The 115,343-nt window shown below is 34.6% G+C and carries 121 protein-coding genes and 1 pseudogene (1 of these 122 cut by a window edge); 88 read left to right on the top strand and 34 right to left on the bottom strand.

Features of this window, described 5'->3' with window-relative positions; all coding sequences use genetic code 11:
• A protein-coding gene (locus PYW37_RS11670) for a GNAT family N-acetyltransferase (protein WP_012898594.1) crosses the window boundary here: on the bottom strand, positions 1-474 show its 5' portion. Its footprint begins 21 nt before the window's first position; the window shows 474 of its 495 coding nt (coding positions 1-474); the start codon lies at positions 472-474; its stop codon lies off the left edge, out of view.
• 228 nt (positions 475-702) lie between these two features.
• On the opposite strand from PYW37_RS11670, the gene PYW37_RS11665 reads away from it, so the two are divergent.
• From PYW37_RS11665 to PYW37_RS11650, 4 genes are all read left to right on the top strand, one after another.
• Positions 703-1,626, top strand: a complete 924-nt coding sequence (locus PYW37_RS11665) for a phosphatase PAP2 family protein (RefSeq protein ID WP_023188605.1) — start codon at positions 703-705, stop codon at positions 1,624-1,626.
• A 98-nt stretch (positions 1,627-1,724) separates the two neighbouring features.
• Positions 1,725-2,255, top strand: coding sequence for a cysteine hydrolase family protein (locus PYW37_RS11660; protein ID WP_074453830.1), 531 nt, complete (start codon positions 1,725-1,727; stop codon positions 2,253-2,255).
• Between the two features lie 163 nt (positions 2,256-2,418).
• Positions 2,419-3,870 carry a glutamate--tRNA ligase gene (gene gltX / locus PYW37_RS11655; protein ID WP_010906290.1) on the top strand — a complete coding sequence of 484 codons (1,452 nt, stop codon included), beginning with the start codon at positions 2,419-2,421 and terminating at the stop codon, positions 3,868-3,870.
• Between the two features lie 106 nt (positions 3,871-3,976).
• Positions 3,977-5,299, top strand: coding sequence for an FAD-dependent oxidoreductase (locus PYW37_RS11650; RefSeq protein WP_023188607.1), 1,323 nt, complete (start codon positions 3,977-3,979; stop codon positions 5,297-5,299).
• Between the two features lie 87 nt (positions 5,300-5,386).
• Here the strand turns inward: PYW37_RS11650 and PYW37_RS11645 are convergent, their stop codons facing one another.
• The 3 genes from PYW37_RS11645 to PYW37_RS11635 all read right to left on the bottom strand — a co-directional run bounded on the left by PYW37_RS11645 (position 5,387) and on the right by PYW37_RS11635 (position 9,364).
• Positions 5,387-6,229, bottom strand: coding sequence for an amino acid ABC transporter substrate-binding protein (locus PYW37_RS11645; protein WP_017865139.1), 843 nt, complete (start codon positions 6,227-6,229; stop codon positions 5,387-5,389).
• 149 nt (positions 6,230-6,378) lie between these two features.
• Entirely contained in the window at positions 6,379-7,071 is a 693-nt protein-coding gene (locus PYW37_RS11640) for a gamma-glutamyl-gamma-aminobutyrate hydrolase family protein (RefSeq protein ID WP_025016842.1), read from the bottom strand.
• A gap of 1 nt (position 7,072) precedes the next feature.
• On the bottom strand, positions 7,073-9,364 hold the full coding sequence (locus PYW37_RS11635) for a Xaa-Pro dipeptidyl-peptidase (protein ID WP_025016841.1): 2,292 nt from the start codon (positions 9,362-9,364) through the stop codon (positions 7,073-7,075).
• A 171-nt stretch (positions 9,365-9,535) separates the two neighbouring features.
• Here PYW37_RS11635 and gla point away from each other — a divergent pair, with 171 nt between their 5' ends.
• Entirely contained in the window at positions 9,536-10,405 is an 870-nt protein-coding gene (gene gla, locus PYW37_RS11630; RefSeq protein WP_012898588.1) for an aquaglyceroporin Gla, read from the top strand.
• A gap of 42 nt (positions 10,406-10,447) precedes the next feature.
• Here gla and PYW37_RS11625 read toward each other — a convergent pair whose 3' ends face one another.
• A complete protein-coding gene (locus tag PYW37_RS11625; protein ID WP_004254455.1) occupies positions 10,448-11,233 on the bottom strand; it encodes a CPBP family intramembrane glutamic endopeptidase in 786 nt (261 codons plus the stop codon).
• Between the two features lie 353 nt (positions 11,234-11,586).
• On the opposite strand from PYW37_RS11625, the gene PYW37_RS11620 reads away from it, so the two are divergent.
• From PYW37_RS11620 to murC, 8 genes and pseudogenes are all read left to right on the top strand, one after another.
• Positions 11,587-12,366, top strand: coding sequence for a CppA family protein (locus tag PYW37_RS11620; protein WP_023188612.1), 780 nt, complete (start codon positions 11,587-11,589; stop codon positions 12,364-12,366).
• A gap of 72 nt (positions 12,367-12,438) precedes the next feature.
• The gene (locus tag PYW37_RS11615) at positions 12,439-13,425 is read left to right on the top strand and encodes a serine hydrolase domain-containing protein (protein ID WP_012898586.1); all 987 of its coding nucleotides are present in this window, start codon (positions 12,439-12,441) and stop codon (positions 13,423-13,425) included.
• A gap of 196 nt (positions 13,426-13,621) precedes the next feature.
• Positions 13,622-15,327 (top strand): annotated as a pseudogene (gene spxB / locus PYW37_RS11610) (pyruvate oxidase).
• 415 nt (positions 15,328-15,742) lie between these two features.
• Positions 15,743-16,024, top strand: a complete 282-nt coding sequence (locus tag PYW37_RS11605) for a hypothetical protein (protein ID WP_023188615.1) — start codon at positions 15,743-15,745, stop codon at positions 16,022-16,024.
• A 13-nt stretch (positions 16,025-16,037) separates the two neighbouring features.
• Positions 16,038-17,048: a hypothetical protein gene (locus PYW37_RS11600; protein WP_023188616.1), complete on the top strand. Its 1,011-nt coding sequence runs from the start codon at positions 16,038-16,040 to the stop codon at positions 17,046-17,048.
• Between the two features lie 253 nt (positions 17,049-17,301).
• Positions 17,302-20,406 (top strand): DEAD/DEAH box helicase, encoded by a 3,105-nt coding sequence (locus PYW37_RS11595; protein WP_025016839.1) that lies wholly within the window; start codon positions 17,302-17,304, stop codon positions 20,404-20,406.
• Between the two features lie 215 nt (positions 20,407-20,621).
• On the top strand, positions 20,622-21,215 hold the full coding sequence (locus tag PYW37_RS11590) for a hypothetical protein (RefSeq protein ID WP_023188618.1): 594 nt from the start codon (positions 20,622-20,624) through the stop codon (positions 21,213-21,215).
• A gap of 203 nt (positions 21,216-21,418) precedes the next feature.
• Complete coding sequence (gene murC / locus PYW37_RS11585; RefSeq protein ID WP_025016838.1) at positions 21,419-22,750, top strand: UDP-N-acetylmuramate--L-alanine ligase; 1,332 nt, start codon at positions 21,419-21,421, stop codon at positions 22,748-22,750.
• A gap of 180 nt (positions 22,751-22,930) precedes the next feature.
• On the opposite strand, the gene argR is transcribed toward murC, so the two are convergent.
• A complete protein-coding gene (argR, locus tag PYW37_RS11580) occupies positions 22,931-23,389 on the bottom strand; it encodes an arginine repressor (RefSeq protein ID WP_004254487.1) in 459 nt (152 codons plus the stop codon).
• 67 nt (positions 23,390-23,456) lie between these two features.
• Between argR and argS the strand changes: the two genes are divergently transcribed.
• The 10 genes from argS to dinB all read left to right on the top strand — a co-directional run bounded on the left by argS (position 23,457) and on the right by dinB (position 36,409).
• Positions 23,457-25,151 (top strand): arginine--tRNA ligase, encoded by a 1,695-nt coding sequence (gene argS, locus PYW37_RS11575; RefSeq protein ID WP_025016837.1) that lies wholly within the window; start codon positions 23,457-23,459, stop codon positions 25,149-25,151.
• A 302-nt stretch (positions 25,152-25,453) separates the two neighbouring features.
• Complete coding sequence (gene arcA / locus PYW37_RS11570) at positions 25,454-26,686, top strand: arginine deiminase (protein WP_004254504.1); 1,233 nt, start codon at positions 25,454-25,456, stop codon at positions 26,684-26,686.
• Between the two features lie 188 nt (positions 26,687-26,874).
• A complete protein-coding gene (gene argF / locus PYW37_RS11565; RefSeq protein WP_004254507.1) occupies positions 26,875-27,939 on the top strand; it encodes an ornithine carbamoyltransferase in 1,065 nt (354 codons plus the stop codon).
• Positions 27,940-28,069: 130 nt separating this feature from the next.
• The gene (locus PYW37_RS11560; protein WP_032943411.1) at positions 28,070-29,638 is read left to right on the top strand and encodes a basic amino acid/polyamine antiporter; all 1,569 of its coding nucleotides are present in this window, start codon (positions 28,070-28,072) and stop codon (positions 29,636-29,638) included.
• Positions 29,639-29,666: 28 nt separating this feature from the next.
• Positions 29,667-30,611 carry a carbamate kinase gene (gene arcC, locus PYW37_RS11555; protein WP_023188622.1) on the top strand — a complete coding sequence of 315 codons (945 nt, stop codon included), beginning with the start codon at positions 29,667-29,669 and terminating at the stop codon, positions 30,609-30,611.
• Positions 30,612-30,642: 31 nt separating this feature from the next.
• Complete coding sequence (gene arcC / locus PYW37_RS11550) at positions 30,643-31,587, top strand: carbamate kinase (protein WP_012898533.1); 945 nt, start codon at positions 30,643-30,645, stop codon at positions 31,585-31,587.
• A gap of 263 nt (positions 31,588-31,850) precedes the next feature.
• The gene (locus PYW37_RS11545; protein ID WP_014570781.1) at positions 31,851-32,981 is read left to right on the top strand and encodes an aminotransferase; all 1,131 of its coding nucleotides are present in this window, start codon (positions 31,851-31,853) and stop codon (positions 32,979-32,981) included.
• A gap of 191 nt (positions 32,982-33,172) precedes the next feature.
• Entirely contained in the window at positions 33,173-34,666 is a 1,494-nt protein-coding gene (locus PYW37_RS11540; RefSeq protein ID WP_015427125.1) for a basic amino acid/polyamine antiporter, read from the top strand.
• A gap of 78 nt (positions 34,667-34,744) precedes the next feature.
• Entirely contained in the window at positions 34,745-35,236 is a 492-nt protein-coding gene (locus tag PYW37_RS11535) for a prolyl-tRNA synthetase associated domain-containing protein (RefSeq protein WP_023188625.1), read from the top strand.
• 78 nt (positions 35,237-35,314) lie between these two features.
• Positions 35,315-36,409: a DNA polymerase IV gene (dinB, locus tag PYW37_RS11530; protein ID WP_023188626.1), complete on the top strand. Its 1,095-nt coding sequence runs from the start codon at positions 35,315-35,317 to the stop codon at positions 36,407-36,409.
• On the opposite strand, the gene PYW37_RS11525 is transcribed toward dinB, so the two are convergent.
• Positions 36,360-37,025 (bottom strand): prepilin peptidase, encoded by a 666-nt coding sequence (locus PYW37_RS11525; protein WP_025016836.1) that lies wholly within the window; start codon positions 37,023-37,025, stop codon positions 36,360-36,362. The genes dinB and PYW37_RS11525 overlap by 50 nt on opposite strands.
• A gap of 166 nt (positions 37,026-37,191) precedes the next feature.
• Here PYW37_RS11525 and PYW37_RS11520 point away from each other — a divergent pair, with 166 nt between their 5' ends.
• Positions 37,192-37,638 (top strand): Dps family protein, encoded by a 447-nt coding sequence (locus PYW37_RS11520; protein WP_004254538.1) that lies wholly within the window; start codon positions 37,192-37,194, stop codon positions 37,636-37,638.
• Between the two features lie 82 nt (positions 37,639-37,720).
• On the opposite strand, the gene PYW37_RS11515 is transcribed toward PYW37_RS11520, so the two are convergent.
• From PYW37_RS11515 to PYW37_RS11505, 3 genes are read right to left on the bottom strand one after another with little or no spacing between them, the layout of a single operon-like run.
• Positions 37,721-38,107, bottom strand: a complete 387-nt coding sequence (locus PYW37_RS11515; RefSeq protein ID WP_004254540.1) for a rhodanese-like domain-containing protein — start codon at positions 38,105-38,107, stop codon at positions 37,721-37,723.
• A gap of 2 nt (positions 38,108-38,109) precedes the next feature.
• A complete protein-coding gene (locus PYW37_RS11510) occupies positions 38,110-39,081 on the bottom strand; it encodes an ROK family glucokinase (protein WP_017865099.1) in 972 nt (323 codons plus the stop codon).
• 32 nt (positions 39,082-39,113) lie between these two features.
• The gene (locus PYW37_RS11505) at positions 39,114-39,335 is read right to left on the bottom strand and encodes a YqgQ family protein (RefSeq protein WP_010906270.1); all 222 of its coding nucleotides are present in this window, start codon (positions 39,333-39,335) and stop codon (positions 39,114-39,116) included.
• Between the two features lie 191 nt (positions 39,336-39,526).
• Here PYW37_RS11505 and PYW37_RS11500 point away from each other — a divergent pair, with 191 nt between their 5' ends.
• From PYW37_RS11500 to PYW37_RS11420, 17 genes are all read left to right on the top strand, one after another.
• On the top strand, positions 39,527-40,255 hold the full coding sequence (locus tag PYW37_RS11500) for a LytTR family transcriptional regulator DNA-binding domain-containing protein (RefSeq protein ID WP_023188628.1): 729 nt from the start codon (positions 39,527-39,529) through the stop codon (positions 40,253-40,255).
• Between the two features lie 299 nt (positions 40,256-40,554).
• Complete coding sequence (locus PYW37_RS11495; RefSeq protein WP_025016835.1) at positions 40,555-40,881, top strand: lactococcin 972 family bacteriocin; 327 nt, start codon at positions 40,555-40,557, stop codon at positions 40,879-40,881.
• A 136-nt stretch (positions 40,882-41,017) separates the two neighbouring features.
• Complete coding sequence (locus tag PYW37_RS11490; RefSeq protein ID WP_025016834.1) at positions 41,018-42,868, top strand: bacteriocin-associated integral membrane family protein; 1,851 nt, start codon at positions 41,018-41,020, stop codon at positions 42,866-42,868.
• Entirely contained in the window at positions 42,869-43,495 is a 627-nt protein-coding gene (locus PYW37_RS11485; protein ID WP_023188632.1) for an ABC transporter ATP-binding protein, read from the top strand.
• 156 nt (positions 43,496-43,651) lie between these two features.
• A complete protein-coding gene (locus PYW37_RS11480) occupies positions 43,652-44,110 on the top strand; it encodes a hypothetical protein (protein WP_025016833.1) in 459 nt (152 codons plus the stop codon).
• Positions 44,111-44,297: 187 nt separating this feature from the next.
• Positions 44,298-46,130 carry a translational GTPase TypA gene (gene typA / locus PYW37_RS11475; RefSeq protein WP_025016832.1) on the top strand — a complete coding sequence of 611 codons (1,833 nt, stop codon included), beginning with the start codon at positions 44,298-44,300 and terminating at the stop codon, positions 46,128-46,130.
• A gap of 100 nt (positions 46,131-46,230) precedes the next feature.
• Entirely contained in the window at positions 46,231-46,482 is a 252-nt protein-coding gene (locus PYW37_RS11470) for a DUF3165 family protein (RefSeq protein ID WP_004254583.1), read from the top strand.
• Positions 46,483-46,569: 87 nt separating this feature from the next.
• Positions 46,570-47,508, top strand: a complete 939-nt coding sequence (locus PYW37_RS11465; RefSeq protein ID WP_023188634.1) for a class I SAM-dependent methyltransferase — start codon at positions 46,570-46,572, stop codon at positions 47,506-47,508.
• Between the two features lie 194 nt (positions 47,509-47,702).
• Complete coding sequence (locus PYW37_RS11460; protein WP_025016831.1) at positions 47,703-48,890, top strand: acetate kinase; 1,188 nt, start codon at positions 47,703-47,705, stop codon at positions 48,888-48,890.
• Positions 48,891-49,046: 156 nt separating this feature from the next.
• Positions 49,047-50,234, top strand: a complete 1,188-nt coding sequence (locus PYW37_RS11455) for an acetate kinase (RefSeq protein WP_023188636.1) — start codon at positions 49,047-49,049, stop codon at positions 50,232-50,234.
• Positions 50,235-50,367: 133 nt separating this feature from the next.
• A complete protein-coding gene (locus tag PYW37_RS11450; RefSeq protein WP_023188637.1) occupies positions 50,368-50,820 on the top strand; it encodes a hypothetical protein in 453 nt (150 codons plus the stop codon).
• An 84-nt stretch (positions 50,821-50,904) separates the two neighbouring features.
• Positions 50,905-51,621 carry a UMP kinase gene (gene pyrH, locus PYW37_RS11445; protein WP_004254608.1) on the top strand — a complete coding sequence of 239 codons (717 nt, stop codon included), beginning with the start codon at positions 50,905-50,907 and terminating at the stop codon, positions 51,619-51,621.
• Between the two features lie 212 nt (positions 51,622-51,833).
• The gene (frr, locus tag PYW37_RS11440; protein ID WP_004254618.1) at positions 51,834-52,391 is read left to right on the top strand and encodes a ribosome recycling factor; all 558 of its coding nucleotides are present in this window, start codon (positions 51,834-51,836) and stop codon (positions 52,389-52,391) included.
• Between the two features lie 92 nt (positions 52,392-52,483).
• A complete protein-coding gene (locus tag PYW37_RS11435) occupies positions 52,484-52,942 on the top strand; it encodes a GNAT family N-acetyltransferase (RefSeq protein WP_025016830.1) in 459 nt (152 codons plus the stop codon).
• Positions 52,943-52,987: 45 nt separating this feature from the next.
• Positions 52,988-53,845: a CvfB family protein gene (locus PYW37_RS11430; RefSeq protein ID WP_012898515.1), complete on the top strand. Its 858-nt coding sequence runs from the start codon at positions 52,988-52,990 to the stop codon at positions 53,843-53,845.
• A gap of 174 nt (positions 53,846-54,019) precedes the next feature.
• Positions 54,020-54,538 carry a peptide-methionine (S)-S-oxide reductase MsrA gene (gene msrA, locus PYW37_RS11425; RefSeq protein ID WP_010906260.1) on the top strand — a complete coding sequence of 173 codons (519 nt, stop codon included), beginning with the start codon at positions 54,020-54,022 and terminating at the stop codon, positions 54,536-54,538.
• 35 nt (positions 54,539-54,573) lie between these two features.
• On the top strand, positions 54,574-54,783 hold the full coding sequence (locus PYW37_RS11420) for a YozE family protein (protein WP_010906259.1): 210 nt from the start codon (positions 54,574-54,576) through the stop codon (positions 54,781-54,783).
• Between the two features lie 69 nt (positions 54,784-54,852).
• Here PYW37_RS11420 and PYW37_RS11415 read toward each other — a convergent pair whose 3' ends face one another.
• Positions 54,853-55,521 carry a Crp/Fnr family transcriptional regulator gene (locus tag PYW37_RS11415; protein ID WP_004254634.1) on the bottom strand — a complete coding sequence of 223 codons (669 nt, stop codon included), beginning with the start codon at positions 55,519-55,521 and terminating at the stop codon, positions 54,853-54,855.
• Between the two features lie 63 nt (positions 55,522-55,584).
• On the bottom strand, positions 55,585-57,462 hold the full coding sequence (locus PYW37_RS11410) for a heavy metal translocating P-type ATPase (protein ID WP_023188640.1): 1,878 nt from the start codon (positions 57,460-57,462) through the stop codon (positions 55,585-55,587).
• A 224-nt stretch (positions 57,463-57,686) separates the two neighbouring features.
• Between PYW37_RS11410 and rplK the strand changes: the two genes are divergently transcribed.
• From rplK to PYW37_RS11395, 3 genes are all read left to right on the top strand, one after another.
• The gene (gene rplK, locus PYW37_RS11405; RefSeq protein WP_004254643.1) at positions 57,687-58,112 is read left to right on the top strand and encodes a 50S ribosomal protein L11; all 426 of its coding nucleotides are present in this window, start codon (positions 57,687-57,689) and stop codon (positions 58,110-58,112) included.
• Positions 58,113-58,449: 337 nt separating this feature from the next.
• Complete coding sequence (gene rplA, locus PYW37_RS11400; RefSeq protein ID WP_004254644.1) at positions 58,450-59,139, top strand: 50S ribosomal protein L1; 690 nt, start codon at positions 58,450-58,452, stop codon at positions 59,137-59,139.
• Between the two features lie 78 nt (positions 59,140-59,217).
• On the top strand, positions 59,218-59,562 hold the full coding sequence (locus PYW37_RS11395) for a hypothetical protein (RefSeq protein WP_004254648.1): 345 nt from the start codon (positions 59,218-59,220) through the stop codon (positions 59,560-59,562).
• Between the two features lie 11 nt (positions 59,563-59,573).
• On the opposite strand, the gene PYW37_RS11390 is transcribed toward PYW37_RS11395, so the two are convergent.
• On the bottom strand, positions 59,574-59,795 hold the full coding sequence (locus PYW37_RS11390) for a hypothetical protein (protein WP_010906257.1): 222 nt from the start codon (positions 59,793-59,795) through the stop codon (positions 59,574-59,576).
• A gap of 12 nt (positions 59,796-59,807) precedes the next feature.
• The gene (locus PYW37_RS11385; protein WP_004254651.1) at positions 59,808-60,209 is read right to left on the bottom strand and encodes an HIT family protein; all 402 of its coding nucleotides are present in this window, start codon (positions 60,207-60,209) and stop codon (positions 59,808-59,810) included.
• 278 nt (positions 60,210-60,487) lie between these two features.
• Between PYW37_RS11385 and PYW37_RS11380 the strand changes: the two genes are divergently transcribed.
• From PYW37_RS11380 to PYW37_RS11370, 3 genes are read left to right on the top strand one after another with little or no spacing between them, the layout of a single operon-like run.
• Positions 60,488-62,293 carry a glycerophosphoryl diester phosphodiesterase membrane domain-containing protein gene (locus PYW37_RS11380; protein ID WP_025016829.1) on the top strand — a complete coding sequence of 602 codons (1,806 nt, stop codon included), beginning with the start codon at positions 60,488-60,490 and terminating at the stop codon, positions 62,291-62,293.
• 18 nt (positions 62,294-62,311) lie between these two features.
• On the top strand, positions 62,312-63,082 hold the full coding sequence (locus PYW37_RS11375; RefSeq protein WP_004254655.1) for an ABC transporter ATP-binding protein: 771 nt from the start codon (positions 62,312-62,314) through the stop codon (positions 63,080-63,082).
• Positions 63,075-64,094 (top strand): ABC transporter permease, encoded by a 1,020-nt coding sequence (locus PYW37_RS11370; protein ID WP_004254656.1) that lies wholly within the window; start codon positions 63,075-63,077, stop codon positions 64,092-64,094. The genes PYW37_RS11375 and PYW37_RS11370 overlap by 8 nt, the downstream gene beginning before the upstream one ends.
• Positions 64,095-64,133: 39 nt before the next feature.
• Here PYW37_RS11370 and PYW37_RS11365 read toward each other — a convergent pair whose 3' ends face one another.
• The 6 genes from PYW37_RS11365 to PYW37_RS11340 all read right to left on the bottom strand — a co-directional run bounded on the left by PYW37_RS11365 (position 64,134) and on the right by PYW37_RS11340 (position 70,200).
• Positions 64,134-64,760 carry a copper homeostasis protein CutC gene (locus tag PYW37_RS11365; protein WP_017865091.1) on the bottom strand — a complete coding sequence of 209 codons (627 nt, stop codon included), beginning with the start codon at positions 64,758-64,760 and terminating at the stop codon, positions 64,134-64,136.
• Between the two features lie 211 nt (positions 64,761-64,971).
• Positions 64,972-66,153, bottom strand: a complete 1,182-nt coding sequence (locus PYW37_RS11360) for a tyrosine-type recombinase/integrase (RefSeq protein WP_025016828.1) — start codon at positions 66,151-66,153, stop codon at positions 64,972-64,974.
• A gap of 446 nt (positions 66,154-66,599) precedes the next feature.
• The gene (locus tag PYW37_RS11355; RefSeq protein ID WP_025016827.1) at positions 66,600-66,764 is read right to left on the bottom strand and encodes a hypothetical protein; all 165 of its coding nucleotides are present in this window, start codon (positions 66,762-66,764) and stop codon (positions 66,600-66,602) included.
• Positions 66,765-68,325: 1,561 nt separating this feature from the next.
• Positions 68,326-68,520, bottom strand: a complete 195-nt coding sequence (locus PYW37_RS11350; protein WP_025016825.1) for a hypothetical protein — start codon at positions 68,518-68,520, stop codon at positions 68,326-68,328.
• A gap of 160 nt (positions 68,521-68,680) precedes the next feature.
• Complete coding sequence (locus PYW37_RS11345; RefSeq protein WP_025016824.1) at positions 68,681-69,547, bottom strand: DUF3800 domain-containing protein; 867 nt, start codon at positions 69,545-69,547, stop codon at positions 68,681-68,683.
• Positions 69,548-69,711: 164 nt separating this feature from the next.
• The gene (locus PYW37_RS11340; RefSeq protein WP_025016823.1) at positions 69,712-70,200 is read right to left on the bottom strand and encodes a helix-turn-helix domain-containing protein; all 489 of its coding nucleotides are present in this window, start codon (positions 70,198-70,200) and stop codon (positions 69,712-69,714) included.
• Positions 70,201-70,368: 168 nt separating this feature from the next.
• Here PYW37_RS11340 and PYW37_RS11335 point away from each other — a divergent pair, with 168 nt between their 5' ends.
• The 21 genes from PYW37_RS11335 to PYW37_RS11240 all read left to right on the top strand — a co-directional run bounded on the left by PYW37_RS11335 (position 70,369) and on the right by PYW37_RS11240 (position 81,385).
• Positions 70,369-70,563 carry a hypothetical protein gene (locus PYW37_RS11335; RefSeq protein WP_044009604.1) on the top strand — a complete coding sequence of 65 codons (195 nt, stop codon included), beginning with the start codon at positions 70,369-70,371 and terminating at the stop codon, positions 70,561-70,563.
• 164 nt (positions 70,564-70,727) lie between these two features.
• A complete protein-coding gene (locus tag PYW37_RS11330; protein ID WP_232238873.1) occupies positions 70,728-71,066 on the top strand; it encodes a Rha family transcriptional regulator in 339 nt (112 codons plus the stop codon).
• Positions 71,067-71,192: 126 nt separating this feature from the next.
• Entirely contained in the window at positions 71,193-71,423 is a 231-nt protein-coding gene (locus PYW37_RS11325) for a hypothetical protein (protein WP_236699340.1), read from the top strand.
• A gap of 261 nt (positions 71,424-71,684) precedes the next feature.
• Positions 71,685-71,858 (top strand): ribbon-helix-helix domain-containing protein, encoded by a 174-nt coding sequence (locus PYW37_RS11320; protein WP_021165047.1) that lies wholly within the window; start codon positions 71,685-71,687, stop codon positions 71,856-71,858.
• A gap of 215 nt (positions 71,859-72,073) precedes the next feature.
• Entirely contained in the window at positions 72,074-72,196 is a 123-nt protein-coding gene (locus PYW37_RS11315; protein ID WP_255209171.1) for a hypothetical protein, read from the top strand.
• Positions 72,197-72,230: 34 nt separating this feature from the next.
• The gene (locus PYW37_RS11310) at positions 72,231-72,404 is read left to right on the top strand and encodes a putative transcriptional regulator (protein WP_044009605.1); all 174 of its coding nucleotides are present in this window, start codon (positions 72,231-72,233) and stop codon (positions 72,402-72,404) included.
• A gap of 189 nt (positions 72,405-72,593) precedes the next feature.
• The gene (locus PYW37_RS11305) at positions 72,594-72,758 is read left to right on the top strand and encodes a hypothetical protein (RefSeq protein ID WP_155384497.1); all 165 of its coding nucleotides are present in this window, start codon (positions 72,594-72,596) and stop codon (positions 72,756-72,758) included.
• A 10-nt stretch (positions 72,759-72,768) separates the two neighbouring features.
• Positions 72,769-73,296: a hypothetical protein gene (locus PYW37_RS11300; RefSeq protein ID WP_025017245.1), complete on the top strand. Its 528-nt coding sequence runs from the start codon at positions 72,769-72,771 to the stop codon at positions 73,294-73,296.
• Positions 73,293-73,574 (top strand): hypothetical protein, encoded by a 282-nt coding sequence (locus tag PYW37_RS11295; RefSeq protein ID WP_023164724.1) that lies wholly within the window; start codon positions 73,293-73,295, stop codon positions 73,572-73,574. Before PYW37_RS11300 ends, PYW37_RS11295 begins: the two co-directional genes overlap by 4 nt.
• A gap of 42 nt (positions 73,575-73,616) precedes the next feature.
• The gene (locus tag PYW37_RS11290; protein WP_025017246.1) at positions 73,617-73,856 is read left to right on the top strand and encodes a hypothetical protein; all 240 of its coding nucleotides are present in this window, start codon (positions 73,617-73,619) and stop codon (positions 73,854-73,856) included.
• Positions 73,853-74,107 carry a hypothetical protein gene (locus tag PYW37_RS13280; protein WP_025017247.1) on the top strand — a complete coding sequence of 85 codons (255 nt, stop codon included), beginning with the start codon at positions 73,853-73,855 and terminating at the stop codon, positions 74,105-74,107. The genes PYW37_RS11290 and PYW37_RS13280 overlap by 4 nt, the downstream gene beginning before the upstream one ends.
• On the top strand, positions 74,104-74,415 hold the full coding sequence (locus tag PYW37_RS11285; RefSeq protein WP_014570844.1) for a hypothetical protein: 312 nt from the start codon (positions 74,104-74,106) through the stop codon (positions 74,413-74,415). The genes PYW37_RS13280 and PYW37_RS11285 overlap by 4 nt, the downstream gene beginning before the upstream one ends.
• Positions 74,412-74,741 (top strand): hypothetical protein, encoded by a 330-nt coding sequence (locus PYW37_RS11280; RefSeq protein ID WP_025017248.1) that lies wholly within the window; start codon positions 74,412-74,414, stop codon positions 74,739-74,741. Before PYW37_RS11285 ends, PYW37_RS11280 begins: the two co-directional genes overlap by 4 nt.
• A gap of 108 nt (positions 74,742-74,849) precedes the next feature.
• On the top strand, positions 74,850-75,644 hold the full coding sequence (locus PYW37_RS11275; protein ID WP_025017249.1) for a bifunctional DNA primase/polymerase: 795 nt from the start codon (positions 74,850-74,852) through the stop codon (positions 75,642-75,644).
• A 10-nt stretch (positions 75,645-75,654) separates the two neighbouring features.
• Entirely contained in the window at positions 75,655-77,289 is a 1,635-nt protein-coding gene (locus PYW37_RS11270) for a DNA primase family protein (RefSeq protein WP_044009606.1), read from the top strand.
• 210 nt (positions 77,290-77,499) lie between these two features.
• The gene (locus PYW37_RS11265; protein WP_025016912.1) at positions 77,500-77,682 is read left to right on the top strand and encodes a hypothetical protein; all 183 of its coding nucleotides are present in this window, start codon (positions 77,500-77,502) and stop codon (positions 77,680-77,682) included.
• 26 nt (positions 77,683-77,708) lie between these two features.
• Positions 77,709-78,317, top strand: coding sequence for a V-type ATP synthase subunit I domain-containing protein (locus PYW37_RS11260; RefSeq protein WP_025016913.1), 609 nt, complete (start codon positions 77,709-77,711; stop codon positions 78,315-78,317).
• An 8-nt stretch (positions 78,318-78,325) separates the two neighbouring features.
• Complete coding sequence (locus PYW37_RS11255; RefSeq protein WP_044009607.1) at positions 78,326-78,916, top strand: HK97 family phage prohead protease; 591 nt, start codon at positions 78,326-78,328, stop codon at positions 78,914-78,916.
• Between the two features lie 213 nt (positions 78,917-79,129).
• Positions 79,130-79,459 (top strand): hypothetical protein, encoded by a 330-nt coding sequence (locus PYW37_RS11250; RefSeq protein ID WP_025016914.1) that lies wholly within the window; start codon positions 79,130-79,132, stop codon positions 79,457-79,459.
• 103 nt (positions 79,460-79,562) lie between these two features.
• Positions 79,563-79,883, top strand: coding sequence for a sigma factor-like helix-turn-helix DNA-binding protein (locus PYW37_RS11245; RefSeq protein ID WP_025016915.1), 321 nt, complete (start codon positions 79,563-79,565; stop codon positions 79,881-79,883).
• A 680-nt stretch (positions 79,884-80,563) separates the two neighbouring features.
• On the top strand, positions 80,564-81,385 hold the full coding sequence (locus tag PYW37_RS11240; RefSeq protein ID WP_023188642.1) for a putative RNA methyltransferase: 822 nt from the start codon (positions 80,564-80,566) through the stop codon (positions 81,383-81,385).
• A gap of 22 nt (positions 81,386-81,407) precedes the next feature.
• Here PYW37_RS11240 and PYW37_RS11235 read toward each other — a convergent pair whose 3' ends face one another.
• Positions 81,408-81,689, bottom strand: a complete 282-nt coding sequence (locus tag PYW37_RS11235) for a DUF3270 domain-containing protein (protein WP_004254660.1) — start codon at positions 81,687-81,689, stop codon at positions 81,408-81,410.
• A 220-nt stretch (positions 81,690-81,909) separates the two neighbouring features.
• Between PYW37_RS11235 and PYW37_RS11230 the strand changes: the two genes are divergently transcribed.
• The 5 genes from PYW37_RS11230 (at position 81,910) to PYW37_RS11210 (ending at position 86,986) form a co-directional block, all read left to right on the top strand.
• Complete coding sequence (locus PYW37_RS11230) at positions 81,910-82,833, top strand: peptidase U32 family protein (RefSeq protein WP_025016916.1); 924 nt, start codon at positions 81,910-81,912, stop codon at positions 82,831-82,833.
• 135 nt (positions 82,834-82,968) lie between these two features.
• Complete coding sequence (locus PYW37_RS11225) at positions 82,969-83,136, top strand: hypothetical protein (protein ID WP_004254670.1); 168 nt, start codon at positions 82,969-82,971, stop codon at positions 83,134-83,136.
• Positions 83,137-83,392: 256 nt separating this feature from the next.
• On the top strand, positions 83,393-84,685 hold the full coding sequence (locus PYW37_RS11220) for a peptidase U32 family protein (RefSeq protein ID WP_023188646.1): 1,293 nt from the start codon (positions 83,393-83,395) through the stop codon (positions 84,683-84,685).
• Positions 84,686-84,882: 197 nt separating this feature from the next.
• On the top strand, positions 84,883-85,860 hold the full coding sequence (locus PYW37_RS11215; RefSeq protein ID WP_025016917.1) for a D-2-hydroxyacid dehydrogenase: 978 nt from the start codon (positions 84,883-84,885) through the stop codon (positions 85,858-85,860).
• Positions 85,847-86,986 (top strand): nicotinamide-nucleotide adenylyltransferase, encoded by a 1,140-nt coding sequence (locus tag PYW37_RS11210; RefSeq protein WP_010906251.1) that lies wholly within the window; start codon positions 85,847-85,849, stop codon positions 86,984-86,986. Before PYW37_RS11215 ends, PYW37_RS11210 begins: the two co-directional genes overlap by 14 nt.
• Positions 86,987-87,053: 67 nt before the next feature.
• Here the strand turns inward: PYW37_RS11210 and mgrA are convergent, their stop codons facing one another.
• Positions 87,054-88,058 (bottom strand): L-glyceraldehyde 3-phosphate reductase, encoded by a 1,005-nt coding sequence (mgrA, locus tag PYW37_RS11205; protein WP_023188647.1) that lies wholly within the window; start codon positions 88,056-88,058, stop codon positions 87,054-87,056.
• Between the two features lie 128 nt (positions 88,059-88,186).
• Here mgrA and PYW37_RS11200 point away from each other — a divergent pair, with 128 nt between their 5' ends.
• The 9 genes from PYW37_RS11200 (at position 88,187) to PYW37_RS11160 (ending at position 99,927) form a co-directional block, all read left to right on the top strand.
• Complete coding sequence (locus PYW37_RS11200) at positions 88,187-88,921, top strand: MurR/RpiR family transcriptional regulator (RefSeq protein WP_025016918.1); 735 nt, start codon at positions 88,187-88,189, stop codon at positions 88,919-88,921.
• Between the two features lie 278 nt (positions 88,922-89,199).
• A complete protein-coding gene (locus PYW37_RS11195; protein ID WP_004254704.1) occupies positions 89,200-90,588 on the top strand; it encodes a glycoside-pentoside-hexuronide (GPH):cation symporter in 1,389 nt (462 codons plus the stop codon).
• A gap of 129 nt (positions 90,589-90,717) precedes the next feature.
• Positions 90,718-91,737, top strand: coding sequence for a galactose-1-epimerase (gene galM, locus PYW37_RS11190; protein ID WP_023188648.1), 1,020 nt, complete (start codon positions 90,718-90,720; stop codon positions 91,735-91,737).
• Between the two features lie 26 nt (positions 91,738-91,763).
• Entirely contained in the window at positions 91,764-92,963 is a 1,200-nt protein-coding gene (locus PYW37_RS11185; RefSeq protein WP_010906249.1) for a galactokinase, read from the top strand.
• A gap of 173 nt (positions 92,964-93,136) precedes the next feature.
• A complete protein-coding gene (locus PYW37_RS11180) occupies positions 93,137-94,618 on the top strand; it encodes a UDP-glucose--hexose-1-phosphate uridylyltransferase (RefSeq protein WP_023188649.1) in 1,482 nt (493 codons plus the stop codon).
• A gap of 40 nt (positions 94,619-94,658) precedes the next feature.
• Positions 94,659-95,282 carry a sugar O-acetyltransferase gene (locus PYW37_RS11175; RefSeq protein WP_023188650.1) on the top strand — a complete coding sequence of 208 codons (624 nt, stop codon included), beginning with the start codon at positions 94,659-94,661 and terminating at the stop codon, positions 95,280-95,282.
• A 5-nt stretch (positions 95,283-95,287) separates the two neighbouring features.
• Entirely contained in the window at positions 95,288-98,284 is a 2,997-nt protein-coding gene (locus tag PYW37_RS11170; RefSeq protein WP_074453845.1) for a beta-galactosidase, read from the top strand.
• A 51-nt stretch (positions 98,285-98,335) separates the two neighbouring features.
• Positions 98,336-99,316 (top strand): UDP-glucose 4-epimerase GalE, encoded by a 981-nt coding sequence (galE, locus tag PYW37_RS11165; protein WP_025016920.1) that lies wholly within the window; start codon positions 98,336-98,338, stop codon positions 99,314-99,316.
• A gap of 137 nt (positions 99,317-99,453) precedes the next feature.
• Complete coding sequence (locus PYW37_RS11160) at positions 99,454-99,927, top strand: hypothetical protein (protein WP_025016921.1); 474 nt, start codon at positions 99,454-99,456, stop codon at positions 99,925-99,927.
• A 48-nt stretch (positions 99,928-99,975) separates the two neighbouring features.
• Here PYW37_RS11160 and PYW37_RS11155 read toward each other — a convergent pair whose 3' ends face one another.
• From PYW37_RS11155 to PYW37_RS11115, 9 genes are all read right to left on the bottom strand, one after another.
• A complete protein-coding gene (locus tag PYW37_RS11155) occupies positions 99,976-101,118 on the bottom strand; it encodes a tyrosine-type recombinase/integrase (RefSeq protein ID WP_044009610.1) in 1,143 nt (380 codons plus the stop codon).
• 10 nt (positions 101,119-101,128) lie between these two features.
• Complete coding sequence (locus tag PYW37_RS11150; protein WP_025016922.1) at positions 101,129-101,323, bottom strand: DUF3173 family protein; 195 nt, start codon at positions 101,321-101,323, stop codon at positions 101,129-101,131.
• A gap of 21 nt (positions 101,324-101,344) precedes the next feature.
• Positions 101,345-102,637, bottom strand: coding sequence for a Rep family protein (locus PYW37_RS11145; RefSeq protein ID WP_025016923.1), 1,293 nt, complete (start codon positions 102,635-102,637; stop codon positions 101,345-101,347).
• Between the two features lie 486 nt (positions 102,638-103,123).
• Positions 103,124-103,480, bottom strand: a complete 357-nt coding sequence (locus PYW37_RS11140) for a hypothetical protein (protein WP_025016924.1) — start codon at positions 103,478-103,480, stop codon at positions 103,124-103,126.
• Positions 103,481-103,595: 115 nt separating this feature from the next.
• A complete protein-coding gene (locus PYW37_RS11135) occupies positions 103,596-103,916 on the bottom strand; it encodes a hypothetical protein (protein WP_025016925.1) in 321 nt (106 codons plus the stop codon).
• 12 nt (positions 103,917-103,928) lie between these two features.
• Positions 103,929-105,332, bottom strand: coding sequence for an FtsK/SpoIIIE domain-containing protein (locus tag PYW37_RS11130; RefSeq protein WP_080692361.1), 1,404 nt, complete (start codon positions 105,330-105,332; stop codon positions 103,929-103,931).
• Positions 105,333-105,538: 206 nt separating this feature from the next.
• Complete coding sequence (locus tag PYW37_RS11125) at positions 105,539-105,754, bottom strand: hypothetical protein (RefSeq protein WP_025016927.1); 216 nt, start codon at positions 105,752-105,754, stop codon at positions 105,539-105,541.
• A 245-nt stretch (positions 105,755-105,999) separates the two neighbouring features.
• Positions 106,000-106,302 carry a hypothetical protein gene (locus PYW37_RS11120; RefSeq protein WP_232238875.1) on the bottom strand — a complete coding sequence of 101 codons (303 nt, stop codon included), beginning with the start codon at positions 106,300-106,302 and terminating at the stop codon, positions 106,000-106,002.
• Between the two features lie 150 nt (positions 106,303-106,452).
• Positions 106,453-106,950 (bottom strand): hypothetical protein, encoded by a 498-nt coding sequence (locus PYW37_RS11115; protein WP_025016930.1) that lies wholly within the window; start codon positions 106,948-106,950, stop codon positions 106,453-106,455.
• A 408-nt stretch (positions 106,951-107,358) separates the two neighbouring features.
• Between PYW37_RS11115 and PYW37_RS11110 the strand changes: the two genes are divergently transcribed.
• Positions 107,359-108,282, top strand: a complete 924-nt coding sequence (locus PYW37_RS11110) for an alpha/beta hydrolase (protein ID WP_023188653.1) — start codon at positions 107,359-107,361, stop codon at positions 108,280-108,282.
• 11 nt (positions 108,283-108,293) lie between these two features.
• Here PYW37_RS11110 and PYW37_RS11105 read toward each other — a convergent pair whose 3' ends face one another.
• Positions 108,294-108,671 (bottom strand): MerR family transcriptional regulator, encoded by a 378-nt coding sequence (locus PYW37_RS11105; RefSeq protein ID WP_012898494.1) that lies wholly within the window; start codon positions 108,669-108,671, stop codon positions 108,294-108,296.
• A 77-nt stretch (positions 108,672-108,748) separates the two neighbouring features.
• Between PYW37_RS11105 and PYW37_RS11100 the strand changes: the two genes are divergently transcribed.
• Positions 108,749-109,117 (top strand): carboxymuconolactone decarboxylase family protein, encoded by a 369-nt coding sequence (locus PYW37_RS11100; RefSeq protein ID WP_023188654.1) that lies wholly within the window; start codon positions 108,749-108,751, stop codon positions 109,115-109,117.
• 86 nt (positions 109,118-109,203) lie between these two features.
• Here the strand turns inward: PYW37_RS11100 and recF are convergent, their stop codons facing one another.
• Entirely contained in the window at positions 109,204-110,280 is a 1,077-nt protein-coding gene (gene recF, locus PYW37_RS11095) for a DNA replication/repair protein RecF (RefSeq protein WP_023188655.1), read from the bottom strand.
• Complete coding sequence (yaaA, locus tag PYW37_RS11090) at positions 110,280-110,642, bottom strand: S4 domain-containing protein YaaA (RefSeq protein WP_012898492.1); 363 nt, start codon at positions 110,640-110,642, stop codon at positions 110,280-110,282. Before yaaA ends, recF begins: the two co-directional genes overlap by 1 nt.
• A gap of 197 nt (positions 110,643-110,839) precedes the next feature.
• Between yaaA and yfmF the strand changes: the two genes are divergently transcribed.
• The 4 genes from yfmF to pgsA all read left to right on the top strand — a co-directional run bounded on the left by yfmF (position 110,840) and on the right by pgsA (position 115,172).
• On the top strand, positions 110,840-112,126 hold the full coding sequence (gene yfmF, locus PYW37_RS11085; protein ID WP_023164564.1) for an EF-P 5-aminopentanol modification-associated protein YfmF: 1,287 nt from the start codon (positions 110,840-110,842) through the stop codon (positions 112,124-112,126).
• Positions 112,116-113,399: an EF-P 5-aminopentanol modification-associated protein YfmH gene (gene yfmH, locus PYW37_RS11080; RefSeq protein ID WP_023188656.1), complete on the top strand. Its 1,284-nt coding sequence runs from the start codon at positions 112,116-112,118 to the stop codon at positions 113,397-113,399. Before yfmF ends, yfmH begins: the two co-directional genes overlap by 11 nt.
• A gap of 263 nt (positions 113,400-113,662) precedes the next feature.
• Complete coding sequence (locus PYW37_RS11075; protein WP_025016931.1) at positions 113,663-114,559, top strand: helix-turn-helix domain-containing protein; 897 nt, start codon at positions 113,663-113,665, stop codon at positions 114,557-114,559.
• Between the two features lie 40 nt (positions 114,560-114,599).
• The gene (gene pgsA / locus PYW37_RS11070) at positions 114,600-115,172 is read left to right on the top strand and encodes a CDP-diacylglycerol--glycerol-3-phosphate 3-phosphatidyltransferase (RefSeq protein ID WP_012898490.1); all 573 of its coding nucleotides are present in this window, start codon (positions 114,600-114,602) and stop codon (positions 115,170-115,172) included.
• The last annotated feature ends 171 nt before the right edge of the window (positions 115,173-115,343 follow it).

The raw sequence follows: 115,343 nt of genomic DNA, 5'->3' as shown, positions 1-115,343 counted from the left end.
GTACCAAGTTTCTCCACCGAATTTTGACTCGGAAAGTCCTTCGTCAGTAAAGCCGTGTTTTTCATAATAGGGAACTAAATAATCATGGCAAGTAAGACTGATTCCCAAACGTTTTTTCGATTTGGCTTCTTTTTCAAGTAAAAGGAGTAAGTTTGTCGCAATTCCTAAGCCTTGATAATCAGGGTCAACGGTTAAACTGATGATTTTTTGGAAACCACCTGTTTTGGGATTGGCTTCGGTACGTTCAAAAGATTCATCATCCAAGTAACGACCTTCTGTAACAGGACCAGAAACGTAACCTACGACAGTTCCTTCACTATTTCTTGCTGCGATAAAGCTATCAGGAATTAAGTTAATTCTTTCGATCATTGACTCTACAGAGAGGGCTTCATTTTCTGAGAAAGTAGCTCTTTCAATACGGATGACATCATCTATATCATTTGGCATAATTTGAGTATAAGTAATTTCATTCATACAATTAATTCTAACATAGACTGTTCAGAAAGGAAATCAATAATCATCCTTAGTAATTAAAAGAATAAATAGTTTGTCATTTAAAGGATATGAAGTGGTTTAAAAATCTAAAATCTTTAATAAAATAAAGTTTAACTAAATGTTTACTTAAGATTTACAAAAAATTTACATTGAGTTTTGGAGAATGGGATAAAATGAAAGGGTAGTAATCAAACCAATGGAGGTTTTATGAACACAAGCGGAAAAAAATTCCTAGGAATTTTAATTGGAATTTCAGCTCTTTTATTAATTATTGCGTCTTTGGGGGATTTGCAAATTTCTAAAATGGTTATGGATCAAAATTCAATTTTTGGTAATCTTTTTCAGATATTTGGAATGTTTCCGTCAGCGCTTATCCCTTTTATTTCAGCGGAAATTATCTTCATTTATGGTCTAAGACAAGATAATCAACTGACAAAATGGATTTTAGCGATTTCTGGACTTGGCTTTGCTTATTGGTCAGCATGGGGCTGGGTTGATGGTTGGATGTTTTACGGTGTGACCACACTTAATAACATCAAAAATCATCAGCCACTGGGTGCGGCAAATAACAGTATTGGAGCCACAGCGACTTATTCTTTCGGACTTGAAGCACTTTTTACATTTATTATCCTGGTCATCGGGACATTTTTGATTTATAGATGGCTGAGCAAGAAAACTTACGAGGAATTAAGTCAATTGATTATTGTGGCGATTGCTGGGATTGCTGTCGTTTATGTCAGCAACTCAATTGTCAATATGATGAAAGTTAACTGGGGGCGTTTTCGCCCTTATGAGGTTAAGGAAATTGTTTCCTCTACCAAAGGAACGTTCACTAATTGGTGGCATTTGAACGGTCAAACAGGTCATCAATCATTCCCGTCAGGTCATACAATCGCAGCGGCTGCAGCACTCTTTTTACCATTTTTTGCTGACAGAAAAAATCTTAAAGGCCAAAAGATTCTGGCTTACAGCGGATTTGTTTTCACACTTTTAATGATGGCTGCTCGGGTCCGAATTGGTGCACATTTCTTATCGGATACCACGATGTCATTAATTATCGCGTCTTTAGTTACTTTTGTTGCCACAAAGGCAATTGGTTATTCATTTATTGAGGAAGAGTCTCTCAACTAGAAAATTATAAAAGATTACTACAAAAATAACATTCTTTGGGGTGTTATTTTGATTTTGGTTGTAAATTCTTTGTTTTCTGGAGAGATTGTCTTATACTAATGCTAAGAAAATCAATTTTTGAAAGGAATAAAAAGATGAAAACAAGTGATGCTTTGATTGTAATTGATATGCAAAATGAGGTATGTGCGGGGATTTATCGGCGAGAAGAATTAATTGAGCAAATTAATCAACGAATTATTACTTATCGAAAGGCTAAAAAACCGATTATTTTTATCCAGCATAATGATGATGAACTGATAAAAGAAAGTTTTGGTTGGCAAATGATTCCAGAATTGCTGACAGCATCTACTGACAAGTATGTTGAAAAAACGCATGCCAATGGTTTCTATCAAACGGAACTGCAAAAATTACTGACAGACTTGTCAGTAAAATTGATTGAATTTTGCGGTGCTCAAACTGAATTTTGTGTTAACACGACGCTTGTTTTTGCTCATGGTCTGGGCTATCAAAATTGGATGCAAAGAGGGGCAAGTTCAACTTTTGATAGTAAATGGCTGTCAGCAAAAGAAATCGTTGATTTTTATGAAAACCATCTTTGGGATGAACGATTTCTTCAATTCTTAGATTAAATTTGTCAATGATAGATTACAAATGAATTTTAGGTCGGCATGCTTTCTTAATTTGTGGTAAAATAGAAGTGATTGTTAGAGTAGTTTAGGCTATTTAAAACCAAGAACGATTCATTTCTTACAGAAAAGAAGTGAACGAATTAATGAGGAGAATTGGATTAATATGAATAAAAAAATCCGCGTCCGTTACGCACCATCACCAACAGGACTTTTGCATATCGGGAATGCTCGTACAGCCCTTTTTAACTATCTTTTTGCCCGTCATCACGGGGGAGATTTTATCATCCGTATTGAAGATACAGACCGTGAACGTCACGTAGAAGATGGTGAGCGTTCACAACTTGAAAACCTTCGTTGGTTGGGAATGGATTGGGATGAAAGTCCTGAAACACATGAAAACTACCGTCAATCAGAACGTTTGCCTTTATATCAAAAATATATTGACCAATTGTTGACTGAAGGAAAAGCTTATTATTCTTATAAAACGCCAGAAGAACTTGAAGCTGACCATGCGAAACAAGAAGCGGCAGGAATTGCTCCACATTATATTAACGAATATGCTGGCATGAGTGATGATGAAAAAGCAGCTTATATCGCGGAGCGTAAAGCGCAAAATATTGAACCGGTTGTTCGTATTTCTGTTGATGAAAAAGCAATTTATAAATGGAATGATATTGTTAAAGGCGACATTGAATTTGAAGGTAAAAACATCGGTGGAGATTGGGTAATCCAAAAACGTGATGGTTATCCAACTTACAATTTTGCTGTTGTTGTTGATGACCATGATATGCAAATCTCACATGTTATCCGTGGCGATGACCATATTGCCAATACACCAAAACAATTAGTTGTTTACGATGCTTTGGGTTGGGAAGCACCACAATTTGGTCACATGACTTTGATTATTAATTCTGAAACTGGGAAAAAATTATCAAAACGTGACACAAATACACTTCAGTTTATTGAAGACTACCGTAAAAAAGGTTACATGTCTGATGCCATTTTCAACTTTATTGCACTTTTGGGCTGGAATCCTGGTGGAGAAAAAGAAATTTTCTCTCGTGAAGAATTAATTGAACTTTTTGATGAACATCGTTTGTCTAAATCACCAGCAGCCTTTGACCAAAAGAAATTGGACTGGTTGGATAATGAATACATCAAAAATGCTGATTTTGCTAAAGTATTTGAATTGACAAAACCATTCCTTGTTGCTGCTAATCGCTTTGATGAACGTGCTGAGGAACTGGTTAAACTTTATCAACCACAAATGAAATCAGCAGATGAAATTGTTGAATTAACAGACCTTTTCTATGGAGATTTCCCAGAATTGACTGATGAAGCTCGTGAAATGTTGGCTGCTGAAACAACACCATTAGCTTTGAGTACTTTCCGTGCAAAATTGGCTGAACTTCCTGAAAATGATTTTACAGTGGAAAATATTTTCCCACTCTTTAAAGCGACTCAAAAAGAAACTGGCGTAAAAGGTAAAATGCTTTGGATGCCAATTCGTATTGCAGCTTCAGGTTCAATGCATGGTCCAGAATTACCAGAAACAATTGCACTTCTTGGAAAAGAAAAAGTATTGGCTCATTTGGACGCTGCTTTAAATAAATAATATAATAAAAAGACGCCGTGTGGCGTCTTTTTATTAAACCAAAATAGAACACTCAGACATTCAAATGGTATAAAATAAGGAGATAAACTAACGAAAAGAGAGACTTATGGAAACAAGACATTTCAAAAATATTATTATTGGATTCGGTAAGGCTGGTCGAGCTTTGGCAAAAACATTGTCGCAGCACGGAGAAGAAGCTCTGATTATTGAACGTGACCAGGCGATGTACGGCGGAACTTGTCCCAATGTTGGCTGTGCACCTTCTAAAACTCTAATTGTTGCCGGACAAAAAAATATGAACTTTTCAGAAGCAATGGCTACTAAATACAAGGTTCGTGAAATTTTACACAATGGAGCCTATCACGGGGCAGCTGACGAACCATTGGTTTATGTCATGGATGGAATTGCGCGTTTTATTAATCAAGAAACCCTTGAGGTCGTTAATGGTGACAAGATAAGCAAAGTGATTGGAGAACGCATTTTCATCAATACGGGAGCAACTCCAGTGATTCCCGAAATTTCAGGAATTCAAGAATCCAAAAATGTAATTACATCTGAAGGAGCGATGGAACTTTCTGAACTTCCTAAGAAATTAGTTATCATCGGCGCGGGCTATATTGGTTTAGAGTTTGCCGGAATGTTTAATAAATTTGGGTCTAAGGTCACAATTTTAGAACCTCATTCAACATTTTTACCCAAAGAAGACGATGATATTTCAAGGGAAATTTTTAAAGATTTAAAGGCTTCAGGAGTTGAAATTCATCTTGGGGTTAAAGTTGAAAAAATTACTGACAGCGAAGTTTTGGCAGGAGGTCAGACCTATTCAGCTGACAAGATATTAGTGGCAACAGGTCGCAGGCCTAATATTACTGACTTAAATTTGGAAAAAGCTGGTGTTGAACGTTCAGAAAGTGGTTATATTAAAGTTGATGATGATTTAAAAACAAGTACAGAAAATATCTGGGCACTTGGTGACGTTCGGGGAGGTGGACAATTCTACTATCTGTCAACAGATGATTTTCGGATTGTCAATAATCAATTGTTTGGTGATCACTCGCGTAAATTAAGTGACAGAAACCTCGTGCCCTATTCTGTTTTTATTAGTCCAACCTTATCTCGAATTGGCTTGGATGAAAAACAAGCGAAAAAAGCTGGGGTTAATTATCGTTTATTTAAGATGGCTGCGGCACCAATTGTTAAGTCCAAAGTTGTTCAAGATACTCGCGGAATTCTTAAAGCTCTTGTTGACCCAAAAACAGATGAAATTCTCGGTGCAACTTTATATCATGAAGATTCTCATGAGGTCATCAATCTTGTAAGTTTGGCTATGAAAATGCATACGCCCTATCAAATTTTACGCGACCAAATTTTCACTCATCCAACAATGGGCGAAGGTCTGAATGATTTATTTCAAAATGAAGTGAAATAAAAGTTACTGACAGCTTTCTTTTATGAGTGAGTATCGCACAAAAAATTTCTGTCAGTAAAAAAAACTCGTCATTGACGAGTTTTTTAATTATTTGAATTGGTCAGCAGCTGGAATATGGCTGTCATGGAAATATTGTTCTGACAGTTTTTTAAGTGTGCCATTGTCATAAAGTTTTTTGAGTTCAACATTCAAATCTTTTTGCAATTTGCTTTGGCTGTTATCAAGGATAAAGTAATCATAAGTTTTAAATTCTGGTTGTTTATCCAAGTCTGTTGGAACAGTATCCACTAAACCTGTGATTGCATGTTCTTTAATCAAATTTTCTGCGGGTGCTTTAGAAGCAAATAAGAAATCAATTTGTCCACTAGAAATAGCAGATAAACGGTCGGCTAAAGGACGTTGGCTGTATTTTACATTGATTTTTTTGTCTGGATGATTTTTGTTCCAGCTTTCAAACATATCACCATAGTTGGTCCCAGCAGGAATTTCTGTCGTTTTACCAGCAAGTTGAGAGATTTTTGTAATATTTTCTTTAGATGTTGAGAAAATCGCATCAATTCCTTGGCGAACAGGATAGCTAAAGAGATATTTTTCAGAACGTGCTTTTGTCTTACCAAAATTATTTGCCGCAATTTGTGCACGACCACCGTCTAAAGCAGCTAAAATCGCACTATCTTCATACACTTTAAAGTTGAATTTATAATCCTTCATGTCTTTGTCAGCAGCTTTTAAAATATCATATTCAAAACCAGTCATTTTGCCATTTTCGCTGTATTCATAAGGGACAGAAGCGGCAGAAGTTGCAACAGTTACGGTTGTTACTTTATCTGTTGATTTAGAAGATGAATTATCTTTTGACGAGCAAGCAGCAAGTAAGCCAATTGAGGCAATTCCAACTGTTGCAAGAGTCAACAATTTTATTTTTTTCATATCAATTTCTCCTCAGAAATTTTGTCAGCTCAGTTTTTATTTTAAATTTGGAAGTTGGTTACGAGTGAGCTGACTTTTAATATAGACATAATATTAACATAATCTTAAAAAAACCACCATAAAAAAGATTTATGACGGTTTTTTAACTTTTATATGGTTCCGTTAGCGAAAATTTCAAAAATTTTCTTATCAAAATGCTCAGTTTCCCAAGTACATTCTGGGTGCCATTGGACAGCAAGCACATGTTTTTCTTTATTTTCAATCGCTTCAACTAAGCCATCGTTTCCATGAGCAATGGCCGTCAAGCCTTGGCCCAAATCTTTAATGACTTGATGATGGAAAGAATTAACCATATAATTTTCAGGCAAGAAGCCCAAGGCACTTTCTTTTTCAACACTAATATGATGAGTTGGACTTTGGAGATGTTTTATCTGACTTGAAGTTTGACTCAAGTCTTGATAAAGACTTCCGCCAAAATAAACATTGAGTAACTGTAGGCCACGACAAATGCCCAAAATAGGTTTATTTGCTTCTAGAGCAGCTTTGATTGTGGCAAGCTCAAAACGGTCACGAATCGGATCAGTTGTTCCTAATTTAGCATTAGGCTCCTCACCATATAGATAAGGACTGACATCTGCCCCACCAGTCAGTACAATTTTATCTACCAGTGTCAGGTAATTTTTTATATTTTCGGTTTTGTCAACAGGAAGAATAATCACAGTATGACCTAAATCCTGAAAAACATCAATAAATGATTGACGAGTATAGCTTACTTTGTTCCACCAAAAGGGGGATTGTTCAACTGTATTGTAAGGAGTTCCAAGAATTCCAATAATTGCCATCTTATTTTTTCACACTTTCAATAGGAATAATGAGTTTGGATTGAGATAAATCAATCTCGTAAGTCACTTTACGATTATCACGAACCGTATGTTCAAAGTCAGTACTATAGAGTATGACCCGAAGTTTATCCGCTTTTTCTAAATGATAAATCGTTGGTTGTAGTTCAAATTTGAGCGTAAACCATTCGTCAGCTTTTAAATCACTGACCGTCAGTAAATCTTTGTTTTGGAGATTGGTAAATCCTTTAGTGACCAACTGATAAGGACTTTCGACAAGAGGAAGTTCAACCAAATCATCTAACATGAAGTTTCGGCCACGGTCAAGAACTTTAAAATCTTTTACTCTTGCTTTATCTTCCAGCCGTTTTTTGGGACCAAAATCAATAATTTGAGCAGATAAGAGCCCTTTACTATCATTTAATTTTAGTCTGATTTCTAGTTCAATTGGACCATTAATTGTTAACTCAGAAGGAAGTTCTAAATCAATGACAGCTTCGTTAGCTTTATTTTCAAATAAATCTTTTTTAAAGACATTGAAATCTTTAGAATACTTTTTGAAGCTTTCATCATCATAGTGGTTATCAAATTGAGCAAAAGAAACCGCCGTTTTCCCAAGAGGGAGTTTGAGCTGGTCATCGCCCCCAAATTTACTGACAGCTGACCAAACTTGTTCTTTAGAATTTTCCTGTAAAATAACGGGTGGAAGATTTAAATTTAAATCTCTATCTAATAATTTGGCAGAGAAATAAGCATTGATTGTCTCAGAAAAATCAATGGATTGCCAAGAATTCATATAAATATGAGCCCCACGATGTAGAAAGGCATGCTTGGCATGACCTTCTGGCAGAGCCTGCCAAAAATTATAAGCTTGTTCGGGTGTAACATTCCAGTCTTGTAAGCCGTGAACAATTAGGACGTCAGCTTTAACTTGGTCAGAATTGATTAAATAATTTCGGTCATGCCAAAATTGATTATAATCACCAGACTTACGGTCTAAAGCAGTGGTCATTTCTGCTAAGCGTTTTTCGTATTCAGCATTTCCTTTTAAATAATCAGCACCATCAAGATTTCGTGAGTAAGTCAGTGCAGCAAGCACATCTAAATCTTCACCAGGAAAGCCACCAGGAGAACGGACAAGACCATTCTCACGATAGTAATTATACCAAGAAGAAATTCCAGCTTCAGCTAAGATGACTTCAAGTCCATCGACTCCAGTAGTAGCAGCACCATAAGCCATCGTTCCTAAATATGACTTTCCTGTCATGGCTACTTTTCCGTTTGCCCAAGTGGCCTTAATTTCATGCGTCTTTTTACGAGAAGTATAGGCACGAGTTCGGCCATTTAACCAATCAATGACAGCAGTCATACTGTAAATTTGCTGATAATCGCCTGAAGTTTGGAAGCCATTTGAGCCACGCGTTCCAACACCAGCCACATAAATAGAAGCAAAACCACGCGTCAAAAAGTAGTCATTTAAAGAATAAGTCCAACCATGAGTAAAGCGATAAGGTGCTTTATCTACAATAGGAAGTTCTTTGGTTTCAGATGGACGTTTTTGTGGAAGCTTTCCTTGGACATGAATTTTGTGACTGTCCTTTTTTTCCAAATCAACATTCATTTCATGAAGCGCTAAATCATTTGCTTTCTCATTGATTCCCAAATGATAAGGACTTGCGGTCATCACAACCGGAAGCTTTTCTGTACTTTTTGGACGGATAATTTGAATTTTAATTAAGTCATTTTTTCCTTTTTGCTCAGTATCAACTGGACTTTCAACCCAAACTACCTCACGTTCAAGGAGCGAAGAATCAAAAGTTGCCAATGATTTGTCATTGAAAAAGTGATAGTGATTATCCAAAGGAAGAAGACCTTCTGAAACCCAATGTTCAACAAGAATCATCCCGCTTTTACGACGGCTACAAAGTAAATAGTAAAAAGCAGAGATGATAGTTTCAGTTGTCATTTCAACATCCCTTTGTGGAAGATTAAGTTTTTTAGCAAATTCAGTTGCTTTTCCTATTTCAAAATCAAAATTTGGAACAAAGTCAAGAAGTTGCAAAGCAATATTCCAGAAAATTTCCCAATCTAATTCAATAGAGGATTTTAAGAATTCAATGACATCTAGCTCAGTATTTGCTTGTAAAACAGTCATATCAGTAGGACTTTGAATGAGAAAATCTTTTAAAATTTTCTTTTCATCCCAAAAAACAGACCAACGAAACCCAAGCTGATCAAGTTCTGCTAGTTGTTCATCAAAGTTTTTATCAACAATTGAAAAATGATTAAAGCGCATCTTAAGTCCTCCATAAAAAGCATGATAATTCTTTTAATTATAGCAAATTTTCAGTAAATAATCAGACTAAAAGGGTCTAATTTCCAATGAATATTTGAAGCAAGCGCGCTTTTCTGATATAATAGCTGAGGTTATTATATTAAAATCAAATTTTGGAGGGTTCCATAAAAAATGGATGTTACATGGACAGTGAAATATATCACTGAATTTGTCGGAACTGCGCTACTCATCATCATGGGTAATGGTGCGGTTGCCAACGTTGAACTTAAAGGTACAAAAGCTCACGCACAATCTTGGATGATTATTGGTTGGGGTTATGGACTTGGTGTAATGCTACCAGCAGTTGCTTTCGGTAATATTACTTCACAAATTAATCCAGCTTTCACACTTGGACTTGCAGCCTCAGGACTTTTTCCTTGGGCACATGTTGCTCAATATATTATTGCGCAAGTTTTAGGTGCGATGTTTGGACAATTATTGATTGTTATGGTTTATCGCCCATACTATCTTAAAACACAAAATCCAAATGCTATTCTTGGAACTTTCTCAACAATCGATAATGTTGATGACAATGATGAAAAAACTCGTTTGGGAGCCACAATTAATGGTTTCTTGAATGAATTTGTTGGATCATTCGTCTTGTTCTTCGGAGCAGTTGCTGCGACAAATATCTTCTTTGGTAGTCAATCAATTACTTGGATGACAAACTACTTGAAAGGTCAAGGAGCAGATGTTTCTTCATCAGACATTATGAATCAGATTTGGGTTCAAGCCTCAGGAGCTTCAGCTTCTAAAATGGTTGCTCACTTATTCTTAGGATTCCTTGTTATGGGACTTGTAGTCGCTCTTGGCGGTCCTACAGGACCTGGTTTGAATCCAGCGCGTGACTTTGGTCCACGTTTGGTTCACAGTCTCTTACCAAAATCAGTTTTGGGTGAAGCAAAAGGTTCTTCTAAATGGTGGTATGCATGGGTTCCAGTTTTGGCACCAATTCTTGCATCACTTGCAGCCGTAGCTCTATTTAAAATGATTTATCTTTAAAAAATAAAAAAAATACTGACAGAATTTCTGTCAGTATTTTTTTTATTTAAGCACAAGCGCAATTACTAACCCAAAGAGATTCCAAAGAAGATGGACACTCATGTTAAGATAAAAATTGCGATATTTAGCATAAAGACTGGTAAGCACAAGACTCATTAAACCGTAAGTTAACCAACTATAGAGGTCAGTAGGACCATGCATGTAAGCAAAAAGGAGCAATGCCGTTAAAAAAGCAAAATATTTTTGATTTTTGAAAATGACTTCAAAAATTCCTACCCGATAAACAAGTTCCTCTAAAAAACCAGCAGCAAGTGTTTGGGTCGCAAAGACAGCAATTGGAATCACTTTTTGTAATTCGTTTAGTGAATCTTGATTACTGGTTGTTGGACTTTGATTGATAATTTGAGCAAAAATTCCTGTCAGAATAGAGACCAGAAAAAGCAAAGCAAAACCAATTATTATTTTTAAAGGAGGAAAATATTTCCAACTTATTTTAGGGATAATATCAGCTTTACGAGCAATCAGATAAGAAGAAATAATCGTAAGTAAAAAGATAATGAAAAAGATGACGGTATCTAAGGTTGTGAAATGGTGCTGATAAGCAAAAATGGTTGTCGCAAGCATTGGTAAGTTAGATAAAATAAAGAGCACCAACCAAACTGATTTGTGATAAGCAAAAATTAATCCAACAATCGATAATACGAGAGCTGTCATTAAAAATGGCAAATGAAAAATACTGACAGATAAGGCTGAAAAAAGTAGCGCCAAAATAATTACAATTACCCAACGATATTTGGCTAATGATTGAAGTTTTTCTATATTAAACATGTCAATATTATAGCATAGTAATAGCTGTCAGCAGAAGAAAATATTTCATTTTTGTTGATAACTTTTGTTAATCTGGACTTGAATAAATTGTAGTAAAATAGAGCTACCTCAAAAATGTGCATATCTGGCAACCACACTAAAAGGTCAGTCTAACTTTGTTCGTACCTAGATATGTACTTAAAACTATCCTTAAAAATGCCCATGGTTAACGACTATGAGTTTTTTTATTGAGATTTTAAAATTACACATTTAATGTAGAAAGAAAAACTAAAAGATATAAATCGTTGATAATTTCCTTGAAATTTGCGAAAATAAGAGATAGTTATTTGTAAATGTAATCAATGGAGGCTAAAATGAGCGAGATTATAAATCATATTACCGCTTTTCAACCAGTCTATCGTGTGCTTAACCGTGAAGAAAATTTAGATTTCTACCGTGAAGTGCTTGGCTTTAAAGTCTTGGTAGAAGAAGGCGCAATGGTATGGCTTGGTGGGCATGAAGCGAAAAAAGATCGGTTTCAATTAGAAGAATCACCAGGTTTTCGTCCTGTTGAAGGATTGAAAAAACACGGGCAAACGGTGATCAAAGCTAATTCATCTGAGATTGAGCAATTAATTGTTCGTAACTTGGACAAGATTTCTAAGGTCTATAAAGGAAAAAACGGCTTTGCTTTTTCAGCACTTTCGCCTGAAGCAGAACTTTTTTTGGTAACATCAGATTTACTGACAGATTTATCATCACTGACAGAAATTGATAAATCAGAAATTGAGCTTGAGGAAGATAAAACTTTTAAAGGTTTGTCAGATTTTGAAATTATAGCAATGGATTTGAATGTTGCTAACCAATCAATTATTGAATTTTATGAATCAGTTTTTGGTCTTAAAGCAATCAATAACCAAATTGAATTTCCTTTTGTAACTTTGACTTTTAGTGTTGAAGAAAGCGAAGATTTAGCTGCAGGAACCGATGAAGTACTTGACCTTGAGTTTTTAGTGTTCATGATTGATAAAGATTTTGATTTGAAAGATTTTGCTCATCAATTTTCTGATGTGGACGGAACATATTTGGATGGCTCAGCTAAAACTTTTTCATTAGAAGTTCCTGACCATGTAGAACTTTGGTTTGTAAAATAATAATTTTAAAAAAACTTGTTAATTTTTGACAAGTTTTTTTACTCAAAGTAAATCAGAAACGAAGGTTGAAACATGAAAAATCAACAAGAATTTTTAAAAATAATCGAAGATTATATTGAGTGTGACGTTTTCCCAGGTGTCAATTTCGCAATTATTGAAGGAGAAAAAGTCGAGGAGTATCTTTTAGGAAATTCAGCAATTTATCCTGAAACAATCAAGCTCACTCAGGGAAAAAAATGGGATTTAGCTTCTTTGACAAAAGTAGTGGGCACCGGAACAGCCGTCATTAATCTTGTCCTAGCAGGAAAGTTAGAAATTGATGCCCCTCTTCAAAAATATTATTCTAAATTTACTGACAGAAGCGTCAGCTTGCGGCAATTACTGACACACACTTCTGGTATTGATCCTTTCATAAAAAATAGAGATAAGCTAAACGCAAAAGAACTGACAGAAGCAATTAATCAGATTAAAGTTACTGACAATAAGACCTTCAAATATACAGATATTAATTTTATTTTACTAGGTTTTTTATTAGAAGAATATTATGGAGAAAGTCTAGATAAAATCTTTTACAAACAAGTATTTGAAGACTGGAAAATGACTGACACAAGTTTTGGACCAGTAGAAAATGCAGTACCAACAAGTCAAAACATCCCAGTAGGAACAGTTCATGACCCTAAAGCTCAAGTTTTAAAAAATCATTGTGGCTCAGCCGGCTTATTTTCAACGATGTCTGATTTAATTTTATTTAGTCAAGCTTATTTTCAAGAAGAAAAATATTTAAAGCTGACAAAAAATTATGCTGACGGAGATAAAAAAAGAAGTTTGGCTTGGGACTTACTCGGGTCAAATGATGATTGGTTGCTTCATACTGGTTATACCGGAACTTTTTTATTAATTAATCCTCGCATCAAAAAAGCAGTCGTTTTCTTATCAAATCGTGTCCATTTAAAAGATAATCGAGAAAAATGGATTGAAGAACGTGACTTCTTGATAAAATTTTTAATCAGCCATTTGACCTTAGATCAAGACTTAAATAAAAAGAACTGTACTGTTTAGTTTACAGTTCTTTTTTAGTTATTGCTGACAGACTAAAAAAATAAATGGCTGGACTCAAATAGTTTACATTTAGATTTTTTTGACCTATAATTTACTTGAAAAGTAATTTATTTACTTACGGCGAAAGGAGAAATTAGTATATAAAGTAGTTTCAAAGTAGTTAGTAGTTGATAGATTTAAGGACAAGGAGAATATCATGACAAAAATAAATGCATCAGATGCAATGTTAAAAGTTATTGAAGATTGGGGTGTCAAAAATATTTACGGTTTACCCGGTGGGTCAATTGATTCGACAATGAACGCATTATATAACCGAAGAGACACATTAAATTACATTCAAGTTCGTCACGAAGAAGTGGGTGCTTTAGCAGCCGTTGGGGAAGCAAAAGTAACCGGAGAAATCGGAGTAACCTTTGGTTCAGCAGGGCCAGGAGCCGTTCACTTGTTAAATGGATTATATGATGCTCAATATGACCATGTTCCAGTACTTGCCTTGGTTGGTCAAGTTCCAACGAGTGCAATGAACACTAATTATTTCCAAGAATTAAATGAAAATCCAATGTTTGCTGACGTTAGTGTCTATAACAGAACAGTAATGACCGCAGAACAAATGCCAGCAGTAGTTGATGAAGCGATTCGTCAAGCCTATGCCAAACGTGGTGTTGCCGTCATTACCATTCCCAAAGATTTAGGTTGGCAAGAAATTGAAGATAATTATGTTTCTAGCGCTAATCTATATCAAAAACCTTTGCCACTAGAACCTGCGGCTGAAAAAATCCAAGAAGCATGGAAAATACTAAAAGAAGCAAAACGCCCTTTGATTTATATTGGTCAAGGAACAAGAGGAGCCCGCACAAGGAAATCTTAGAACTTTCTAAAATGCTTCATGCTCCAATTTTGAGTTCTGCCTTAGGAAAAGGAATTATTCCTGACAATGCCCCTGCTTACATGGGGTCAGCTGGTCGAGTGGCCTCTAAACCTGGGGTAGAAATTGCGTCTAACACAGATGCTGTTTTGTTCTTAGGTTCAGACATGCCATTCCAAAGTTTCTTTATTCCTAAAGATGCTAAATACATACAAGTTGATATTGACGGAACTAAATTTGGACGTCGTCATCAAGTAGATTTAGCTATTTTGGCAGATGCCAAACTGACAATTAAGAAATTAATGGAAGTGGGAGAACAACTTCCAGAAACAAATTGGTATCGCGCAGCACTAGCAGACAAAGAAAATTGGGTAGAGTGGCTTGAAAAACGTTCAGTCATTGACAGCTCACCTTTGGAAGTAGAACCTGTCTTTAAAGCCATTAATGACATGGCCACTGATGACGCCATTTTCCAAGTTGATGTAGGAAATGTCACAATTGATGGAATGAGACTTCTCGATACAAGTAAGGATCAAAAATTTACAACAAGTGGCTGGTATGCGACAATGGGTTATGCTCTACCTGCAGCAATTGGTGCGAAAGCGCAATATCCAGACCGTCAAGTTTGGTCAATTTCTGGTGACGGAGCTTGGGCAATGGTGATGCCAGATATTCTTACTCAGGTCAAATATAACTTACCAATTATCAATGTTGTTTTGACCAATAAGAGCCTTGGATTTATCGAAGCAGAACAAGATGATGCCAAACAACCACACTCAGGAATTGATTTGATAGGTGCTAATTTTGGCGCTTCTGCGGCGGCTTTGGGAGCTTTAGGTTTTGATGTTAATAATTTGTCAGAATTAAAAGAAGCTTTTGCAAAAGCTAAAGAAGCGAATCGTCCAACGGTCATCAATGTCAACATCTTTGACCATCGTCCATTACCTGTTGAACAATTGCAACTTGATTCTGCTGAATTTGAAAAAGAATATCAAACTCAAGGATTGATTCCATTTAGCAAATTGATTCAAGAATAAAAATAAATAATATTAGAATAAAAAGACATTAGAAGAGAGCTCTAATGTCTTTTTTATATAGATTAAAATAAAAGAATAAATTAGAATAAAATTAGTTTTTGTTAGATAGGGATTATAAAAAAATAAAGTCAAATCTAAGTATTATTAGTCACTATATATGAATTTATAGGCTTTATTCATTATCTTAGCGAATGCACTTTTATAAATACTAAAGCAAAACAATGTGTTTCAATTTGGAAAATAAGAACAATATGAGATAATAATTATGTAAAATGAGTTTATGGTTGTGAAAATAATAAAATTATAAATCAAAAAGATTTAATCTAAAACTCAAATATGAAGCATGGATAAAAAATAGAAAGGAGTAGAATTCTACCAAAATAATTTCGATAAATATGAAATTCGCAAGAAAGGAATGATAGATGATAAAAAATGGATGGTTTGTTTAAGTATAATAATCTTAGTTCTAAACTTTGTTCCAAACTTACTGCAAGGTCATCAAGTATTTGCAGAAAATCAAAAAATTTATAAAGATAAAGTTGAGCTTATTAATGATGAATCATTCAATATCTCATATAGTATGCGAGCTTTAGAAAATCAATACGAATGGGAAATTGATTATAGAATAAATAAAACAGAAAATGATAAAGAATTAAAGTTAAAGTTTTCTTTTGAAGGGAATCAGCCTATAGTATGATACTCAATATAAATTGGTTAAAAAAAGTTCGATTGGATTATTTCCAAATTTTGGAGAAACCTCCCAATGGATAATCACAACACCAAATATGGATGAACTTAAAGAACATGAAGAAGATAATAACATTGAAATTGATGGTGGAGATTTACTTGAAACCCCAGATGAATCAATACTAGAAAGTATCAATCAAACGCCAAGTACACTCGGTGTCGTTTCGCTTATTAAAACAAAGATTCCAGAATTCAAAGCATTAGAGAGTACTGATTCTCAGGTCGAAAAAGTAAAAAGTGACTCATCTTTCCAAGAAAAAATCTCAGAATATTTAATTTCTTTTGAGATTCATTCTAATATTACTCATAGTTTTACAATAAAAAAAGTTGATGGAGAAAGTAATAGACCAATGGACACCCAATTTGCTTTAAGGTGGGTTGAGAAGTTTGAACCGACTCAAGATTTTGACAGCCTTGAGCGTTTAAATCTAGACACTTTGGACTTGTCAGGGAATGATATTTCAACGAGTAGTAAGACTTCTATTGATGCCAACGCAGGAGCCACTCTTTCTACTGAAAAGGGTTCTAGAACCTTAGACCATATGGCTAGAGGTAATCTTTATATCATAAGTGAAGAGGAGGTGGCTACAGGTTATCAAAAGACCAACACTGTTATTGTGGCATACATGGATAAGGCACAAGGATATGCAGATAAAGCTACCATTCATATTAGATTAGCCAAACGTTCGGCAACTCATCCAGAAATCCTAGAGTTTGGAAGTTTAGAAGACTTTAAAGAATATAGAGGTGATTTGGAAGATGAAATAGGGATAGTATTTGCAAATTACAAAATAGCTGAAGGAGGAAGTGAAGAAAAAGAGAAAGAAAAAGAAGAAAATAATGAGATGCAGAATAAGCAAGAAACAAATAAACCGAACATAGAACTCCCTGCTCTTGGAGCAATCGGTGTAGGAGGAGTCGGGTTACTACTTATCATCTCAGCTTACTTATTGAAAAAGTATCGTGGAAAGTAGAAAATATATTTGTAAATAATGATGATTAAAAAATACTGACAGCTAGTCGGTATTTTTAATATTTGTTATAATAAGATTATTAGTCAAAACCATGACACCGAATAAGTAGTAAAAAGAGGAGGATATTCTTTACTAAAACAGCTCTTATTGAAAAAATTGATAAGAAAGAGGAAAACTCTAGCAAAAAAATGGTAATTATGGTATAATATACGCAAAATTTTGAAATAATTGATTCGAGGAAAAATATAAAAATATGAGTAGAATGATGCCGGCACGAGTGCGAAGTGAGGGAATCGCCCTCTATGCGAAAGGCTTCTTAAATGACCCAATTGAAACTGATTTTAAACTAACAGCAGAAATTGATGGTGAAGAGGTAAGTTATGACCTAGATGGCGCGCAAGATAGTTGTACTTGTGCAGTCTTTCAACAAAACCACCGCTATTGCAAACATATTGCAGCGATAGAAGAGTATCTAAAAAATCAAGATAAAGGAAGTCAGGAAACAAAAGACAAAGAAATCAAAGGAGCTGAACGAGCGCTTTTTGGTGAAAATGTTGCTTTTTTAGATGCTGTAAATGGTGAGACACAATTAAATTTCAATACAGACCAATACTCTATCGAAGTTCAAATTGAGGATAATAGTCAGCTTTATGATTATTTTTCAATGGATTATTTTTTGTATTTTGATTTAAAATTAAGAAGTAAAAATTTGGGCCGCTCATACGTTATTAAAGATATTCCTTATTTTCTACGTGCTTTAAAAAATTATAGTCAGTATTCTTTGGGTTCTCTACACTATATTGACCTCTTTTTTGATAATTTTGATGAAGCAAGTCAAGAATTTTTAACTTTTCTTTTAAAAATTGATAGTAAATCCGATGAAGCACTTACCAAATCCTTATATATTAAAAATGGGCGTTATCTTAATATTCCATTTTTATTCCTTGAAGAAGCAATGGACTTAGTTTCAGCTTTAGAGAATTATCAACTTCAGATTACAGGTAGAACGGTCAATTATTTTACATTTATAGCCCTTGATAATGATTCGGAGATTTTTAAATTTAAGGTTGAAAGTCAGCAAGATTATATCGAGTTGAAACTCTACAGTGAGGATTATCATAATTTTTATGATTATTCACTTCTTTATGCCAATAATGTATTTTATAAACTCAATCAAGAACAACGGCGTCTGCTCCTTGTTTTAGATAAGCAATTTGCTAAAAAATCACAAATTAAATTTTCATATGCTGATAAGGATAAATTAGCTCAGGCTCTTCAACAATTATCAACTTTGGGAGAGATTGAAGCGCCAGACCATTTTGTTGTCAGACCTTTTGATGCTAAATTTACTTTTGATTTGTTGGAAGATCAGACCATTAGTTTGGCAATGACTTTTGATTATGGAAGTTTCTCAATAGATAGTTTCCACGATTTAGAAACCCTAGAATTTTCAAGAGATTTGCGTAAAGAGCAAAAGATTTTTGCACTGATGGAACGTTTGCAGTTTGCTAAGGCTTTTAATTCGTCATTAAATATTCCAGAAAATTTATCAGAGAATTTCTTTTTGAAAATCTTACCTGCTTTTCAAAAACTTGGTCAGATTGAACTATCGCCAACTTTAAGAAATATGAGAATGGATGAAGTTCCTGAAATTCATATTGATAGTCAGGGAGGACTCTTAGATATTTCCTTTGATATTCCTCAGGTTGAAGATGGTGAATTTGCAAATGTTATTGCAAAATTACAAGAAAATGCTGAATTTTATATCAGTGAAAGTGGGAAATTTTATCATTTTAATGAAAAATTTGACCGCTTGAAAGCTGCATTAAACGAACTTGACGACCAATTTGTTATTCAAGGAAGCAGTTTACATGTTAATATTAATCGAAGTTTCCAAATTTCTAAAATATTTGAAAATATTGGTGGAGCTTCCTTCTCTGAAAAATTTAAATCACTCTATCAACACTTGACGCATCCTGAAGAGTTTCCTTACGAGAAACCAGAACATATTAAGGCTTCCTTGCGTTCTTATCAGGAAACGGGTGTTCGCTGGATGAGTATGCTCTCTCATTATAATTTGGGAGGAATTCTTGCTGATGACATGGGATTAGGTAAAACGGTTCAAGCGATTACTTTTATTCTTTCTAATCTGAAAAAAGATGAGAGTGTTCTAATTACCGCACCAGCTAGTCTTACTTATAACTGGGCAAGTGAATTTGAAAAATTTACTGATGAGATTGATTTTGCTGTTATTGACGGGACAAAAGCCGAGCGAAGTAAAGAAATTCAAGAAAAACATCAAATATATATCACAAGTTATGGTAGCTTCTTGAAAGATTTTGAAGACTATCAGGATAAAAAATTGAATTACTTACTTTTGGATGAAGCTCAAGTTGTCAAAAATTATAGTAGTAAAACCAATAAATCACTATCTGCTCTGAATGTTGAACATACCTTTGCCCTTTCAGGAACACCACTAGAAAATCGAATTGAAGAAATTTGGGCCATTTTCCAAGTGGTGATGCCAGGCTTTTTACCAAAACGTGAAAAATTCAATAAGATGGAACCATCTGTTATCTCAAGATTGATTCAGCCTTTCATTATGCGTCGTAAAAAAGAAGATGTGCTTGAAGAACTTCCAGAAAAAATGGAAATTACGGTCTATAACCAATTAGCTGATGATCAAAAAGTAATCTATTTAGCACAACTCGAATTGATGCAAAAACAAGTTTTAGAAATGGATAGTGCGGCTTTATCACGTTCAAGAATTGAAATTCTGGCAGGAATTACACGACTTAGACAAATTTGTAATACACCAGCATTATTTATGGATGACTATAAAGGAAGTTCTGGGAAACTTGAACGTTTACGAGAATTATTGGCCCAAATTAAAGATTCAGGCCATCGTCCTTTGATTTTCTCTCAATTTACAAAAGTTTTTCCACATATTGAAAAATTGATGGAAGAACAAGAAATGACCGCTTATAAACTGACTGGTTCTACTCCAATTAAAGATCGACTTTCAATGGTTCAAGCCTTCAATGCTGGTAGTCGTGATGCTTTCTTAGTTTCACTAAAAGCTGGTGGAGTTGGGCTTAATTTAACCAGTGCTGATGTCGTCATTTTGGTTGATTTGTGGTGGAACCCAGCTGTTGAAGAACAGGCTATTGCGCGTGCCCATCGGATGGGACAAAAAAATACGGTAGAAGTCATTTGCTTGATTACCAAAGGTACAATTGAAGAAAAAATTATGGAAATCCAAGAGCGTAAAAAGGATTTAATTGCTAATGTTTTAGAAGGCGATACAGTGGATAAAGTCCTTAGTGAAGCAGAAATTCGTGAAATTCTTGGAGTATAGCTTTAAAAAACTTAGAAATTAAGCTATAATGGATATTGAAACGGTTATCTTAGAATCTAAATCTTGTTTTGATATTTTATCTAGTAGAAGAAAAATTTTATAAAAGCTAGGAAAGACAAGAGTTTTCAATATTCTTTGATAAACTTTCATCATCTTCATAAAGAATTAAAATGTAATTAATAGATTAAACAAACTATAAAAAAGTAGGGCAAAACATGGTAGAAAGAAGAGTGGTATTTCCAGTTATTGGTGATGACGAAGCACTTCAAAAAGATACTCGGGTAATTTTTACTAACCAGCAGTTGCTGACAAGAAATCCCAGCCTTCAGGATGAAGCTTCAATTGAAAATAATAAGCCAAAAACTGATGCCAAGAGACCTGAGAGTTTCAAACCTTATAAAGCTAAAACAAGCTTTAGCACACAGCATCGTCCGCTAAACTCTAATCATGACGGCGTAAGTTCCTATGATAAAATGCCTAAGAAAACTAGCGTTGACGAGTCAAAAGAACGGGCAAAACGTGCAGCAGCAACACTTCCAAAGCCTCCTAAACAGTATGTTTCACCATTGGAGCGGGACAAGGAGGATATCACAGTTCGTCGTTCAACATCAGCAATTTTGAATAAGCGACCTTCAGCTAATGATAACCCAATTCGGGATATGAAAAATCAAGGAATGATCGTTTCTGATGCAGTCGCTAAAGGCGGAATGAAGAAGGCAGTTCCACATGGAGCCGCTGCTAATGACACACAAAAAGGAAGTTATTTTGAAAATAAGCGGAAAAATATCTTTGACCGTGGAATCGTTTAATTTTCAAATTTAAATGAAAAAACTGACGGAAAAGTTAAATTTTATTATGGTAAAATTTACTTTGGAGATATCACTTGTCAGTTATTTTGTGTGTCTTTGAGCTCATAAAAATTTAAGTAAATAAAAAAATAATTGTAAGAAAAGAAGGGAAATTTCTGTCAGTGATTGATAAAGAAGTAGAATTACTGACAGAAAATTTTATCATGGAAAAAACATATCATTTTACCGGTATTAAAGGTTCAGGCATGAGTGCACTTGCGCTAATGTTACATCAAATGGGAAAGAAAGTTCAAGGTTCGGACTCAACAGATTACTTTTTCACACAACGTGGTCTTGAACAAGCTAACGTACCACTTTTGCCTTTTGACGAAAAAAATATTAAGCCCGAATTTGAATTGATTGCTGGAAATGCTTTTCGCGATGATAACAATGTTGAAATTGCATTTGCCCATAAAAATGGATTTCCATTCAAACGTTATCATGAATTTTTGGGACATTTCATGGAAGATTTTACTAGCATCGGGGTTGCAGGTGCACATGGTAAAACTTCAACAACTGGAATGTTAGCTCACGTGATGTCTAATATCGTGGACACTTCTTACTTGATTGGTGACGGAACTGGTCGTGGGATTGAGGGAAGTGAATATTTTGTCTTTGAATCTGATGAATATGAACGTCATTTCATGCCTTATCATCCTGAATATACAATTATGACAAATATTGACTTTGACCATCCTGACTACTTTGAAGGAATTGAAGATGTCACCTCAGCTTTCCAAGATTATGCAAATAATATTAAAAAAGGTATTTTTGCTTACGGGGAAGATGTTAACTTACGTAAATTGACTGCCAAAGCACCTATTTACTATTATGGTTTTGAGGCTAATGACGATTATCGTGCCGAAAATTTGGTCAGAAGTACACGTGGCTCATCTTTTGATGCTTATTTCCGCGGTGAAAAAATTGGTCATTTTGTCGTTCCAGCTTATGGTAAACACAATGTATTGAATGCCTTGTCAGTTGTAGCCGTTTGTCATAATCTTGGGTTGGATATGACGGAAGTTGCAGACCACTTATTGACTTTCCGTGGAGTGAAACGTCGTTTCACTGAGAAAAAAGTAGGTGAGACAGTCATTATTGATGATTTTGCTCATCATCCAACTGAAATCGAAGCAACATTGGATGCTGCTCGTCAAAAATATCCTGATCGTGAAATCGTTGCTGTTTTCCAACCTCATACTTTTACTAGAACAATTGCTTTTGCTGACGAATTTGCAGAGGTGCTTGACCATGCGGATACCGTTTACCTTGCTCAAATTTACGGTTCAGCACGTGAAGTAGACCATCATGAAATTACAGCACAAGATTTAGCTGACAAAGTTCGTAAACCAGCTAAAGTAATTGATCTTGACAATGTATCGCCATTGTTGGATCATGACCGTGGGGTTTACGTCTTTATGGGAGCAGGAAATATTCAAAAATATGAACTTGCTTTTGAAAAGTTACTTAGCCAAGTCTCAACTAACTTACAATAAATAAAAAAGTACTGACAGCTTTTTGGTCAGTACTTTTTTTGTTTTATTCAATTTTTGTTAGTAAAAAAAATTCAAGTCACGGGAGTGCGACTTGAATCAAAGGGGTTTATGAAGAAATTATTTAGGGAGTAATATGAGTATAAATGTAAACGCTTAAACGAACCTTAATTTGTTTAAAAATTATCCTAATAAAATATACTTTATTTCCGCAGTAAGAATATTTGCCGCTTTTTCGGACGCACAAATAACGAGCAGAGTATCTGCTCCGGCAATTGTACCTAAAATATCTGTCCGACTATCACGTTCGTCATCTAAAGCATTCGCCAACACATCGGCCTCACCCAATTTTGTCCGAATAACCACTAAAGCTCCGACAGATTTTGCTGAAATAACAAAATTATAAAAATACAACTGCAAATCAGAATTAATTTTGGAATTGCCAGAAGTCAAAAATGAGTAAAAACTCTCTCCTTTATCCCGTTTTTTTATAATATTTAATTTTCTGATATCTCTTGATAAAGTAGCTTGTGTTACCTCTACACCGCGTTCTAATAATAGAGATTGAAGCTCTTCTTGAGTCGATATTTTATTATTTGTCACAATTTCTTTAATAATTTCTAATCTTTTATCTCTTTTCATAGCATAATTATACCATATAATGGACTATATATTGACAAAATTAGTGTTTTTTCTGTATAATTAATGAATGGATGAAAAACAATTAGTAAGCCAAGCACTGTCTGCTGCAATCGATGGTGTTCTTGGAGTAGAACAAATCGCGGCTATTATCGAAAAACCTAAATCGTCAGATTTAGGAGATTTAGCATTCCCAGCTTTTCAATTGGCCAAAACTCTCCGAAAATCTCCACAAATCATTGCTGGAGAAATTGCTGAGAAGATAGATACAAAAGGCTTTGAGAAAGTTATCGCAGTAGGACCATATGTTAACTTTTTCCTTGATAAAAATGCAACTGCCTCAGAAGTAATTCGAGAAGTTTTGACTGAAGGTGAACATTACGGTGATGCAAATATTGGTCAAGGAGGAAATGTTCCGATTGATATGTCTGCGCCAAATATTGCTAAACCTTTTTCAATTGGACATTTACGTTCAACTGTTATCGGGGATTCAATCGCCAAAATTTACGAAAAATTGGGTTATCGGCCAATCAAAATCAATCACTTGGGCGACTGGGGTAAACAATTTGGTCTTTTGATTACAGCTTACAAGAAATATGGTGATGAAGCTACAATTACAGCTAATCCGATTGATGAACTCTTGAAACTTTATGTCAAAATCAATGCTGAAGCTAAAGAAGATCCAGAAGTCGATGAAGAAGGACGTCAATGGTTCCTTAAAATGGAACAAGGCGATGAGGAAGCACTTCGCATTTGGAAATGGTTCTCAGATGTTTCTTTGATTGAATTTAACCGTATTTACGGAAAACTTGGTGTAAGTTTTGACCACTTCATGGGTGAAAGTTTCTATAGTGATAAAATGGACGCCATTGTTGAAGATTTAGAAAGTAAAAATCTTTTACACGAATCAAAAGGTGCTTTGATTGTTGACCTTGAAAAATATAACCTCAATCCAGCTTTGATTAAGAAAACAGATGGTGCAACACTCTATATTACACGTGACCTTGCAACAGCAGCTTACCGTAAAAAAACTTTCAATTTTGTGAAATCTCTTTATGTTGTTGGTGGCGAACAAACCAATCACTTTAAACAATTAAAAGCAGTTTTGAAAGAAGCTGGTTATGATTGGTCTGACGATATGGTGCACGTTCCATTTGGTATGGTAACTCAAGGTGGGAAAAAATTCTCAACTCGTAAAGGGCATGTCGTGAAATTGGAAATGGCACTTGACGAAGCAGTTGATCGTGCTGAAAAACAAATTGAAGCCAAAAATCCTAATTTGGAAAATAAAGAAGAAGTTGCCAAACAAGTTGGGGTTGGTGCTGTTAAATTCTATGACTTAAAAACTGATAGAAATAACGGTTATGACTTTGACTTGGACGAAATGGTTTCATTTGAAGGGGAAACAGGCCCTTATGTTCAATATGCACATGCTCGTATTCAATCAATTTTACGTAAAGCAAACCGTAAGGTAGATATTAATAATATTTCTCTCGCAGTTTCTGACGCTGAAGCTTGGGAAATTGTTAAAGCATTAAAAGAATTCCCAAATGTTGTTAAACGTGCTGCAGATAATTATGAACCATCTGTTATTGCTAAATATGCAATTTCGCTTGCGCAAGCTTTTAACAAATATTATGCTCATGTTCGCATTTTAGAAGATGATGCTCAATTGGATGGCCGTTTGGCTTTGATTAGCGCTACTTCAATCGTCTTGAAAGAAGCATTGCGTCTTCTTGGGGTTGCTGCACCTGAAAATATGTAAAAAATAAATTTTTCATTTAATCTCTTATTCAAAAAGATTTAATTCTTTAGGATAAGAGATTTTTTTGTTGCCTTTTTAAAATACTTTTGTAAAATAAGCTTTTTTAATAAAAGCCTAAGAATCGCATGATAACAAAAGAAATGAATAAACGTGAAATTGTCAGAATATAAAAAAACATGTATAAATGAATAAACCTTTGTAAAGTGTAGCATAAGTGCTTGACAAAAAATATGCATAGATGTATAATTTCCTTGTAAACGATTCCAATAATACCGAATCGAAATCAGAAAGGATACTCCAAAATGAACAATGGAATTAATGTTAACTCAGAAATTGGGAAATTAAAATCAGTCCTCCTCCACCGCCCAGGTGCGGAAGTTGAAAATATTACCCCAGACACAATGAAACAACTTTTATTTGATGATATTCCATATCTCAAAATTGCTCAAAAAGAGCATGATTTCTTTGCTCAAACTTTGCGTGATAATGGTGCAGAAACTGTTTATATCGAAAATCTTGCAACAGAAGTTTTTGAAAAATCATCTGAAACAAAAGAAGAATTCTTAAGTCACTTATTACACGAAGCGGGTTACCGTCCAGGACGCACATATGATGGTTTGACTGAATATTTGACTTCAATGTCAACAAAAGATATGGTCGAAAAAATCTATGCTGGCGTTCGTAAAAATGAATTGGATATCAAACGTACAGCACTTAGCGATATGGCAGGATCTGATGCAGAAAATTATTTCTACCTCAATCCATTACCAAATGCCTACTTCACACGTGACCCACAAGCTTCAATGGGTGTCGGAATGACCATTAATAAAATGACCTTCCCAGCTCGTCAACCTGAAAGCTTGATTACAGAGTATGTTATGGCTAATCACCCACGTTTCAAAGATACTCCAATCTGGCGTGATCGTAACCATACCACTCGTATCGAAGGTGGTGATGAATTAATTCTTAACAAAACAACAGTAGCTATCGGGGTTTCAGAACGTACTTCATCTAAAACAATTCAAAATCTTGCTAAAGAGTTGTTTGCAAACCCACTTTCAACATTTGACACTGTACTTGCGGTTGAAATTCCTCATAACCATGCAATGATGCATTTGGATACAGTATTTACAATGATTAACCATGATCAATTTACTGTCTTCCCAGGAATTATGGATGGTGCTGGTAATATCAATGTCTTCATTCTTCGCCCTGGTAAAGATGACGAAGTTGAAATTGAACATTTGACTGACCTTAAAGCAGCACTCAAGAAAGTCTTGAATCTTTCAGAACTTGACTTAATTGAATGTGGTGCAGGTGATCCAATTGCAGCTCCTCGCGAACAATGGAATGATGGTTCAAATACACTTGCTATCGCACCCGGTGAAATCGTTACTTACGACCGTAACTATGTAACTGTTGAGTTATTGAAAGAACATGGAATCAAAGTTCATGAAATTCTTTCAAGCGAACTTGGTCGTGGCCGTGGTGGTGCACGTTGTATGTCACAACCACTTTGGCGTGAAGATTTGTAATCTTAAAGATTTAAAAATATCTTCGTAAGTTCATTGATAGCTTAGCTTAGGAAGAGATACTTTAAACTTATAATTTCATAGATTCACTTGATAATTAAATTATTTAGGAAAGAGTGAATCACTAGCTTATTAATGTAATTTAAAAAATTCATTAAATATAATAAAAATAGAAAAAGGAAGAAAAAATAATGACATCACCACTTATTACAAAAGCAGAAGTAAACTCAGTATTCCAAGGTCGCAGCTTACTTGCTGAAAAAGATTTCACACCAGCTGAAATTAACTACCTTGTTGATTTTGGTCTTCATTTGAAAGCATTGAAACAACAAAATATTCCTCACCACTACCTTGAAGGTAAAAATATTGCCTTGCTCTTTGCAAAAACTTCAACTCGTACACGTGCTGCCTTTACAACTGCTGCAATTGACCTTGGGGCTCATCCAGAATACCTTGGAGCTAACGATATTCAATTGGGAATTAAAGAATCAACAGAAGATACAGCTCGCGTGCTTGGTTCAATGTTTGATGCTATCGAACGTCGTGGATTTTCTCAAAAAGAAGTTGAAGATTTGGCAAAATACTCTGGTGTTCCAGTTTGGAATGGTTTGACAGATGATTGGCATCCAACACAAATGATTGCAGACTTTATGACTGTTAAAGAAAACTTTGGACATCTTAAAGGTTTGACATTAGTCTACGTAGGCGATGGTCGTAACAACATGGCAAACTCACTTATCGTAACTGGTTCTATGCTTGGTGTGAATGTTCATATTGTTGCTCCAGATTCACTTCATCCTACTAAAGAAGTTATGGATATTGCAAATAAATTTGCTGAAAAATCAGGTGCTAAACCCCTTGCAACTTCAAATATTGAAGAAGGTGTTAAAGGCGCAAACATTATTTACTCAGACGTTTGGGTATCAATGGGAGAATCTAACTGGGAAGAACGTGTTAAACTTTTGACTCCATATCGTATCACAATGGATATGCTTAAAATGACTGGAAATGCTGACAATGGTCAATTGATCTTTATGCACTGCTTACCAGCATTCCATGATACTGAAACTGAATATGGTAAAGAAATCAAAGAAAAATATGGTTTGACAGAAATGGAAGTGACTGACGAAGTATTCCGTTCTAAATATGCTCGACAATTTGAAGAAGCAGAAAATCGTATGCACTCTATCAAAGCAATCATGGCTGCAACTTTGGGTAATTTATTTATCCCAGCAGTTCCTGAAGATTTTAAATAATTAAAATAGATAATTTGTCAGTTTACTGACAGAGCTGTCAGTAAACTGATAGATTTTGATTTAAGTCGTTGAAAGCAGTCTAAGATAAAATTAGACTGTTTTGGCGGTTGAAATCACTGAAAGGATTGATATGGACGCAGAAAATAAAAAAGGAATTGGCCTTGCTGCTTTAGTTGCGATTATTGTTTCTGGAGCAATTGGTGGTGGGGTATTCAATCTCTCTAACGATTTAGCAACAAATGCATCACCTGGTGGTGTTATCATTTCATGGATCGTTATTGGTTTTGGTATTTTAATGTTGGTTTTATCACTAAATCATTTGGTGGTAAATAAACCTGAACTTTCAGGTGTATCAGATTATGCACGTGCTGGTTTTGGTAATATGGTTGGTTTCATCTCAGGTTGGGGTTATTGGTTATCTGCCTGGGCAGGTAACATTGCCTTTGCTGTTTTGATGATGACTTCCGTTGACTATTTCTTCCCCGGCGTATTTCAAGCTAAGAATGGTTCTTTGACCATTCTGTCAGTAATTGTTGTTTCAATTGTTTCGTGGGGATTGACCTTACTCGTTATGCGAGGTGTTGAAGGGGCTGCTGCTATTAATGCAATTGTCCTCGTTGCAAAATTGATTCCCTTGTTTGTTTTTGTAATTGCTGGAATAGTAACATTTAAAGCTGGAGTATTCAGCGCTCACTTCTGGCAAAATTTCGTTGCGAATACAAATGCTGATGGTGTCATCAAGAGTTTAACTTGGTCAAATATGACTGGCGGAGATTTATTCAGTCAAGTCAAAGGTTCACTTATGGTTATGATTTGGGTCTTTGTCGGTATTGAAGGTGCTGCTATGATGGGTGACCGTGCAAAACGTAAATCAGATGCCGGTAAAGCTTCAATTCTTGGTTTGATTGCCTTGTTAGTAATTTATATCTTGCTCTCATTATTACCATTTGGTTTTATGAGTCAACAAGAGTTAGCAAACACAGGACAACCTGGTTTAGTTCATATTTTGAACGCCATGGTTGGTGGTTGGGGTGGCTCACTAATGGCCATTGGTCTGGTGATTTCACTTCTTGGTGCTTGGTTATCATGGACAATGCTTCCAGTTGAGGCAACACAACAATTGTCAGAACAAAAATTACTTCCTAGTTGGTTTGGTAAACTTAATGACAAAGGTGCACCTAAAAACTCACTTTTGTTGACACAATTAATAGTTCAAATCTTCTTGATTGTTACTTATTTTGTAGCTGATGCTTACAATGTTTTTGTTTACCTTTGTACTGCTGTTATCATGATTTGTTACGCCTTAGTTGGTTTATACCTCTTTAAATTAGGGATTCAAGAAAAGAAAACAAGTAACATTATTATTGGTTTCATCGCAGCTGCTTTCCAAATTTTAGCATTGTACTATTCAGGTTGGCAATTTGTTTGGCTTTCATTAATTCTCTATGCTGTTGGTTTCATTCTTTATGCTTTGGGCAAAAAAGAATATGGCACTAAAATGTCCACAGCAGAATTAATTGCAACTTTTGTTTTAACAGTTTTAGGAATCCTTGCTGTTTTTGGAGTATATGGAAACTGGCTTGGCTTGCAAGATGCACTTGGAATTGATGGTAATACATTACTTGTTGCTGTTGTTCCACTGATTGTAGTGACATTTATTGTTTACTTTGTCGTTCGTAGCGATATTAACAAAAAATAAATAAAAAATTAAGCGAAGGGGTACAGAAATGGTAAAACGTATTGTTGTAGCCCTTGGTGGGAATGCTATTCTGTCGAAAGACCCATCAGCGAAGGCTCAAAAAGAAGCACTTGAAGTTACAGCTGAACAATTGATGCCATTAATTAAAGATAATGACCGGCAAATGGTTGTGACTCATGGAAATGGACCACAGGTTGGAAACTTACTTTTACAACAACTAGGTTCAGATAGTGAAAAAAATCCAGCTATGCCATTGGATACAGTTGGAGCAATGACCCAAGGTGAGATTGGTTTTTGGACCGTTCAAGCATTTACAAGAGCAATGGCAAATAATGGCTTGGAGCGTTATCCAGTTATTTCAGCAGTGACTCAAACATTGGTTGATGAAAATGATCCAGCTTTTAAAAATGCTAGTAAACCAATTGGTCCTTTTTACACAGAAGAACAATTGCCAGAAATTAAGAAGCAACTTCCTGATTGGGAATTAATGGAAGACGCTGGTCGCGGATATCGCCGAGTTGTTCCAAGTCCTAAACCACTTGAAATTATTGAAGCCAAAGCTTTTGGACCAATCTTAGAATCTGGTAGTCTATTGATTGCTTCTGGCGGTGGTGGAATTCCCGTCATTAAAGATGGTAATGGTTATAAAGGTGTTGAAGCCGTAATTGATAAAGATTTCTCTGCAGCTAAACTGGCTGAGATGGTTGGAGCAGACGAGCTTTTGATTTTAACAAGCGGTGGTGACGTATATTTGAACTATGGGAAAGAAAACCAAGTTCATTTGGAAACAGTCAAAGTTTCTGAAATGCGCAAATATGTTGACGAAGAACGCTTTGCAAAAGGTTCAATGGGACCAAAAGTCGAAGCAGCTGTTAGTTTTGTTGAACGAACAGGTAAGACTGCTACAATTACTAGCCTTGACAATGTTGAAAATTTTGTCAAATCTGGTAGTGGAACAAGAATTGTTCCTTAAATAAGAAAAAAGATAGAGGAGAAATAATTTCATGGTAAGACGTATGGTCGTAGCCCTAGGTGGTAACGCTATTTTAACAGATGACCCAACAGCAAAAGCGCAAGAAAAAGCACTTGAAACAACAGCAGAACAATTAATTCCTCTTATTAGAAATAATGATGTGGAAATGGTTGTCACTCATGGTAACGGACCACAAGTCGGAAATCTTTTATTGCAACAATTAGCGGCGGATAGTCCTAAAAATCCAGCTATGCCAATTGATACAGCTGTTGCAATGACTCAAGGACAAATTGGTTTCTGGATGGGGCAAGCTTTTACAAGAGCTTTGATAAAAAATAATATGGAACGTGTTCCAGTCATCTCTGTAGTGACTCGTACAGTTGTTGATAAGGATGACCAAGCTTTTGAAAAACCTACTAAACCAATTGGTCCATTCTACGATGAAAAAGGATTGGCAGAAATGAAAGCTCAATACCCCGACTGGGTATTTGTTGAAGATTCTGGCCGCGGCTATCGAAGAGTAGTTCCAAGTCCTAAACCAACACGTATCGTTGAAGCCGAAGCGATTAAGCCACTAATCTCATCAAGTGTTTTGGTGACTGTATCTGGTGGTGGTGGAATTCCTGTCATTGAAACTAAGGATGGTTATGAAGGGGTTGAAGCTGTTATTGATAAAGACTTTTCAGCAGCGAAAGTAGCTGAACTTGTTGAAGCAGATAATCTTTTGATTTTGACTGCGGTAGATAATGTTTTTGTTAATTTCAATAAACCTAATCAGAAAAAACTAGAAACAGTAACAATGGCAGAAATGAAAGCTTATATTGAAGAAGGTCAATTTGCTGCAGGTTCAATGCTTCCGAAAGTCGAAGCAGCAATGGAATTTGTTGCTCGTACAGGTCGTCCTGCAACAATTACTTCTTTGGAAAATCTTGAAGACTTCCTCAATAATGATTCAGGAACAAAGATTATTCCTTAAAGATAAAAATGCTACATTTTTGATGTAGCATTTTTTTATAAATGTAGTCTAAAAATCGTTAAACTTTCCGATATTTTATCAATAATTATTGTACAATTAACATGTAAACGATTTATATTGATAAAGTTACTGACAAGATGTAAGTATCGGCGATAAATATTAAGGTAAAATGATTACTAAATCTGTCAGTAAAAAAATAAAGAGAGGAAGACAAATTTAAATGATTTTTTTTAAAAGAATATTTAAATTTGCAAATAAAACTTATGGAACTTGTACAATTTGGTTGTGAAGACTGGCTCAATGTTTGGGAAAAATCTGCAACGATTGATATTGCTCAGTCAACCATTGATTCGTTATCTTTGGAAGAAGTTTTGGCCTTTGAAGAAGATAATGGCGAAGCTTTTATGTCACAGATGATGAAAGAAAAATTCAGTTATGGTTGGATTGAGGGTTCACCAGCCTTTAAATCAGAAGTGGCAAAACTTTATAAAAGAGTGCCAGAGGATAATATTTTATCTACAAATGGAGCTACCGGAGCAAATTTCCTTACAATTTTAGGATTAATTGGTCAAGGCGATCATGTGATTGCTCAATATCCTTCTTATCAACAACTGTATGATTGGCCTAAAACATTAGGTGCCCAAGTTGATTATTGGCATATTAAAGAAGAAAATAATTGGTTGCCACAAATTGAAGAATTACGTCGTTTAGTTAAAAGTAATACAAAACTCATTTGTTTAAACAATGCGGCCCAACCCACTGGAGCAATCATGAGTCCTAAATTTTTGTCAGAAGTGGTTGAAATTGCACGCAGTGTTGATGCTTATATTCTTTGTGATGAAGTTTATCTTCCACTAGATGAAGAAACGCCTTATTCACCTATTGCTGATTTATATGAAAAAGGAATATCAACTAACTCTATTTCTAAAACTTATTCTGTACCAGGAATTCGTGTGGGTTGGGTAGCCACTCAAGACCGTGACCTTTGTAATGAATTTAGAAAAATCCGGGATTATACCTTGATTTGTACCGGGGTATTTGATGACGCCGTAGCGGCTTTAGTATTGAAACATAAAGATAAAGTACTTGAACGCGCTCGTAAAATTGTCAAAGGTAATTTATCAATTTTGAAAGAATGGGTGGAAAATGAACCTTTAGTCTCAATGGTTTATCCCAATGCAGTCTCTGTAAGTTTTGTTAAATTTGAAGAACTTGATCCGACAAAAACTGAAGATTTTGCAATCCAACTTCTTCGTGAAAAAGGTGTCCTAATTATTCCTGGAAATCGTTTTGATTTACCAGGCTATGCTAGGATTGGATATTGTACAGATGAAACAACCTTACGTCAAGGCCTTAAACTCTTATCTGAATTTTTGAGAGAATATCAGGTTTGATATATTCTTTATAAAATACATTTCTGTTTTACTAAAGTGTATAAAAAGTGTATAATAAAGAACTGATAGTATAATTATAATTGAAGAATATAAAATAGTCTCTATATTCAAGAGACTCTTTTATATTTATAAATGATATTATACAAATTTAATTATAGGAAATTTATGATTAAATAGTAGAAAGTGAGTAAATGGAAAACAAGAAAACAAAAGGGATTAGCCTTTTTGCACTATTAGCAATTATTATTTCTGGAGCAATTGGAGGTGGAGTCTTCAATCTTGCTAATGACCTCGCCAATGGTTCAACACCCGGTGGAGTCATGATTTCATGGCTCTTTATCGGTTTTGGGATTTTCATGCTTGTCTTGAGTTTTAATCGACTGATTACAATTAGACCCAAACTTTCGGGAGTCTCTGATTATGCTCGAGAAGGTTTTGGAGACTTTATCGGTTTTCTATCAGGATGGGGTTACTGGATTTCAGCTTGGACTGGAACAATTGGTTTTGCAGTTTTAATGATGACATCTGCTGACTATTTCTTCCCTGGCAAATTTGCTAATTCCAATGGTTCGTTGACTGTTTTATCAGTAATTATTGTTTCAATAATCTCATGGATATTAATGTTTCTAGTTGACCGAGGAGTAGAAACTGCTGCCCTTGTAAATGCGGTTGTTATGATTGCAAAGCTCATTCCTTTAGTTGTATTTTCAATCACAGGGATTATCCTATTTAAAGCTGATGTATTCACTCAACATTTTTGGCAAACTTTCACAAGCAATCTAGCTGCGGATGGGTCAGTCAAAAGCCTAGTTTGGCATGCGATGACTGCTGGTGGACTCCTTGATCAAATTAAAGGCTCGCTGATGGTCATGGTCTGGGTATTTGTCGGGATTGAAGGCGCAGCGATGATGGGAAATCGGGCAAAGAAAAAATCGGATACAGCTAAAGCGACAATTATTGGTCTAGCAGTTTTGCTTGTCATTTATGTCCTTTTATCATTACTTCCTTATGGTTATATGGACCAGGCAAGTTTGGCAAATGTTAAAGCACCAGGCTTAGTTTATATTCTTAACGAGATGGTCGGTGGCTGGGGCGGAAGTCTGATGGCAATTGGACTAATGATTTCCTTATTAGGAGCTTGGCTTTCGTGGACAATGTTACCAGTTGAGGCGACACAACAATTGGCAGAGCAAAAACTATTGCCAAGTTGGTTTGGTAAGCTGAATAAATATCATGCGCCAAGTAATTCTTTGCTTATTACTCAGCTGATGATTCAAATCTTTATTATCATTACATATTTTGTAGCCAATGCTTATAATGTCTTTATTTATATGGCAACAGCTGTAATTATGATTTGTTATGCTTTGGTTGGAGCTTATCTTCTTAAAATTGGGATTAAAGAAGGTTCAATTAAAAATATATTAATAGGATTTTTCACCTTTGCTTTTCAAGCTCTGGCCCTTTATCTTTCAGGTTGGCAATATGTTTGGTTGGCGATGATTCTTTATACGATTGGTTTCATTTTATTTATTAAAGCGAAAAAAGAAAGTCGACAAGCAATATCAGTCAAGGAATGGGCAGGAATGTTCATTGTGGCCTTACTAGGAGTTTTAGCAATTCTGGTCTTGATTTGTGGCGCAAAATCAGGAACAGCTTTAGATCTTCGGGGATTACTAGGCTACTAAACAAAATATAAAAATAAGTTGTCTTATATAAATTAATTTTATCGGTATTTTTCTAAAAGTGAATAAAGGAGAGAATTGATGAGAACTTTTTCAGAAGTTAAGGAATTATTAGCTGAGCTTGAAATTCCTTATAATATAGTAGAACATCCAGCAAGTCATTCAACTGAGGAGTCGGATAACTACATTAAAGATTATGAAGGTTGTCGTTCCAAAACTTTAATCTTAGCCAATAAAAAGTCTACCCAGTTCTATATGATAATTATGGATGATGCTAAACAGGTTGATATGAATCGCTTGGGAGAAATTATTGGAGTGAAGAGACTTCACTTTGTCTCGGAAGAACGACTAGAAGATATGCTTGGATTAAACTCCGGAATTGTTTCTCTTTTTGGACTTGTTGGTAAACATTATAATAATATGCATATTTATTTTGACCAACAAATGCTAGATGACTATCAAATTCAAACTTTTCATCCTAATGATAATACCAAAACTATTTTCTTTGCGATGGATGCTTGTTTTACAATTTTTAAGTCGCAGGGTTATGAATATCAAATTATTGATTTATAAATTAAAACTCTTACTTGTTAAGAGTTTTTTTGTAATCAATCTATTGAGTCTGAAAACTAATTCTTGTATAATAGCAATATGTTAACTTTCCCACTCATCAATGACACTTCGCGAAAAATCATTCATATTGATATGGATGCCTTTTTTGCTTCTGTTGTAGTGCGTGATAATCCGAGTTTAAAAGGTAAGCCGGTTGTTATTGCCAGAAATCCATTACAGACAGGTGGACGTGGCGTGGTTTCAACTTGTTCTTATGAAGCGCGTGCTTTTGGAATACATTCGGCAATGAGTGCTAAAGAAGCTTATGATCTTTGCCCACAAGCTATTTTTATTTCAGGAAACTATGAAAAATACACAAAAGTAAGTAAACAAGTTCGTGAAATCTTTAAACGTTATACCGATGATATTGAAGCAGCTTCAATTGATGAGGCCTATTTAGATGTAACAGAAAATAAAATCGGTGCTCAATCAGCAATTAAAATTGCTAAGTTGATTCAGCATGATATATTTGTTGAGTTAGGTTTAACATGTTCTGCAGGAGTTTCTTATAATAAATTTTTAGCGAAAATTGCATCTGATTATGAAAAGCCCCATGGCTTAACCTTAATTATGCCAGAAGAAGCATTAGAATTTTTAGCAAAATTACCGGTGGAAAAATTTCATGGTGTTGGAAAAGCGACAGTTCCTAAATTGCACGCACTAGGTTTCTTTAATGGGGGAGATTTACAAAAAGCAGACCCAGTTGATTTAGCTGAAAGATTCGGAGTTTATGGTTGGGAGCTTTATCAAAAGGCCAATGGAATACATAACTCGAAAGTCAAAAATTATCGTGAGCGAAAGTCAGTTGGAAAAGAACGAACTTATGGTAAACTATTATATCTTCCGGATGATATTAAAGCAGAGTTGAGTAAAATTTCTGGCAAAGTTTCCGACTCATTAAAGAGTCATCAATTAAAAGGAAGTATTGTCATTTTAAAATTGAGATATTCTGATTTTACAACATTGACAAAAAGAAAATCTTTAGCAGAAAAGTTAGAAAGTCCCGAAGAAATTGCAGAAGTAGCACAAGAGATATTTGAAGAGCTTGAATATGATGAAAGTTTAGGAGTAAGGCTTTTAGGGGTTACGGTGACAGAATTTGGTGCCCAAAAAGCAACATTAGATATGCAATAGTTAGAAACGGGATGAAGGCAATTTCAACTCGTTTTTTTGTGATTAGATAATAAATGATACCAAGTGAACAAGCGATTTGAAGGAGCAGCATTTCGTTTAAGAAAGTTAGAGAAAATGAAGCGGTAAAAAACCATAAAAAATCACCGCTGCCAACTCTTAAATTGAATTTTTCAGCTAAGACGGCTAAAATAAGCCAAAAATAGAAAAGGGGAGAAAGAGGAAATATTAAAATAAAACTGAGTGCAAAAATAAACCAGATAACAAAAGGAAAACTGTGCTGACGATAATCAAAAGCAGATAAAATTAGTGAAAGAATAATCAGTAAAAATTGACTAGGTTTAAGATAATTTACCCAAGCTAAAACAAAAATTAAAGCTGATGAGAACTCCAAAAAAACATATAAATATGGAATTTCACTTTTACAATAACGGCAATGTGAGCCAGAGCTTATTTGAGAAAAAATAGGAATTAGATCACGATAGGCTAAAAGTTGCTGACAAGAATCACAATGTGAGCGTCCAAAAATAATTGATTTTCTTAGTGGAATACGGTCAACTATTAAGCCAAAAAAGGAGCCAAAAATACTTCCAATTACAAATATAAATAAAATGTCCATACTAATCTATACGAAATAAATGAAGAATTGTAACTTTAAATATAGCGAAAAAAGAAAATAAGTAAATCATTTGAGAAAAAAATCTCATTGGTTTATAATATATTTATAGAAAAGTTAATATTAAGTTTCTTTATGACATTTAATATTTAAAAAATGGAGGTTAGTTATGTCAAATGAACACACACAAGAAGTTTTAAATCAAACAGTTGCTGATTTATCAAAAGCATCAGCACTTGTTCATCAAATCCACTGGTATTTGCGTGGTCCGGGTTTTCTTTACCTACACCCAAAAATGGATGAATTGAAAGATCAATTGGATGAACATTTGGACGAATTTGCAGAACGTCTAATCACTATTGGTGGTTCTCCAGTTTCAACTTTAGCAGAATTTGATAAAAATTCTAAAATTGAAATGACTCCCGCCGTTTGGGGAAAATCTAATTCAGAACGTGTGAAAGAATTGATTGTTGCTTACAAATATTTGACTCAACTCTTCAAAGATGGCATTAAAATTGCTGGTGATGATGGTGATGATGTGACAGTTGACTTATATACGACTGCTCTTGGAGATATTGAAAAAACACTTTGGATGATTGAAGCTGAAGTAGGTTAATTACTTTATAAATAAAAAACTCTCTGTCAGTTAATGATAGAGAGTTTTTTTATTTGAAATTTACTACTAAGACGATTAGTAATTAGATACCAGATTTAGTTTTACCATTCCAAGAATTCAAACCACTTTTAAGGATATAAACTTCAGGAATGCCAGCTTTTTTTAGTTTTTTAGCAACTTTTGCTCCGCCAACAGGACGACCATTTTCATAAATGAGTACAGGTTTATGTTTACTTAAGGCATTTAAACTTTGGTCAATTTGTCCAGCAGGAAGATTACGTGCACCAAGAATATGTTTAATACGAAAATCTTTTGCTTCACGAATATCAATTAATTGAGAAGTAGGCATTAAACGAGCAAACTCAGCTTCTTCAACAAGTTTAGCATTACGACGAAGATTCCAACGAGGATAGACAAACATTCCGATAATTACTAAAACAAGAATGATATCAATGATAATAATAACCAAAATTATTCTCCTTTAAATTTAAGAGCAAGACTTGCGGCACCGATAATTCCAGCGTCATTTCCAAGGACAGCAAGTTTGATTTTACTTGAGTTACGAACAGTTGAAAAGGCATATTTAGTGAAATATTTTTCAACTTTTTCACGTAAGAATTCTCCAGCAGCAGAAACACCACCACCGATGACGATTGAAGCAGGGTTCAAAGTAGAACCAAGGTTTGCACAAGCAAAACCGAGATAATAAGCAAATTTATCAACAACGGATAAGCTGAAGTGATCTCCTTCTTGAGCTGCAAAGAAGATGTCTTTAGAAGTCACTTCATCACCATTGTCAATAGCTGCTTTAATAGTAGAATCACCTTCGTATTCTTCAGCGAATTTACGAGCTAAACGAACGATACCTGTTGCAGAAGTTACTGTTTCCAAGCAACCGCGATTTCCACAAGTACATTCAAAACCATCAGGGTCAACACAAATGTGGCCAATTTCGCCACCAGCTCCGGCAACACCATGAACGAGCTCACCTGAAGCGATAATTCCGCCACCAACACCAGTTCCAAGAGTAATGAAAACAACATCAGGATTGTTTTCACCTGCCCCTACCCAACGTTCACCAAGAGCAGCAACATTAGCATCGTTATCCAAAATGAAAGGAAGACCAACACCTTCAGAGATTGGTTTACCTACTTCTTGAGTATCTGACCAGTTCAAGTTAAAAGCAGCTTTGACAGTACTTTCAGAAATATTTACTGAACCCGGTGTTCCCATTCCAATTCCAAGAAATTCAGATTTGTCCAAGTTATAAAGGCTTAAACGGTGGTTGATTGATTCAATAATATCAGGAACGATATGTTTTCCATCTTCTAAAATATTTGTCGGGATAGACCATTTATCTTGAACCTCACCATCGAGTGTCAAAATTCCAAATTTAATTGAAGTTCCACCAAGGTCGATACCGATAATTTTACTTGCAGTCATGTTTTTTTCTCCAATCTGACAATAAAAAAGAATCATTTTTTATTGGTCGTAGATTTTTTCTTTTCAATTCTCTCTTCACGTGCTAAAATCAAGCGAGCAGTCAAATAGTCATGGTCGCTTTTTTGAAATATTCCTGATTCAAGCATTTTTCCTAATTCAATTTGCATAAAAGCAATCGCATCCAAACGATCTGGAAAAAGATTGATGTATCCATATTTTTTCAGCATTTCTTGCACGTCATAGAGAGTTTTCATTACTACATTTTACCGTATTTGATAAAGGCTTTCAAGTCCAAGCTATATGTAAAAGAGAGTGAATAGCGCAGAATTTGCTTATAAAATGGTATAATACAATATAATTTGAAAACGTAACTAAAAAGATATTTAATGGTAATGATACTTTTGGAATAAGATTATAGTTAAAATTTACTTGTTGAGGGTAAAAAATGAATAGAATTTTGATTGATGCGGACTTTTATGCAGTAAATCGCTTGGAGCGATTTGTTCTTGAAAATGAAAAAGAACTTGGGATAAAAGACGAGATCGATGCAACAATGGTATTCTATAATCATCAGCATGTCTATAAATTTCTTCAAATTTACCTTAATGAAGTTAAGACTTGTTTTATAAAAATTGCACAAAAAGAAGAGTTCGAAATACTGAAAAAAATACAGAAGTTAGAAAGTAAGGCATTTTTTCTTATCTATACTGATAATCCTGACTTAAAAGATGAATTATTGAACTTTACTACCTCTCCGTTATGGACTCAAATGACTGTGGCCAGTGACTCTGATACTGAAGTTAGAGAAATGATTAAGAAAGTGTTGCTCTACTGTTTTACAAATGAGCTAACTATTGTCGAAATCAGTGGTTATCCAATTTCGATAGATTCTCTTTTATATATTGAAGCGGACAAAACACATCGAAATTATCTTAGAGCCATCACAAAAGATAATGAATGTTTAGTTCGTGGTACGATTTCTGATGTAAAAAAGAAAATTCCCAATTTACTTGCACTTGGACGCGGTTTACTTGTTGATACAAATAAAATTCGTCGAATTGAAGAAGACGGATTGACGCTATGTTTCAAACAAAGCTTGAAAAAAGTCAAAGCACCGGCGGTTTGCAAAAAAGAGTTAAAAGAACTCAAAAAACATTCAAAACGAATAAAATAATCACTCTTTTTTAGGGTGATTTTTGTTTTTACCTGATAAAAACTCAATTTCATCACAGAAAATGCGATTTCGTCACAAAAATGATGAAATTATGCAAAAAAAGATTGTAAGCAAAAATGAAAAGGTTTACAATCGAAATATAGAAATTTAACATCAACTTAAAAATGTTAAACAAACGAATTCGACCAGAGGCTTGTACACCCTCAAAGTGAGGAAAGGAGGTACTAAAAATTTTGTTGTAGTAGAATTTTTAAAAAGTTCTACAAAAGATTAAAAATTTTTAGAAAGGAAGTAGAAAAATGCAAACTAAAAAATTACTTGTTTCAACACTTATCCTTGCGACTCTCGGCGGAACGCTCCTTCAAGTAAGCCCTGTATTCGCTATTAATCGTTCAACTTATTCTCAAGGCTCAACAAATGACAAAAAGTATGGTATGGGAGCTTACGCTGCCTACTGGAACAGCTATGGGAACCATTGGGCTGAAGTAACTTACGGGGATAAATATGGAGGTAGAGTTGTCAGTGTTCATGCGAATCAACAGGCCTATGCATGGTTAAATACGCGTTGGGCAGAACCTGCAACTTTCTATCACAGCAATGGCTGGGTAGGCACTAGAAGTTGGTAATAAATGCAGATGAAAAAACTAAAGTATGTTTTTCTGACTGTGGCTATTGTGTTAGTCACAGCCTTTTATGCTATAAGTATTGAGAATAAAAGTCAAGATATTATTGCAGACCGCCTTCCGCAAGGGGGCTCTTGTCATGAATAACATCAATCAAAAGTCAACGCAGATTCCGAAGAATGAGCAGGTTGTTGCGACGTTAGATAACTATGCAATGAGTCATCAGTCATTCATTGTTTCTACAGTTGTTAGACCTGAGGGAAACGGGAGTTTTAAGCCGAGCTATATGACTTTTGGAGATGGGAAGCTTGCGAGTAATATGCGTTTATTTCCTAAAGCTAATCGAGCTGAAAATGATTTACTGGGAATGGGAGCGACCTACCATATCATGACAGGTCATACGAGTTCTGAGGAACTGAGCAATTACTTGAGCAATAAATTTCACGTGATAGCTGTACCTGTTCAGCGATTGACAATCTTAGGAGAGTACTATAATATCTATGGTAATCCACAGGCTGTAACCTTATTGATAAGTATCTTTCTGGCTTTTGTCGGTTTAGCTATTTTTGTAAGAATCTCAGAGTTACGAAAATCAGGAATAGAGCTTTTGTCTGGAAAGACCTTGTTGAATACTGTATTTTCAGATAGTATTCGTGATATAAAGTTTATCTCAATTTTGACGATTATTGCTATGATAGGGACTTCTAGTTACTTGCTCATAACTGGTCTAAGCAACCTGTCGCTTCACATTTTTGCTTTATTTTCTATCCTCTTTTCTTCTTTGATATTTGTGCTACTGTCATGCTTAGTAAGTGCAATAATCATGCTTATCCTCTCTCGGAGTCAACTCAATTCACTTATTAAAGGAAAATTGCCGACAACAGTTTTGATGGTTCTTGTGGTTTTGATGCAATTTGTTGTGAGTATTGTCCTTGTCACAAGCCTATCAGGAATTCACTATAATCAAATCGAATTAAAAAAACAGGACGCTGATTTAGACAAATGGAAGCAACAAAAAGATTATGACACGATTTCTGGTGCACCAAATCTTAAGGTTAGCTCTCAGGAAGTAGAAGCATGGTGGAACTTTTATAATATTGAAGTAACGAAAGATGATGCGATATTCGTTAGACATAATTTGTTTGATGGACCAGAAGAAAGTAGCGACGAACAACTCATTGTCACACCAAGTTATCTGAAAGCACAACATATAAATGTTAAAGAAGACTTTTCTAATCTCAAACTTGGAGAATATGGACTCCTGATACCAAAAAATCAAATGAAAAATCGTCAAAAATTGATTGCTCAGTACGACAAACTATTGACGGAAACAACACAAAATGGCAAAAAAGAGACCAAGATGAAGGCGAAATACGTTGAAGAAGTACCAAATGGCGAAAAACGTTTTATTTACAATGTGGCTTATGAGAAAATGACAACGCAACAAGAAATCTCTGACCCAATTATTGTTGTGATAACACCGCAATCATCAGGAGAAGAAACGGGCATATCATGGGCAGGGGATAATGATTACTTTTTTGTGAAAGGTAAAGAACAAACGCTTAATAGGCTGAAAGAGTTGGGACTATACGATAAGGTTCATTATTTAGTTAATGCCTATGGACAGTATGAAGCACAGACAAATCTTGTAAAAGAGAGTTTAAGTATGGCAATCATATCAGCCATTATAACGATTATTGTCATTAGCTTTTTCTATATTTTACTCCATGTCCTTTACTTTACTCATTTCAGAAGAACAATCGTAATAAAATTTATTTCTGGAATGCCCAACTTGAGAATTCATTGTCGGTTCATTTTTGTAGAGTTGGGATTACTTTTGATTTTATTACCAACATTGACAATAATCAGCAATGAGTTTTTATATTCTCTTTTTGTTGTAAGTGCTTTGTGGTTTATTTCGCTCATTATCCTACTTGTTCAAATGAAGAATTTTGAAAATGGACAAATAAATAGTTTGAAAGGAGAATAGATGTTTGAATTAACTAATATTATAAAAGAATTTTTACATAGAAAGGTTTTTGATAACTTTAAATTAACCTTTGAAGCTGGGAAAGTTTATGCCATTATTGGTCAATCAGGTTCTGGTAAAACAACCTTACTGAATATGATTGCTAAACTTGAATCCTACGAAGGAAGTATTCTTTATGAGGGAAAAGAATTATCAAAAATCAAGAAACATTCCTATTTTCTAAATGATTTGTCTTATCTTTTTCAAAATTTTGGATTGATTGAAAATGAAACGATTGATAAAAATTTGGATTTGGGATTGATTAATCAAAAGTTATCCAAGAAAACTAAACAAGAAAAAAAGCTTGAAACTCTGGCACAAGTTAATGTAGCCTATTTAAAACTCAATCAAAAAATTTATGAATTGTCAGGTGGTGAGGCACAGCGTGTAGCACTTGCTAAAGCGATTTTGAAAGATTCACCGGTTATTTTGGCGGATGAACCAACAGCAGCACTAGATTCTGAGAATAGTGAAGAAGTGATGAAACTGCTTTTGAGTATGAAAAATGAAAAGCGGATTATTATTATCGCTACGCATAATCCTGTTATTTGGGAAATGGCAGATGAGGTTGTTGAATTGTCCAGATAGAGAGTGATAGATATGAAAAAATATATAGTATTTACATTTATTTTAGGGTTGCTCAGCTTCTTTCTTCCATTTCTTCTTGATTTTTAATATTTTGATTTATGTAGATGTTTATAAAATGCGAGTGTAGATATAGTAATGAATATGGAGGGCAGAAAAATGTTGATAAGAAAAATAAAAATCTGGCAAGTATCTCTTGCACTTGTCATTTGGATAGGAACCATGTTTCTTCCTGCAACGGTAAATCAGGCTAAATTGAATACGAATTTTGACTATAAAAAAAGTCGAGAAAATTTCTTTTATTTTCTTTTTCATCAAGTCCCTTTTTATAGTTTCATTTTGGGATTGGTGTTGCTTATATCATTTTTTCTCATTTATAGGAAAATAAATTTTAGTGTCTATTTTTCTTTTGCTAGTCTTATTTTTTACATTAGTTTCTTAGTTATAGCTTTTCCATCTATGATTATTTTTAATCATAGTTTATCTGGGAATACTTTTGGGGCTGAACTTTCTATCTTTCTAACCTTTTATGGAGCTGGATATATTATTGCTGTTCTATTAGGTTTAGTTGCTTTTCTTTTACTCTTTCTCTACAGTTTAAGAATAAAAGAATGTTAACAACATAATCATTTTTACTGATTTTATTAATTATAAAAAAATAAAGAACTCCTTAGAAATTTTTCTTTGGGGTTTTCATTTTGGAAGTAAAAAAATCTTTGTTAGGCTTGTAAACGTGTGCATTTACAGCTTTTAGAAAAGTGTGCTATAATGGGTTAGATATATACGAAAGTAAGGTATGATAAAATTGACTAAATTACGCGAAGATATTAGAAACGTCGCTATTATTGCCCACGTTGACCATGGTAAAACTACATTGGTTGACGAACTCTTAAAACAATCTCAAACGTTGGATGCTCGTAAAGAATTAGCTGAACGTGCGATGGACTCAAATGCACTTGAGCAAGAACGTGGGATTACTATCCTTGCCAAAAATACAGCAGTTGAATATAACGGAACTCGTATCAACATCTTGGACACACCAGGTCACGCGGACTTCGGTGGAGAAGTTGAACGTATTATGAAAATGGTTGATGGGGTTGTCCTCGTTGTCGATGCTTATGAAGGAACAATGCCTCAAACACGTTTTGTTTTGAAAAAAGCTTTGGAACAAAACTTGACTCCAATCGTTGTTGTTAATAAGATTGACAAACCATCTGCTCGTCCAGCTGAAGTTGTTGATGAAGTTCTTGAACTTTTCATCGAACTTGGTGCTGATGACGAACAATTGGATTTCCCAGTTGTTTATGCTTCAGCAATCAATGGTTCTTCATCAATGTCTGATAATCCAGCTGATCAAGAACACACAATGGCAAATATTTTTGATACAATCATCGACCATATCCCTGGCCCAGTTGATAACTCTGATGAACCTTTACAATTCCAAGTTTCACTTTTGGACTACAATGACTATGTTGGACGTATTGGTATTGGACGTGTTTTCCGTGGAACAATCAAAGTTGGGGACAGCGTTACTTTGTCTAAACTTGATGGTTCAACTAAAAACTTCCGCGTTACTAAACTTTTTGGTTTCTTCGGTCTTGACCGTCAAGAAATCCAAGAAGCAAAAGCTGGTGATTTGATTGCTTTGTCTGGTATGGAAGATATCTTTGTTGGGGAAACTGTTACACCTTCAGACCACGTTGAACCATTGCCAATCTTGCACATTGACGAACCTACTTTGCAAATGACTTTCCTTGCTAACAATTCACCTTTCGCTGGTCGCGAAGGAAAATGGGTAACATCACGTAAAGTTGAAGAACGTTTGGTTTCTGAATTGCAAACTGACGTTTCACTTCGTGTTGAAAACACTGAATCTCCTGATAAATGGGTTGTTTCTGGTCGTGGTGAATTGCACTTGTCAATTCTTATTGAAACAATGCGCCGTGAAGGATATGAACTTCAAGTTTCACGTCCTGAAGTTATCATCAAAGAAATTGATGGTGTTGCTTGCGAACCATTTGAACGTGTTCAAATCGACACTCCTGAAGAATACCAAGGTTCAATCATCCAAGCGCTCTCTGAACGTAAAGGTGATATGCTTGATATGCAAATCACTGGTAACGGTCAAGCACGTTTGATTTTCCTTGTTCCTGCACGTGGTTTGATTGGATTCACAACAGAATTCATGTCAATGACTCGTGGATACGGAATCATGAACCATACTTTCGACCAATATCTTCCAGCTGTTAAGGGAGAAATCGGTGGACGTCACCGTGGTTCTTTGATTTCTATGGATTCAGGTCAAGTTACTTCTTACGCAATGGGTTACGTTCAAGAACGTGGACAACTTTTTGTTGATGCAGGTACTGAAGTTTATGGTGGGATGATTGTTGGTGAACACAGTCGTGATAATGATTTGACTGTAAATATCACTAAAATGAAACAACAAACAAACGTTCGTTCTTCAAATAAAGACTCTACATCTGTTTTGAACACACCAAAAATTCTTTCACTTGAAGAATCTTTGGAATTCCTTGGAGATGATGATTACTTGGAAGTAACTCCAGAATCAATCCGCTTGCGTAAACAAATTTTGGATAAAGCAATGCGTGAAAAATCAACTAAGAAGAAAAAATAAGTTTAATCAAATAGAGAAACTTGATTTTCAATTATTGAAAGTTTGATGATGAATAAATTAATTTTTCGTTAGTTCTTGTCATAACTTGGAAAGGAGAAAAATGTTCTATATTATCTTGTTGATTTTAGTTGCCTTTGCGTATATTTTCATGATGCCCAAAGATGTTCGGCGGAGTATGGACATTTTCTTCTTTGCTGGTGTTGGAGTTCTAGTTCTTGCTTTTGCTGTGGCCCAGGCGGTAAGCCATCGGTCATTACTTTTAGAAATTATCGGTATTGTGGCGATGCTTGTTGTAACGGTCAGAGCTTGGATGGAATTGGAAAAGTTGGACAGTCGAAAAAGAAAAAAATAAATGATTGCTTGATTAATAATCAAGCAATGAATAAAACTGTCAAAGTTTGGCAGTTTTATTTTGATTTTGTAGAAATGGAGAAAAAACATGGATATGGAAAAAGTGGCTCAAGGTTTTGAGCTAGTTGTTGCAAATATTATGTTATTATCTGAGAAATTGGATACAGATTTTTATGATGCTTTTGTAGAACAAAATGCTGCTCTTTTAGATGATACTGACCAAGGAATTGTTGAATTGTCAGTAAATAATGACAAACTTCGTCAGTTAAATTTATCAAATAATGAGTGGCAAAAACTTTTTCAATTTGTTTTGTTGAAAGGGTCACAAGTCGCACCACTTCAGCCCAATCATGCAATGACTCCAGATGCAATTGGCTTAATTTTTAATTTCATTATTGAACATCTTAATAAAAATTCTGAACTTCGTTTAATTGAATTTGGGTCTGGTATGGGTAATCTTGCTGAAACGCTTTTGGTTAATCTTAATAAAAAGGTTGATTATGTAGGCTTTGAAGTTGATGATTTACTTTTAGATTTGTCTGCTTCAATGGCTGAAATTATGGGGAGTCAGGCTGAGTTCATGCAAATTGATGCAGTACAAAAGCGTTTGATGGAACCTGCAGACGTTGTTGTCAGTGATTTACCAATTGGTTTTTATCCGGATGATGAAGTTGCAAAGAATTTTGAAGTTGCGACTACTGACGGACATACTTTTGCTCATCATCTTTTGATTGAGCAATCATTTAATTATTTAAAAGAGGGTTCTTTTGCCATTTTCCTAGCTCCAGAAGATTTACTGACAAGTCCTCAAGGACCACTATTAAAGGAGTGGATTAGTAAACATGGAAGTGTGATGGCTGTCATCACTTTACCAAAATCACTTTTTAATGCTGATGCTAAGGCGATTTATGTTTTGAAAAAGGGGCCGGCTGCACATGCAACTTTTGCTCACCCTTTGTCTTCACTGACAGACAGAGAAAGTTTAGAAGTCTTTATGGAAGAATTTACAAAAATTGTAAAATTATAAGATTGAAATTACTGACAGATTCTGTCAGTAATTTTTTTGGTTAAAGTGTATGAAAATAATTGAATTTGAAAAGGTTTTTATTTTAAAAACTACATCTTGAATTAAGCTCGTGAATCATGACCGAAAAACACAAAAGGAATTGTAATTGTGTTATAATTTAACCGTATTTCAAATTCAAGGAAGGTTTATTAAACATGACCAAAACATTAGCAGTTAACGCTGGTTCATCATCTATGAAATGGCAAATGTATGAAATGCCAGAAGAAAAAGTTCTTGCCAAGGGATTAATCGAACGAATTGGTTTGAAAGATTCGATTGTGACCGTCAAATTTGGTGAGCAAAAAGAAGAACGCGTTTTTGACATTCCAAATCATACAGAAGCAGTAGAAGTTTTACTTGAAGATTTAAAACGATTGAAAATAGTAGAGGAATTTGCTGAAATTACAGGTGTAGGACATCGTGTGGTTGCTGGAGGTGAAATTTTCCAAAAATCAACAGTTGTTACACCAGAAGTTTTGCAACAAGTTAAAGATTTGTCAGCTCTTGCTCCTTTGCATAATCCAGCAAATGCTGCAGGAATTGAAGCTTTTTTGAACTTACTGCCTGATGCAACTTCAGTAGTAGTTTTTGATACAGCTTTCCATACAACGATGCCTGAAAAAGTATTCCGTTATCCATTGCCTAAAAAATATTATACAGATTATGCTGTCCGTAAATATGGGGCTCATGGAACTTCACACATGTATGTTTCACAAGAAGCTGCAAAATTACTTGGAAAACCAATTGAAGAAACTAAAATTATCACTGCTCATATCGGGAATGGCGCATCACTGACAGCAGTAAAAGGTGGGAAATCAATTGATACTTCGATGGGATTCACACCACTTGCTGGAGTAATGATGGGAACACGTACAGGTGAAATGGACCCTTCTGTTTTTCCATACCTTATTGAAAATGACTCTGAGTTAAAAGATGCTCAAGGTGTTGTTGATATGATGAACAAAGAATCTGGTCTCTATGGTGTATCTGGTATTTCATCAGATATGCGTGATATCATTGCTGCTAAAGATACAGATACTGATGCAAAACTTGCATTTGAGATGTATGTTGACCGAATTCAAAAATTTATTGGTCAATATTTGGCCGTTTTGAATGGGGCTGATGCTCTTGTCTTCACCGCTGGTATTGGTGAAAATTCGGTTCCTGTTCGTGAAGCAATTCTTTCTGGATTGACTTGGTTTGGAATTGAAGTTGACCCTGAGAAAAATGTCTTTGGCGTCGAGGGAGAAATTTCAACACCTCATTCACGCGTAAAAGTTTTTGTGATTCCAACTGACGAAGAGCTTGTAATTGCTCGTGATGTTGAAGCACTTAAAAAATAATTAATTAAAAGATTTTGTTCTAAAACAAAATCTTTTTTATTTTTAAAATGACATAAAATGATAAGTTCTGGGAATCCTTGAGGGAGGAGAAATGAAATCAGACATAAAATATGATATAATTTTAAGAATAAAACGCATACATTAAGGAGAGTAAGTATGGAAAAAACGCTCGCTGTCAATGCAGGCTCCTCGTCATTAAAATGGCAACTTTACGAAATGCCGGAAGAAACCGTGATTGCTAAAGGAATTTTTGAACGTATTGGTTTGTCTGGCTCAATCTCAACAACTAAATTTAACAATGAAGAACACGTTAGAAAACAAGAAATTGTTGACCATCGTCAAGCTGTTTTGTTATTAATGGATGAATTAATTCACTTTAAATTAATTCATGAATTCCGCCAAATCACAGGAATTGGCCATCGTGTTGTTGCAGGTGGGGAATTTTTCAAAACTTCTACGGTTATTAGTCCTGAGGTTTTGGCTGAGATTAAAAATCTTTCAACTTTGGCTCCTTTGCATAATCCTGCTAATGTTTTAGGGATTGAAGCTTTTCAACGTTTATTACCAGATGCACTTGCAGTTGCTGTTTTCGACACTGCTTTTCACAGTACTTTGCCAGAAAAGGCTTATCGTTATCCTATTCCAACAAAATATTATGAAGATTATTCAATCAGAAAATATGGAGCACATGGAACGTCACACATGTATGTCGCCCAAGAAGCGGCAAAAGTTTTAGGAAAACCATTGGAAGATTTGAAGCTAATTACGGCTCATATCGGAAATGGAGCTTCAATTACAGCAATTGAAGCTGGAAAATCTGTTGATACTTCAATGGGATTTACACCACTTGCTGGTGTAATGATGGGAACACGTGCAGGTGAAATGGACGCCTCAGTCATTCCTTATATGTTAGAGAGCGACCCAAGCCTTAGAAATGCTCAAGATGTGATTGACATTCTCAATAAAGAATCTGGAGTCCTTGGGGTGTCAGAACTCTCAAGTGATATGCGTGATCTTTCAGAAGCTGTGGCTAAAGGAAATCCTAAAGCGATTCTTGCTTATGAAATGTATGTTGACCGTCTCAAGAAATTTATTGCCCAATATTTTGGAGTATTAAATGGGGCTGATGCTCTTATTTTCACGGCTGGTGTTGGTGAAAATGATACAGCTGTTCGGACTGATGTAGTTAATGGACTTTCTTGGTTTGGCATGGAAATTGATGAAAGTAAAAATGTTCGTGGAGCATTTGGTATCATTTCTAAACCAGAGTCTAAAGTGAAAGTACTTGTTGTGCCAACAAACGAAGAATTGGTTATTGCTCGTGATGTTGAAGCTGCTAAATAATTAGATAAAATTTACTGACAGAAATTTGTCAGTAAATTTTTTTACTTATGAAAAAGCTGTCAGTAAAGTTTTGACAAATGGTTTGTCTTCTATAAAAGAAAGCGCTATAATTAGAGTAAATGGAGGGAAGGTTATGGAGGATTTACCAAAAGTTACAAAAGCTGAAATGTTGCCAGGAGTGAGTTTACGTTTAGAATTTGATAATGGACAAGTTCGATATTATCCTGTTCATGAGCAAATTGATTTGCTGATGAATCCTTTTGATGTGAGTAAGTTAAAAAAGACATATGGCGCAAATTTGTTTCTTGGGGGAATGGTTTCATGGATTGGAAATGAGATTAAGATTGAACCTAATGGAGATTTGTTACTTAATAAATCGGTGATTCCTGCTGAAATTCTTTGGAAACACAGTCTTAAACATGTTGACAGTCTGGACCCGGAAAAATTGAAAGAGTTAGAAGAAATCAAGCACCCAATTTGGCAAGGTTTTAAAAGTCTTAATTTAATCTTTTGGATTGCGGGGATTCTTTTTGTGATTTATTTACTTATTCAGTTGTTGGGACATCTGGGTTTATTGACATCATGATAGTTTCTAAAAAGGCTTTGATTAGTCTTTTTTTCGTGAGCATTTTATGGTAAAATAGAGAAAATATAATAGAATAGGTGCAATATGGCTGAAATTAAATATAAACGCGTACTGTTAAAACTTTCGGGAGAGGCCCTCTCAGGCGAAAAAGGTTTCGGATTTGACCCTGAAACAGCAAAAGCTGTCGCTGAAGAACTCAAAGAAGTCCATGATTTGGGCGCAGAACTTGCGATTGTTTGCGGTGGTGGTAATGTTTGGCGTGGAGTTACTGGTGAGAAAGCCGGAATGGAACGTGCTCAGGCAGATTACATGGGAATGCTTGCAACAATTCAAAATGGGTTGTTCATTCAAAGTGCTCTTGAAAATATTGGGGTTGACACACGAGTGATGACAGCCATTGAGATGAAAGCTGTTGCTGAACCTTATATTCGTCGTCGTGCTGAACGCCATTTAGAAAAGGGACGTGTTGTCATTTTTGCTGGGGGAACTGGTTCGCCTTACTTCTCAACTGATACAACTTCTGCATTACGTGCTGCGGAAATTAATGCTGATGTCATTTTAATGGCTAAAAATGGTGTTGATGGTGTTTATAATGCTGACCCTAAATTAGTTGCTGATGCTATTAAATTTGAACATTTGACACATATGGATGTTATTACCAAAGGCTTGCAAGTAATGGACAGTACGGCTTCAACAATGTCAATGGATAATCATATTCCACTTGTTGTTTTCAACATGAATGAAGCTGGAAATATTACACGTGTCGTTCGTGGTGAAGAAATCGGAACAACGGTCGAATAAGATTTACTTACAAAAAAAGCTGTCAGTAAATTTATTCATTAAAAAATTACTGATGGAAATACTAGCATATTCGTAAACGCTGAAGCGTCAACGACTATCCTATGATGGAAATATTAGCATAACTGTAATCATTAAAATACTAACACTTATCTCTGACAAAATTTCTGTCAGTAAAATAAATAGAAGAATTAAAAGTAGAAAAAGGAAATAAAATGGCAAACGAAATTGTTACAACAGCTCAAGACCGGATGAAACAATCATTAGGAAGTTTACAACGTGATTTAGGACATATCCGAGCTGGTCGTGCCAACGCAAGTCTTCTTGACCGTGTTCAAGTTGTTTACTACGGCGCACCAACACCACTCAATCAATTAGCGTCCATCACAATTCCAGAAGCACGAGTATTAATGGTTACTCCTTTTGATAAATCAATCTTGAAAGATATTGAAAAAGCATTGTATGAATCAGATCTTGGGATTACACCAGCAAATGATGGTTCTGTGATTCGTTTAGTTATCCCAATGTTGACAGAAGAACGCCGTCGCGAACTTGTCAAAGAAATGGGTAAATATATTGAATCAGCAAAAGTAGCAATCCGTAATATCCGTCGTGATGCAATGGACACTGCTAAGAAATCAGAAAAAGCAAAAGAAATCACTGAAGATGATCTTAAAGATCTTGAAAACAACATTCAAAAAGTGACTGATGACGCGGTTAAAGAAGCAGACCGTCTTGCATCAATTAAAGAAAAAGAATTGTTGGATATCTAAGTAGAACAATCTAACAAATAAAGTAATCTGTAAAAGCATTAACGGCTCCATTGAGCCGTTTTTACATCAAAAATCTGTCAGGATGGATAAATTTGAGAGAACTAATCAAACTTAGAGAGCAACCGTCTTATCTCAAAGAAACAATTCGATTTTTTCAGGAAAAATGGGGAAATACGGACAGTAACCCTGTATATGATGACTGTTTGAAGCATAGTTTAGAGAGTAACAAAAAGATTCCTCAGTGGTATCTGATTGTTGATGAAGGAAAAATTATTGCGGGTTGTGGACTGATTAACAATGATTTTATTAGTCGAATGGACTTATACCCTTGGCTTTGTACACTTTATGTTGAAGAAAAATTTCGAAATCAAGGTCTTGCTGGTCTGTTGATTGAAGCAGTAAAAGAAGATTGCAGAACTTTTGATATTGATAAACTTTATCTTGCAACGGATTTTGCTGATTTCTATGAGCACTTTGATTTTCATTATCTAGCTGACGGCTATCATCCTTGGGGTGAAAAATCACGGATTTACGAAGGAAATATCAATTAAACAGAGACAAATAGTCTCTCAATCACATTTTATAAAGAGGTACAAATGAGTATTATTGGACAAACAATCTCCGCGATAATCGTGGAAGAAAGTGAACGTTTCTATTTTCTCCAAAAGGGAGAAGATTTATTACGTTTAGATAAAACAGAAGGTGAACATACAGTTGGCGATGTGGTAACTGGTTTTGTTTATGCGGATAAAGATGACCATCGTCGTTTGACGACTTTGGAACAAAAAGCAACAAATGAGCATTATGGTTGGGGAACGGTAACAGCTGTACGTAAGGACCTTGGTGCCTTTGTTGACACAGGTTTACCAGGAAAAGATGTGGTCGTCTCTCTTGATGATTTGCCACTCGAAAAAGACCAATGGCCAAAAGTTGGTGACCAACTTTATGTGAAATTAATTATTGACAGAAAAGAGCGAATTTGGGGTCATTTAGCATGGCATGAAGATTTCTGGAATCTTGCAGGTCCTGGTTATGACAACATGCAAAACCAAGATTTACGAGCAATTGTTTATCGAAATAAAGAATCAGGAACATTTGTTTATTTGCCTGACAACAATATGCTAGGATTTATTCATCCAAATGAACGTTTCTCAGTTCCACGTGTCGGTCAAGAACTTCAAGTTCGTGTTATTGGTTTTAGAAAAGAAGACCGTAGTCTAAATCTGTCAGCAAAACCACGTGCTTATGAAATGCTTGATGCTGATAGCCAAATGATTTTAGCTTATCTTCAATCAATGGGCGGGAAAATGGCATTTAATGACAAATCAAATCCAGATGAAATAAAAGCAACTTTTGGAATCTCAAAAGGACAATTCAAAAAAGCGCTTGGTGGTTTGATGAAAGCTAAAAAAATCAAACAAAGTCCAGAGGGAACAGAATTAATCGGAGAATAATTTACTGACAGCTTCTTTAGAAATACTAAGCTTAATTTAAAAGCATTTGTCAGTAAATTCTGTCAGTCTTATGACTTATAAAAATTTCTGTCAGTAAAAAAGTAGCTTAATTGGCTACTTTTTTTTGAGCTATGCTATAATATTTCACAAGACAAACAAAGTGAAGGAGAAATAATGGCAACAGAAAGAGCAATATTTGCAGGTGGATGTTTTTGGTGTATGGTTCAACCTTTTGAAGAACGAGAAGGGATTTTATCTGTGATAAGTGGCTATACAGGTGGAAATGTTGAAAATCCAACTTATGAACAAGTAAAAAAACACTTGACTGGTCATACAGAAGCAGTAGAAATTATTTTTGATAATAGTAAAATTACCTATCAAAGTCTTGTTGAACTTTATTGGACACTCACGGACCCAACAGATGCTTTTGGTCAATTTGAAGACCGTGGGGATAACTATCGTCCAGTCATTTTTGTTGAAAACGAAGAACAAGAAAAAATTGCCAAAGAAAGCAAAGCGCAATTGCAAGCCAGCGGAAATTTTGATTCACCTATTGTGACAAGTATTGAAACCGTTCAAAAATTCTGGCCAGCAGAAGACTACCATCAAGGATTTTACAAAAAAAATCCAGAAGATTATGCCCAATCAAGTAAAATTCGTCATGATTTTTTGGAAAAACAATGGAAAAAATAATTAATTTTCCGACTTAATGATAATAGAAAGAGAAAATGACTTTTTATAATTACCTTATGCGCCATCGTGCACCAGTAGAAAAAGATGATGCAACTCGTCTTGCAAATTTAGTTTTTCAAGACCCGCTTTTTCCAAAACAGTCTAAAGATTTCGATGAAATTTCGACTTATTTAGAAACCCAAGCCCCATTTTACTTTAATCTTACCCTGTTTGATAATATTTGGGAAAGTTATTTAGAAGCTTAAATTAAAGTAATTTGGAAATATTTTCTAAAAAAATAGGGTTGACTCACTCTATTTTTTTTTGTAAAATTTTTAAGCAAAATCATCTTCTAATTTCTCCTTATCCAAAAGTTTAATCATTCGTCCTTGACGGCTAATAATTTTATTTTCTTCAAAAACCTTGATTTTACGTGAAATTGTTTCTGGACTGGTTCCGATATAATTGGCAAGCTCCTTGAGTTTCATTGGAATTTCAAAATAAATGCTATCAGAAGTGGCAGATAGATTCAAAAAGTAATGTGCAAGACGTGCTTCAACATCATCTAGTGCCAAAAATCCTGCTTGGTGCTCAGCAGCTAGATATTTTTTAGCATTAAGTTTTAAAAGTTGTAATGAAAGACTAGGATAAGTCGTTAATAATGTCTCAAAATCAGATTGACGCAAGAAACAAATCGTAGAATCAATCATGGCCTGACCATAAAGTTGTCCGTTGGTCACGCCAAGTAAGGCTCCTTCGCCTTCATAATCACCTGCTTCGATGATTCTTAAAAGTTGCTCTTTACCACTTTGTGAAAGTTGTGAAATTTTAAGTGCACCTTGAGCTACAATGACTAATAAAGGTTCTTTGTCAGGGCTAATAATAATTTCACCTTTTTTAATTTTTTTGTGTTCAACAATTTTTTCGACCTTAGTTAAATCTTGTTCAGCAAGTTTTTCAAAGAGTGGAACTAATTGGACGCAATGATGATTATCTAAAGTCATTTTATTCTCCTTATTTGAGTAGATATTTTTCCTGAAAGATTTTCTTTAATTATAACCTTATTTTTAGTCATTTGCGACAGTGAAATTTTTGGATAGTATTTTTTTATGAGGAATTAAACGCATTGCGTTGAGAATAACCAATAAAATACTTGCTTCATGGACAAACATTCCAGTCGCCATATTGACATATTGTCCAATAAATCCTGAACTATTCCCCAAGATTAATCCGGAAAGAAGAAAGATTACAACAAAGAGAGCAATTAAAATATTTTGTCTCATATTTTTCCTTGTACTTTTTGCAAGGGAATGAGCATAAGAAAGGTTATCAAAATTAGAACTCATAAGGACAATATCCGAAGTTTCAATGGCGATGTCAGTCCCAGATGACATTGCGATTCCCACATCGGCAAGGGCAATACTAGGGCTATCATTAATACCGTCGCCTATAAATGCCACTTTTTTACCAGCTAGTTTATAGTCTTGCATGATTTTTGCCTTGTCTTCAGGTAGGAGATTAGCGTAAACCTGACTGATTCCCACTTGTTGTGCAATTGATTGAGCGGTACTTTCATTGTCGCCTGTCAGCATTATCAGCTCTTTAATCCCTTGTTTTTTGAGTCTGGTCAATGTTTCTTTTACATTTGGTCGGATTTCGTCAGTAATTCCATAAAGTAAACGCACCTTATCATCAGCAATTAATACTGTTGAAAGTCCATGTTTTTGAAGTTTCATTAAATCATTTTTTTGTTGAGCGTTTAAAAAAATTTGATGATTCTCAAGGAGTTTTTCGTTTCCAATCAATAAATGGTCAGCAGAAATCCCCTGTCCTTTTATGACTTCGATATTTTGAAGAGGTACTTTAGTAAATTCACCGATTTCATCAATGATTGCTTTAGCTAAAGGATGATCTGATTGACTTTCAAGCATAGCGACCTGGTTGATAAGTTCGGTAGAAGCGCCATAATTTTTAGTAATGGAGACCTGAGTCTTTCCTTTGGTAAGTGTTCCCGTTTTGTCAAAAAGAAGCAGGTCAGTCTGACTAAAATTAGTCATGATATTTCCACCTTTAATTAAAATTCCCTTTTTGGCTCCATTCCCTATCCCTGCGACATTACTGACAGGAGGTCCAATGACAAGGGCACCCGGACAACCTAAAACTAATAAAGTAATTGCCAACTTGATATCTTGACTGACAATGAAAATTAAAAAAGAGAGAACTAAAACACTAGGAGTATAATATTTTGCGAAACGGTCAATAAATTTTTCAGCAGAGGATTTTGTATCTTGAGCTTCTTCCACTAATTCAATAATTTTACCAAAGGTGGTATCCTCTCCTACCTTTTCAGCTTGAATCAAAAGACTTCCATTTTCAAGAAGTGTTCCAGCAAAAACCTTATCTCCGACTCCTTTTTTTATTTCAGCGGACTCCCCACTAATACTTGATTCATTGACAAAACCAGCCCCCTCATAAATAGAGCCATCTACAGGAATTTGAGCGCCAGTTTTTACTAATAATTCGTCATTAATCTTGACATCATCAATATCAATGACTTCTCCAGAAATCCGAAGAGCGGTCGAGGGAGTAATTTCTGTCAAAGATTTAATGGAAGAACGTGTTTTTTCTAAAGTTTTCTTTTCCAAAAAAGCTCCGAATGCGAAAAGAAAAGTAACAATTGCTGACTCCTCATACTCTTGAATAAAAAGAGCAGCAATAACAGCAATTGATACCAATAATTCAATTGAAACTTGTTTGAATTTAAGTGCTTGGACTGCTTGAAAAGCAATTGGGACAAGACCAATAAATGTAGCTAATAAGAGTGCAAAGGCCCAAAGAAAATAAGAATTCAAAAGATATTTTCCACTATAAGCGATTAAAATTAATAAGGCTGAAAGACCAGTTAATTGATTACTATATTTTTTTAGTAAAGCTTGAAGTTTCATGAATTAACCTTTCTTGGTTTGATAGTTCTATTATAGATTACTTGTAACTTAAAAAAATTGATAGCCATCAAGAAAATTAACCTTTCGTAAACAAAGAAAAGTTGACATCAGTCCTTTTTTTTGATAGAATACTCAGGTATGTGAATTTTCACATGCAAGGCGTGGAAGCTGTAAAATACAGCATCATACCACATCACGAAAACAAAATATAAGGAGAATTTATCGTGGCTAAACAAGTAGAAAAACTCGTTAAATTACAAATCCCTGCCGGTAAAGCAACACCAGCTCCACCAGTTGGACCAGCTTTGGGTCAAGCAGGTGTTAACATCATGGGATTCACAAAAGAATTCAACGCTCGTACAGCTGACCAAGCTGGTATGATCATCCCAGTTGTTATCTCAGTTTATGATGACAAATCATTTACATTCATCACAAAAACTCCTCCAGCAGCAGTTCTTTTGAAAAAAGCAGCAGGCGTTCAAAAAGGTTCTGGTGAACCTAACAAAACAAAAGTTGCTTCAGTTACAAAAGCACAAATCAAAGAAATTGCAGAACTCAAAATGCCTGACCTTAACGCGTCATCAGTTGAAACTGCAATGTCAATGATTGAAGGTACTGCAAAATCTATGGGATTCACTGTTACTGACTAAAAATTTAGACGAATTACTTCGTTGACAGAACCCTCACCTACTTAGGTAGGCTTCGGAACCTGTCGCCTCGTACTTCGACTAAATTTTCGAGATTTACATTTTGTAAATTCAGAAAAAGTCACACATGCAATCCACACATTTAGTGGAAGGCTGTTACTCTTGTTGTTATAAAAGAACTATTAGTTCATCTGAGCGGCGCGGAGCGAGAAAATAGCTTCCGACGTTTAGTATAAAGACCGTGTTTGGAGGGAATATTTTCCTTTGAGCGCAGCAGAGCGAATTTTCAGACGCAACAAGGAAGACAGACAACCGATATTACCACAAGGAGAAAATAGAAATGGCTAAAAAAAGTAAAGCATTGCGCGCAGCGATTGAAAAAATCGACGCAACTAAATTATACAGCGTAGAAGAAGCTGTAGCACTTGCAAAAGAAACTTCATTTGCAAAATTTGATGCAACTGTAGAAGTTGCTTACAACCTTAACATCGATGTTAAAAAATCTGACCAACAAATCCGTGGAGCAATGGTATTGCCAAACGGTACTGGTAAAACTGCTCGTGTTCTCGTTTTCGCTAAAGGTGCGAAAGCTGAAGAAGCTACAGCAGCTGGTGCAGACTTCGTTGGTTCTGATGAACTCGTTGCTAAAATCAACGGTGGATGGTTGGACTTCGACGTTGTTATCGCAACACCTGATATGATGGCTGTTGTTGGACGTCTTGGACGTGTCCTCGGACCACGTAACTTGATGCCAAACCCTAAAACTGGTACAGTTACTATGGATGTAACTAAAGCAGTTGAAGAATCAAAAGCTGGTAAAGTTAACTACCGTGCTGACAAAGCTGGTAACGTTCATGTTCCAATCGGTAAAGTTTCATTCGATACAGAAAAACTTGTTGAAAACTTTAAAGCTTTGAACTCTGTAATTGCAGCTGCTAAACCTGCTGCATCTAAGGGAGCTTACATCACAAACCTTTCTGTTACAACTACAATGGGTCCTGGTGTTAAAGTTGATTCTGCATCATTCTAATAACAATAAAAAAAGAGAAAAATATTTTTCTCTCTTTTTATTTATTGTAGAATATAAAAAAACATGCTAGAATGAGGTATGCTATTATTTCTATGGGCTTATACAACAATTATCTTTGCAATTGCCTATCTTTTTCAAGTTCTAAACCTGACGCTGATTGGATTAGAGGTCGTTACCATTCTCATTCTTTTTATCAGTTTTTGGGAAAGTACCAAAGGAAGACATTGGCGAATTATTGGAATGAATATTATTAATATTATATTCATAAGTATTCTATATTTTTCACAACATACCTTTACTTACATTCAACATCATGATGTCGAAAAAATGCTGGTCATAGTTGTTAGTTTTGTCTTGTCCCAATTATTGGGGATTTTCTGGGGGAGACAGTTTTATAAACATCAAGAAAAATCAAAAAAATAAAAGGGTTGAAATTATTCAACCCTTTTATTTATTTGATTAACAAGTTCATTAATTTTTTCAACTCTAGGTTGGATGGAAATTTGAAATTCATCTACTTTTTTTTGAATATCTTTTCCAACTTTTTCTGCTTTGATACCTTCTTCTTGAACGCGTTCCACATTTACTTTCATCGTGTTGACTTCTTCTGACAACTCGCCAATGATATTTTTTAAGTCTTTAAATAATTCAATCATAGTAATGTCCTTTTATTGGCCATTGATTTCTTTAGCAATTTCAGCTAAATCATAATCATGAGCAGTGAATTTTCCAACGAAACCATCATTTTCATCAAAACGAGGAATAAGGTGAATATGAGTATGGAAAACAGTTTGACCAGCGATTTCTTCATTATTTTGTAAAATATTCATCCCTTTAGCATGAAGATTATTAACAATTTTGTTGGCAATAAAAGGGACTTTGCTGAAAAGTTCAGCTGATTGTTCGCCTGTCATTGAAAGAATGTTACGATAATGTTTTTTGGGAACCACTAATGTATGCCCTTTAGTTGTTTGAGTGATATCAAGGAAGGCAAGAACATCATCATCTTCATAAATTTTGGTGCTAGGAATTTCACCAGCGATAATTTTGCAAAAAATACAATCTTCCATTTGATAGGTCCTCCAGTAGTAATAATGACTCTTTACTCAAAGTCAAAACTTATAATATACTTAGATTATATTATAAATAAGCTAAAAATCCCAGTAATAATGCTGAAACTTACTAAATCGTAAGGGAATTGCCGAAAAAGGGAAATTCAAATATGTTATAATAAATAAAACTTTTATTTATTATAACTTAAATTTAAGCATTTTTTATTTTATAAATTTGATATAATGTAATGAAAATTATTCTTCTGTTTAGAGAAAGTGTGGGGGAGTTTAGGAGTATGGTGAGAAAAAAAGCTAAGAAGAAAAAGAATGCTAATTGGCCACTTGGTTTGATTTTTAAATATTTTCGAGAGTTTTCTAAGTTTTGGTTTGAATATCTTTCGATTTTTGTTGGGGCAACTATAGTCATCACACTTGTTATTATTCCACTTTTAGAATCCATTTCTGAGCTTATTATGCGAGTTAGTGGAATTCCTTATGTTTCTTATAATAATCTTGGAAACTTGCTTCAGCAGCATTTCTTAGGAGTTTTGGGGCTCGTAGTTGTCTTATTTGTGCTCATCTTTTTGGTTTATCTGCAATTCATCGTTCAGTTTCAAGGAATTCGTTTGATTCAGGCGAGAACTTTTAGTTTAAAAAGTTTATTTAGGCAAGTTATTTCGGATCTTAAAAATGTCAGAATTCAACAATTAGTCTTTTTCGTATTTTATTTTCTATTAATTATTCCTTTTGGACGTTATGTCTTTAGTACGCAACTTTTGTCGAAAATTAAAATTCCTGTTTTTACATTTGAATTTTTCTTTAAAAGTTGGCAAAATATGATAATTTTGTTCCTATTTTATGCTATAACATTTTGGATTAGTACCCGTTTAATTTTGACTCTTCCACTGATGATTTTAAAAGGTCAATCATTGAAAGTAGCAATAAAAGAAAGTTTAAAACGAACAAAAGGAGTTAGAAATTTTTTCAGACTATCTGTTTATTTTGGACTTATCGGTTTATTTAGTATAATAATGCAGGGGCTTCTTTTTATGGGCGGCTACTTTGCCCAAGATTATTTGGATAAAAATTCTTTTGCCCTTGTGGGAGCAGTGTCAATACTGGATTTGATTTGGTTGGGAAGCTCTATTATATCTACCTTGAGTTTGGTCATGCTTTTTAGTTACTTGATGAGAGAAGCTGACTTGGAAGCCTTTGAAATTTCAGAAGTAGTAAAAAAATCTCCGAAAGTTAGAAGAAAATATAAAATAATTTTTTCTACTTTAGCTGTTTTAATTTTTGCTTTAGTAAGCTGGACTTATGTTGAAGGATTTATGGATACTGTCCCTTTAACCATTTCACATCGGGGAGTTGATGAAGAAAATGGGGTGCAAAATACAATTCCAGCCATGGAAGCTACGGCTAAATCAAAACCAGATTATGTTGAAATGGATATTCAGGAAACAAAAGACCATCAATTTGTTGTTTTCCATGATCCAACTTTAAAAGATTTAGCTGGAATTGATATTCCGCCACAAAAACTTACCTTAGCAGAATTGACGAATACAGTTGTTTCGGAAAATGGGAAAAAGGCTTTAATCCCAAGTTTTGATGATTATTTAGCGGCTGCTGAAAAAGTTAACCAAAAATTACTGGTTGAGATTAAAGTTTCTCCATTTGATTCTCTAAAGATGGTTGAAAATTTTAGTAAAAAATATGGTGCACGTCTTTTAAAAGATAAGGCTATGATTCATTCTTTAGATTATAATGCTCTTTTAATTGAACAAAAAATTAATCCTAAGATTAAAGTGAGTTTCATCCTTCCCTTCAACTTACTTTTCCCACAAACTAAGATGTCGGCCTATACCATGGAGGCCACAACACTCAATAGTAGTTTTGTGGATAAAGCTCAGGCAAGAAAGCAGATGGTTTTTGCTTGGACGGTCAATGACGAAACGGATATGAGAGAACAGATGTTCAATGGAGTAGATGGAATTATTACAGATAATCTTGATGACTTAAAAGAAGTTATCGCCGAGGATGATGATAATCCGAGCTATGCGCAACGTATTTTAAGAATGACTTCAATAATAAATATAGAATAAGATTGAAAAGAGGAATGTATGTTAAAAGTAACAAATCTAACAGGTGGCTATTTGGGGCATCCTGTCTTAAAAGACCTTAATTTTGAAATTAAAGAAGGCGAGTTAGTTGGACTCATTGGTTTAAATGGTGCAGGAAAATCGACGACAATTCAAGAAATTATTGGACTTTTGACTCCTTATTCTGGACAAATTGAATTAGACGGCTTAACTTTACAACAAGATTTAGAAGGCTATCGTAGAAAAATTGGTTTCATTCCAGAAACACCAAGTTTGTATGAAGAATTGACTTTGCGTGAACATATTGAAGTGACAGCTTTAGCTTACGGGATTTCTGTTGACTTGGCTTTTGAACGTGCTGAAAAATTATTAGAAACTTTCCGCTTGAGTGATAAATTAGATTGGTTCCCTGTGAATTTTTCAAAAGGGATGAAACAAAAAGTGATGATTATCTGCGCATTCTTAGTGGAACCTTCGCTCTATATTGTTGATGAACCTTTTATGGGACTTGACCCGCTTGCGATTCAGGATTTGATTGACTTGATGATTGACATGAAAAAATCAGGAAGTTCGATTTTAATGAGTACACATATCTTGTCCACAGCTGAAAAATTCTGTGATAAATTTATTGTTTTGCATGAAGGTCAAGTTGTTGCTTTTGGAACAGTAGAAGAATTGCGTACTCAATTTAATCAGCCTAAGGCAAGTTTAGATGAAATTTATCTTGCCTTAACAAAAGGAAATATTCCAAACTCTAAAGAAGTTGTAGAGGCAGGAAAGTCAAATGAATGAAATTTTTAAAAAACGACGTAACCTTTGGTATAAGCAAAATATAAAATATCTTCGTTATGTTTTTAATGATCATTTTGTTTTGTTCCTGATGATTTTATTAGGAGCTTTGGTAGTTCAGTACATTAACTTTCTACAAATTCATCAGCTGAATTTATGGGGCAAAATTATTTTAGTTATTTTGATCAGTTTGGCTAGTCAAATTGTGGGACGTTTGGCAACATTTATTGAGAGTCCAGATAAAGTTTTTTTACTGACAAAAGAAATGGAAGTTCGGGCATATTTAGTAAAATGTTTAATCCGATCTTTGATTATTCCAGCAGTTGTGTCAGCACTTTTGGTTTTGATTGCTGCTCCATTATTAAGATTTAATCCTATTTTCTTAGTCCTTTGGTTCGTCTTACTTGTCGCAATCAAAGCGGCTTGGTTGGCTTACAAAATTTGGTCTTCTCAAAAAAGTGGACTTTTGGATTGGGCTTTCTTGATTGATTTAGAAGAAGGACGAAAAACAGGAACTTTAAGATTATTTTCACTGTTTACGAATGTTAAGGGACTTAAATCACACAGTCATCGTCGGAAATATCTTGATTTTCTACTGACGAAAACAAAAAGAACTTATGAGTATCTATTTACAAGAAGTTTTTTACGCTCAGGAGATTATCTTGGTTTAACGATTCGTTTACTTATTTTGTCAATTTTAGCGATGATTTTTATTAATAATGGAATTGTTGCCATTATTATGGTGGTTGTATTTAACTATTTGCTTATTTTTCAACTTTTATCATTACAAACGGCTTTTGATTATCAACTTTTAACAAGAATTTATCCACTGAAAAAAGCGGCTAAAACAGCTGGTTTACGGGTGCTTATTTTTAGAGTGATGATGTTTGTGACAATTGTTGAATTGATTCTGTCATTAATTTTTGTTCGACCATTTTTCTTGAGTTTGATTATATTACTTACGAACTTTTTACTGACAAAATTTTATGTTAGATTCCGACTTAAAAATAAATAAAAAAGTTACTGATAGAATATCTGTCAGTAACTTTTTTATTTATAATTTGATAATTTTTGTGCCATGAACATAATTTGTTCCGGTTAATTGAGCGAGGTTTTCAAAGTTTTCAGCATTGACACCCCCGCCAATAATAATGTTAATTTTTCCCTTAGCATAGTCAATGAGACTTTTAAGTTTGTCAGTATTTAAGGGTTGGTCAAGTGGCCCACCGTGCGTCAAAATTTTATCTACGCCAAATTCGACAAGTTGGTCAATTGCTTTTTCTTGATCAGTGACTTCATCAAAAGCCATGTGGAAAGTGATTGGGAGCCCTTGTGCGGCAATGCTCACTGTTTCAAGTGCGTCAGTATCTATTTCATTGTCAGGAGTAAGGGCACCAAATACAATGTTTTGGGCACCAGCTTCAACAGCTTTAAGGGTGTCAGTTTCAATAATTTTAAGTTCATGAGAATTATAAACAAAATTACCACCGCGAGGACGAATCATGACAGCAAGAGTTGTCTTACTTTCGGCAACATATTTGGCAGCTTCTTCAATGACACCATAAGAAGGAGTGGTTCCTCCAACGGCGAGGTTGTCGCAAAGTTCAATTCTCTCAACGCCGGCCTGAAGCGCTTGAGGAATTTTGGTAAAATTTTCAAGGCAAAGTTCTCGGATAATCATAATTTCTTCCTTTCATCTACTAAAATTATTATAACATGATTATCTTGTTTAACTTAAAAAAATTACAAGAATTATTTTAAATAAAAAGAATGAAAGTGATTATGCTAGAATAGAACTATGTTAAAATAGAGAGCTTAAATCCTTGATATATAAGGGTTGTAGAGATTATAAACACAAATTTTAACGCTTTTTACTACGTTCGACCAAAAAATCATAATGCTTTTAAGATACTGCTGAACTTTTCAGCGGTCTCTTTTTCTTTACTTTTGGCAAGGTGGCTATATGTATTCATTGTGATAGCATAATCTGCATGTCCTAATCGTCTTTGTATCTCTTTAGGGTTAACATCGTTGTTCATCAAAAGACTAGCGTGAGTATGACGGAAACCGTGAAAGCCAATGTTAGGTACTCCAGCATTTTTGAAGTGTCTCACTAATTTCTGTCTCTCTATTTCATAAGACCTCATTTTTTGATGATATGAGAAGACTAAAGAGTCATGCAAGGATATAGCACCGTCATTTTGATATTTCCGCCATTCTTTTAAACTTTCAAGAGTGTCGTTATCCAAAAACACAGAACGATTACTCTCTTTTGTCTTTGCGCTATCCTGTATCAAATTGCTTTGTTGAATTAGAGTTTTAGACACATTGAGATAATGGTTGTTAAAATCAATATCAGACCAAGAAAGAGCCATAGCCTCCCCTACACGTAAGCCAGTTGCAAGAAGTAGTTTGTATAAAGTCTTACTCTTTCGATTGTCCGTGCTTGGTTCTAAAGTATCAAGATACAACAAGAATTGTTTTAGCTCCTCATTATCAAAATACTTAATCTTTTTAACTGTCCTTGTCTTTAACTTAGGAGGGAAAACCTTTATAGCTGAATTGTCCTCGATAGCTCCTAATTGCATACCATAATCAAGGATACGTTTTATAAAGTTAAGAAGTAGCTTATAATCCTTACATTTTCCTCGCTCACGCTTACCGTTGATTATTTCGGCTGTATTTGCGTTATTAGCCCATTTATTGACAAGTTCCTGCAATAACATTGGCGTTATCTTAGAGAGCTTGTACGAGCCAATAGGAGGCAGTATATAATTACGTAAGTAATTATCAGCAACACTTATACTATTTTCCTTAACTGTCAGCTTATAACTCTCAAACCAACTCAAAGCCAAAGATTCAAAGTTATCAAAAACCACTTTTTCCCTTGCAATTGTAGACCCATTATTGATAAACTTATTTATAGCTTGGCGTGCTTTAATATCACACATTTTTCTACTATTGGCACTTACACTTGTTCGTACTTGCTTACCTGTGAGATTATCCACACCCAAATAAACGTTAGTTCGGTACACCTTTGTACCGTCTTTTTTTATATATTCTTTAATATTCATATTATTTCTTCCTTTCCATTTTGTACTAATGTCAGGCAAGGCATGTACGAGGATTGAGAAATATTTTTATTAGAGCTTATACGATTAATTAGTTAACTGGTTTATTAGTTTATAGAGTTATTGAATTCTCAACTGATATAGTATATTTTACGGTATCAACGGTAACAAAGTATTATAAAGCTATATAAATAAAGGGTTTATAGTGATACCATTCTCTAAAAGAAGAGTAATTATAAAGTATCAACGGTAACAACTATATAAGAGATTAGATATAGAAAATGATAGATAAACAGCTTAATATAGCCTTTTGTTGGATAAACTACTGACAGAATGGCATTCAGCTTTTAACGTGGTTCAGGTTTGCACGTATTAGGGTTAAGTAAAAAAGATTCAGTAATTTACTTATGGAATTGGTGGAAAAAGGGGGAATTTGTTATAAACGGCTATTATTTAAATGATTCCGCAAGCGTTAGAGTTTTTCTATCAACTACTCTTCTATCTTCATTTTCTAGGCGTACAATATAGCAATTATTCAAACTCGTTGATTCATCACTAGTAACAATTGTGGCTATTTGTCCGTCTGATAGTTTGATTACATCGTCTTTTTTCATGTAGAACCTCCTTTCTATAATTTATTTTATACCTGTCATCACAGACGATATGAACTTTCGTAAATTTCCGATAGTTGAGGTAAAGTGAAAAGTTCCTTGTCCTAATTGGATTGTGGCTATAGTCGTAAAATGCGACCTCAGGTAGTTTTACTAAAAAAAGAGTAAAACTATGTCTCTATTTATTAATTTAAAACTGAATACAAAAGGGTGTAAGATGAAAGTATAATGATTTTGAGATGTCATTACTTTCAAGTATTAAGCTACTCTTTGGAGTGGCTTTTTACTGTACAAATTATAGAATATGTTGTATAATCTATTTATTCCAAAAAATATACTTTTTCATAAGTTTATTCTAAGCGTCCTATTTCAAGCTAGGGCGCTTTTTTTATTTTCCAAATTAAACCTAATCGTCCGTGAATCGTCCGTAAAATCACGATAACCGTTTCTATAGAGCAGTTTAAACGTCCGTAGATTAGTACATCTTTATTTTCCAAATTAGATCCAACTAGTAAGAAATATTTACTTGTTCATTATTGCTAACGTGGGCAATATTGGTTATTATGCGTTTAGAGTAGTTTAGAGTGAACCTATAGAGATTAGTACAAAAATGTTCATATCCTATTATTGGTTTCAGAAAAAAGTGAAACCAAAAACATATAAATAAAATGAGATTATGGCTAGATAAAACTAACAAGGTTTAGACAAGGTTAATCACAAAATTGTGAGAAAGTATTCTTCGTTATCTGAGACCCTAAAAAAGGGGGCTCCGATTCGTTCCTCCCTAGCAAGTCGCGAATCACGACCCCCTTAATAACAACAACGAAATTTTCGTTTTTGCCACTTGTAGCAGAAAGCTATACCGACATCATGTAAGATATGAACAACATACAAAATTTACATGTAGTTATTCCCCAGGAGTGGGGAAGCCGTCAACCATTACGTAGGGTATGAACAACATACAAAATTTACATACTGTTATGACCTAATGCAAGGATTGGTTGCGTCAGCTCCCTTGCTAATTGTTGGCAAATGTTGGCAAAAATTGACTTGGTACGTCATTGTATTTATTGTTATTTGTGTTTCTATATCATTGAAAAGTAGGAATAATAAAGATATATGGTAGAGAATAGTACCAATAATAGAACAATCAACCCGATCGACTTTATAAAAATAGCAGGAGTTCCAGCATAGAACTGCTTAATTATTCCTTTTTTTGAAAAAAGTATTCCAATGATTAAAAACAATACTGGAAGAATAAACACAAATTCTTTTCTAAACCAGCTATATACGCCACCTATACCGATTTTACTAGGGATATAAGCAGGTAGTTTGTTATAAAGATATAGAGATAATAGTAGAAAAGGTATAGTGCAAATGCAGTAAGCAGTCACTATTTTTGAATAGATTTTATCAATGAATAATAAAAACTTCATGTCTCGTCTCCTACCAGTTTTAATGACTGGAAACACATAGCTTTACAAATATCATGCGCACAAGCGCTTTTTATTTTGCATTCCTAAAATTTAGGACTTGTTTTATAGACTTTAGCACTATTAAAGTTCTAATCTATTGCTTTTTTCATTTCATGAATAACTCTTCTTAATTTTGGCAAAGGTAATTCTATCAGGTCAGCAAACTGTTCTTGTGGTAGTCTGTAGTGTTCTCCAAACATTTTCTCATACCCAGCTATAATTACAGCCTTTTCCATTCTTTCATCTAAGTGATCAATACTCTTTAAGTAGTCCGATAGTTTCATGTTGCTAGACCTTTCCTTGACTGGTTATATTTGTAAATATTCATTTAGAGAAATGCAAAGTTCACCACTATATATTATGTAACTTATTCCGATTATGTTATAATATTAGTGAGAGCTAATGACTCTCTGGGGCTCGCGAGTTTGCGGGCGAACGTCCTTTTTAGGGCGTTTTTTTGTTATATGGAAACTTTTTGAAACCTTTCCCAATGTAATCGGGATAACAAATTATCTTTTCTTCACAGCACTGGAAAGTCTGGTCTTTTTCGTTTAGTTTTCCGAATTTAAAAAGCGGATAACAGTACAAATCAGCCATTTCCAATATCCAATATGATTTTAGATTGTTCGATTTTTCTTCCCATTTTCCATTAAAGTAAACACCTTCAATAAAAGAAAACTTTGACTTATTAATAAATCTTGTACCTTGGTCTATCATTTTCACGATATGTTTCAACAAAACTTTATCTTCTTTTTTACCCCTGGATTCCAATACTATCACAGCTTTCTTTTTGCCGATTTCATAAGAAAGTCTTTCAAAAATAAAAGTTAGTGAAAGCTCATAGGGGTTATAAGGGGTAGAATACTGTTTGATTAGTTCCAGCTTATTAATATGTGAAGAGAATAATTTTACATTCATATCAGACATAACTTTTCCTAATTCATTAATAAAAGTTTTGTGCTTATCTAAGCTATCAAAATTAAAGGCATTAGTTCTTCTACGAATTTCTGTAGAATGAAAGCAAACTCTCTTTTTATCCCCTTTTTTATAATTAGCACATCCTTCTGACCAAAACTTATTTTTTATTCCCATAACCATATCTTGAGATTCTATAAAATGAGAGGTCTCCATTAAACAAGCAGTTACATTAAAATGAATATCATTAAGTTCACAGTTATCTTCAGTATTTGAGGATAGCTTTTTTTGTAAATATTTTAAACTAGGACTACCACTCTCATCTATAGCAACAACATAAGGAATATCCGCCTTAAGTTCTGATATATGCTTTGGTCTATTTCGCCAACTTCCCATATTACTTCTTTCTCTTTTTAGTATTTTTTAAATTTAAGAACTACATTTCTTTAACCCACCAACTCAAACCAGCACAGCTCATACAGCAACACACGCGCTTCATCGTAAGCATTGTGATGATAGCCGTAGAAGTTTGAGTACGATTTTGCTAAGTGGGAATAAAATCATTGAATTTCTGTATAAGAAGTATCTTTAGCAAAAAAGCTTTCCCAATCTTCTACACCATTACGCTCTAAGCAAGCAATACTTAGAGCTGATTTTTTTATATAATCCCAACTCTCTTCAGAAAGCTCCGCAGCGTAGCCAGCAAGTGAGGCAATATCACTAATCCTTTCAGGTCTCTTAAGTTCATATAAAACCCCCAACATCAATTTTATTTCAACATTTTCTTTTATCATTTCATTGACTTCATCAAAAGGCAAATCAAATACATTTGATATACCTTCATCGTATCCACGTAAGTATGGCAGTGTTACATCGAATATTTCAGCGAGCGCCTCCCAGATATCTTCATTTCTAGGAGTTGTTCCTTTTTCATAACTAGAAATTTGGCTAGCATTAACTTTTATATTTTTTTGTTTTAACAGTTCTACCAAGTCCTTAAGTGTTAAATTTTGGGCTTTTCTTAATTCATTTATTCTATTTTTAGCCATGATTAGATGACCTCCTGGATAACATTATATAGCATTTGGATAATTAAGTAAATAAAAAATATTGTTTTTTAATAACTTTATACTTGATTTTTGAAGTTCAATAATTTATAATAGTTTTCAATCAGATAATTACTGATTTTCAATAATTCAATAAAAGGAGTTTTAAAATTGTACTTAACACCAGAAATCAAGACAGCTCTACGCAAAAAGCGCGGAGTATTGAACTTAACCAAAGGCGAAGCAGCCGATCAGCTTGGAATTAACCGCCTTACTTACGGACGTCTTGAAAGTCCTACACGTAATGAGAAAGTACGTCAGAGTACATACGAACGCATTACTGAATGGCTTGCTAAAGACTATTAATAATCATCAAAGAGAACAAGCGTTGATAGTTGTAAGTAATTTCTATCTAACGAACGTACACAAGGTATTCACGTCCCTGTAAGTATCTTTCCTGATTCTCACAACCTAAGCATGGCTCTAAACTATGACCGCGATGTCATAAAACTACGTAGAAATGAGGATAAATGAAAGACTTAGCATTTTTAACCAGTCCTGACATGAGTAAAGCGGAAGTTGTAACTAACCATGTCGTTATTGCTGAATATGCAGGACTTAATAAAATTTCAGTTCGTAAACTGATTGATAACAATAAACAAGACCTTGAAGAGCTAGGGATATTGTCATTTGAAATGACAAAACCTATTAAAGGTTCAACTGGTGGACGTCCAACAAAAATTTATCAACTCAATCGTAACCAAGCTATGTTACTTATTACATGGCTAGACAATACCGAACCAGTTCGAGCTTTTAAACTGGCTCTTGTAAAACGATTTAATGAAATGGAAAAAGAGCTTCAGGCATGAAAGATTGCAAGAGCAGTCGAGAAGCCAAAAGGTGTTACTCTTCATCAATCTATTTCAGAATGGGTACACTATCCACATCATGGAAATACATGGCACACCATTATTAGAAGTTTGCTTGCTACTACTGTGACAGGACTAACCAAGAAGCAAATTCAAGCTAGAGATACAGACTGGCGAAAAGAAAAAATGCTCCTTGACCTCTTAAATTCGGAGGAAATGGAACGTTATAAAATGCTTGAAAGTATCGCAATAGCAATGATTGAAGCTGGTTCTGATTATGAACCTATCAAAACAGCAATCAAATCCATAATGACAACAAAAAAAGCCGTAACTGATCCCCATCAAAACGACTTTTAAACTTAGTAAGGCAAGCTCTTTACGAGTTTTGCTTTACTCCATTCTAACAAAAAATATCAGCAAAATCAAAGCTGATTGACCTTTGAAAACCGAATAAGAGTGAACTTCTTGAAAAATGATTTATTTTTAATTAAGTAATACTTAATTATTGACATTAAGAAATACTTAATGTATAATATAGTATGTAAGGTTAATCAAGGGTTACGGCTTAGGCAAACGAGTACTGATTAACTTGCAAATTTAGTGAGAAAGGTATTCAATTTGACCGAGGAAGAAAAGAAAAAACTAGGGCGACCATTTTCAGAAAAGCCCAAAGTAACAGCTTTGTCTATCAAATTAGATAAAGAGACCCAAGACATACTAAACGACTATACCGAAAAGGAAAAGGTTAGCAAAAGCGAAGCCGTCCGTCGTGGTATTCACAAATTAAAATAAAAAAACTCTCAATGTACATCAGTTTGGCGACGTCGTACATTAAGAGTTGAGTACCGAGAGTTTCACTCGATAGATAAATTATATCAAAGCAGATAAAATATATCAACATATTAAGAAGTGAACTCTTTTTCAACACGCATTTTTTAAAATGCGAGAAATAGAGTTTTTTTGTACCCTAAAATACAAATTAGCCCTAGAAATTCAAAGGTAAAATCATGTTTGAAGAACTAGAAATTCATATCGAAGAAGTTGAGATGTATATACAAAACATCTACAAAGCCGTTAATGATTATGCAAGCGGAACTTATGAAAGTTTCATGAAATTAAACAATTTTTAAATTAAAAAGCCCTCGCAGGCAAATGGAGGTTCTAATGGAACAAGTAAAAACAATTAATCATCTTGGACAAGTAGTTTATCAAGAGTCAGTTGAATTTTATAAAGAAAAACTCTCAGTTCACTCAAAAGATTTTCTTCAAAATGTGCTCATCCCTCAGCTTTATGAATGGTCAAATGCTTATAAAGCAGCGGTTGAACTGACAAAATAAAAAAGCTCAAATGGCTGACAGTCGGTAAGATTGCCGAGGCATTGGGAGTTAGTTTAGATGAATTTAAATAAGCGTACAAAAAAAGCTGAAACCACCACAGAAACAGCTTTTAATCAAATTAGAGTAGCAAAACGTGAAAAACACGCGCTTTCTACCTCTAATTATAACAAATTGGAGAATAAAAACATAATGAATAACGCAATTGACGTAATTTACCCCACTCATGGCATACAATCAGGCGCACAAGTGCAGTTTGACCCAAGCACTCATACTTGGACGGTTTGGAACAAACGAGGCTTAGAACGCACGTTTAGAACCGTAACTTCATACGCTAGATACATGACGAAAGGTTAAGGGGTAAAGCATGAAATTTAAAACATTTGATTTAAATGCCTATAAAAGTAGGGCAGGAATAACACTTTCATTCGATAAGAAAGATAGAGCCTTAGGGATAATCACAAGCAAACTTTTTTACCTAGATTCTAAGCACCCTTTAAAACTTAAAATCACTAATAATCAAGCTGAAAGGTATCGCATTAAGCAAGAAATCAAGCAAACGCAAAAGAAAACAGACATCCCTAACGGGTTGTATCCAGTAATTAAAGCCATTGAAAAAGATGTTTCTCAATTGTTAAATAAACAAGATAAGGACGATTGGGAGAAATGGGAACGCGTTTTTGCTTACGAATGTCTGTATGATGTGGCGTTTAATCGTGGTATTCGCCATGAAAGACAACGTAGGAAAACCAAGCACAAGGCAATGACAGCATTTGATATTATCAGTTCCGAAGATGTTTTAGAGCTTTCTCATGAACTAGGAATTAGTGAAGATAAACTCACTTATGCAGTTATGGAAGTTATTTCTAAACGTAAGAACGGAGGCAAAAAATGAATGATGACACTTTAATAAACCTTGTTGCCCGTGGCTTAGTGGATAAAATCATTCATTTATTTAATAAGTATCTTGGTACACAGCTCAAAATCAGAAATGAAAAGCGAGTATTACCTTATATCTCTAAAAAGCGTGTTATGGAAGACTTAGATATATCAGACGGCACACTTGATAATTGGGAAAAGCACGGATTGAATCGCTATAAACCACGATACAAAACCTCACTTATCTACTATTTAATCGATGATATATGCAAGTTCATCATCATAGATACTTAGCAACTTGTCAGGCAAGGCAAATTTTATTAGAGGATTGAGAAAATGACAAATATTATTAGAGCTTGTTCTTATGTGGCTGGTATTGATAGCATAGGGTTGCGAAGTTTAAAAGCCTATCACACGGAACTTACAGACAAGCAGATTGAAAAATTAGACCCATTGAACGCAAATACAGGCACAGTTGATTATAGCTTTAAAGTTCGTAAATATAAGCACGGTGTCCGCTTTGAGGGCGAAAAAGAGGGCGGAGAAATCAGCTTATTTGATGAGGTAGCGAAATGATTGAACACCACCAAGGTTACACGGCTATAAAACGGTACGGACGGAATAGTTTTAGACCAGTAGGCAAACACCCGTTTAAGATGATTTACAACGCACGAGCGGTCAAATATGACTTGATACAGCAGTTTGAATCAAGTACAGGCATAATCTTACCCAGCGGAGTAAAAAGCAACTTATGCACGCAATCAGTACCCTTTTTAGGCAGAGAGCTGGCTGTCATGAAATTACAAATAAAGGAAAATAGAAAATGACATTAAAAAATTTGAGTGATGATGAACAAAAAGAACTTTCTGAATTTATGGAGAGTGGCGCAGCATATCAAATGTTGAAAGCTCAACCTGATATTGAAATAAAAAATCTGACCATTGAAACTTTATACAAAGGCGATGACCTGCTGGCAGTTACACGCCAGTTTGACGAAATCTCAGACCTTGAAGCAGTTAGTATTTTGCTGAATGTGTTAATTGCGGACGCTAGGGACTGTACAGACATAGATAGCTTTATCAAGACTATTATTTCTATGTGGGGGACTTATGACGAAGCGGAGGGGAAGCTATGAAACTTAAAAACTTACAGACGTTAGACCAAAATATTATTAAATTTCTTGCTGAACATCGAGGAATTGACCGAGCTGTCAAAGGTAGAATATTGGCACAAACACTTGATATTGATTTTCGTACTTTACAGAGTAGAATTGAGTACCTCCATAAGCAAGGTTGCGCTATTGGTTCAATTGATAACGGCTATTTTATTCCAACTAACGAAGACGAGCGCAGAGCTGGAATTATCAAAAAACAACGGACAGGCATTGCGATTAATAATGCAGTCAACGGCTATACACTTGCTGAACTTGATTGGATTGACCAACTTTTTAAGGAGGACTAACAAAGTGAATTGTTATTTATGTGGTAAACCTCTAAAAGAAAATGAAGTCATTCCCTATCAAGAGCGACAAATTTGTGATGAATGTGAGTATAGACTGGAGGTTGACCATTGACACCCAAAGAACAAGCCCTAAACTGTATTAGTCGTGGCTTTTCTGTCATTGCGGGCTTTCCGGCTGGGAAAAGTGAGAGAGCTGTTATCCGTGGTACTTCAAGTGGAACGCTTGACGAAATCACAGTAAGCGAATGGTTTGATGAAATACCGAACCGCAATATTATGATTAATCTTAGAAATAGCGGTTTGATTTGTATTGACTTAGACCAGCACCAAAACGGACAGAATGGGCGGAGTGTTTTCAGTCGATTGTGGAATGAACACAGCGAGGGCGAAATATTAAGTACCTATGTCGAGAAGACACCAACAGGCAACGGCTTGCATGTTTTCTTTAAAGTTCCCAAAGAGCTATTCAGTCAACCGATTGTCAGTGAATTGGCGGACGGCGTGGAGATAAAAACACACTTCACACCAATCTACCCAAGCAAACGCACAGACGGCGATTATATCCCTTTGAATGATACAGAAACTAACGAGCCTTTAACTTTCGATAATCTTTGCGATTGTCCTGACTGGTTACTTGAAATGATACAGCGACGACAAAAAAGACAGAACCCAACGTTAGGCAGTCGTACTTATGGCGCTGAAATGTGGGAGTTATTCAACCAAGGCGCAAGAAAAGGCAACCGAAACAACGATACAAATCGTATTCTCCACTACTGGAGAAAAATAGGCATTGATAACAATCATTGCATGGACTTATTGCGAACCTTTAACAATCGAACCAGTCCGCCCTTACCTGATGACGAGCTGGCGACCATTTGGAAAAGTGTATTCAAGATGAAATAGAAAGGAAGTCATGACAGACCAACTAGAAAAACTTGTGGCAGAAACGCCACAGGGAAACGTAAGAAGTCCGAAACCTAAAATAGAGGACTTCACAGATTATGGCGAAGACGGCAAAAAAGTCGTCAATATCGCAGGTTATCAAGACAGTTTGACAGACTGGTTAGAACAAGAAAAAGAAATCATTAATCAGCCTGATTATGTCAAAGCAAACACTCAAACGCTTAGAGCGGTTAGAAAACTATTCTTTGAACACCGTAACTTATTTTTAAGCACACCTAAAGAGGACGGAAAGCCACCGAAATCATTAAGCCCTTTAGAAACAGCAAGAATTATCTATAAGACGCTCAAAGTCATCAAATTAGACCACCAAAGCGGACTGTTAGGCGTTTATAATCCTGAACTAGGGATATATGAAACAAATGAGAACTTCTTTCATCGGCTCATTTATTGGCTAGAACCGTCATACAGTCAGGCACGGTCTAAAGAGGTTCTCTTTAAACTTGAAACCTTAGCAGAGGTTAAGCAACAAACCGCAGAAGCTCACTTGATACCAGTTGCTAACGGCATTTTTAATAAGAAAACACAGCAATTAGAGCCATTTAGTCCTAAGTACGTCTTTACCTCAACGATTGCGACCAAGTACAACGCTAAGGCTAAAGTACCCAATATTAACGGTTGGAACGTAGATGACTGGTTACTTGATTTAATGAGTGGAGATAAAGAACTTGTCAGACTTTTATGGCAGATTATTTCCGCAAGCACCAACGGCAACTACTCCTATCGCAAAGGCGTGTGGCTCGTCGGTAAAGGAAATGACGGCAAAGGTACATTTCAGAGCCTCATCATGAACTTAATCGGACGTGAGAACGTCGCAAGTGTCAAAGCTGAACAGTTTTCTGAACGCTTTTCTCTTTCCCAAGTCGTTGGGAAGACTTGCATTATTGGAGATGACAGCCAAGTCAGTTACTTAGACAATGCAGGGAATTACTTTTCTGTGGTTACTGGCGACCCAGTACCGATTGAAGCGAAAGGGAAACAACCAACCTTAGCAGTATTTAACAAGCTGGTTATTCAATCTACTAACTTTTTACCAAAGTTTAGAAACAAGTCAAATGGAACATACAGACGTTTGCTTATTGTTCCCTTTAACAAGTCTTTCACGTCAGATAATGACAACTGGAAAATCAAAGATGATTATATTAAACGCAAAGACGTTTTAGAGTACGTGCTTAAAATCGCTTTATCGCTTAACTTTGAGAAGTTTGACGAACCCAAAGCCACACAAGGTCTGTTAGATGATTTTAAAATCTCTAATGACAATGTACTGGCGTTTGTAAATGATATGTTTGAGGAATTTGTAAGTGATTTTCTACCGACCGCCTTTATAAGCGCCTTATATCGTGCATGGTGTGAAGATGAGGGTGTAAAGCCATTTACTAAGCGAGAGTTTGAGCTTAAATTACCTGACCACATTAAAAAGGAATGGGAAAAAACAAGTAAAAGACCTCATACGGCAGGCTTTAACAGAGCGATTGATTTACACCGAGCCGAGGAATATGAGCTTTTTAGACGGCTATTTCATTGGGACGAAGACAAACATAAAAGCATGACAAAAGGGTATCTACGTAAGAGAAAGCGAAAATGATACTGTACTTCGGTATCATGATACCGTTAGCGGTAGCAAGTTTATAAGCGTGGTTAAGCCATTTGCGGGACTTTGATACCGTGATACCGTACTTTTCCTACTTCGCTAGGAATTTATCAGAGGAAATAAAAACATGAAAAAAGTACGCTGTCCGACAAAATGAATTTACTGACAAAACCTGACTTAAAAATATAAATCGGAGAAAATAAAATGAGCAACGAAACAAAAAACTTAGAAATCCCAGTCGCTGAAAATGAGAGAAATAAAGCAGTTGAAAATCTTCTCTCATTAAAAGAATACTTTGATAACCAACTTCAATCAGACCAAGAAACTCATCAAGCGATCGCGACATTAGGCGATAAGTTGGGCGTTCTGTGGAATGCCGAAAAGTAATAAATAACGAAAATGGAGAAAATAACATGCAAGTAAAATATATTGAAGAAGCAAAGAACAAACTCGAAAAACAAGCTAAACCACTTACTCAAAAAGTGGATAAAACGAATCAATTAATTTCTGAATTAAAAAATAAAATTAAAAAAATGGAAAATCAATCTCGAAATGATGATATTGATGAATCACTCAAAGCCTTATCTGAATTGAATAACGCTAAGCAATTACTAGAGACATTAGAAAAACGGCTGACGGAGGAACAGAAAGAGCTAGATGTTTTCTGGAGTTCTCAAGAAGTTGATGATACTATCGGAGAAGCATTAAGCCGAGCAGATAGTTTAAGTAACATTCAACAAGATTTATTAAAAAGTACCTTATCTAAAGATACGAAGAAAAAACTAAAGGAATATAACAAGGAAGTTGATGACCAACGTTATCAACTTCAGGAATCAGGGGATTACTTACTAGAAAAATCAAATGTTTATTCTCGAGGCCCATTATATAAGTTAATTGCTCAAAAAAACGGAAGTCACAAAAATAACTGGTTCTTTGGAATTGTTAGATTAATGGCAAGCCAATATGAAAAAGAACTAATGGCATTTCTAAAATCTGAAAAAATCATGACTGATTTAGATTAGGGGATTAAATGACTAAAAAAACAGAAATTAATTTTGGGATTGATAGCAAACTAGAAATTAGAGACGCAAATAAAAAAGCAGGATTCATTGGACAAATTGCAGGGTATGCCGTTGTATTTAATAAGCCAAGTGTGCCTAATGCACCTTTTATTGAGTATATTTCTTCATCGGCGCTCAATAATGTTGACCTAAGCGATGTATTAGCTTTATATAACCATGATTACGCCAATGTGCTAGGCAGAGTTGATGCAGGAACTTTAAAGTTAAGCATTGATAAAGTCGGCTTGCATTTTGTTTTGGATATGCCAGATACAACAGTGGGCCATGATGTCTATAACAACATAAAGGCTGGAAACCTTAAAGGCATGAGTTTCGGCTTTGTCGTGGCAGACGGTGGCGATTCATGGCAACAAGGAGCAAGTAAACCTGTCCGAACAATCAACCAACTTCAAACATTAGGCGAAATAAGCGTAGTAAGTAAACCAGCTTATGATGATACTTCTATCAATGTCACTCGTTCTCTCAAACAATTTGAAGACGAGCGTACACGAAAGTATAAAGAAAAAGTAAGAGCTTATCTTGACGGATTGAGTGATTAGATTATAATAAAAAAACCTAGTCTATATTGGCTAGGTATTTATTGTTAATGTCAGAAAAAGCGAAAATGATACTGTACTACGGTATCATGATACCGTTAGCGGTAGCAAGTTTATAAGCGTGGTTAAGCCATTTGTGGGACTTTGATACCGTGGTACCGTACTTTTCCTACTTCGCTAGGAATTTATAATATAGCACGAAAGGATATAAAATAGATGGTTAGATATTATTGGGGGAGACCTCAAGATGTTGTAAGGTGGTATCTTAGAGGAACGCTATACCTAAGCGCTCAAAGCAGAAAATCTTATATTGAAAAGATAGGAGCTGAACCAGGTAACTTACCAAGGCTTCTTAAATTATTAGATAATCTTGATGAGCTATTTGATTCAGTCGATACTGACAGCATAGCATTACTATGTTTGAGATACGTTGAGTTATTAAGTATCGCAGAGACTACAAAGCGCACAGGACTATCAGCTTATCAGATTACAGCTAAGACAGGTAAGGTCATGAAGAAAGCTAAGGAAATTATATCTAAAGTATGATATAATAGTCTTATAAAAAAAAGACGCAGAAATGCGCATGGTATGATAATGCAGGAAAGTATCTCTAATTGTGGGGGTGCTTTTTTGTTTGGAGGATTGTATGATGAATGAGCTAGAGTTTAATATCAGATTATATCTCACAGGTACAATGAAGTCATGGACGGATAGGATAGACAGCTCAGACCAACTCACACCACAACGCTTTATATTCAAAGCAATGACAGAGGTGTTTGATTCATTGAGTGATGATGACCTAGAGTTAATCAGACTTAGATACATGGAACGCATGACACTATCAGAAGTTGCAAGCCGTTATCTGTTAAACGAACATACTATTAGAAACCACACGAACCCAACTATTAAGCAAGTGAAAAAGATTATAAAACAAGGTAATGAACTTTCAATAAAACAAAAAAGCCCGTGAATTTTCACGGACAAATATAAAGAAAAGTAGTAATAATTTACCTAACCCTATTATATCATTTTTTCTCTATAATTTTTAGATACCCCCCCTCATTGCTATTAGGAATACCGTATACCAATGGTTCCTCCCTGAGTAAAAAAGTGATTTTCTAAAATTTTTGCATAGGGGGGGTACAATCGGTAAATGGTATGGTTAAGGGATTTTTTGGTAATAGTTTCCCCTTTTTAGCCTTTTTTTAGAGTTTTTAGCCTATTTCCTCCTTTTTGGTGTGCAACTTTTGATGGTCAATTATCCTAGTTATCATTGCGGTTGAGCGATTTCGTTTCAGAAAAAAAGTTTTCAAAAATCACTTTTTTCGAAAGGGAGCCACCATTGGTATACGGTATTCCTAAAACAAATAGGGGCGGGGGTATTCATCTTTTAATAATTTTTTTACGTTTTTATAAAAAAAGTCAGCAAAATTAAAAGCCGTATATCATGGATATACAGCCCCTTGCCTGACAAAAATTTGTTCATTTTTTTAACGCTTTTTACTACGTTCGTGTTTTTTTACGTCTTTTACTACGTTTAAAAAGCTGTATATTATGGTCTAATGGGTCGTGTTTTTAGTGCATAATTGTATAAAACGTGTATTTTACCCTCTATTTGGCTCTAATGGGGAGCTGTGATAAAATAGAACTATGTTAAAAAAAATTGAAAAAGCTTATTTACTTTTAGAAGAAAATGTGGAAATGTTGAGATGTCCAATTTGTCATGGTAAATTTCAATTGGCAGCCTATGCCTTAAAATGTGAAAATAATCATACTTATAATTTAAACAAGAAAGGTTATGTTAATTTTTTACAAACAAAAGCTGACACAGAGCATTATACGCGTAAAATGTTTGAACCACGTAGACGCCTAATTCAAGCAGGGATGTATCAAAATTTACTGACAGAAATTCAAAAATCATTTGTCAGTGGAAATTTACTTGATGTTGGAACAGGTGAAGGTTCATTTTTAGAACTCCTAGAGGGTGCGGGGGCGAAGTTTGCTTTTGATATTGCTAAAGATGGAATTGAAATGGCAACCGAATTAGATACGAAAAGTTTTCTGTCCTTAGCTGATTTAACTAATCTCCCTTTTGCTGACGAAAGTCTGTCAGTAATTTTGAATATTTTTACGCCTTCAAATTATGCAGAATTTCATCGAGTTCTGACAGAAAATGGCCGGGTTATTAAAATTATTCCTGACAGAAATTATTTACGTGAGTTGCGAGAAGTTTATCAACTTCCAGTTGATTATGATAATCAAGCAGTTATTGAGCGTTTTAAAGAAGAATTTCCTAAGAATACTCAACAAACAATTGATTATACTTTTGAAGTTCCAGAAAATTTGCGTCAAGATTTCTTATTGATGAGTCCATTAGAATGGTCAGTTTCTGAGGAAAGAAAAAAATTTGCAAAGGAAAATCCGCCAAAAACAGCGAGAATTCATGTGCAAATTTTAATTGGAATAAAATAAAAAACTGTCTATTAGGCAGTTTTTATTTCATCATAAATTTAATCGCTTTAGCAATTCCTTTTTTCACGGAAATATAAAGAGCAAGCGAGAGAACAATAGAAACTGGAATAGCAATCCAGCTTGCCAATAAACTCACCAAAATGTAAGTAGTAAAAACAAGAAAAATTGAGAAAACAGCAATATTCGTGAAGAAGCTTAATTCTTCAATTCTTTTGTTGACTTGTCTTTGCTCAAAATTTTTACTTTCGTTATAATCGACATATTCTTGCTTCTCATAAAAATCTTTTAAATTCTTTAATTCCATAATTTTCTAGCACTTTCCTATATTATGTAATCAATTATAGTATAAAAAGCAAAGGTTTACGTTACTCGAAATTTAAATGCATTACTATTTAGTTTCGTTTGGGTTAAAATAAAATTAACCTATACTTTTTTATGAATAAATATCATTTTGAGTAGTAAATTTTAGTAAGAGGATGAATTAGAAAAAACGTGTAAGAGAACAATATGATATAATTATCACTATGATTACTATTACTTCTACGGCAGAAAGCCTAGAGCAAGCTAAAGCATTGCTCGAAGCTGGAGTCGACCGTTTATACATTGGTGAAAAAAATTATGGTTTACGCGTACCAACTGCCTTAACCAACGAAGAGATTCAAAAAATTACAGAACTTGCACATGATGCAGGAAAGACAGTGACTGTCGCGGTCAATGCTCTGATGCATACAGAGATGATGACAAAAATAAAAGATTTTTTAGATTTCTTAGTTGAAATTAAAGCTGACCGAATTGCAGTAGGTGATGCGGGTGTGATTTTTGTTTTGCAACGTGATAAATATGAGTTACCATTTACTTATGATGCCTCAACCATGGTTGCTTCTGCCCGCCAAGTTAATTTTTGGGCCAAACAAGGGGCAATTGAAGCTGTTCTTGCACGTGAATTGCCAAAAGAAGAACTTGCTGATATGACCGATGAACTAGTTGTACCAGGCGAAATTTTAGTTTATGGTGCAACAGTGATTCATCATAGCAAACGTCCATTGGTGCAAAACTATTATAATTTCATCAAGACTGAGGAAAAAGGCAAAGACAGAGAAAGAAATCTTTTTGTCTCTGAACCTAAGAAAGTTGATACACATTATTCAATCTTTGAAGATAATCACGGGACGCATATTTTTGCTAATGATGATTTAGATATGATGACAGAACTTTCAGATTTAGTAGCAATGGGTTATGACCATTGGAAATTGGATGGAATTTTTACTCGTGGTGAAGATTTTGTAGCGATAAGCAAACTTTTTGTAGAAGCTAAAAAGCTGATTGAAGCAGGCGAATTTACAGAACTTAAGGCTTTCCAACTAGATGAAGAAATCCGAAAAATACATCCAGCAGGACGGACACTATCACACGGTTTCTATGATTTGGACAAAGATGCCATTAAATAAAAAAAGAAAAGAAGTTGTTCATTTACTGACAGCTTTTTTTGATGAAAAACTATTGTCAAAGGTTCGTAAATCATTTATAATTAATTTTAAATAAAATTCATAAAAATTTAAATTAACTCTCTAGGAGAGAAAATAATGATTAAATTTCAAAAATATTTTTTTCCGTTGCTGATACTGATTGTCTGGCTCATTATTTTGTTCTTTGACCCAGGAACAAGAGAAAAAATAATTTTGACGCTCATATTGATTATTGGGGTACTTATTCTTTTCGTTATAAATGATATGAGAAAATCAGGAAAATAAAGTTGAAATAGAGGATTTACTGACAGAAATGTAAAAAGCTTTATCAATAATTCTGTCAGTAAAGATGAGAGATAAGCAGCATAATGTCAAAGAACTTTGTCACATTTGAAGGTTTAAATTTGGCAAGAAATCCTGTAAAATAAAGAAACAAAGAAGTTTTGGCTCGCAAATTTACTGACAATAAATTTGACTAAGATTTTTTCTTTTTGGAGCCTTTTCAAAATACTTACAATCTTGAAAATTGGAGAATTGAAACATGTCAATTACAAAAACACGTCCAGAGGTGCTTGCACCAGCAGGAACACTCGAAAAACTAAAAGTCGCTATTGATTATGGCGCAGACGCAGTATATATTGGTGGACAGGCCTATGGCTTACGTTCACGCGCAGGTAATTTTACTTTTGAAGAAATGGCTGAAGGGGTCGCTTATGCAAGTGCCCACAACGCTAAAGTTTATGTAGCAGCCAATATGGTGACACATGAAGGGAATGAAAAAGGGGCGGGCGAATGGTTCCGTACATTACGTGATTTAGGAATTTCAGCGGTTATCGTTTCTGACCCTGCTTTGATTGCCATCTGCGCTGCTGAAGCACCAGGTTTGGCCATTCACTTGTCAACACAAGCGTCTGCTACTAACTATGAAACCTTAGAATTCTGGAAAAATTTAGGACTTGAACGCGTTGTTTTAGCGCGTGAAGTTTCTGTAGAAGAGTTAAGAGAAATTCGTCAACATACTGATGTTGAAATTGAAGCTTTTGTTCACGGAGCCATGTGTATTTCGTACTCAGGACGTTGTGTCTTGTCAAATTATATGAGTATGCGTGATGCTAACCGCGGTGGATGTTCACAATCTTGCCGTTGGAAATATGATTTATATGATATGCCATTTGCTGGCGAGAGAAAATCGATTACTGGTGAAGTCACTGAAGAATTTTCAATGTCAGCCGTTGATATGTCAATGATTGAACATATTCCTGATATGATTGAAAATGGAGTTAATTCCCTCAAAATCGAAGGAAGAATGAAATCAATTCACTATGTTTCAACAGTTTCTAACGTTTATAAAGCAGCTATTGATGCCTATTTGGAATCACCAGAACGTTTTGAAGAAATAAAACCAGCCTTAGTTGATGAATTATGGAAAGTAGCTCAACGTGAATTAGACACTGGCTTTTATTATGGAACACCTGATGAAAATAAACAACTCTTTGGGGCTCGTCGTAAAATTCCTGAGTACAAATTCGTCGGAGAAGTCGTTGACTTTGATGCTGAAACAATGGTAGCTACGATTCGTCAAAGAAATGTTATCACAGAAGGTGACCAAATTGAATTTTACGGTCCAGGATTCCGCCACGTGGAAACAATGGTCAAAAATCTTCGTTTGGCAGAAACAGCTGAACATATTGACCGTGCACCAAACCCAATGACCCTTTTACATATTGATGTTCCTTTTGCGGTTAAAGCAGGGGATATGATTCGTAAAAACGGCTCAGGTTTGATTAATCTTTATGATAAAAAAACAGGTCTTGCTAAAACAGTACGAGCTTAATAAAAATAAAAAGAGAATTTTTGCTGAAATTCTCTTTTATGTCATTTTAGGACTGATAATTTCAGAATTGTCAAACTTCTATTTTTTATAAAATTAAGGCAAAGTGCTATAATCAAAGAAAGAAGATAAAGAAAACAAGGCTTGACTTTATTCTCTTTAAGTAGTCTTTAAAATTCATTTTATACAAAGGAGTCCCAATGATAAAAGCAATTGCCTTAGAAAATGTTTGGTTAAATTTTTCAGATGAAACAAAAGCGGCTTTCAAGAAAAATAAAGCTTACCAGTTTCAATTTAAAAAAGAAGAAGAGCTGACAGAATCAGATTTTCTGGAAACAGAAGTATTAGTTGGTCTGCCAAAGCCTGATTTATTAGCAAAATATAAAAATTTAAAATGGCTCCAACTTTTATCAGCTGGAACCAATGGTTATACTCAAGGAGCAAATTTTCCTCAAGAGGTAGTTTTGACAAATGCAACAGGAACTTATGGACTTACGATTTCTGAGCATTTACTAACAATGGCTTTCGTTCTTCTAAGAAAATTTGACCTTTATCAAAAACAACAAGAAAAAGAAATCTGGGAAAATATTGGTCAGATTCAATCTATTTATGGCTCAACAGTATTGGTTCATGGTTTAGGTGATATTGGAAGTCACTTTGCACAAAAGATTCAAGCTTTGGGAGGTCATGTCATTGCAGTCAAACGAACTGTTTATGGTGATGAAGAATTTGCTGATGAAGTCTATGCCGAAACTGACCTAGACAAAGTTTTACCGAGAGCTGATATTATTGCTTCAAGTGTCCCTGGGACCCATGAAACTTATAAATTATTTAATCAAGAAAAATTTGATTTAATGAAAGAAAATGCTATTTTCCTAAATGTTGGTCGGGGAACAAATGTCGATTTAGAAGCCTTGGGTGATGCTCTTGAGTCTAAAAAAATTGCTGGGGCAGGAATTGACGTGACCGACCCAGAACCATTGCCTAAAGGTCACCGGGCTTGGCATACAGAAAGACTATTAATCACTCCTCATGCTTCTGGCGGTTATACTCTTCCTGAAACATGGCGTCGCTTTATGAAAATATTGGAAAAAAATCTTGATGCCTATGCAAATGGTAAGGAATTGACAAATATTGTTGATATGAAAACAGGATATAAACGAAATGCTCACAAATAATATTTCAAAATCAAAATTAAGTGGAAAAAATATCGGTATTTATTTTGGAACTTTTGCTCCTCTACATACGGGGCATCAGCAACAAATCTATAAATGTGCGAGTTTGAATGACGGGGTCTTGCTTGTCGTTTCCGGTTATGATAATGACCGTGGTGCTCAAATTGGCTTACCTCTTGAGAAACGATTTCGTTATTTGCGTGAAGCTTTTAATGATGAAGAAAATATTAAAGTTTCGATGCTTAATGAAAATGATTTACCAGAAATGCCTAATGGTTGGGACGAATGGGCAAATCGTTTATTTGAATTGATTCATCATAATACATTGGAGAGAGATTTATCAGTCACTTTTTATGTCGGCGAATTAGAATACGCAGCAGAATTGAAGAAACGATTTCCAGCTGACGGGAATCAATATGCTGTTGAAATTGCTGACAGACATGATATTTCACTATCAGCCACACAAATTAGAGAAAATCCGCAAGAACACTGGACTCACATTAATCGCGTCTTTAGAAGACATTTTTCGAAAATTGTAACCGTCATGGGTTCAGCTTCAACAGGTAAATCAACCCTTGTTCGCCGTTTGGCACGTTCCATTAATGCTCCGTTTTCAGAAGAATACGCTAGAGAATATGAAGAAGCTTTTAATATTGATGATGATGAGTTGAAAATGGATGACTATGCTCGAATGATTACAGGTCAATATGATGCAAATTCTCGCGAAGTCAATTCGCCTGCTAACCAAGGAATTGTCTTTTTAGATACTGATGCCATTGTGACCAGAGTGTACGCTAAATTATACTTACCTAGAGAAGATTTCGAGCAGCTTGAACCTCTATTCAAGAAAACAATTGCCGATGAACGAATGGATTTAATTTTAGTCATTCCACCAATTACAGAATATATTGATGACGGCTTTCGTCATATGGAATGGGAAGAATCACGTCATGAATTCCATGAAGAATTGATGCGTCAATTAGCTGAGTTTGGTTTAATGGATAAAGTTGTTATTTTAGATGACGAAGGAGACCATAGAGACCAAGAAGGTTATTTAACACGTTATCATCATGCAATTGATGCTGTTCACGAATATACTGGTGTAAAAATTGACCGATTGAGCTATTAATTTTACTGACAGCTTTATTTAGAAAATAAAAAGTTACTGACAGATTTGTCAGTAACTTTTTTATTCTTTATAAGAGCTTTTCAATCTTAATTAATTCTTCGTCAGTAAATTTCAAATGTTCTAAAGCTGCCACATTTTCAATGATTTGTTGCGGACGGCTTGCGCCAATTAAAGCAGAAGTGATGCCTTGAACCTTGTCATCTCTTTCTCGTAAAACCCAGGCCAAGGCCATTTGAGCTAAAGATTGTCCACGACTTTGAGCCAAATCATTAAGCGCTTGGACTTGTTCCAATCTTTCTTTCGTAAGACTGTCATCATGCAAAGTTGCATAATGAGGATCACGCATTCGCGAATCTTCAGGAATACCATGTAAATATTTTTCGGTTAAGAGCCCTTGGTACAAAGGTTTAAAGGCGATTGTTCCTATCCCCGCCTCCGTCAAAGTTTCTTGCAAATCATCTTCAATCCATCGATCTAGCATTGAATAACGAGGTTGATGAATCAAGAGTTTAAAGCCTAACTTTTCAGCCGCTAAGACCGCAGCTTCGGTTTCTTTGGCGGAATAATTGGACAAACCTACATAAAGTGCTTTTCCGCTATCCAGAGCGCTCTTTAAAGCCCCCATTGTTTCTTCAATCGGTGTATTTGGGTCAGGACGATGTGAATAAAAAATATCAACATAGTCAAGTCCCAAGCGTTCCAAAGATTGATCAAGACTAGCCAGCAAACTTTTTTTGCTGCCCCAGTTTCCATAGGGTCCAGGCCACATTGGATAACCAGCTTTAGTTGAGATAATTAACTCATCACGCAGTTTTTGGAAATCTTCTTTCAAAATACGACCAAAATTACGTTCTGCTGAACCGGGTTCTGGCCCATAATTATTGGCCAAATCAAAATGAGTAATTCCTAAATCAAATGCCGTATGAATCATGTCCCTCGCATTTTCAAAATCATCTACCGAACCAAAATTATGCCAGAGTCCTAATGAAAGGGCAGGCAATAATAAACCAGAATTTCCAGCTGGGCGATAAATCATGTGGTCATAACGAGTGGGATTGGGAATATAAGTCATTACTTTCTCCTTAAAAATAGAAATAAAAACGATTTCAGGGAATTATAGCAAATGTAAGCGTCAAATGTTATAATTTTAGGATAGAAAACATTTTTTGATAACAACAAGTGAATCAATGGAGTAAAAATATGTCCAATTTAACCAATGCTGAATCCTATACTTGGCAAATTATTCAAGAAAACTATGAGAAAATTCCACAATTATCAATTTCAGAATTGGCAGAATTGGCTCATGTTTCTCTCTCAACTGTCAATCGAACAGTAAGAAAAAAAGGTTTTGAAGGTTATGGTGAATTTAGATATTCAATTCGTGAGAAAAAGCTTCCTGAAATCAATGGTTTTTCCAAAGAAGTCTTGGGGGCTATTGCTAAAAATCAAGAAGAACTTTTGAAAACATTAGAAAATATCTCTGCTGAAGAAATTGAAAAAGCTGTGGAGTTGATTCAAGAATCAGAGGAAATCTTAATTTTTTCACGAGGCTTATCAACAAACGTTGCTGACGAACTGATGAAAAAGTTGCAACTTTTCCGTAAGCCCGTCAGTTTGCATGATGATTCAAAATACATGGCTTACTATGCCCGTTTCGTTAATGAAAAAAGCCTAATCATCGTTTTATCACTTTCAGGAGAAACAGTAGAAATTTTAAATGCTCTAAATATTGCCAAAGGACAAAATCCCAAAATATTATCCTTAACTGTTAATGCTAATACCAGTCTGACCAATCTTTCGGATATAAGTTTGATTGGTTACAAGAGTAGTCTTGAGGTGAATTATTTTGATTTAGATGTTCATAGTAGACTCTCATTATCCATTTTATCAAGAGTTCTAATTGATGCTTACTCCATTTATACTTTAAAACAATAATGCTTCGATATCAAGTCATATCGAGCTTTTTTTTATAAAAAGAGCAAAATAGAAAGGGTTTCCAAAAGATAAGCTGAAATTGGAAACCCTTTCTTAAATCAAAGTGTTATACTCTAAATGTGAGCGATTTCAAAATGAAATTGAAGACTGTTTCGCTTTTAAAAACTTATCCAAAATAAAAGTTTTCCCAACCAAGGATTACTCGTTTCAAAAGGCAAAACAGTAGCTTTGTAGATTTACTTATGAATTAAGTAGATTTAGTATAAAGGAGGATTCCCATGAAAGAGGGAAAAATGAAACAACGTTTATCGTACGCTTTTGGTGCATTAGGACATGATGTTTACTATTATTCAATTAGTACATTCTTCATCGCCTTTGTAACGGCACAAATGTTTGCTGGAACACCACATGAGGATGCGATGATTGCTTTAGTCACTAGTTTAGTCGTTATTATTCGTTTAATCGAAATTATTTTTGACCCAATCATTGGTTCAATTATTGATAATACCCACACAAGATGGGGAAAATTTAAACCTTGGTTGGTTGTTGGTGGGATTATGTCATCTTTGATGATTATGCTCATGTTTTCAGACTTCTTCGGACTAGCAAAAAGTGATAATCGTACATTATTTGCCATTGTCTTCATCATTGCCTTTATTATTCTTGACGCCTTTTATTCATTCAAAGACATTGCCTTCTGGTCAATGATTCCAGCGCTATCAGAAAAAAATTCTGAACGTGAAACACTTGGAACTTTCGCCCGTTTTGGCTCAGCAATTGGTGCGCAAGGGGCAACTATTTTAGCGATTCCAATCACAATTTTCTTTACTAAAGGTGGACATGCTCAAGGAGCAAGAGGATTCTTTGCTTTTGGTGTTATTGCCGCTTTGGTCCAAGGAATTTCGGCTTTGGTAACCGCTTGGGGAACTAAAGAACAAAAATCAGTTATTCGTCAAGAAGGAACCAAAACAAATACATTGGATGTATTTAAAGCGCTCCTAAAAAATGACCAATTAATGTGGTTGTCACTTTCATATATTTTATTTGCCATTGCTTATGTGGCAACAACAGCAACTTTAATTTTGAACTTTACTTTTGTTATTGGAAATGCTAGTCTTTATTCAATTACAGGAATTGTCGGATTCATTGGTTCAATCATTCTCGTTCCAATGTTTCCGATTTTAGCTAAAAAATTTGGGCGACGCAAAGTTTTGACTGGAGCAATCATTTCAATGCTTCTTGGTTATCTCTTGTTCGTTTTAGGAAGTTCAGTAGCAATGACTGTTGCTGGATTAATCTTCTTAACTGCCCCCTATCAACTTGTTTTCTTGTCAGTATTAATGACAATTACTGACTCGGTAGAATATGGTCAATGGAAAAATGGAGTACGTAATGAAGCCGTAACGCTTGCCATGCGTCCATTGCTTGATAAAATTGCCGGCGCTTTCTCAAATGGTATCTATGGATTTGTGGCAATTTCAGCCGGAATGACAGGTTCAAAATATATCGCTGGTCACACTTACGGTGTGGCAACATTTAAACTCTACTCATTTGTAGTTCCAGCCATTTTGATGATTATCGCTTTAGCAGTTTATTTATTCAAAGTTAAATTGACTGAAAAACGTCACGAAGAAATTGTTGCAGAACTCGAAGAACGTTTAAAATAGGTAAATAATTTACTGACAGCTTTTGTAAGATAGAAAATAAAAAGATGAAATTTGTTTAAACTGTCATCAGTAAATCTGTCAGTAGAATTTTTAAAATTTGATTAAAGGTCATTATAGTTAGGAAATATCATGGAAATTAAAATAAGAGATTTTGGCTTAGGAAGTGACTTAATTAGTCTAACCAATAAAGCAGGTGTCACAATTTCTTTTACAAATCTGGGCGCTCGGATTGTTGACTGGCAAAAAGATGGAAAGCATCTGATTCTAGGCTTTGATTCAGCTAAAGAATATTTAGAAAAAGATGCCTATCCTGGTGCAACAGTTGGACCTACAGCAGGAAGAATTAAGGATGGTTTGGTCAAAATTTCTGGAAAAGATTATATCTTAAATCAAAATGAAGGCCCTCAAACCTTACATGGTGGGGAAGAAAGTATTCATACTAAACTTTGGACATATGAAGTTACCGATTTAGGAGCTGAAGTTCAAGTCAAATTTTCCTTAGTTACTAATGACGGAACAAATGGTTATCCTGGTAAAATAGAAATGTCAGTAACTCATTCTTTTGATGATGACAATAAGTGGAAAATTCATTATGAGGCCATTTCTGATAAAGACACTGTGTTTAATCCAACTGGGCATGTCTATTTTAATTTGAATGGTGATGCTAGTGAATCTGTTGAAAATCATGGACTTCGACTGGCCGCTTCAAGATTTGTTCCTTTAAAAGACCAAACAGAAATTGTTCGTGGTGATATCGTTGATATAAAAAATACAGACTTGGATTTCCGTCAGGAAAAACAATTATCAAATGCCTTCAATTCTAATATGGAACAAGTTCAATTAGTTAAAGGAATTGACCATCCTTTCTTGTTAGACCAGTTAGGACTTGATAAAGAACAAGCTCGTTTAACGCTTGATGATACTTCAATTTCAGTCTTTACCGACCAACCAAGTATTGTGATATTTACAGCAAATTTTGGTGATTTAGGAACTCTTTATCATGAGAAAAAGCAAGTGCACCATGGTGGAATTACTTTTGAATGTCAAGTATCACCTGGGTCTGAGCAAATTCCAGAGCTTGGAGATATCAGCCTAAAAGCGGGAGAAAAATATCAAGCAACCACAATTTACAGCTTGCATACAAAATAAAGAAATAAATTTAGAGGAGAGAAGAAATGTCTATAGTTGTAGAAAATAGTACCGTATTATCAGCATTAACAGAAAAATTTGCAGAAGTTTTTGGAGATACAAAAGAAGTTGAATACTTTTTTAGCCCAGGACGAATTAATTTGATTGGTGAACATACCGATTACAATGGGGGATATGTTTTCCCAGCATCAATCACAATTGGAACAACAGGACTAGCTCGTCTGAGAGAAGATAAAAAAGTCAAACTTTACTCAGAAAATTTTCCTAAATTAGGCGTCATTGAATTTGATTTAGATGAAGTTGAAAAGAAAGATGGTGAGCTTTGGTCTAATTATGTTAAAGGAATGATTGTCATGCTTAAAGGAGCAGGATATGAAATTGACAAAGGTTTTGAATTGTTGATAAAAGGAGAAATTCCTACAGCATCTGGCCTTTCATCATCAGCATCACTTGAGCTTTTAGTCGGCGTTGTTTTGGATGATTTATTTAACTTAAATGTTCCACGTCTTGAATTGGTTCAATTAGGACAAAAAACAGAAAATGATTATATTGGTGTTAATTCTGGAATTTTAGACCAATTCGCTATTGGTTTTGGTGAAGTCAAAAAAGCAATCCTATTGGACTGTAACACTCTAAAATATGAGATGGTTCCTGTTGAACTTCGTGATTATGATATTGTTATCATGAATACTAACAAACCGCGGGCTTTGACAGAATCAAAATACAACGAACGTTTTGCTGAAACACGTGAAGCGCTCAAAAGAATGCAAACGAGATTGGACATTCAATCACTTGGAGAATTATCAAATGAAGAATTTGATGCCAATACTGATTTGATTGGGGATGAAACATTAATTAAACGTGCACGTCATGCCGTTTATGAAAATAATCGAACTAAAATTGCTCAAAAAGCATTTGTTGCAGGTAATTTGACAAAATTTGGAGAACTTCTTAATGCTTCACATGCTTCTTTGAAAGATGATTATGAAGTCACAGGACTTGAACTTGATACCTTAGCAGAAACTGCTCAAAAACAAGCCGGTGTCTTGGGGGCCAGAATGACTGGAGCCGGATTTGGCGGTTGTGCAATCGCTCTTGTTGCTCATGACAATGTTTCAGCCTTTGAAAAAGCCGTCGGCCAAGTTTACGAAGAAGTTGTCGGTTATCCAGCAAGCTTTTACGTCGCTCAAATTGGTTCTGGTTCAACAAAGTTGGATGTTGAATAAATCAAATAATATTTAAAAAATTTTATGAGTGATTTAAGTGAGTTAACATTAAATTAGTGATAGCAAATTCAAGCACTCAAAAGTAAGTGCTTGAATTTTGTATTCATTTCCAAAACTCACTAATCAAGACAAAGCAAGAACTTTACTTACAGAAGTAAATTAGAAAGTATTTTATGCCAATTTATCAATCAATTCAAGATTTTATTAGTCTTGCTTTACAAAATGGAACGATTGAGCCACTTGATGAGCTCTATCACAGAAATCAACTTCTTCATTTTCTTGGTCTAAATGATTGGGCAGAAGTCGATAAAGAAGTTCACGAGAAAGATTCCTTGATTTTAATGGACCAACTTTTAGCGATTGCAAATGAAAATAATGTGATTGAAAAAGGACAAGATGAATTTTATGAAGCCGCTCTGATGAATTTTATTACACCACGCCCAAGTAAAATCAATCATGATTTCTGGGAAAAATATAAGACTTCTCCAGATGCAGCAACTCAATATTTTTATGAACTGGCACAGCAAGTGAACCAAGTAAAAACTCGAGATATTGCACGTAATATTGCCTTTAGTCATTTGACAAAATATGGAAAACTTGAAATAACGATTAATCTCTCAAAACCAGAAAAAGACCCCAAAGCCATTGCGGCAGCTAAATTAGTAAAGGCTTCCTCTTATCCAGCCTGTCAACTTTGTTTGGAAAACGAAGGATTTTATGGCATAGGAAATAAACCTGCTCGTTCTAATCATCGAATCATTCAAGTTTCAATTAACGGCGAAGACTGGGGCTTCCAATATTCTCCTTATGCCTATTTTAATGAACACTCGATTTTACTAAATGCTAAACATCAACCAATGGAAATTAATAAACGTGCTTTTGATAATTTATTGGGATTTCTAGATCAATTTCCTGATTATATGATTGGTTCTAATGCAGATTTACCAATTGTTGGAGGGTCAATTTTGACTCATGACCATTATCAAGCTGGACGCTATGAATTTCCGATGGCAAAAGCTGAACTTCGAGAAGAAATTAAACTTCAACAATTTCCAGAAGTTTCTTGCGGAATTGTGAATTGGCCAATGTCTGTTCTAAGATTATCAAGTAAAAACCAAGTAGAACTTTCAAAAGCTGCAGATGAACTTTTAAAAAAATGGCAAGTTTATAGTGATGAAAGTCTTCAAATCAAAGCTAAAAGTGCTGACGGAAAGCTTCATCATACAATTACTCCGATTGCTCGAATTCGAGAGGGGAAATATGAATTAGATTTAGTTTTACGAGATAATAATACAAGTGAAATTTATCCAGATGGAATTTTTCATCCACATCCAGCCCTACACCATATTAAAAAAGAAAATATTGGATTGATTGAAGTGATGGGACTTGCAATTTTACCAGCCAGGTTAAAGACAGAACTTTTGGAAGTTGAAAAATATCTCTTGAATCAAGAAAATGAAATATCAGAAATTCACAGACCATGGGCTGAAGAATTGAAAGAAACAGAATATTTTTCAAAAGAAACAGTTCATGAAACAGTTCAGGAAGCAGTTGGAGAAGTATTTGAACAGGTGTTAAAAGATGCCGGAGTGTTCAAAGATAATGAAGTAGGACAAAAAGGTTTTTATGAATTTATAAATTTCGTAAATAATTAATTTTCATAAATCAAGAGAGTTTTAAAAAGGAGTTGATAAAATGCCTAAATTAGAAAGCTACAAACGAGTTCACACAGAAGAACTCTACTTTCCTAACGATCAAAAATTATGGAAAGAGCAACAAGAAGCTTTAGTTTTACTGGAAAAGTTTAATCAAACTTCAGTGACTCAGCCAGAGCAACAAATGGAACTTCTAAAAAAAATGTTTTCAGAAATTGGGGAAAATTGTTTTATTCAACCCCCTTTTTATGCTAATTTTGGCGGAAAAAATGTTCATTTTGGGACAGGGATTTACGCTAATTTTAATCTAACATTGGTTGACGATACAGATATTTTTGTAGGAAATCATGTCATGTTTGGACCAAATGTTACGATTGACACGGCGACACATCCTGTCTCGCCTGACTTACGTAAACGAGGGGCTCAATATAATAAAAAAGTTTATATTGAAGAAAATGTTTGGCTAGGTGCTGGTGTAATTGTTTTACCTGGTGTTAGAATTGGGAAAAATAGTGTGATTGGCGCAGGGAGTGTTGTAACTAAAGATATTCCAGATAATGTGGTTGCTTTTGGAACTCCTTGTATGGTTAAAAGAAAAATCAATGATTCTGACTTTAAAACTTATGATCATGGAAAAAAGATTGATTTAGATGAGTTCATCTGAAAGGAATGGCTATGATGACAATGATTGATGTACTAGAGCGTAAAGATTGGGAAAATCCAGTAGTTTCAAATTGGAATAGGTTGCCAATGCATACACCTATGGACTTTTTAGAAAAGCAATCACTGAATGGTCTTTGGAATTTTGATCATTTTTCTAGAATTTCAGATGTACCTAAAAATTGGTTAGAACTGACGGAGAGTAAAACGGAAATTATCGTTCCAAGTAATTGGCAAATAGAATTTAAGGATAAAAGCGATGTTCCAATTTATACAAATGTGACTTATCCTATTCCAATTCAGCCTCCTTATGTACCAGAGGCTAACCCAGTTGGAGCTTATAGTCGCTATTTTGATATCACAAAAGAATGGCTTGAGAGCGGTCATGTTCACCTTACATTTGAAGGGGTTGGATCAGCTTTTCATTTTTGGTTGAATGGGGAATACGGAGGTTATTCAGAAGATAGCCGCTTGCCTGCTGAATTCGATATCAGCAACCTGGCCAAAGAAGGTCAAAATTGTTTAAAAGTTCTAGTTTTTCGTTGGTCAAAAGGCACCTATTTTGAAGATCAAGATATGTGGCGAATGTCAGGTATTTTTCGTTCGGTGAACTTACAATGGCTTCCAGATAACTACTTGTTAGACTTTTCTATAAAAACAGATTTGGATGAGGATTTAGATTTTGCAAATGTAAAACTTCAAGCATATGCTAAAAACATGGATGATGCTTGTTTAGAATTTAAGCTTTATGATGACGAACAATTAATTGGAGAGTGTCATGGTTTTGATGCAGAAATTGGAGTAGTCAATCCAAAATTATGGTCAGATGAAATTCCCTATCTTTATCGTTTAGAATTAACTTTAATGGACCGGAGTGGGGCGGTATTTCATAAAGAAACAAAAAAAATTGGTATTCGAAAAATTGCTATTGAAAAAGGACAGCTAAAAATAAACGGGAAAGCACTTCTTGTTCGTGGAGTGAATAAGCACGAATTTACACCTGAGCATGGTTATGTCGTTTCTGAAGAAGTGATGATTAAAGGCATCAAATTGATGAAAGAACATAATTTTAATGCGGTCCGCTGCTCTCATTATCCTAATGATTCACGCTGGTATGAATTGTGTGATGAATATGGATTGTATGTTATGGATGAAGCAAATATCGAAACGCATGGAATGACTCCGATGAATCGTTTGACAAATGATCCTACTTATTTACCATTAATGAGTGAACGTGTTACACGAATGGTTATACGTGACCGTAATCATCCATCAATTATTATTTGGTCTCTTGGTAATGAGTCAGGTTATGGAAGTAACCATCAAGCTTTATATGATTGGTGTAAATCATTTGATTCTAGCCGCCCTGTTCATTATGAGGGGGGAGATGACGCAAGTAGAGGAGCAACAGATGCCACTGATATCATTTGTCCGATGTATGCTAGAGTAGATAGTCCAAGTATTAATGCGCCTTATTCATTAAAAACCTGGATGGGGGTAGCTGGAGAGAATAGACCACTAATTCTTTGTGAATATGCTCATGATATGGGGAATTCATTAGGAGGATTCGGGAAGTACTGGCAAGCTTTTCGAGAAATTGACCGATTGCAAGGTGGATTCATCTGGGACTGGGTGGATCAAGGTTTATTAAAAGATGGAAATTATGCTTATGGAGGTGACTTTGGGGATAAGCCAAATGATCGTCAGTTTAGCCTTAATGGTCTTGTTTTTCCAAATCGTCAAGCAAAACCAGCTCTTCGTGAAGCAAAATATTGGCAACAATATTATCAGTTTGAATTGGAGAAAACTCCACTAGGTCAAGTTTTTGCCTTTACAGTTACAAATGAGTATCTATTTCGAAGTACTGACAATGAAAAATTATGTTACCAACTGACCAATGGCTTAGAAGTATTATGGGAAAATGAGCTTATATTGAATATGCCTGCTGGAGGGTCTATGAGAATAGACCTGTCTGAGTTGCCTATTGATGGAACAGATAATTTATTTTTGAACATTCAAGTTAAAACAATTGAGAAATATAATCTTCTTGAGTCTGATTTTGAAGTTGCTCATCAACAATTTGTTCTACAAGAAAAAATTAATTTTACTGACAAAATAGATAGTAATGAAGAAATTACACTTTTGGAGGATGAAGAGCTACTGACCGTACGATCAGCAAAACAGAAATTTATTTTTAATAAAAGCAATGGTAATCTCTCGCGCTGGCTTGATGAGAAAGGCAATGAAAAGTTACTGCATGAGCTCTCAGAACAATTTACAAGGGCTCCATTAGATAATGATATTGGTGTTAGTGAAGTTGAACATATTGATCCTAATGCTTGGTTAGAACGTTGGAAGGCTGTTGGCTTTTATGAGTTAAAAACGCTTTTGAAAAATATGATAATACAAGCAACAGAGAATGAAGTAATTATTTCTGTCCAAACAGACTATGAAGCAAAAGGAAAAATTGCATTTTCAACCATTCGAGAATATCATATTTTTAGAAACGGTGAACTTCTTTTAAAAGTTGATTTTAAAAGAAATATAGAGTTTCCAGAACCAGCTCGAATTGGCTTGAGTCTTCAACTAGCTGAAAAAGCAGAAAATGTTACATATTTTGGACTTGGCCCAGATGAAAATTATCCTGACCGAAGAGGGGCAAGTTTATTTGCCCAGTGGAATTTAAGGATTACTGATATGACAACCCCTTATATTTTTCCTAGTGAAAATGGGTTGAGGATGGAAACCAGAGAGTTAAATTATGGTCGTTTAAAAGTTCGGGCAATGGGTCAATCTTTTGCTTTTAATCTAAGTCCATATAGTCAAAACCAGCTTGCTAAAAAGGGACATTGGCATCTACTTGAAGAAGAAGCAGGAACATGGTTAAATATTGACGGATTCCATATGGGTGTAGGTGGAGATGATTCATGGAGTCCAAGTGTCGCTCAGGAATATTTATTGACAAAGGGAAATTATCATTATGAAGTTAGTTTTAAATTAACGTGATGATACAAATTTTCAAGAATTTGATATAATATAGAGAAAATGGAGGTTCTTATGACGGTTTTAGTTCTTGGTGGAGCAGGATACGTGGGAAGTCACGCGGTAGATATGCTTCTTAAACGTGGTTATGATGTGGCAGTGGCGGATAATTTAGTGACAGGCCACCGTGAATCTGTTCCAGCAAATGTACGCTTTTACGAGGGTGATGTGCGTGATCATGCTTTCTTAGCTAGTGTTTTTGAAAAAGAAAATATTGAAGGAATCATGCATTTTTGTGCTTACTCTTTAGTGGGTGAGTCAATGCAAAAACCTTTAATGTATTTTAATAATAATGTTGGTGGTGCTCAAGTAATTCTAGAAACGATGGAAGAATTCGGAGTAAAACATATTGTTTTCTCAAGTACAGCAGCTACATTTGGAATTCCAGAAAAAAGTCCAATTTCAGAAAAAACACCTCAAAAACCAATTAATCCTTATGGTGAAAGCAAATTAATCATGGAAAAAATGATGAAATGGCAATCGCAAGCAACTGATATGACTTATGTCGCTTTACGTTATTTCAATGTTGCAGGGGCTAAGGATGATGGTTCAATTGGTGAAGCTCATAAAAATGAAACACATTTGATTCCAATTATTTTGCAAACAGCACTTGGCCAAAGGGAATTCATTACTATTTATGGTGATGACTATCACACTCCTGATGGAACTTGTATTCGTGATTATATTGATATGGAAGATTTGATTGAAGCACACATCAAAGCACTAGAGTATCTTAAAGCGGGTGGTCAGTCTGACCAATTTAATCTCGGTTCAAGTAAAGGCTATTCAAATCTTGAAGTACTTGAAACAGCACGAAAAGTAACAGGTAAAGAAATTCCAAGCCAAATGGGTGAACGCCGTGCAGGAGACCCAGATGAACTAGTTGCTGATTCAACAAAAGCTGGTGAAATTTTGGGTTGGAAAGCACAAAATGATTTAGAGCACATTATTACGAACGCTTGGAAATGGCATAGCTCACATCCAAATGGATATTAAAATATAGCCCGGTATTTCAATATTACTGGGCTTTTTTTATATTTGATGAGTTATTTTTTCCCATATATTTTCCCACTTATAAATTAAAATTATGAAAAATGGTATAATTTATATTAGTAAACAGATAGGAATTTTAAATGGATAATAAGCAAAATGACTCTTCATCAGGAATTGGTTTAGTAGCTGCACTTATTGTAACAGGTGTAGCTATACCTTTATTATTTAGTAATTTTGTTACGATGTTAGTAGGAACATTTATTGTAGCAGTTGGAATTGCTGGATTTGGTATTGAATTGGATAAAATATATGGAGGTAAAGACTATACAAGTATGTTTTTAGGTGGAGCTTTTCTTTTAATTGGCATAGTCTCAACAATTTTATTTCCAAATATATTTACGAAATTAGTGCTTATAATATTGCTAGAAATAGGGGTATTTGGGTTGATATCAGGTATAGTTAAGTCAATCTCTCAAAATTCCGAAATAGATGACAAAAAAGCCAAACAGCCGAGAGAGATGAAAAAAAGTTCTTTTTTCCTAATAATTTCCATTATTGTAGGTATGACAGGGTTTATAGCTAATGTTTTTACTATATTAGCATTTTTCAAATAATAAATAAAAGTTCAGTAATTTTAAAATACTGAACTTATTTTTATTTTATCAATTCATAAGATTTTTAATACTTTCAATTTGCTTAGATATATTTTCATCAAGTGCATGACCGTACACACGTACCAGCATCATAATGTCTTTGTGTCCGAGTATCTTTGCGACTATATCCATGCTATAACCATTAGCAAGAAGTACGGAACCATAAGTATGCCGAGCGCCTTTTGATGTAATTACTGGCTCTATATTAAGTTGTTTTAATAATAAGGCTAAATGATTATTGATTGTTGTACTATGAGGAATACCGTGAATTAAAAATGGATGGTAAAATACCATATTATATTTATTTTCAAATCCAAGACTTTCGACTATAAATTCTTGTGTTTTCTTCAAGTCATTCAATATTGATATATCCGTAGAGCTCAAAGGAACACGTCTTATAGATGTTTCAGTCTTGGAAGGTACAAACTTATTAATATTTGTATTGTAACGTCTATACGTCTTTAAATAGCCATTTTCAAAGTCAATATCAGACCAAGTTAAGGCTACAAGTTCTCCATATCGTAGTCCTGTATGAAACAAGAAGTAGACAATATAATTATTAATTGATTTTTTATAATCTAAATTATCTTTTAAATACTCAATAATTTTATTGTAGTCTTCTAATGAATGTATATACTTTTCATCTGCTGTTTGCGGTTTAAATTTACTCTGAATCACAACACTTGTAGTGAAATCTTTAATAAAAACATCATCAGCTTTTACCATTTCAATTGTCTGCCTAATTACGGAATTAACACGAATAAGAGTATTATAGCTAATTTTGTCATCAGTACCTAGCTTATTCATTATTCTCTGGTACTGGGAGGATTTAATACTTGTTATAGGAATACCGTCAAAATTATTTTTGATGATTTTTCCAAAATAACGATATTTGTAGAGTGTTTGTTCAGAACGCCCACTATGAAGAACCTTTAGGTTATACCATTCTTGATAAAGTGTAGGTAAATCGGTATTTTTGTCAATAGTAAGCCCAGTTTTAAACTCTCTCAATATAGAAAGACCATCTATTGAAGCTTCCTTTTTTGTCTTGAAACCTGACTTGGATTTCAAAGTTTTATCACCTTGTCTAATTTCATAAGACCATGAAACACCACTTTTTCCTTTTCTCTGTCTGTATCTAATAGAAGCCATAAGCCATTTTTTATAACTCCATTCTTAAAATTTTGGAAACTACATCTCTTGGTACAACTCCTAATCGTTTATTTGCATACCAATCAAAGCCTTGCTTTACTAATTGTTCTTTTGCTAATCGGATTGCTTTCTGTGCAGTGGCGGGCTTAAGATGTAGTTCTTCGATTAAATCATTTGCAGTTATTCCTTTGTTATTTTTTACCATTTCATCAAATCCTTTCGTATCTTATTTTTCAGAGAAAATTCTAGGATAAACGTGCTGAGTAAGCAATTCATTTATAAATTTTTCTTTATCATCATAAGTAAATAATAACTTTGTCCCATAATTTAAAGTAATAAATTCATTCTTAGAAATTCTCATGTTTTCTGGCTCATTTAATTTTTTTGAAGCGGATAAACTATATATTCTATCAAAAGGGGGAATCCCAAAAGATTTCTCAGTAATTTTTGAGGAAAAGCTGATTCTTCTTATAAACTGATTAATATCCTCATTTTTGAAGTTAAAACTACCAAAGAACTGCTCTATACTCTGATAATTCGCTAAAATTACCAGCCTAGGCACTATCATTTTATTTCTATACCTAGCGCTCATTCGAGCTGTGTTAAGTGGGTCAAATAATTTCAACCAGTCGGACACTTTCAAGCTTTCCTGACGTAAGTCATCTAATATCAAGATGTCTTCTCCATAGTAATCATCAAAAGGGTTTGATGAACTAGCTGAGAACACATCACTCGCAAAACCGTGCTTATTGCCATATTCTCGTACTTTTTGAGCAACCTCACGTGCTAAAAAACTTTTTCCTATCCCTGGTGCACCTTGAATATAGAGAACAGTCAAGTCATATTTTCCTTGTTCTAATTCATCAAGTCTCAGCATAGCATTACGTAAGCCATAGAAATTAAAAGAATCGTTAAACTGATTCATGTGATTAGCATAAAGGAGCGCTAGATTTTCATCTCTCATGATTTCACGTAACTTCAATTTTCCTTGTTGCACCTCTTGTAGAGCCAAGTCAAGACCAATCTCTCCTTTTTTTCGTTTATCAGTTGCGTTATACTTTTTAAAATCTTCTAAATTGTCATCAATAAATTCCTCATAATCAAAAGTTTCAAACGTCTCCACCTCTTCAGGGGAATATTGATATTTGTCTAAATTCTTAGCGTGAATAAGATAGGCTAAGCAATTCAATCTTCCATATCTTCCTTTCTTAGGTGCTTCGACATACTGAGGCTCTATGGCTAAGACTGATGAGATGCTAGCAATAGTCTTTTGTTTTGAAAATTCAAGATAGCCGTGGATGTGTGCATCTTTCAATCCATTTTTATTTTCATCTTTATCGTGAACAATCAAAGCACAGATTTTTAAGCCTTCCAATTCATTTGCTCGGGCAAAAATCTCTTCAAATATCGCTTGCTTATTATTTATATAATCATCAAATAATTCATCATTCTCCCATTCCCAATATTTCGGATTTAGGTATTGAGTGAAAATGAAACTTCTCACACGTTTATCTAACATATTCCTCCCTTTTGCACTTATTAAAATGCATTTATTAAATAAAAAATTCTATAAATGCATTCTATAAATGCACGATTTTTGTTAATTTTTAACTTAATGGCTATAATTTTATTTTGCCGTCAATCCTTGATGTGACTATGTTTACACCATTCTTTCGACAAGCCCTAGAATGGTGCACGCATAGCAAATGTGCATTTATTAATTAAAAATCCAAAAACTCTTAAACTCAAACTTTGAAAAATAAAAACACTCTTAGCTTCTCCATTCCATTAGGAGAGCTCCGCTCTCCTTTCGCTAAGAGTGTTTTTATGCCCAAGGCAATGGTTAAAGCTTTTTTTCCTTTAGGCTAACGCGCTGACGCTTGTGGCTGGCTAAGTGAAGCTTGTGATTAATATTTCAAATCTTATAAAGCGATAATTCAAATGTTGAACTATTAATGTTCGCTCAGGCGCCTGAGCTCTTAGACGGTCAAGCCGTCCGTTTTGGTTATTTCAGTAATGTCTTTAGATAGTCCGCTGATATACGAAGGTCAAAACCAGCAATATAAGCGCCATTCTTACCTTGCTTCAAGGCCAGACTTTTAACTATTTGATTAGTTTCAATGTCTTGGAACATAAGTTTTGTTAAATTGAGCTTACTTTCGCCGAAGCCTGAAATCTTTAGCTCGTAGGGCGTTCCTTCAAGGTCCACTGCACCAACTTTTCCCCAGCTATTGCCTGAAAATTCCCCCATTTCTTTGGAAATAATCTTTAATTTGTCTGGTAATTCAATGATTTCATCAGCAAGCTCGCTGATTCTTGTAAAAAATAAATCACGTTTATTATCTGAAATTTTTACTGCCATTGTTTTTTTCCTTTCAGCAGTTTAGAGCCTTACTGGGCTTTAGTTTTAGTTAATTTTTTTCAACCACTCTCTCTTGGATTGGAGAACTCCGCGGAATCAAAACTTTCTATTAGGATTATTCTAAGTCATTGTCTATCAGACATTGATAAGCTCTCGATATAACCTTTGACAACGCAATGTAAGCGTCAGTTTCCTCTCTCAGCATTAAAGTTTCTTTATCCGAAAGTATAATTTCTAATTCTATTTCACCTTTAGTGAACTGTTGATATTTTTCTTCTTTTCTATGAAGCGAATAATTATAGAATCCTGATAAAAATAATTGAATGTCCTGATGTACAGCGAGTAAAGCATTAAAAATATTTGTATCATATTCACTATCACTCATATAAGAGCCGTTTACGTCAAACAACTTTACTTCAAATCTCATCTCATACATAATAAATCCCTCTTATTTTAGGTTTGGTAAAATATTTAAGATGACTTGTTTGAACTCCTGTTTGGTTTTTAAATCCACAAAAGGAGCAACTGTAATTTCAGGTTCTATCATATTTTCGCCATCAGCATAATAGAGAGCCTCTCCCTTTCTTCCGGTTACAGTAGGTACATTTTCAAGCTCGCACATTGCAAAAGCCATACGAACCCTATCAGCCGAGGGAGAACCCATGTATAGCACTGCCGAAATCTGATTCCTAAGCTCCACGGGGATATTTTCAGCGTTTGGGTCTTGAGTACTGATACATAGATGACACCCTGCTTGACGTCCTTTTCTAGCTATTAAACCTAAATTTTGTAGTATTTCATTCCAAAGAGCTTTTCCTTCTTTAGAGGAACCACAAGAATCTCTGATACTAGCTAATTCATCAACAAATAAAAAATTTGGAGTCATTTTTAAATCATAAGCATCAGCATTCAGGGTTTCACTATTTTTGATTAACTCAAATCGTTCATTCATAATCTGGCAAAATTCTCTAGAGAGTTTAGCGAGAGAATGTGGAGTTTGACCGATGTTAATTTGCTCTCCTAATGTCTCTTGTAATATCTCTCCTAAAGAATATAAATCAGCACATTTTCCGTCTACTATGCTTAAATAGGTGTCTGGATATAGACCACACCCTTTTGAAATTGCATTGTATAAAAGCCACTGAAGTGTAACGGTTTTACCACTGCCAGTGCGGCCGTAAAGCCCAATATTAGTGTTTCTTTTGAGAGAGAATTGCTGAGTATTTGACAATTTTATTATATCCTTTGGAATATTTTGGAAAAATTCTTTTGTTAGATTTTCTTTACTATCAGAATTAGCAAAAACATACTGCTGTATTTCTCGTTTATTCTTTTCAAAGACATACTCTACTCTGTCAGCAAAAATATTCTTTTTAGTTATATCCAAGGACAGGAGCCCACTGAGTTCAATATCAAGCCCGTCAGCTTTCTGATCTAAGAAACTCCCCATCTTATAAGCAGAGATAATGATGTCTTTTTCAGACTCTGAAATTTTGAAAATCGCTGAAAGAAAAATATCAGAAGTCTCTTTATAGAGCCCATTGTTTATGATAAACTCTTGAATCATTAAATAATCATTCCATACAGAAATATTATTTTTGAACTCTTTACGAATCCGAAATATTTTTCCCGCCAAGTAAAAGAGAAATAGCCACGAGGGTAAAATCAAAATGTTATGAATTGCAAAACTAAAGAAGAAGAGTAAAATGATAAAAAAAATGTATATAAGCGTCAAATTACTTAAACGTTTGCGAAAATTAGGCACAGTTTGATACAAAGAAATTTCCTGCGGAGGAGAGGGTAAGAAGATTGATATATACAAAGACACACAGTTATTAATGAATTTATTCATCTCCTCCCCTTATCTTAAATAAAATATATCTTACTGTATCTCTAAAATTCTTTATTTTTAGAGATAAGTATAATATTATTAATAAACAAACACTCAGGATTAGCAATGCTACAACTGGATAGAAAAATATGCTTCCCTTACTATTAAGGTACATAGAGAGGTATGCAAGAAATCCTGAGAGACAGAGCAATAAATAGAGGTTATATTTATTTATCATCAATGCTTAAGACCTTTCTATCTTTAATTAAAATAATGAGTTGAGGTAAATTGGCTAAAGTTAAAATCAAAGCTAATAGCAAGAAAGCCTTAATAGTAAGAAAAGCGTTATATCCACCAATAATAAATTTTACGTTGCCACTAAATCCAGTAGCAATGCTAATGATTAACAGTAAAACCCAAGTGCAATTACGGTAAAAGTTCATTTTCCTTCTCCTTTTTTTCTAACAAATAATTGTTAATTTCTAAAATCAAGTATATTACTGTACAAATGATGAATGCTATCAAGCAATTTTTAAAATCAAAACCGTCAATAAAAAATTTTATACGTTGCTGAGGGTTTGAAGTTAAGAGAAATTTAGGTTCTATTCTCACTCCACTAATAAGTGTTACGAGGATTAAAGAAAATAGAGTATAAATTTTAAAAACATTAATTTTCATTTTTTACCTTTTACTTTCTAAAAATAGAATAATTTTCCCAATGAATTTTTTTTCCATTTTTAAAATCATCAATCATTGAGTTATTAGTATTTACATGATAATGAGTACTTGCATGGTCATAGAACCCAATCAGTTGTTGTGCGTATAAATCTTGAACAGTAACATTTCCAGAAATATTTTCCGCCAAAGATTCAGAATCTGAACAAGTTCCAGAAGCAAGCCCATGAGTAATGGCTTTTTCAGAAGCTTTAGCTCGTTCTTGGGGAGTTGAAAGTTCTGAAAGAACTGTTTGTGCTTTGAGTGTGATAGACATAATGATGTCCTCCTTTATTGTTTATGTCCGCGGACATAATTGATTTATAAATATATAATAGCAATAAAAACTCTTAAAGTCAACTCTAAATGTCCATTGGACGTTTAAAAAATAATGTTATAAAAAAAAGCCCTAAAATTGGGCTTTAAATTAGCATTTTTTTATTTCTCTTTTAAATTGAAGCAATACGTTATGAAGGTCATCTAAATTGACCTCAGCTACTAACTTTTGAATTCTAAGTTCATATTTTTCAAATAATGTATCAATGCTGATATTTTCATCTAAGTTAGGATTTTTAAAATTAAAAATAGCACCTTTTAAGATATATTTTAATGTTACTCCTAAAGTAACGCTTCTAGTACCCACAAACTGTGGAAAAAATGATTTATAATTTTTAATCATCTCTTCGATATCAGGGTTTATTTGGATTCTTATTCTTAAATCTTTTTCATCCAATTTTATTTTGGGAAGATTATAATTAGCTAAGATTACTTTATCCCAATCTTGAATAGATGAAATATCATCTAAAGCTTTTACTATAACTTGTGCCTGAGTATAAGATATATTATCCTCTTTTTCATAAATTGTCTTTAATTCTCTAAAGTAAAGTGCAGTTTCTGCGGAAATTCTAGCTTGAAAATAGTTCATTTCAAATTCCTCCTTATACAATGTAATTATAACATGGACATTATAAATAACAAAGTGTACAACGCTAGTAAATATAACAGTAAGAAAAATTTTTTTACAATAAATAAATTCAAACATCCAAACTTATAATTACCCATATTTTTCCCACTTCAAAATAAAAGAAGATTTTTGTATAGAATCGTAATTTGAAATAAATTGAATATACTAATAAAGTCGATATAAAAAATTCAACTAAATATTAATTTTTTGCTTGGAAATGGCACCAAAGTCATCCAAAAGGTTACTAGTTAATTATCTAAAATTCGAAAAAAAAAGCTCAAATTTTTGAGCTTTTTTTGTATGTAATCGTCATGAAAATGTAATGGTAATTGTGATAATTATTAATAAAAAAATTGATATAATGAAGTGATGAAAAAAAGACAGTTAAGAAGAAATAAAAATAAATTTAAAAGAGTATCACTAGCTTTTTTTGGTTTAGTGATTATTTTAGCGGGAGCTCTTTTTCTTTTTGGGCCTAAGGGGACAACCTCTCATACAAAAGATAATGATACAATTAATAATAAGACATTCTCGCAGTCAAATAAACAAGTTATATATCCGACAATATATATTGGGGGATCTGGTGGTAATGTGACATCAATTGATTGGTTAGTTGAGCGTCTCCTACCTATTAAGAATATATCCTCTCAGAAATCACTAGTGATGACATCGAATATTACTAAAAATTACGAGTTAAAAGTTGAGGGGCAAATATCACAAGATAATAAGTATCCTATTATTGAATTTGCAACAGTTAAAGGAACTAACTCAGGTGAACTTTTCTCAAAGGGATTACAAAAAATAATTGTATACCTGACAGAGAATTATCAAGTGCCATGGATTAATTTAGTTGGTTACTCATCGGGAGCTACTGGTGCAGTTTATTATATGATGGATACAGGGAATAATCCAAACTTTCCCCCAGTCAATAAATATGTATCTTTAGATGGAGAATATAATAATGAAACGAATCTTCAGTTAGGGGAAAGTCTATCTAACGTTTTAAAAGAGGGCCCTATAGTTAAAACAGAAATGTATCAATATATCGCTGATAACTATCAAAAAGTATCGTCGAAAACTCAAATGTTATTGTTGGAAGGGAATTTCAATTCAGAAAAACAAACGGATAGTGCAATTCCTTGGGCAGATAGCTTTTCAATTTATCATCTTTTCAAGAAGAATGGAAATGAAATAACAACTATTTTATATCCAACTAAAACGAGCCATTCACAAGCACCAAAAAATCCAACTGTAGTAAAATATGTTAAAAAATTTTTATATGGAACACCATAAAAAACTCGGAATTAAGATTCCGAGTTTTTTTGAAGAGTTTCATAGTAATGATGTTTTTTTTGTAAAATAAAATCTAAGTGACCTTCTAAATCAGTAATTTGTTGGCGTAAAATTCGCTCTTGTTCAACTAAAAGTGAAATACGTTGAATAATTGTTGAATCGCCTTGTTCTCTTAAGCGAGAATAATCTTGGATTTTTGCAAGAGGCATTCCTGTTGCTTTAGCTCTTTTGATAAAGTAAATCCATTCAAGGTCAGTTTCTGTAAACTCTCGATAATTACTAGAGTTTCGAGCAGGTTTTAACAAATCAAGTTCTTCATAATAACGAAGAGTAGCGATTGGAAGTTCTGTCAGTAAAGCTATTTCTGAAATTTTATAAGTTTTAGTCATTTTTTTCTCTTTTTTGCTTGCCCTCAAGTTAACTTGAGGGTTTATAATGATTTTATCATAGAAAGCTGGTAAATAAAATGAATAAAAAAGAAATTGGTTTAAAAAATTTAGCGAAAATTGATGGAGCAGCTGCTGAAGTTGTTTTTGATTCACTCAAAGATCTTGCACCAGACTTGAATGATATGATGCTAGAATTCGCTTTTGGAACGATTTATGAGCGAGGAGTTCTCAATTTTAAAGACCGTGAAATGATTACTATCACCAGTTTGTTGACTCAAGGAGGCTGTGAAAATCAATTGCGCGTGCATATTCAAGCTTCGTTAAATGTTGGACTAACGCAAGAAGAAATTATTGAAACTTTTATTCACTGTGCTCCTTATGTCAATTTTCCAAGAGTTTTAAATGCTATCTTTGTTGCTAAGGAAATTTTTACTGACAGAAAGTAAAAAAGTTACTGATGAATTTTTGTCATAGGATAGCTGTTACTGCTTTAGCAGTTTACAGATATGCTAGTAGTTTCATCAGTAACTTTTTATTGCTCTTGTTCAATGGTTCCAGCATTAACATGGAAAATACTCAGATTTTCAGGTAAATTTTTAAGATGATCAAGAGTAGTTGTAGTTATAAAAGTTTGTGTTTTACCCAAACTTGTTTCAATCAAATCAAGTTGACGATGATTGTCTAATTCACTCATGACATCATCTAAAAGTAAAATCGGATACTCACCAGTCTCTTCAAAAATTAAATCAATTTCTGCTAATTTAATTGAGAGAGCAACGGTTCGTTGTTGTCCTTGACTACCAAAATCAGCAACATTAATCTCATTGATAAAAAATTGTAAATCGTCACGATGAGGGCCAACCGATGTTTGATGCCTAAAAATATCATGGTCTTGTCTGCTCAATAATTCTTTTGAAAAGTCAGTTTTCACATTTTGATTATAAATGATTTTTAAATTTTCTTTACCATGAGTAAGTTGCTCATGGATTTTTTTTGCATGAACTTCAAGTTTATCAACAAAATTTTGCCGCTCAAGCATGATTTTATTACCATGTTCAGCTAATTGTCCGTCAAGAACACTTAAAAAATTTTTATCAATTTTGTCTTTATCAAATTTTAAATAAGCATTCCGTTCTTTTAACGCACGATTATATCGCATGGAATCATAAAGGTAAACCGCATGGATTTGTCCCAGTTCAATATCCATAAATTTTCTGCGGGTAGCAGGAGAACCTTTGACCAATTCCAAATTTTCAGGTGCAAACATCAAGATTTTTAGTTGACCAATGTAGTCGGCTAAGCGATTTTCTTTGAGATGATTGGCTTTAGCAATTCTCCCTTTGGGACTTAATTGAACTTCAAGTGGAATAGTTGCATGAGCTTTTTCAACGACTCCTGAGACCTTCATTTCTTGTTGCGACCAAGAAATGAGCTCTTTATCGTGACTGGTTCTGTGACTACGAGTGAGTGCTAAAAAATGAATCGCCTCAAGAATATTTGTTTTCCCTTGAGCATTTTGTCCTAAAAAAATATTGAGATTAGGATGAAAATCAAGTTTTAATTCCTCATAATTACGAAAATTTTTGAGTTCAATTGCTTTGAGTTTCATTATTTTCTACCAGGAAAGCGTGGCGGAGCTTTTTTAGCTGGTTTTGTCGTCTTGTTTTCCGCGTTCATTTTTTTCACAATAGCTTTAACACGCGCTTCTTCAGCTTTTTCTGCTTCATGTTCTTTAATCGCATCGGCGTCAGCTTGCTCAAAAGTAACTTTTAAATCAAAAGTTGGAAATTCTAATAAATCTCCGTCACGGAGTTTTTTGCCACGACGATTTTCAGCTTCGCCATTATAGAAAATATTTCCTTCGTTTTCAGCAAGGAAAATTTTTGCTTGACCTCCTGTTGAAATTAATCCAAGTTCTTTCAAAACTTGTCCGAGTGTGATATATTCTTCAAATAAAATGTATTTTTTCATAGTCTTATTTTAACATAAATCTGAAATTTAGTTCATTGGAAATTTAGAAATTTATTGAATAAAATAAGGAAGCTTTAAGATAAAAATTATTCGTCATTTTCGTTAGGAAATCTCACAAAATTGCTTCAGTTTTTGGTATAATAAAGGTTGCCTTAATAACTAGAAAAAGCTTGATAAAATAGGAAAGTGATAGTCAATTGACAGAAATTAAAATGGCAGATGGAGTGATGCTTCATCTCATTAAAGAAAGCAAATTTAAAACAGTAAGACTAATGGTTCGTTTTCGTGAAGAAATGTCAGCTGACACCCTTGGGAAACGTGTCCTTATTTCTAATATGCTCGAAAGCACTAATGCGGTTTATCAAACTGGAAAAGATTTTAGTCGCAAATTATCTGAAATGTATGGTGCTTCGTTTACGACAGGAGTGGCTAAAAAAGGGAAACAACATTTACTTTCTCTTAATATGAGTATCGTAAATCCTAAACTTGTTGATTTTGATACTTTGGGAGCAGCAGTCGATTTCTTGAAAATTGCAATTTTTCAACCCGATGCTGCTAATGGTCAATTCAATCCCGAAATTTTCAAAAGAGAGCAAAGAAATTTATTGCATTATTTGGCCTCAATGAATGATGACCGTTCTTATTATGCCAGCCGTCAGTTGGCTAATTTATTCTTTGAAGATGAGAATCAAGCATTACCAAGTGTTGGAACGAGCGAATTGATTGCCAAAGAAAATCCAAAAGCCGTTTTTGAATATTATCAAAAAATGCTGACAGACAATGCCATTGATATCTTTGTCTTAGGTGATGTAGATGAAAAACGAATGATTGAACGATTCTCAGACTTCAATTTTACTGACAGAGCTGTCAGTAAAGAAATTTTTTATCAACAATCACTGACAGAAAGCTCAGTAGTGACAGATGAAAAAGAGGTTGCTCAATCTATTTTGCAATTCGCTTATCAAATGCCAATTGCTTATGGAGACAAAAACTACCTTGCTTTGCAAGTGATGAATGGACTTTTGGGAGGTTTTGCTCATTCAAAACTCTTTACCAATGTTCGGGAAAAAGCAAGTTTAGCCTATTCAATTTCTTCAACTTTTGATTCTTTCACAGGTTTTCTAAAAATTGCAGCTGGAATTGACGTTGAAAATTATGAAGAAGCCAAAAGTTTAATCTTTGAACAATTAGAAGCCATAAAATCAGGAGATTTTACAGAATTAGAAGTTGAGCAAACCAAAACAATGTTACGAAATGCTTATTTTGTGGGGCAGGATTCGCCGTCAAACACAATTGAGTTAGAGTATGTAAAAGCACTTATTCCAGATAAATTTTTACCGATGTCTGAATTTTTAAATGCCCTCGAATCTGTTTCAAAAGCCGATTTGATTAGCGTTGCAAAATCATTAAATCTGCAGGCAGAATACTTTATGAAAGGATTTACTGTGAATCAGGAAAAAATGGAGGTCAGCCTTGAAAAGTAAGTTTTATGAGAAAATAGGTGAGAGATTATTTACAGATATTTTGCCTAATGGCTTGACAGTTTATTATCTTCCAAAAGCAGATTACAATCGAACTTACGGCTTGTTCACTACAAATTTTGGTTCACTTGATACAAGTTTTGTCCCATTGGGAGAAAGTGAATTTCAGACTTTTCCAGAAGGAATCGCCCATTTCTTAGAGCATAAACTTTTTGAAAAAGAAGAGGGTGATGTCATGTATAAGTTTGGAGCTTTGGGGGCTCAAACTAATGCTTTTACAAGTTTTTCAAGGACTTCATACCTTTTTTCTACTCGTGAAAATTCTTATGAATGTACAGAACTTTTACTTGATTTTGTCCAAAAACCTTATTTTACAAAAGAAAATGTTGAAAAGGAACAAGGAATTATTCAACAAGAAATCCAAATGTATCAAGATGACAGCGATTGGCGTCTTTTTGCAGGGCTTTTGGAAAAAATGTACCCTGATTCTCCTTTAGCAGCTGATATTGCTGGGACACCGGCGACAATTAATGCCATTACGGCAGATGATTTGTATAAAAATTATGAAGTTTTTTATCATCCTAAAAATATGAATTTGTTCCTAACAGGTCCTTTTGATATTGAGATGATGTCAGACTTTGTAAGAAGTAATCAAGCTAGAAAAGACTTTGCTGATTTAGCAGAAATTCAAAGAAAAGAAATTAAAGCGAGCGAACCAATTTCGGGAGAGAGTTTGGAACTTGAAGTCGCCATGCCAAAATTTGCTTTGGGTCTGCGCGGTGAAGACCAACTTTCAAGTGACTCAAAGACCCTATTTAAATATAAATTAGCCAATCAACTTTTTCTCGATTTGCTTTTTGGTAGAACCAGTCAGCGCTATGAAGAGCTTTATAATTCAGGCCTAATCGACGATTCCTTTGGTTTCTCCTTCGATTTGGACAAGAGATTTCATTTTGCAGTGTTGACTGCTGACACAGAAAATCCGCAAATTTTAGGTCAAACTTTGCAAGAAGCCATAAAAAGTTATAAAATAGATAGAGATTTTAGTGAGGAGCATCTCGACTTACTCAAAAGAGAAATGTTGGGAGATTATTTTAGTTCATTAAATTCGCTTGAATATATTGCTAATCAATTTTCATCAGAAATTTATGGTGACTTAACTTTCTTTGATTTCCCTGAAATTTTGAAAGAATTAAGTCTGTCAGAAATTGAAAAATTTGCTGACCGATTTATTTCTGAGATGAAAAAATTAGAATTTACAATTTTACCTAAATAAATCCTTCTGTCAGTAAGACAGAAAAGCTAAAAATCTACTGACAGAAATTTAAGCATATCCGCAAGGGACTAAAGTCCCAACGGCTATCCTTTGACAGAAATTAAGCCTATTAAAATCTTTCTGTCAGTAAAATAAAAGTCGCTCAAAGTTTCAGTGAAACTTTGTCAGCGCAATTTCTAAGGCGAGATAGTAAAAATCTCCAAAATAAACAAAGAACAGTGATAATTAACAATCGATGTGCAGTACAAAAATGAAGGGAGGATATGTTGACAATCAAAACAATCGGACAAGTCTTAAAAGAAAAGCGGACATCGCTTGGACTTGATCTTTCTGAAGCAGAACAATTAACTCAAGTACAAAAATTATATATCGTAGCACTGGAGACAGATGACTATAAAGCCCTACCGGGTGACTTTTACATTAAAGCTTACCTCAAACAATATGCAGAAAAATTGGGGTTGAATGCAGATAGAATTATTCAAGCCTATGATGAAGGCAAAGGAATCACAGTTGAGGATAAAGAGGATATCCTAGAAAATTATCATTTTGTGAAACCGAGTGAGCGAGTAGAACCTGAGGAAGAAGTGCCAAAAACATGGCGTCATTATGTACCAATTATTTCTTTATCAGCAGCGGCATTATTAATTGTAGTAGGTGTTTTTGCAGCGGTAATTATGAATAAACCAGAAACACCAGATTTAATAACCAATGATTATTCTTATTCAAAGAGTGAAGTTAGTACTTCTAAGTCTTCTACAAGCTCTACAAAACCATCAGAAAGTAGTACACAAGCAAGTAGTAGTACACCTGAACCAACAATTGCTATCTCAGGCTCAAGTTCGGCAATGATTGCCACAATTTCTAATATTTCTGACCCTATAAAAGTTGATTTTTCAGTTGCAGCAGGACGAACAATTTGGGTTGGCATGACGAATTCCAATGTTCCAGCAACTGGTCAAACATTATCTGATGGAGCAAATAGTCTGTCTGCTTTAGTGACAACAGGCGCAGAAAATTCAGTAATTACACTTGGAAGTGTTCAAGGGCTTACCATTACGGTTAATGGAAAAGCTCTTGATTTATCATCACTAACCACAACTGGACCAAATAAAATTACTTTACAAATTAATCGAACGACAAGCAATTCAGCTGCTCAATAAATAAAAGTTGAGGCTTATTTTAAGCTGCAAAAGGAGAACTATGAAAGAGAAATTACCCAATCAATTGACAATGGCAAGGATTTTTATGATTCCAATCTTTGTGATTTTATTTTATTTACCAGAAGGTGCACATTTTAATGGTTTTGTTTCACAAGACCATAGTTCAGTGATGTGGGTCATCGCAGCAATTGTATTTGCCGTAGCCTCATTTACTGACTGGCTTGATGGATATCTCGCCCGTAAATGGCACGTTGTCAGCAATTTTGGTAAATTTGCGGACCCTTTGGCCGATAAAATGCTCAATATGGTTGCCTTTGTTGTTCTAGTTGGACTTCATGTTGTTCCAATGTGGGCTGTTGCGATTATTATTTGCCGTGAGCTTGCGGTTACAGGATTGCGCCTCTTACTCGTTGAACAAGGTGGAGTTGTTATGGCGGCTGCAATGCCTGGTAAAATCAAAACTGCCACACAAATGTTGAGCGTTATTTTCCTTTTCATTGGAAATCCCTTGTATATAGGAACAATCCTCTTTTATGTTTGTGTCTTCTTTACCATTTATAGTGGCTATGACTATTTTGCTAAAAATATGCAAGTTTTTAGAAATGCTGATTAATCATTTCCAAATAGAAAATAAAAAAATTCAAGTAGAAATACTTGGTTTTTTTATTTGGAGTGCCAGAAATGGGACGAATAAAAGAAGTCGAAAAATCAGCTGTTATAATGATTTTAGAAAGAATATAATGCTAATTTGAAACACTTGTAGTTCACAATAGAAAGGAGATTT

This window comes from Lactococcus lactis (assembly GCF_029023865.1).
Lineage (GTDB): Bacteria > Bacillota > Bacilli > Lactobacillales > Streptococcaceae > Lactococcus > Lactococcus lactis.
Note: the sequence above shows the minus strand (reverse complement) of the source record. Positions and strands in the feature narration are given on the sequence as shown.

Excerpts from the sequence above, each read along its gene's own strand:
- PYW37_RS11075 (WP_025016931.1), top strand. The coding sequence starts at position 113,663 with ATGTTGACAATCAAAACAATCGGACAAGTCTTAAAAGAAAAGCGGACA.
- PYW37_RS11455 (WP_023188636.1), top strand. The coding sequence starts at position 49,047 with ATGGAAAAAACGCTCGCTGTCAATGCAGGCTCCTCGTCATTAAAATGG.
- PYW37_RS11160 (WP_025016921.1), top strand. The coding sequence starts at position 99,454 with ATGGATAATAAGCAAAATGACTCTTCATCAGGAATTGGTTTAGTAGCT.
- PYW37_RS11490 (WP_025016834.1), top strand. The coding sequence starts at position 41,018 with ATGAATAACATCAATCAAAAGTCAACGCAGATTCCGAAGAATGAGCAG.
- PYW37_RS11120 (WP_232238875.1), bottom strand. The coding sequence starts at position 106,302 with ATGTCTATCACACTCAAAGCACAAACAGTTCTTTCAGAACTTTCAACT.
- PYW37_RS11130 (WP_080692361.1), bottom strand. The coding sequence starts at position 105,332 with ATGAATAAATTCATTAATAACTGTGTGTCTTTGTATATATCAATCTTC.
- PYW37_RS11200 (WP_025016918.1), top strand. The coding sequence starts at position 88,187 with ATGTCCAATTTAACCAATGCTGAATCCTATACTTGGCAAATTATTCAA.
- PYW37_RS11620 (WP_023188612.1), top strand. The coding sequence starts at position 11,587 with ATGAGCGAGATTATAAATCATATTACCGCTTTTCAACCAGTCTATCGT.
- PYW37_RS11360 (WP_025016828.1), bottom strand. The coding sequence starts at position 66,153 with ATGAATATTAAAGAATATATAAAAAAAGACGGTACAAAGGTGTACCGA.
- PYW37_RS11170 (WP_074453845.1), top strand. The coding sequence starts at position 95,288 with ATGGCTATGATGACAATGATTGATGTACTAGAGCGTAAAGATTGGGAA.
- yaaA (WP_012898492.1), bottom strand. The coding sequence starts at position 110,642 with ATGAAAAAATACATTTTATTTGAAGAATATATCACACTCGGACAAGTT.
- gla (WP_012898588.1), top strand. The coding sequence starts at position 9,536 with ATGGATGTTACATGGACAGTGAAATATATCACTGAATTTGTCGGAACT.
- PYW37_RS11110 (WP_023188653.1), top strand. The coding sequence starts at position 107,359 with ATGAAAAAAAGACAGTTAAGAAGAAATAAAAATAAATTTAAAAGAGTA.
- PYW37_RS11290 (WP_025017246.1), top strand. The coding sequence starts at position 73,617 with ATGACAAATATTATTAGAGCTTGTTCTTATGTGGCTGGTATTGATAGC.
- murC (WP_025016838.1), top strand. The coding sequence starts at position 21,419 with ATGGAAAAAACATATCATTTTACCGGTATTAAAGGTTCAGGCATGAGT.
- PYW37_RS11255 (WP_044009607.1), top strand. The coding sequence starts at position 78,326 with ATGACTAAAAAAACAGAAATTAATTTTGGGATTGATAGCAAACTAGAA.
- frr (WP_004254618.1), top strand. The coding sequence starts at position 51,834 with ATGGCAAACGAAATTGTTACAACAGCTCAAGACCGGATGAAACAATCA.
- PYW37_RS11450 (WP_023188637.1), top strand. The coding sequence starts at position 50,368 with ATGGAGGATTTACCAAAAGTTACAAAAGCTGAAATGTTGCCAGGAGTG.
- PYW37_RS11210 (WP_010906251.1), top strand. The coding sequence starts at position 85,847 with ATGCTCACAAATAATATTTCAAAATCAAAATTAAGTGGAAAAAATATC.
- PYW37_RS11625 (WP_004254455.1), bottom strand. The coding sequence starts at position 11,233 with ATGTTTAATATAGAAAAACTTCAATCATTAGCCAAATATCGTTGGGTA.
- PYW37_RS11350 (WP_025016825.1), bottom strand. The coding sequence starts at position 68,520 with ATGAAACTATCGGACTACTTAAAGAGTATTGATCACTTAGATGAAAGA.
- PYW37_RS11240 (WP_023188642.1), top strand. The coding sequence starts at position 80,564 with ATGTTAAAAAAAATTGAAAAAGCTTATTTACTTTTAGAAGAAAATGTG.
- PYW37_RS11660 (WP_074453830.1), top strand. The coding sequence starts at position 1,725 with ATGCTAAGAAAATCAATTTTTGAAAGGAATAAAAAGATGAAAACAAGT.
- PYW37_RS11595 (WP_025016839.1), top strand. The coding sequence starts at position 17,302 with ATGAGTAGAATGATGCCGGCACGAGTGCGAAGTGAGGGAATCGCCCTC.
- PYW37_RS11540 (WP_015427125.1), top strand. The coding sequence starts at position 33,173 with ATGGAAAACAAGAAAACAAAAGGGATTAGCCTTTTTGCACTATTAGCA.
- PYW37_RS11230 (WP_025016916.1), top strand. The coding sequence starts at position 81,910 with ATGATTACTATTACTTCTACGGCAGAAAGCCTAGAGCAAGCTAAAGCA.
- PYW37_RS11125 (WP_025016927.1), bottom strand. The coding sequence starts at position 105,754 with ATGAACTTTTACCGTAATTGCACTTGGGTTTTACTGTTAATCATTAGC.
- PYW37_RS11135 (WP_025016925.1), bottom strand. The coding sequence starts at position 103,916 with ATGTATGAGATGAGATTTGAAGTAAAGTTGTTTGACGTAAACGGCTCT.
- PYW37_RS11215 (WP_025016917.1), top strand. The coding sequence starts at position 84,883 with ATGATAAAAGCAATTGCCTTAGAAAATGTTTGGTTAAATTTTTCAGAT.
- argS (WP_025016837.1), top strand. The coding sequence starts at position 23,457 with ATGGATGAAAAACAATTAGTAAGCCAAGCACTGTCTGCTGCAATCGAT.
- PYW37_RS11250 (WP_025016914.1), top strand. The coding sequence starts at position 79,130 with ATGGTTAGATATTATTGGGGGAGACCTCAAGATGTTGTAAGGTGGTAT.
- argR (WP_004254487.1), bottom strand. The coding sequence starts at position 23,389 with ATGAAAAGAGATAAAAGATTAGAAATTATTAAAGAAATTGTGACAAAT.
- PYW37_RS11300 (WP_025017245.1), top strand. The coding sequence starts at position 72,769 with ATGAAATTTAAAACATTTGATTTAAATGCCTATAAAAGTAGGGCAGGA.
- PYW37_RS11410 (WP_023188640.1), bottom strand. The coding sequence starts at position 57,462 with ATGAAACTTCAAGCTTTACTAAAAAAATATAGTAATCAATTAACTGGT.
- PYW37_RS11665 (WP_023188605.1), top strand. The coding sequence starts at position 703 with ATGAACACAAGCGGAAAAAAATTCCTAGGAATTTTAATTGGAATTTCA.
- argF (WP_004254507.1), top strand. The coding sequence starts at position 26,875 with ATGACATCACCACTTATTACAAAAGCAGAAGTAAACTCAGTATTCCAA.
- PYW37_RS11510 (WP_017865099.1), bottom strand. The coding sequence starts at position 39,081 with ATGACTGCAAGTAAAATTATCGGTATCGACCTTGGTGGAACTTCAATT.
- PYW37_RS11270 (WP_044009606.1), top strand. The coding sequence starts at position 75,655 with ATGACAGACCAACTAGAAAAACTTGTGGCAGAAACGCCACAGGGAAAC.
- PYW37_RS11315 (WP_255209171.1), top strand. The coding sequence starts at position 72,074 with ATGTTTGAAGAACTAGAAATTCATATCGAAGAAGTTGAGATGTATATA.
- PYW37_RS11305 (WP_155384497.1), top strand. The coding sequence starts at position 72,594 with ATGAATAACGCAATTGACGTAATTTACCCCACTCATGGCATACAATCA.
- galM (WP_023188648.1), top strand. The coding sequence starts at position 90,718 with ATGGAAATTAAAATAAGAGATTTTGGCTTAGGAAGTGACTTAATTAGT.
- PYW37_RS11495 (WP_025016835.1), top strand. The coding sequence starts at position 40,555 with ATGCAAACTAAAAAATTACTTGTTTCAACACTTATCCTTGCGACTCTC.
- PYW37_RS11140 (WP_025016924.1), bottom strand. The coding sequence starts at position 103,480 with ATGGCAGTAAAAATTTCAGATAATAAACGTGATTTATTTTTTACAAGA.
- PYW37_RS11355 (WP_025016827.1), bottom strand. The coding sequence starts at position 66,764 with ATGAAAAAAGACGATGTAATCAAACTATCAGACGGACAAATAGCCACA.
- PYW37_RS11465 (WP_023188634.1), top strand. The coding sequence starts at position 46,570 with ATGGATATGGAAAAAGTGGCTCAAGGTTTTGAGCTAGTTGTTGCAAAT.
- PYW37_RS11180 (WP_023188649.1), top strand. The coding sequence starts at position 93,137 with ATGCCAATTTATCAATCAATTCAAGATTTTATTAGTCTTGCTTTACAA.
- PYW37_RS11370 (WP_004254656.1), top strand. The coding sequence starts at position 63,075 with ATGAATGAAATTTTTAAAAAACGACGTAACCTTTGGTATAAGCAAAAT.
- PYW37_RS11525 (WP_025016836.1), bottom strand. The coding sequence starts at position 37,025 with ATGGACATTTTATTTATATTTGTAATTGGAAGTATTTTTGGCTCCTTT.
- PYW37_RS11615 (WP_012898586.1), top strand. The coding sequence starts at position 12,439 with ATGAAAAATCAACAAGAATTTTTAAAAATAATCGAAGATTATATTGAG.
- PYW37_RS11520 (WP_004254538.1), top strand. The coding sequence starts at position 37,192 with ATGTCAAATGAACACACACAAGAAGTTTTAAATCAAACAGTTGCTGAT.
- PYW37_RS11115 (WP_025016930.1), bottom strand. The coding sequence starts at position 106,950 with ATGAACTATTTTCAAGCTAGAATTTCCGCAGAAACTGCACTTTACTTT.
- PYW37_RS11150 (WP_025016922.1), bottom strand. The coding sequence starts at position 101,323 with ATGGTAAAAAATAACAAAGGAATAACTGCAAATGATTTAATCGAAGAA.
- rplA (WP_004254644.1), top strand. The coding sequence starts at position 58,450 with ATGGCTAAAAAAAGTAAAGCATTGCGCGCAGCGATTGAAAAAATCGAC.
- PYW37_RS11235 (WP_004254660.1), bottom strand. The coding sequence starts at position 81,689 with ATGGAATTAAAGAATTTAAAAGATTTTTATGAGAAGCAAGAATATGTC.
- PYW37_RS11605 (WP_023188615.1), top strand. The coding sequence starts at position 15,743 with ATGATAGATGATAAAAAATGGATGGTTTGTTTAAGTATAATAATCTTA.
- mgrA (WP_023188647.1), bottom strand. The coding sequence starts at position 88,058 with ATGACTTATATTCCCAATCCCACTCGTTATGACCACATGATTTATCGC.
- PYW37_RS11225 (WP_004254670.1), top strand. The coding sequence starts at position 82,969 with ATGATTAAATTTCAAAAATATTTTTTTCCGTTGCTGATACTGATTGTC.
- galE (WP_025016920.1), top strand. The coding sequence starts at position 98,336 with ATGACGGTTTTAGTTCTTGGTGGAGCAGGATACGTGGGAAGTCACGCG.
- arcA (WP_004254504.1), top strand. The coding sequence starts at position 25,454 with ATGAACAATGGAATTAATGTTAACTCAGAAATTGGGAAATTAAAATCA.
- PYW37_RS11375 (WP_004254655.1), top strand. The coding sequence starts at position 62,312 with ATGTTAAAAGTAACAAATCTAACAGGTGGCTATTTGGGGCATCCTGTC.
- PYW37_RS11345 (WP_025016824.1), bottom strand. The coding sequence starts at position 69,547 with ATGGGAAGTTGGCGAAATAGACCAAAGCATATATCAGAACTTAAGGCG.
- msrA (WP_010906260.1), top strand. The coding sequence starts at position 54,020 with ATGGCAACAGAAAGAGCAATATTTGCAGGTGGATGTTTTTGGTGTATG.
- pyrH (WP_004254608.1), top strand. The coding sequence starts at position 50,905 with ATGGCTGAAATTAAATATAAACGCGTACTGTTAAAACTTTCGGGAGAG.
- PYW37_RS11100 (WP_023188654.1), top strand. The coding sequence starts at position 108,749 with ATGAATAAAAAAGAAATTGGTTTAAAAAATTTAGCGAAAATTGATGGA.
- PYW37_RS11635 (WP_025016841.1), bottom strand. The coding sequence starts at position 9,364 with ATGCGCTTTAATCATTTTTCAATTGTTGATAAAAACTTTGATGAACAA.
- PYW37_RS11535 (WP_023188625.1), top strand. The coding sequence starts at position 34,745 with ATGAGAACTTTTTCAGAAGTTAAGGAATTATTAGCTGAGCTTGAAATT.
- PYW37_RS11185 (WP_010906249.1), top strand. The coding sequence starts at position 91,764 with ATGTCTATAGTTGTAGAAAATAGTACCGTATTATCAGCATTAACAGAA.
- PYW37_RS11505 (WP_010906270.1), bottom strand. The coding sequence starts at position 39,335 with ATGAAAACTCTCTATGACGTGCAAGAAATGCTGAAAAAATATGGATAC.
- dinB (WP_023188626.1), top strand. The coding sequence starts at position 35,315 with ATGTTAACTTTCCCACTCATCAATGACACTTCGCGAAAAATCATTCAT.
- PYW37_RS11645 (WP_017865139.1), bottom strand. The coding sequence starts at position 6,229 with ATGAAAAAAATAAAATTGTTGACTCTTGCAACAGTTGGAATTGCCTCA.
- PYW37_RS11340 (WP_025016823.1), bottom strand. The coding sequence starts at position 70,200 with ATGGCTAAAAATAGAATAAATGAATTAAGAAAAGCCCAAAATTTAACA.
- PYW37_RS11155 (WP_044009610.1), bottom strand. The coding sequence starts at position 101,118 with ATGGCTTCTATTAGATACAGACAGAGAAAAGGAAAAAGTGGTGTTTCA.
- PYW37_RS11385 (WP_004254651.1), bottom strand. The coding sequence starts at position 60,209 with ATGGAAGATTGTATTTTTTGCAAAATTATCGCTGGTGAAATTCCTAGC.
- PYW37_RS13280 (WP_025017247.1), top strand. The coding sequence starts at position 73,853 with ATGATTGAACACCACCAAGGTTACACGGCTATAAAACGGTACGGACGG.
- PYW37_RS11415 (WP_004254634.1), bottom strand. The coding sequence starts at position 55,521 with ATGACTTTAGATAATCATCATTGCGTCCAATTAGTTCCACTCTTTGAA.
- PYW37_RS11390 (WP_010906257.1), bottom strand. The coding sequence starts at position 59,795 with ATGATTGAATTATTTAAAGACTTAAAAAATATCATTGGCGAGTTGTCA.
- PYW37_RS11460 (WP_025016831.1), top strand. The coding sequence starts at position 47,703 with ATGACCAAAACATTAGCAGTTAACGCTGGTTCATCATCTATGAAATGG.
- arcC (WP_023188622.1), top strand. The coding sequence starts at position 29,667 with ATGGTAAAACGTATTGTTGTAGCCCTTGGTGGGAATGCTATTCTGTCG.
- PYW37_RS11560 (WP_032943411.1), top strand. The coding sequence starts at position 28,070 with ATGGACGCAGAAAATAAAAAAGGAATTGGCCTTGCTGCTTTAGTTGCG.
- PYW37_RS11175 (WP_023188650.1), top strand. The coding sequence starts at position 94,659 with ATGCCTAAATTAGAAAGCTACAAACGAGTTCACACAGAAGAACTCTAC.
- PYW37_RS11245 (WP_025016915.1), top strand. The coding sequence starts at position 79,563 with ATGAATGAGCTAGAGTTTAATATCAGATTATATCTCACAGGTACAATG.
- pgsA (WP_012898490.1), top strand. The coding sequence starts at position 114,600 with ATGAAAGAGAAATTACCCAATCAATTGACAATGGCAAGGATTTTTATG.
- PYW37_RS11590 (WP_023188618.1), top strand. The coding sequence starts at position 20,622 with ATGGTAGAAAGAAGAGTGGTATTTCCAGTTATTGGTGATGACGAAGCA.
- PYW37_RS11330 (WP_232238873.1), top strand. The coding sequence starts at position 70,728 with ATGAAAGACTTAGCATTTTTAACCAGTCCTGACATGAGTAAAGCGGAA.
- PYW37_RS11145 (WP_025016923.1), bottom strand. The coding sequence starts at position 102,637 with ATGTTAGATAAACGTGTGAGAAGTTTCATTTTCACTCAATACCTAAAT.
- PYW37_RS11430 (WP_012898515.1), top strand. The coding sequence starts at position 52,988 with ATGAGTATTATTGGACAAACAATCTCCGCGATAATCGTGGAAGAAAGT.
- PYW37_RS11380 (WP_025016829.1), top strand. The coding sequence starts at position 60,488 with ATGGTGAGAAAAAAAGCTAAGAAGAAAAAGAATGCTAATTGGCCACTT.
- PYW37_RS11480 (WP_025016833.1), top strand. The coding sequence starts at position 43,652 with ATGTTGATAAGAAAAATAAAAATCTGGCAAGTATCTCTTGCACTTGTC.
- PYW37_RS11220 (WP_023188646.1), top strand. The coding sequence starts at position 83,393 with ATGTCAATTACAAAAACACGTCCAGAGGTGCTTGCACCAGCAGGAACA.
- PYW37_RS11640 (WP_025016842.1), bottom strand. The coding sequence starts at position 7,071 with ATGGCAATTATTGGAATTCTTGGAACTCCTTACAATACAGTTGAACAA.
- PYW37_RS11365 (WP_017865091.1), bottom strand. The coding sequence starts at position 64,760 with ATGATTATCCGAGAACTTTGCCTTGAAAATTTTACCAAAATTCCTCAA.
- PYW37_RS11265 (WP_025016912.1), top strand. The coding sequence starts at position 77,500 with ATGAGCAACGAAACAAAAAACTTAGAAATCCCAGTCGCTGAAAATGAG.
- gltX (WP_010906290.1), top strand. The coding sequence starts at position 2,419 with ATGAATAAAAAAATCCGCGTCCGTTACGCACCATCACCAACAGGACTT.
- PYW37_RS11105 (WP_012898494.1), bottom strand. The coding sequence starts at position 108,671 with ATGACTAAAACTTATAAAATTTCAGAAATAGCTTTACTGACAGAACTT.
- PYW37_RS11395 (WP_004254648.1), top strand. The coding sequence starts at position 59,218 with ATGCTATTATTTCTATGGGCTTATACAACAATTATCTTTGCAATTGCC.
- PYW37_RS11545 (WP_014570781.1), top strand. The coding sequence starts at position 31,851 with ATGGAACTTGTACAATTTGGTTGTGAAGACTGGCTCAATGTTTGGGAA.
- PYW37_RS11485 (WP_023188632.1), top strand. The coding sequence starts at position 42,869 with ATGTTTGAATTAACTAATATTATAAAAGAATTTTTACATAGAAAGGTT.
- PYW37_RS11260 (WP_025016913.1), top strand. The coding sequence starts at position 77,709 with ATGCAAGTAAAATATATTGAAGAAGCAAAGAACAAACTCGAAAAACAA.
- PYW37_RS11280 (WP_025017248.1), top strand. The coding sequence starts at position 74,412 with ATGAAACTTAAAAACTTACAGACGTTAGACCAAAATATTATTAAATTT.
- PYW37_RS11195 (WP_004254704.1), top strand. The coding sequence starts at position 89,200 with ATGAAAGAGGGAAAAATGAAACAACGTTTATCGTACGCTTTTGGTGCA.
- recF (WP_023188655.1), bottom strand. The coding sequence starts at position 110,280 with ATGAAACTCAAAGCAATTGAACTCAAAAATTTTCGTAATTATGAGGAA.
- PYW37_RS11500 (WP_023188628.1), top strand. The coding sequence starts at position 39,527 with ATGAATAGAATTTTGATTGATGCGGACTTTTATGCAGTAAATCGCTTG.
- PYW37_RS11650 (WP_023188607.1), top strand. The coding sequence starts at position 3,977 with ATGGAAACAAGACATTTCAAAAATATTATTATTGGATTCGGTAAGGCT.
- PYW37_RS11285 (WP_014570844.1), top strand. The coding sequence starts at position 74,104 with ATGACATTAAAAAATTTGAGTGATGATGAACAAAAAGAACTTTCTGAA.
- PYW37_RS11470 (WP_004254583.1), top strand. The coding sequence starts at position 46,231 with ATGTTCTATATTATCTTGTTGATTTTAGTTGCCTTTGCGTATATTTTC.
- arcC (WP_012898533.1), top strand. The coding sequence starts at position 30,643 with ATGGTAAGACGTATGGTCGTAGCCCTAGGTGGTAACGCTATTTTAACA.
- PYW37_RS11295 (WP_023164724.1), top strand. The coding sequence starts at position 73,293 with ATGAATGATGACACTTTAATAAACCTTGTTGCCCGTGGCTTAGTGGAT.
- PYW37_RS11310 (WP_044009605.1), top strand. The coding sequence starts at position 72,231 with ATGGAACAAGTAAAAACAATTAATCATCTTGGACAAGTAGTTTATCAA.
- PYW37_RS11420 (WP_010906259.1), top strand. The coding sequence starts at position 54,574 with ATGACTTTTTATAATTACCTTATGCGCCATCGTGCACCAGTAGAAAAA.